Genomic DNA, 115,343 nt, shown 5'->3' on the forward strand with positions numbered 1-115,343 from the left:
GTTATTGATTATATTACATATAGAGGTGGTTTTACCTGAACCACACTCAGCAGATACGTACTTAAACTTGTTATAAATAGGTGTAGGGTTAATCATTTGCACACGCTCCATATTGATTAATTTAGAAAGGTCAGCCATTCCAGTGTCTGGCCTTTCGTCTTTTTAGTTATTAGTATTTAGGCACCGAAAAATGCCAATGTTGATTTTCTTTTGTATTTCACTGTTATTAGCACTGATAACATTTATGTCGCTAAGGTATTCAATAAACATTCATATTATCCATTATGAATTATCAGATTGATTAACTTAATTCCATCGAATCAAAATAAGGATTAGATAGCTCACTATTTAGATAGTAATATATGGCATAGTAATTACTTATCGAATAAGAAATTCGTATTCTGTCGCATCCATACAGCCACCATATTATCTCTCTCTAAACTGTCTATGTAGTTCAGCAGTAGATGATAATCAATGATAGAAAGATCATCTTTAGTCTGTTGAAAACGTATTGCACCATCTTTTACCCTGATCCAGAATGAAGGGGTCGAATATAAAATTGTACCTTCAATATTTTCAATGATCACATCACTAATTAATTTTTGTTGTTTCTTTTTATGTTCTACAAAAATAACATGCCTTTTAAGATCATCATTTTTGTATTTCATATCAATAACATATGAGTTATCTACTCGTTTTAAGCGAACAGTGGAAACAATCTTGTTTAGCTCATTTTCATAGCGTGTACGAATATCTACGTTATTCACATTAAACAATTCATTGATATCTACATCCTTTAGTATTTGTATATCTACATTTACAGTGGCTAATGATGCTTGCCGTGCTAACAGTTCTTCTAATTGTAATTTTGCATCATCCAACTCTTCACGCATTTCAAAGGATATAACCTTACCAACACTTTTACGACGTTCAATACCATTTTCATAGTTAGCAATCTGATCTTTAACTTGTTCAATCTGAATACGTATTACTTCTAATTCTGGATTAAACTCTTGCTCCTTTATTACAGAACTAATGTCCATCCCTATCAAATGCTCTACGACAAAACGCTCTACTGTTTCATAGGTCATTGCTTTGTTGTTGCAAAGTCCATCACGTTCACTGAGGCAACGAATATATCTATATTCCTCAACTTTTGGATCACCTTTCTTCGGAGTACGTTTAGCACGTACAACATTATGGTACATTGGCCCGCCGCAATCCATACAACGGGCAATACCGCTAAATAGATTACTTTTAATTAATACTTCTTCGTTATCAGTTTTCTTTACGGTAACACGTCCAGCATTAGGTCGTCGAGATTTCAGTAAATCCTGTACTAATTCAAATTCATCTTCATTAACTACTACTGGATAGACATTCATTTGGTACTTCTTCTGTGTTACTGAATTATCTAAATCATCATGGTTACGGATGGTTTCAGAAATGAAAATTTTACCAGTCACACGGCGGTTAGTGAGAATTTTATGCACAAGTTCCCCTGTCCATGCCCGATTAAATTTATACTGCTCGCCTTCTTTTTTCTGAAGTTCTTTAGCAATAGTTGGACACCCTAAACCAGTTTTATAAAGTTCAAATATTTCTTTTATTACAGCCGCTTTATGATTTAATTTATACTTATTATCTTCTACATCGATCCACTGAGGACGTTTATTAGTAACTATCGTACCTTTGTTAAAGGCTTGCTCTCTCTTTTTAGCCCAACCTTTGCGAATACGATCACTTTTATATTTTGATTCATCATATGCCCTTTGTGCGTTCATCATCACAAAAGGGAGATCTTTAGAGTTACTACGGCTGATCACAATGTTAGCCATTACATCATGAATAGCTACATTGTGAGACATAAGAGCATTGATATACCCCATTACGTCAAACGGATTTTGACGGCTGAAACGGTCGATAGACTCTACGACTAAGATCGAACTATCCCACATCCCTTTACGTACTTCTTCCATCCATGCCCCTAACTCACCTTCTGAGATGTTTAATCCTTTAAAGGCTGAGACACCTTGATCTGACAATACTACAGGGATTGGGTCATCCATCTCAGAACAAATGCCTGTACGCTCTAAGTAGCCCTCTAACAGCTCTGCCTGCCGTGCTATACCAGATCCATCCAACTGTTGGTCTGAACTAACACGGTGATATACAAAAACTTTTTTCATCTTCGCAAACTTTTAAATTTGTTTGTATAATCATAACACATTTGTATGATTATCATGCAAAAAAGGTTCTGGAGTCCGATCCGATGCCGGTCGACAAAGCCCTGAGCCTGACGGAAATGCTGAGCGAGCATGATATCCACGGCCTGATGTACGTTGATGACGCCATGCTTTACGAACAGCCGACCGGACACGTCGTGCGCACCGCCAACTGGGCGCAATCTCTGCCGGTCGAACAGCGTCCGGTATTCACTCAAGTTAACTCGCTAGCGCAGGCGGCCCGCGAAGTTAAGGCCGTATGGAAATTCGCGCTGACCGATGAAGACACCGCTAAGCTACAGCGCTTTGCCCAGCATGTTGGTCAGACGCTGGGTCTGGAATGTGAATGGTCATGGCACGATCAGGTTGATATCGCCCGCGAAGGCAACAGCAAAGGCAAGCGCCTGGCGCAGTGGGTGGCGGCACAGGGCTTGTCGATGCAGGATGTGGTGGCTTTTGGCGATAACTACAACGATCTGAGCATGCTGGAAGCCGCCGGTACCGGTGTGGCGATGGGCAACGCGGTCGATGACGTCAAAGCGCGCGCCAACGTGGTGATTGGTGAAAACGAAACCACCAGCATCGCCGACTACATCAACCGCCATCTGCTGTAATCAGGCGGCGATCGACACGCTTTTAATTTGCGCGTACAGCCGCTGGCCTGGGGTTATGCCCAGGTCATCACGGGCCCACGGGCTGATGCGCGCCCACAGCGTTCGACCGCTAATCTCCAGCCTGACTTCCACCTGGCCGTTGCTCTCGATGCACTGCATCACCTGCGCAGGCAAAATATTACGGATGCTGGTTTGCTGTTCGGGTTGCAGAACCAGTGATACATCTGAGGCCTGAATGCGGATCCGCGCCGCTTCACCCTGCGGCCTGTTGAGCTGATTGACCCATATCTGCTGGTCGCCGAGCGCCAGGGCGGTCATCGCATACTGTGGATGCTGAGCGGCAATGGTCACATTGAGAATGGTGCTTTGCTGATCCTGCGGTAGCCAGGGGTGCATTATGCTGCTGCTCCACACTGCTTCCAGATCGCCAAAAGCTTTCACTTTCCCCTCTTCCAGCACCAGCACTTTATCCGCCAGATGCTGAATCTCATCCAATGAATGGCTGACGTAGAGCATCGGGATGTTAATCTCTCGCGCCAGACGTTGCAGATAGGGCAGCAGCTCCCGTTTACGTGGAATATCCAGCGACGCCAGCGGTTCATCCAGCAGCAGCAGCTCCGGTGCGGTAAGTAATGCCCGGCCAATCGCCACGCGTTGTTTTTCCCCACCGGATAGCCCTCCCGGTAGCCTGTCAAGCAGCGGCGCGATGCCAAGCAGATCCACCAGCTTATCAAACTGGTCGACCATACTCTTCGCCATGCCGTACTTCAGATTGCCGCGCACCTTGTAGTGCGGAAACAGGCGCGCATCCTGAAAGACATAGCCAATGCGCCGTTTTTCCGGCGCCAGACAGATACGCTTTTCGACATCATTAAGCACTCTGCCGTTAAGCACGATACGCCCCTGCTGCGGACGCGTCAGGCCGCTGATGGCGTTAATCAGCGAAGTTTTCCCGGCGCCGGAAACGCCGAAAACCGCCGTAATGCCACTGGCGGGGAGCGTCTCGCAGATCTGCAAACAGTGGGTGCCCAGCGTCTGGGTGAAATCGAGTTCAAGCATGATTATTTCCCCATCCGTTTGCGGCTAAGCCGGGCTAGCCATTCAGAAATCAGCAGCGATATCAGCGCCAGCACAATCGAAATCAAACACAGCCGTGCTGCCGCACCTTCGCCGCCGGGGGTCTGAATCAGAGTGTACATAGCCGAGGGAATGGTGCGAGTTTCGCCTGGAATATTAGAAACAAAGGTAATGGTCGCACCAAACTCGCCCAGCGAACGGGCGAAGGCCAGCACGGTACCAACGATAATTCCCGGAAGCGTTAAAGGCAGGGTAATGGTGAAAAACACCCGCCAGCGGCCCGCGCCAAGCGTGCGTGCCGCCTGCTCCAGCTTAATATCAACCCCTTCCAGCGCCAGGCGAATAGCCCGCACCATCAGTGGAAAAGACATCACCGCCGACGCCAGCACCGCGCCGCGCCAGCTAAAAGCAAACGTCAGGCCGAACCAGTCGAACAGCCAACTGCCGATAAAACCGCGCCGTCCCATGGCAATCAATAACAGATAACCCACCACCACCGGCGGCAATACCAGAGGCAAGTGGAGGATGCTATCGAGCAGCGCTTTGCCGGGGAAATCCCGTCGAACCAGCAGCCAGGAAAAAAAGATCCCAAAAGGTAAGCTAAACACCACCGCCAGGGATGAAACTTTCAGGCTCAGCAGTACCGCCTGCCATTCGGGATCGCTTAAGAACATTAGTGGGTAGTAAATCCGTAACGTTTAAAGATGGCGGAAGCTTCCGGTCCTTTCAGATAATCATAAAATGCGCTAACCGTCGCATTTTTATGCCCGTCAACGATAGCCAGCGGATATTCCACTTTCTTGTGGGAATCTTCCGGGAAGGTACCGACAACTTTCACGCCTTTACTGGCAACGGCATCAGAACCGTAAACAATACCCAGCGGGGCTTCGCTACGCTCGACCAGCGCCAGCGCACCGCGAACGTCTTCCGCTGGTGCCAACTTCGGCGACAGTGTTTCCCAGGCTCCCAGTTTTTGCAGCGCTTCTTTGGCATAGATACCCGCAGGCACGTGCTCCGGGTCGCCAACCGCCAGACGCCCCCCTTTCAGCAGGCTGGTCCAGTCGGTTTTATCATTGATGGTGATATCGCCCTGAGCGCTGGCTTTCGGCGCAACGACAACCAGGCTATTGCCCAGCAGAGTGGCGCGTGTCGACGTTTCAATGCTCTTTTTCTCAACCGCGTAGTCCATCCATTTTTGGTCAGCAGAGATAAACAGATCTGCAGGCGCGCCCGCTTCAATCTGTCGTGCCAGCGTAGATGAAGAGGCAAACGAAGAAACCACGTCAACGTTCTTCTCTTTCTTATACTCTTTAGCGATATCCTGCATTGCGTTAGTCAGCGATGCCGCTGCAAACACCGTAATTTTACCGTCTTCCGCCAACGCGTGACCTGCAACGGAGAGCGTTAACGTTGCTCCGGCAAAAAAGCGTAACCATTGACCTGCCATCTGAAACTCCTGTGAGATCGTTATGTAGAAAATAATATAACGATAAGTACAGGGATTTCCCAGCGCAAATTAGGAGTAACCAGAGGGAGATCAATTGAGGGGACAAATAAAAACGCCCGGTAGAACCGGGCGCGGGAAATCAGTGGTTTTGCGGCCTGTTGTCTTTGTGGCCGACTCCGGAGAAGAGGTTAAACACTTCGCCCAGACCGTAGATCAGCCCGAGGATGATAGCCATCACCACGGGGACCATCACAACGGCAAACACCAGACTTTTCAATAGCTCTAACATGGTTGGCTCCAGAAAATACGAATATTTAATTGTAACCGTTTCAGCCGAAAAAACACGCCCGATTTGTGCGATGCCCGGCAGACAATCGCCACAGATGCATCTTGCAAGATGACCACTATCGGTCACAATACCCTTTTTTGACAGGATATGATTATGCAGGCCGAAATTCTTCTTACCCTAAAATTACAGCAGCGCCTGTTCGCCGATCCCCGTCGTATCTCCCTGCTGAAGCAGATTGACCAGACCGGCTCCATTAGCCAGGGGGCGAAAAACGCCGGCATCAGCTATAAAAGCGCCTGGGATGCCATTAATGAAATGAATCAACTGAGCGAACAAACCCTGGTCGATCGCGCTACCGGCGGCAAAGGCGGCGGCGGTGCGGTCCTCACCCGCTACGGGCAGCGGCTGATTCAGCTTTACGACCTGTTAGCGCAGATTCAACAGAAAGCGTTTGATGTGCTGAGCGATGATGATGCTCTTCCCCTCGACAGCCTGCTGGCGGCGATTTCTCGCTTCTCTCTCCAGACCAGCGCGCGCAACCAGTGGTTTGGTACCATTACCGGGCGCGACCACCAGCAGGTGCAGCAGCATGTTGAAGTGCTACTGGCCGACGGGCAAACCCGCTTTAAAGTTGCCATTACCGCGCAAAGCGCTGAGCGTCTGGGCCTCGATGAGGGTCAGGAAGTGCTGGTGCTACTGAAAGCACCATGGGTCGGTATCACTCAGGATCGCGCGCTGGCCCAGCAGGCCGATAACCAACTAGCCGGGCGCATCAGTCATATTGAGCGCGGGCCGGAACAGTGCGAAGTACTGATGGCGCTCCCGGATGGTCAGAGCCTTTGCGCCACCCTGCCGGTGGAGCAGACACGCGATCTGACGGAAGGCGCGGAAGCGATAGCCTATTTCAATGCCGATCGTATCATTCTCGCCACGTTGTGCTAACGGCATTGACATTCCGGCCGTGAAGACGTATCCCTGAAGCAAATTGCTGCAAAAAGTGGGATACACAATGTCATCATTGCAAATTTCGCAAGGCACGTTTCGCCTGAGCGACACAAAAACGTTAAATATTGAGCACCTCAGCGTGCAGGCTGGCGAAAGCTGGGCTTTCGTCGGCAGCAACGGCAGCGGGAAATCTGCCCTCGCCCGGGCGCTGTCCGGCGAGCTAACGCTGCTTAGCGGCCAGCGCGAGAGCACGTTTTCGCGCATCACCCGCCTCTCTTTTGAACAGTTGCAAAAGCTGGTCAGCGATGAGTGGCAGCGCAACAACACCGATCTACTTAGCCCCGGTGAAGAAGACACCGGACGCACCACCGCGGAAATCATCCAGGATGAGTTTAAAGATTCATCCCGCTGTGCCCGCCTTGCCGAACAGTTTGGTATCACCAGCCTGCTCCAGCGCCGCTTTAAATACCTCTCCACTGGTGAAACGCGCAAAACGCTGCTGTGTCAGGCGCTGATGGGCAACCCGGATCTGCTCATTCTTGATGAGCCGTTCGACGGACTCGACGTAGCATCGCGCCAGCAGTTAGCCGAGCTACTGGCTACGCTAAACGGTGAAGGTATCACTCTGGTATTGGTACTTAATCGTTTTGATGAGATCCCGGCGTTCGTGCAGTTTGCCGGTGTGCTGGCGGATTGCGTGCTGAGCGAAACTGGCGAAAAGCAGGCCTTGCTGCAACAGGCGCTGATTGCCCAGTTGGCGCATAGCGAAAAACTTGACGGCATGACCCTGCCAGAACCGGATGCTCCGGCGGCACGTCACGCGCTGGAGGATAACGCACCGCGCATTGTACTTAACGACGGCATGGTCTCTTATAACGATCGGCCGATCATTAACCACCTGAACTGGACGGTAAACCCCGGAGAACACTGGCAGATAGTCGGCCCCAACGGCGCCGGTAAATCCACGCTGCTCAGCCTGGTGACCGGCGATCATCCGCAGGGGTACAGCAACGACCTGACGCTGTTTGGCCGCCGTCGCGGCAGCGGGGAAACCATCTGGGATATTAAGAAGCATATTGGTTACGTCAGCAGCAGCCTGCACCTTGAATACCGCGTCAGTACCAACGTGCGTAACGTGATTCTCTCAGGCTATTTCGACTCGATTGGTATCTATCAGGCCGTTTCCGACAAGCAGCACAAGCTGGTGCAAAACTGGCTGGATATCCTCGGGATCGACAAGCGGACTGCCGATGCGCCGTTTCATAGTCTCTCCTGGGGACAGCAGCGGCTAGCGCTGATCGTCCGCGCGCTGGTCAAACATCCTACCCTGCTGATCCTTGATGAACCGCTACAGGGGCTAGACCCGCTCAACCGTCAGTTGGTGCGCCGTTTTATCGATGTGCTGATTAGCGAAGGGGCAACTCAACTGCTGTTTGTTTCTCACCACGCCGAGGATGCCCCGGACTGTATTACCCATCGTCTGGCGTTTGTCAGCAGTGGAGACGGTTACACCTACGAAGTGGGACCGCTGACAAATTGACCTGATTCAGGGGTCTGCGGATCCCTGTTTTTTTTCGGAAAAATATCAATACGCCACATCATTCCCCTGTTTTAAAACAATAAAATCTTCAGTGTGCGTATTGAAAATTTTAGTGTAAACGATTCCACCAATTTGGCCTGTGTCACACTTTTCCCATCTTTGGTATGCTATCTTCTTCTCACACGATAAGCCTATTGGAGCGAATCATGAAAGTACTGGTTACAGGTGGTAGCGGTTACATTGGAAGTCATACCTGCGTTCAACTGCTACTGCAGGGGCATGAAGTGATTATTCTCGACAATCTCTGCAACAGTAAGCGCAGCGTATTGCCAATCATTGAACGTCTCGGCGGAAAAAATGCCACCTTTGTCGAAGGCGATATTCGTAATGAAGCGCTGATGACGGAGATTCTTCACGATCATGCGATTGAAGCCGTGATCCATTTCGCCGGTCTGAAAGCCGTCGGAGAATCCGTCGCTAAGCCGCTGGAATATTACGACAACAACGTAACCGGCACACTGAAATTAGTTTCCGCCATGCGTGCTGCTGGCGTGAAAAACTTTATTTTCAGCTCCTCCGCTACCGTTTACGGCGATCAGCCGAAGATCCCTTATGTTGAAAGCTTCCCGACCGGCACCCCGCAGAGCCCGTATGGCAAAAGCAAGCTGATGGTTGAGCAAATTCTCACTGACCTGCAAAAAGCACAACCTGATTGGAGCATCGCCCTGCTGCGCTACTTCAACCCGGTTGGCGCGCATCCGTCGGGCGACATGGGTGAAGACCCGCAGGGCATCCCGAACAATCTGATGCCGTACATTGCGCAGGTTGCTGTAGGCCGTCGCGAATCACTGGCGGTCTTTGGCAACGATTACCCGACCGAAGACGGCACCGGCGTGCGTGACTACATTCACGTGATGGACCTTGCCGACGGCCACGTCGCGGCAATGGAAAAACTGGCTGATAAAGCTGGTGTGCATATCTATAACCTTGGCGCAGGCGTCGGCAGCAGCGTGCTTGACGTGGTCAATGCCTTCAGCAAAGCCTGCGGTAAACCAATTAACTACCACTTCGCGCCACGCCGCGACGGCGACCTCCCGGCCTACTGGGCGGACGCTGAAAAGGCCGATCGCGATCTGAACTGGCGCGTGACGCGCAACCTTGACGAAATGGCGCAGGACACCTGGCACTGGCAGTCCCGTCATCCGCAGGGTTATCCAGACTAAGGAACCTTCATGAGCGTATTTAACCCCGTCGACCATCCACATCGTCGTTATAACCCGTTAACCGGGCAGTGGATTCTGGTTTCTCCGCATCGCGCCAAGCGCCCCTGGCAGGGGGCGCAGGAAACGCCAGCAAAGCAAACGTTGCCCGCGCACGATCCGGACTGCTTCCTGTGCCCGGGTAATACCCGCGTCACCGGTGATACCAACCCGAACTACACCGGTACGTTTGTTTTTACCAATGACTTTGCGGCTTTGATGACCGATACCCCTGATGCCCCGGAAAGCGACGACCCGCTGATGCGCTGTCAGAGCGCCCGCGGCACCAGTCGCGTTATCTGCTTCTCGCCAGACCACAGCAAAACGCTGCCGGAACTGAGCGTTGAGGCGCTGGAAGGCGTGGTTAAAACGTGGCAGGAACAGACTGCGGACCTCGGGAAAACCTATCCGTGGGTCCAGGTCTTTGAAAACAAAGGTGCGGCGATGGGCTGTTCCAACCCGCACCCGCATGGCCAGGTGTGGGCAAACAGCTTCCTGCCGAATGAAGCGGAACGCGAAGATCGTCTGCAAAAAGCGTACTTCACCGAGCACGGCGTGCCGATGCTGGTGGATTACGTACAGCGTGAATTAGCCGACGGTAGCCGTACTATCGTCGAGACCGAACACTGGCTCGCCGTGGTTCCCTACTGGGCCGCGTGGCCTTTCGAGACGCTGCTGCTGCCAAAAGCGCACATCCAGCGTCTGACCGATTTAACCGACGACCAGCGCAGCGACCTTGCGCTGGCGTTGAAAAAGCTGACCAGCCGTTACGACAACCTGTTCCAGTGCTCATTCCCCTACTCGATGGGCTGGCACGGTGCACCATTTAACGATGAAGAAAATAATCACTGGCAGCTGCATGCACATTTTTATCCGCCGCTGCTGCGCTCCGCCACGGTGCGCAAATTTATGGTCGGCTATGAAATGCTGGCCGAAACCCAGCGTGACCTGACGGCCGAGCAGGCTGCTGAACGTCTGCGCGCTGTGAGCGACGTCCATTTTCGCGAATCCGGAGTATAACCATGAGTCTGAAAGAGAAAACCCAAGCCCTGTTTGCTGAAAAGTTTGGCTATCCGGCCAGCCACGTTATCCAGGCCCCAGGCCGCGTTAACCTGATAGGCGAACATACCGACTATAACGATGGATTCGTGCTGCCTTGCGCAATTGATTACCAAACGGTCATCAGTTGCTCGCCGCGCGACGATCGTACCGTGCGGGTGATTGCCGCCGATTACGACAATCAGACCGATGAATTCTCTCTGGATTCGCAGATTACCCGCCACGATACCCAGCAGTGGTCGAACTATGTTCGCGGCGTGGTGAAGCATCTCCAGCAGCGGAATAACAACTTCGGCGGCGCGGACCTGGTCATCAGCGGCAACGTACCGCAGGGCGCAGGATTAAGCTCCTCGGCTTCACTTGAAGTCGCCGTCGGTACGGTGTTCCAGCAGCTTTATCACCTGCCGCTCGACGGCGCACAAATTGCGCTGAACGGTCAGGAAGCGGAAAACCAGTTTGTTGGCTGCAACTGCGGCATCATGGACCAGCTCATCTCCGCACTCGGTAAAAAAGACCACGCGCTGCTGCTCGACTGCCGCACCTTAGGCACCAAAGCGGTCTCAATGCCGAAAGGTGTGGCGGTGGTGATTATCAACAGTAACTTTAAACGTACCCTGGTCGGCAGCGAATACAACACGCGCCGCGAGCAGTGTGAAACCGGCGCTCGCTTCTTCCAGCAGCCCGCTCTGCGCGATGTGACTCTGGAAGAGTTCAGCTCCGTTGCCCACGAGCTTGATCCGGTCGTCGCCAAACGCGTTCGCCACGTTCTGACCGAGAACGCCCGTACCGTAGAAGCCGCTGTAGCGCTGGAAAAAGGCGATCTGCAGCGGATGGGCGAACTGATGGCGGAATCTCACGCTTCAATGCGCGATGATTTTGAAATCACCGTTCCGCAGATCGATACCCTGGTGGACATCGTCAAAGCAACCATCGGCGACAAAGGCGGCGTGCGTATGACCGGCGGCGGTTTCGGCGGCTGTATTGTGGCGCTGATCCCGGAAGATCTGGTCGATACCGTGCAGCAGGCTGTTGCCAAAGAGTACGAAGCAAAAACCGGTATTAAAGAAACGTTCTACGTGTGCAAGCCGTCTCAGGGAGCAGGACAATGCTAAATCAAACAACGGAGCTGGCGCCGGACGGCCAGCCGTGGAATCTCCTCACCCTGCGTAACGACGCGGGGATGACGGTCACCGTCATGGATTGGGGCGCCACGCTGCTATCCGCACAAGTGACGCTAGCTGACGGCAGCGTGCGCGAAGCGCTGCTCGGCTGCGCGACCCCTGGCGACTATACGCGCCAGGCCGCCTATCTCGGTGCCTCTGTCGGCCGTTACGCTAACCGCATCGCTAACAGCCGCTTTACGCTGGATGGTTGTACCGTCAATCTGACCCCGTCCAACGAAGCGGGCCATCAGCTGCACGGCGGGCCAGATGGTTTTGATAAGCGCCGCTGGCAGATTGTCAGCGCTGATGCTCGCCACGCGCTGTTTTCGCTCTCGTCTAACAATGGCGATCAGGGATTCCCCGGTAATCTGACGGCGACGGCGCACTATCGCCTGACCGACGATAATCGGATCTCCATCGAATATCGCGCCACCGTTGACCAGCCCTGCCCGGTAAATCTGACCAACCACGTCTATTTCAACCTCGATGGCGTGCAGAGCGACGTGCGCAACCACAGGCTGCAGATTTTCGCTGATGTTTATTTGCCGGTAGAGAGCGATGGCATTCCGGGGGGCGATCTGCAAAACGTTACCCTGACCAGCTTCGATTTCCGCACGCCGAAGGTGCTGGCAGATGATTTCCTGCGCGACGAAGACCAGCAAAAAGTGAAAGGCTACGATCACGCGTTCCTGCTTCAGGCGCTGGGCGATGCCAACAGCCCGGCGGCTCACGTCTGGTCACAGGATGAAAAACTGCAGATGACGGTCTATACCTCCGCTCCGGCCCTGCAATTCTACTCCGGCAACTATCTGGGCGGCACGCCGTCGCGTACGGCGCAACCGTACGATGACTGGCAAGGTCTGGCACTGGAAAGCGAGTTCCTGCCGGATTCGCCGAACCATCCGGAATGGCCGCAGCCGGATTGCGTTCTACGCCCCGGCGAAGAGTACGTCAGCCTGACGGAATATCAGTTTATTGCGAAATAATCCCAAGCCCTCCTGATGGAGGGTTTTTTTATCCTTTCGCTGAAAAATACGCCACTTACAGACAAAAACATAACCTCAATTTTACAAGCATCTTACACTGAGCCACTATTTTCGCTATGGTTAGGGATAAGCATTGCCGTGAGGTAAATCACAGCAATATAATGAGAATAGTTATCAATCAATAAATATATACACTACAGCATTCGGGTCGCATCTAAGACGGCAGAGAGTAGCCAACGATGAGGCGGCGCGGAGGATGACGTGTATTGAGGAGTAAGAGAATGGCTGTAACTAAGCTGGTACTCGTTCGTCACGGCGAAAGCCAATGGAACAACGAAAACCGTTTCACCGGTTGGTATGACGTTGACCTGTCTGAAAAAGGCGTTGGTGAAGCAAAAGCTGCCGGTAAGCTGCTGAAAGAAGAAGGCTTCAGCTTCGATTTTGCTTATACCTCTGTGCTGAAACGTGCCATCCATACCCTGTGGAACGTACTGGACGAGCTGGATCAAGCCTGGCTGCCGGTTGAGAAATCCTGGAAACTAAATGAACGTCATTACGGTGCGCTGCAGGGCCTGAACAAAGCAGAAACCGCTGAAAAATACGGTGACGAGCAGGTTAAGCAGTGGCGTCGCGGTTTTGCTATCACGCCTCCGGAGCTGACCAAAGACGATGAGCGCTATCCGGGCCACGACCCGCGCTACGCTAAGCTGACCGACGCTGAGCTGCCAACCACTGAGAGCCTGGCGCTGACTATCGACCGCGTTGTGCCTTACTGGAACGAAACTATTCTGCCGCGTCTGAAAAGCGGTGAGCGCGTGATTATCGCCGCTCACGGTAACTCCCTGCGCGCGCTGGTGAAGTACCTCGACAACATGGGCGAAGCCGAGATCCTCGAACTGAACATCCCGACTGGCGTACCGCTGGTGTATGAGTTCGACGAAAACTTCAAACCTATCAAACACTACTATCTGGGTAACGCCGACGAAATCGCCGCGAAAGCCGCTGCCGTTGCGAACCAGGGTAAAGCGAAGTAATTTTCGCTGGATGAAAAAAAAGCGTGGAGCAATCCACGCTTTTTTATTTCGACAAGATCAGAACTTAACCGCGACGCGCTTTTACCGCATCCGCCAGCTGACGCAGGATAACATCGGTATCTTCCCAGCCTATACAGGCATCGGTAATACTTTTGCCGTAGGTCAGCGGCTCGCCGCTTTCAAGGTTCTGATTACCTTCTACCAGGTGGCTTTCAATCATCACGCCCATAATCGACTGTTCGCCGCCGGCAACCTGCTGACAAACGTCCACGCCGACATCCATCTGCTTTTTAAACTGCTTGCTGGAGTTGGCATGGCTGAAATCAATCATGATCTGAGCAGGAAGACCTGCTTTCGCCAGCCCAACCTTCACTTCAGCGACGTGCTGTGCGCTATAGTTCGGCTCTTTACCGCCGCGCAGGATGATATGGCAATCGCTGTTACCGCTAGTGTTCACGATAGCCGAATGACCCCACTTGGTCACCGACAGGAAGCAGTGCGGCGCACCGGCAGCATTAATCGCGTCAATAGCGACTTTAATCGTCCCGTCGGTGCCGTTTTTAAAGCCCACCGGGCAAGAGAGGCCGGAAGAGAGCTCGCGATGCACCTGTGACTCGGTGGTACGCGCGCCAATCGCTCCCCAGCTCATCAGATCGGCAAGATACTGCGGGGTGATCATATCGAGGAATTCCCCGGCAGCAGGCAGCCCGCTGTCGTTGATATCCAGCAGCAGCTTACGCGCAATTCGTAGGCCATCATTGATGCGGAAGCTGTTATCCATATGCGGATCGTTAATCAGCCCCTTCCATCCCACCGTGGTACGCGGTTTTTCAAAATAAACGCGCATCACAATCTCCAGCTCACCCTTCAGCTCCTCACGGAGCTTGAGCAGACGCTCGGCATACTCTTTCGCCGCCGCCGGATCGTGAATGGAACATGGACCAATCACCACCAGCAGGCGATCGTCATTACCTTTCAGGATCTGATGGATCGCTTTGCGAGCATGCGCAACGGTATTAGCCGCATTTTCGGTAGCAGGGAATTTCTCCAGGAGCGCAACGGGAGGTAATAATTCGTTGATCTCTTTAATGCGTAAGTCATCGTTCTGATAATTCATCTTATTTCCAGCGTTGCCATACTTATCTAGTTAAATGCAATCCCTCCAATCTATCTCTTCAGTCAAAAAGTGTAAACGTGATTTTACAGCACCGACAGAATACTCCTGGAATTAGGCTAAATTCGACCATAAAGTAGCGGAATGATGGCCATAAACTACAATTTTTAACTGTTAGAACTTAATTTCCTTTAGCATTCAGCATTATATATTAATGCCGTTCGCTGATACCGAGCCTTTAACCATCGCGAGTTAAACCTCTGATAAATGCACTGTTGGAAGCGTTATCCGACAAATCGACCATAACAGGAGCATCTAATGAAAACGAACAAACTCACCAGCCTTCTCCTCGCAGCAACCCTGAGCCTGGCCAGCGGCGCGGCTCTTGCCGCCGATACTGGCACGCAATCTAATAACGGGCAGGCCAACTCGGCAGCCGATGCCGGACAGGTCGCACCTGACGCACGCGAGAACGTGGCACCTAACAATGTGGACAACGGCAACATTAATACTGGTTCCGGCAATACCGGCGGCACAATGCTCCACCCCGATGGCTCAAACATGAACCATGACGGCATGTCGAGCGATGAAGTGCATAAAAACTCGATGTGTAAAGATGGTCGCTGCCCGGATACCGATAAAAAAGTCGGCCAGGATGATGCCAGTAAAACTGACGGCACCACCCAGTAATCGTCGTGTGATGTTGATAATTGAGGAGAGCTCAGGCTCTCCTTTTGCATTTTGTTAAACTAAAAGCGCGATGTTGTCATAAAGTAATAGGGAAAATAATAACGTAGGGATGGCGCCATGGGGCACTCACACTCGCATACTCCTGCTCAGCAACCTGAAGATAATAATGCTCGCCGCCTGCTGCTAGCGTTCTGTATAACCGCCGGATTTATGCTGGTTGAAGTCGTTGGCGGACTGCTCTCAGGCTCGTTGGCACTGCTGGCCGATGCCGGGCATATGCTGACCGACGCGGCAGCTTTGCTATTCGCTTTTTTAGCCGTTCGCTTTGCCCGCCGTCCGCCGAATACGCGCCACACCTTTGGCTGGCTGCGGCTGACCACGCTGGCGGCTTTTCTCAACGCAATCGCCCTGGTGGTGATTACCATCCTGATCGTCTGGGAGGCCATCCAGCGCTTTCATCATCCTCAACCGGTTGCCGGTAAAACGATGATGATCATCGCCGTTGCCGGGTTGTTGGCCAATGTCCTGGCATTCTGGATCCTGCATCGCGGCGGAGAGGAACGTAACCTCAACGTGCGGGCCGCCGCTCTGCACGTACTGGGGGATTTACTCGGTTCAGTCGGAGCGATAATCGCCGCAATAGTGATTCTTACCACCGGCTGGACACCAATCGACCCGATTCTCTCCGTGCTGGTTTCGTGTTTGGTTTTGCGTAGTGCCTGGCGTTTGCTTCAGGAGAGTATCAATGAACTTCTGGAAGGTGCGCCGCGTTCGCTTGATGTCGATGCACTCAAGCGCGACTTACGCCGCTCAATACCGGAAGTGCGCGACGTACATCATGTTCATGCCTGGCTGGTGGGTGAGAAAACGGTGATGACGCTGCATGTTCAGGTAGTGCCGCCGCACGATCACGACGGCCTGCTGGAGCGCATTCTACATTTCTTACAGCACAAATATGCGATTGAACACGTTACGGTGCAGATGGAGTATCAGCCCTGTAGCGGCCCGGAATGCCGTCTGAACATGTCGCACGCCGGGCATGAGCATCATCACCGTCACTAACGAGAAAACGCGTGAGAACCGCGCTCACGCGCGCTGTTAATCCACATCCGGCTGCCATTGAGCGCGATAAAGGTCAGAAGCAGATATTCGAGCGACATCGCATATACGCCCTGGAGCGCGAAAATAACCACGCTAATGACATTGATAATCACCCACAGCAGCCAGTTCTCAACATATTTACGCGTCATCAGAATCATCGCCGCAATCGACAACACCATCATGCACGAGTCCCAGAATGGGAACGCGTCGGGCTGCAGCTCCGGCATCGCCACCTGCAACCCCAGCGTTTGCATGAGCGCAACGGCAATGCGCGTCAGGAAGGCAAAGACCGGGTTGATAAACACAGTCATTAAGCCAATAGCGACCACACAGGCCGCCAGCCAACCCAGCGCTTTAGGCAGCGGTAGCCAGCGTATTTGCAGCTCCGCCTGATTATCGCTGGTTTGCCGCGACCAGGCATACCAGCCGTAAACGTTGGCGGCGAAGAAAAATATCTGCAACAACAGGCTGGCATAGAGCTGAATCTGGAAGAAAATAATGGCAAACAGAGTGACGTTGATCAGCCCAAACGCATAGTTGCTGATCTTCTCCAGGCTTGCCAACCAGATGCATAGCAGGCCTGCAACGGTGCCAACTGCTTCAATCCACGATAAGTCATATCCCCCAGCGCCAATGGGTATGTGCACTAATATGTTCTGCGTACTAAAAAAATCCATCTTATCCCCAGAGCGTGCTGTGACGCGGTAATGAGTTATCCCCGAAGTGTAGCCGCAAAATCGAGCATTCTGTTCAGCGGAACTAACGCGCCGGTACGCAGTTTCTCATCAACATGAATTTCATGTTCGGCTCCTCCCCGCTCCAGCCCTTCAGCAATCGCTTTCAGGCCATTCATCGCCATCCACGGACAGTGTGCACAACTGCGACAGGTTGCCCCTTCGCCCGCCGTCGGCGCTTCCAGCAGCTCTTTTTCCGGTACCGCCTGCTGCATTTTATAGAAAATACCGCGATCGGTAGCAACAATCAGCTGCTTGTGCGGTAGCGTTTTAGCCGCGTTGATTAACTGACTTGTAGAACCCACGGCGTCGGCCATATCGACAATCGATTGCGGTGATTCCGGATGGACAAGTACAGCGGCATTTGGGTAAAGCGCCTTCATTCTTGCCAGCGCTTGTGTTTTGAATTCATCATGAACAATACAGGCACCTTGCCAGCAAAGGACATCGGCACCGGTCTGTTTTTGTACGTAGCTGCCTAAATGGCGATCCGGCGCCCAGATGATTTTTTCACCCATGCTATCCAGATGCTCAATGAGTTCCACGGCGATACTGGAGGTGACGACCCAATCAGCGCGCGCTTTCACCGCCGCTGAAGTATTGGCATAGACCACCACGGTGCGATCCGGGTGGGCGTCGCAGAACGCGTTAAATTCCTCAATCGGGCAGCCCAGATCAAGCGAACATTCCGCATGCAACGTGGGCATCAGGATGGTTTTTTCCGGGCTGAGGATTTTTGCCGTTTCACCCATAAAGCGCACGCCAGCAACCAATAGCGTTGAGGCGGAATGGCGAGCGCCGAAGCGCGCCATCTCCAGGGAGTCGGAGATACAGCCGCCGGTTTCTTCGGCCAGTTGCTGAATTTCCGGGTCGGTGTAGTAGTGGGCAACCATCACCGCATCGCGCTCGCGAAGCAGACGTTTTATTTTTTCACGATAAAAATGCTTCTCATCGCGGTTTAAAGGCATTGGCTTCGGAGGAAAAGGATAAATCGCCGATTCCGAGTTAAACATTACGCTCATCTTGCAGTCTCGTTTTACTGGCTTAACGCAAAGACCGTTAATATGCCCATCAATGGTCTTGAAACGGCCATGGTGTTTTATATGCTAAACAAGATAGCCGATTGTACAGAAAATGTCGTGAGGAATTTGTTCACCAGACAGCATTTCCCGGAGGCGGTGCTGCGCATCTGTCCGGGCTACCAAACCCGAAGAACGTACGAACCTGTAGCCCGGGCAAGGCGCGTCAAGCGCCGCCCCCGGGATGAAGCCACGCAAAGGCATCGGCCCGGTACATTTCCCGGAGGCGATGCTTCGCATCTGTCCGGGCTACTGGCCTGTGCCAATTGTAGCCACGGTAAGCACAGCGCGACGACTGAATGGCGTAGCATTAAGGTATTGCGGATTGTTGTGGTTTTCGAGGAAATGGCAGATAGCAAAAAAGCGCCTTTAGGGCGCTTTTTTACATTGGTGGGTCGTGCAGGATGACTCGCTTCGCTCGCTCTTCGGGCCGTCGCCGCAGGCGGCTCCGTTGTCTCTCTTCGTTCGACTCGAACCTGCTGCAGGTTCAAATCTTGTATATTGCAGATAGCAAAAAAGCGCCTTTAGGGCGCTTTTTTACATTGGTGGGTCGTGCAGGATTCGAACCTGCGACCAATTGATTAAAAGTCAACTGCTCTACCAACTGAGCTAACGACCCCTTGCGGGATTTTACTGCTTGAAGTATTCAGGATGGTGGGTCGTGCAGGATGACTCGGCTTCGCCTCGCCCTACGGGCCGTTACTAACGTAACGTTATCCTTCACGCTTACTACCAGTGCTCACCTAAGCATTGGTGGGTCGTGCAGGATTCGAACCTGCGACCAATTGATTAAAAGTCAACTGCTCTACCAACTGAGCTAACGACCCGCTCGGGTACTTCCTGAATCTTTCTTCACTCGTCACCAATCGAAATTGGTGGGTCGTGCAGGATGACTCGCTTTCGCTCGCCCTACGGGCCGTTGCTGACGCAACGTTATCCTTCACGTTTAACATCTGAGTTTGATGTTAAATTGGTGGGTCGTGCAGGATTCGAACCTGCGACCAATTGATTAAAAGTCAACTGCTCTACCAACTGAGCTAACGACCCGAGTGGTGGGTGATGACGGGATCGAACCGCCGACCCCCTCCTTGTAAGGGAGGTGCTCTCCCAGCTGAGCTAATCACCCGATACTACGCTGGATACATCTTTTAGTGGTGGGTCGTGCAGGATTCGAACCTGCGACCAATTGATTAAAAGTCAACTGCTCTACCAACTGAGCTAACGACCCACTATTTTTGTCGCTTTGGGCTTATTCGATATCCCTTGGCAACGGCGGCATATATTACTGATTTCAGAATTCAGCGCAACAAAAATTTAGATAAAGATCACTTAACTGCTTAGGATTCATGCGACAAGACCAGAAATAACGCGATTTCTGGTCATGCCATAATCATCCGAGAGCGTTAAGGCGTTTTTGCGCTTGTTTTGCCCCATCGGTGCCAGGAAATTTACTGACCACCTGCTGGTAAACCGCCTTCGCTTTTGCCGTGTCACCTTTATCCTGCATGATCACGCCGACTTTAAACATCGCATCGGGTGCCTTCGGGGATTTTGGGTAATTTTTCACCACAGAAGCGAAATAGTACGCTGCATCGTCTTTTTTACCCTTGTTATAATTCAACTGACCGAGCCAGTAGTTGGCATTCGGCTGATAAGTTGAATCAGGGTACTTCTTGACGAAGTTCTGAAATGCTGCAATGGCATCGTCCTGGCGAGAAGAATCCTTAACCAGGGCGATAGCCGCATTGTAATCCGTGTTCGCATCGCCCGTCTGCGCCGGAGCGCCTGACGAAGCCGCTGGCGCAGTCGTGGTGGCCGCAGCCCCCTGATCGCCCGCAGATGTCTGCGTCTGTGCTCCTGTTGCACCTGATCCGCTGCTCAGACCATCGATCTGCAGCAAAATCTGCTTCTGGCGCTCAACAACCTGATTTAGCTGATACTGACTTTCCTGAATTTGACCACGCAGAGAATCAATATCGGACTGATTATCAGAGAGTTGTTGCTGGAGTTGGGTTAAAAGCTGGCTGTGAGCATTAGAAATACGCTCGAGTTGAGTGACGCGGTCTTCGACCGAGCCAGAGCCGACACTACTGATTGGCGCCTGAGCAAAAGCGGCCCAGGGGGCCGCTATGCCAACCAGTAACGACAGACTCAACAGATGATGTCTGAAGTTACTGCTCATGCAATTCTCTTAGTAAACCAGTACGGCGCGACGGTTTTTGGCGTAAGCCGCTTCGTCGTGGCCCAGTACTGCAGGTTTTTCTTTACCGTAAGAAACGATGGAGATCTGGTCAGCAGAAACACCTTTGCCCTGCAGATACATCTTAACGGCGTTAGCACGACGCTCACCCAGAGCGATGTTATATTCCGGAGTACCACGCTCATCCGCATGACCTTCTACAGTCACTTTATAGGATGGGTTGCTACGCAGGAAGTTAGCGTGCGCGTCCAGCATTGCAGCGAAGTCAGAACGGATATCGTATTTGTCCAGATCGAAGTAAACGATATTGTTCTGCTGCAGCTGTTGCATCTGCAGACGAGCCTGCTCTTCGGAAGACATGTTGCCGCCGTTCGCGTTACCGTCCATACCAGTGCCGGCACCCAGCATGCCTTCACCGCTCTGGTCGTTGCTTGCGTTCTTGTTAGAAGAACACGCCGCGATTGCCATAACCGGCAGAGCGATCATCAGCCCTTTCAGCACTTTGTTCAGTTGCATTTCTTTGATTCCTTTAATAATCAATTATTTATTATCACAGATACGGCGACCAGGCAGGTGATTTTACCTGTCCATCAGTTGCCGGAAGACGCGCTTTGAAACGCCCATCTGTAGAAACCAAATTAAGCACGGATCCCATCCCCTGAGAAGAGCTGTAGATTACCATAGTGCCGTTTGGTGCCAGACTTGGCGTTTCATCTAAAAACGTTGATGACAGAACCTGCACACCACCCGCTTCCAGATCTTGCTTAGCAATGTGCTGCTGACCACCGGCCGAGCTAACCATTACCATAGTTTTACCATCTGCGCTCACGTCTGCGTCCTGGTTTTGTGAACCTTCCCAGGTAATACGCTGCGGCGTGCCGCCATTAATATTGACTTTATACACCTGCGGACGACCGGCCTGGTCAGAAGTAAAGGCCAGGTTTTGACTATCCGGGAACCAGGTCGGTTCGGTGTTGTTGCTGCGACCGTTGGTGACCTGACGAATCTGACCAGAGCCCAGATCCATCACGTACAGGTTCAGGCTACCGGTTTTCGACAATGCAAAGGCCAGTTTGCTGCCATCCGGAGAGAACGACGGCGCGCCGTTGTGCTGCGGGAACGAAGCAATCTGACGCACAGAGCCGTTAGCCAGAGTCTGAACGACCAGCGCAGAGCGACCGCTTTCAAAGGTCACATAAGCCAGTTTCGCGCCGTCAGGAGACCAGGCCGGAGACATCAGCGGCTGGGTTGAACGGTGGACGAGGAACTGGTTGTAGCCATCGTAGTCAGATACGCGCAGCTCATACGGGAACTGACCGCCGTTGGTCTGCACAACGTAAGCGATGCGGGTACGGAAGGCGCCCTTAATACCGGTCAGCTTCTCAAATACCGCATCACTAGCAGCGTGTGCGGCATAGCGCAGATACTGCTTAGTCACCTTGAATGAGTTTTGCGCAAGGACGGTACCCGGCGCACCGCCGGTATCAACCAGCTGGTAAGCGACGTTATAAGAACCGTCCGGGTTTTGCGTAACCTGGCCAACGACCACGGCATCAACACCGAGCGCAGACCATGCCGCAGGCTGCACTTCCTGAGCGCTACCCGGCTGCTGAGGCAAACGCGAGCGATCGAGCGGATTAAACTTACCGCTATTACGCAGGTCAGCCGCGACGATACCACCGATATCTTCCGGCGCAGCACCCTGCCCCGCCCACTGGAACGGCACAACACCAATTGGGCGTGCCGAGTCGACCCCTTGGGTGATCTCGATACGTACTTCTGCGTGCAGCACTGCCGCCCACAGTATTAAAAAACCAAATGCTACTCGTAATGCCTGCTTCATCATATCTCCCTTATCCAGGCGGAAAGCCCACGATAATTTAGCAGAATGTTAACAAACTCAAATACACAAAACTACCAAAACCCTGGGACTACCGAAGTTCGTTTTTCCCCGCCTGAACGGGGAAGATCGCTACAGTTTAAAGTCCAGTGTGGCATTTTTTATTTTTTCATAAACAGCCTGACTAGGCGGTTTAGGAATAGTCGCAGTTTTCGCCGCCGTCAATGCTGCCTGGCAAAGAGCCGGATCGCCACCCTCAGACGTTATGCCTTTTAAAGTACCATCAGGAGCAAGGTTGATATGCAAAACACACCGCTTGCCCTGATAAAGGCTCGCATCATACAGACGGCGCTGGATAGCTATCTGAATTTGCTTAGCATAAGCGCTTATTTCTGCGCCGTTATCACCGCCGTTAGCACCAGATGTTCCGGTGTCCTTCGAAGGCTGATTATTCCCTTTCGCCCCACCGCCTGTTTTAGGCGCATTCTTACCGGAGCTCAGGTCACCGAGCAGGCTGTCAACACCATCAGCTTCTTTCGCAGCAGCCGCTTTCTTCGCAGCTGCGGCCTTAGCGGCAGCTGCTTTAGCGGCTTTATCCGCTGCGGCCTTTTCTGCAGCGGCAGCTTTGGCTGCTGCTGCTTTCTCGGCTGCGGCTTTTTCCGCTGCGGCGGCTTTATCGGCTGCCGCTTTATCAGCAGCAGCTTTCTGAGCGGCAGCTTTTTCCGCGGCTTTATCTGCAGCTGCTTTCTCAGCTGCAGCCTGTTTAGCCGCTTCCTGTTGCGCCTTTTTCTCTGCCTGTTGCTGCGCTTTCTTCGCCGCATCGGCTTCGGCTTTCTTCTGCGCATCCGCCGCTGCTTTCGCGGCTTCCGCTTCTGCCTGTTTCTTCGCATCAGCCGCCGCTTTTGCCGCAGCAGCTTCGGCGACTTTAGCCTGAGCGTCGGCCTTCGCTTTGGCGTCAGCAGCGGCTTTAGCAGCCGTTTCCTGCGCCTCTTTCGCCTGGGCGTCCGCTTTGGCCTTCGTCGCTGCAGCAGCTTCTGCTGCAGCAGCTTCTGCTGCAGCCTGTTCGGCCTGTTTCTGCTGTTCTTTCGCTTCTTTAGCCGCTTCCTGCGCCTGCAGACGATCTTGTTCCAGTTGTTTCAGCCTTTCCTGCTCGGCGGCCTGTTTTTCACGTAGCTCTTCCGCCTGCTGCTGAGCCTGCTTTTCCCGCTGCTCGGCGGCGCGACGGGCGCTGGCCTGCTGTTGCTGTTGGCGGTTGTAATTATTCACAACCGCTCCCGGATCGACCATTACCGCATCAATAGAAGAACCGCCGCCACCGCCGGCTGAAGCATCCAGATGCTCATCAAACGAACTCCAGATCAGCAGCGCTATCAATACGATGTGCAGCGCGACTGAAACTATGATCGCTCGTTTAAGCTTGTCGTTTTGTTCGGTTGCCTTTGACACTATCGGTTCCCAAAAACTGTTCGCCTGTACCCGCTATATCTGCATGGCTACGAGCTGCTTTCAGCTCATAGCCAACATTCTGGCGGGCGCACATATCTCGAGCGATTAGATCGGCTTGGTCATCAAGCCAACCGATTTAACCCCTGCGCTATGCAACAGGTTAAGCGCTTTAATAATTTCATCGTAAGGCACCTCTTTGGCGCCACCGATCAGGAATACCGTTTTCTCATTCGCCTCAAGTCGGCGTCTGGCTTCGGCAATAACCTGTTCCGGCGGCAGCTGCGACAGCGTTTCCGGGCCCACTTTCACGCTGTACTGCCCTACTCCGGAAACTTCAACAATCACCGGTGGATCGTCGTTGCTTTTCACCGCTTGCGATTCCGTTGCGTCCGGCAGGTCGACCTCTACGCTTTGCGTAATGATCGGCGCTGTCGCCATAAAGATCAGCAACAGCACCAACAGGACATCCAGCAGCGGAACGATATTGATCTCGGACTTCAGTTCGCGACGTCCGCGTCCACGTGCTCTGGCCATGGCTTACCCCTTATTGCTTTCGCTGCTGGTAAACGCCTGACGGTGCAGAATGGCGGTGAACTCTTCCATAAAGTTGTCGTAGTTCAGTTCAAGTTTGTTCACTCGCTGGTTCAGACGGTTATAGGCCATAACCGCAGGAATAGCGGCAAACAGGCCGATTGCCGTGGCGATCAGCGCTTCGGCGATACCCGGAGCAACCATTTGCAGCGTGGCTTGTTTTACCGCGCCCAGCGCGATAAAAGCATGCATGATCCCCCATACGGTACCAAACAGACCAATATACGGGCTGATGGAACCTACTGTACCGAGGAACGGAATGTGCGTTTCCAGCGTTTCCAGTTCGCGGTTCATGGAAATGCGCATGGCTCGCGATGCCCCTTCAACGACCGCCTCTGGCGCATGGCTATTGGCACGATGTAACCGGGCAAATTCTTTGAAACCGCTGTAGAAGATTTGTTCCGAACCGCTCAGATTATCGCGACGGCCCTGGCTCTCCTGATACAGGCGAGAAAGCTCAATACCGGACCAGAATTTATCTTCAAACGCCTCAGCTTCACGCGATGCCGAATTGAGGATACGCGTTCTCTGAATAATAATGGCCCAGGAAGCGATAGAAAAACCAATCAAAATCAACATGATAAGTTTAACCAGAAGGCTCGCCTTCAGGAACAAATCAAGGATATTCATGTCAGTCACTGCTTAAACTCCGCGACAATAGACTTGGGAAGCGCACGAGGCTTCATTAAGAGTGGATCAACGCACACGATAAGAACCTCAGCTTCATTCAAAACGACGTTCTCGGCGTTGACGATTCGCTGCGTGAAAACCAAAGAGGTGCCTCGCATCGAGGTTATTTCCGTCTGGATTTCGAGCATGTCGTCGAGTCTGGCGGGCGCAAAATACTCCAGAGTCATTTTGCGAACCACGAAGGCAACTCGTTCAGCCAGCAAAACCTGCTGACTGAAGTGATGGTGGCGCAGCATCTCTGTGCGTGCTCTTTCATAAAAAGCGACGTAGCTGGCGTGGTAAACCACACCACCGGCGTCGGTGTCTTCGTAATAGACCCGAACCGGCCATCGAAACAGCGTTGTATTCACTTTACATCCCGGTAATGCAACAAAAGATTAGTGCTTTCAAACTTCGCTACTATACGCGCGGGAATCGTGGTTTGGAATGGGAGAAAGTAAACGGCGAGTAAATTTTTATGGGCTTATGCAAGCCCATATGATTAACAGAGATTTCTTATTCAAAAGAAGAAAAAGAACAGGCCCAAAACGAGCACAATATCAGCGATGAGTGGACAAAAAATTCCCTGCCAGTGAATAGCACGCGGACGAAAACCCACGCCGTGGATGACGCCGGTACAAACCGCCCACATCAGCAGGAAACCATGCCAGATTTCCAGCTCGCTGGTTTTCGCCGCAAAGCGCGACGGATCCCAGAAGATACAGCCAGCTAACGCCAGCGCCATCAATAAGGAAAGCGCCCTTAACGGGCGCTTGTCCATTATCGCGTAAAGGGTCGCGATAATACTCATCAGTGTTCTTCTTTACCTGCTTTGGTAGCTTCCACGTGCTCTAGCGCCAACGCGGTAATCACTCCAAAGGCACAAGCAAGAAGCGTTCCTAAAATCCATGCGAAATACCACATATATAGCTCCTTACCTTAGTACAGCGAGTGGGTGTTCTTTTCAATGTCTTCGCGAGTGATGCGTCCGAACATTTTCCAGTAACACCAAGTGGTGTAAGCCAGAATAATCGGTACAAACACAATTGCCACGTAAGTCATCAAGTTCAGCGTCATCTGGCTGGAAGTCGCATCCCACATGGTCAGGCTAACGTTCATCATAGTGCTTGATGGCATTACGAACGGGAACATCGCAATACCAGCGGTCAGGATGATGCAAGCCAGCGTCAGGGAAGAGAACAGGAACGCCCAGGCGCCTTTATCAGCTTTCGTCGAGATGACGGTCAGCAGCGGCAGCACCACGCCCAGGACAGGAATCGCCCACAGCGCTGGCATATTGTTAAAGTTCACCATCCAGGCACCAGCTTCACGCGCCACTTCTTTGGTCAGCGGGTTAGATGGGGCAGTATGATCCATGACGGACTTAACCACATAGCCATCGATACCGTAGTAAACCCAAACACCCGCCAGCGCGAAGCAAACCAACGTCACCAGCGCCGCAATCGTAGAAACGGAGCGAGTGCGCAGGTGCAGTTCACCGACGGTACGCATTTGCAGATAGGTTGCGCCCTGGGTCAGGATCATCGCCACGCTAACAATACCGGCCAGCAGACCAAACGGGTTCAGCAGTTGGAAGAAGTTACCGGTGTAGTACAGGCGCATATATTCGTCCATATGGAACGGAACGCCCTGCAGCAGGTTCCCAAAAGCCACGCCAATCACCAGCGGCGGCACGAAGCTACCGATGAAAATTCCCCAGTCCCACATGTTACGCCAGCGGGTGTCTTCAATCTTCGAACGGTAGTCGAAACCAACCGGACGGAAAAATAAAGACGCCAGCACCAGCACCATTGCCACGTAGAAGCCGGAGAACGCAGCAGCATAAACCGCCGGCCAGGCAGCAAACAGCGCGCCACCCGCGGTGATCAGCCATACCTGGTTTCCGTCCCAGTGCGGGGCAATGGAGTTAATCATAATTCGACGCTCGGTGTCGTTACGACCGAGGAAGCGGGTGAGCATGCCCACCCCCATGTCGAAGCCATCGGCGACAGCAAAACCAATCAGCAGTACACCAATCAGCAGCCACCAGATAAAACGCAATACTTCATAATCGATCATTTGACGACTCCTGTCTTAGCGTGCCGGCTGAGTAGTCGCGGAAGACTGCTCAAAGTGGTAACGACCGGTTTTCAGGCTGCTTGGGCCACGGCGCGCGAATTTGAACATCAGGTACAGCTCCGCCACCAGGAACAGGGTATACAGACCACAAATCAGCAGCATCGAGAAGATCAGGTCGCCCACGGTCAGCGACGAGTTAGCGACGGCCGTTGGTAGCACCTCACCTATCGCCCACGGCTGACGGCCATATTCCGCCACGAACCAACCGGATTCGATAGCAATCCACGGCAGAGGAATGGAATACAGCGCGATGCGCAGCAGCCATTTTTTCTCGCCTATCTGGTTACGGATAACCGTCCAGAAGGAGACCGCAATGATCGCCAGCATCAGGATGCCGCATGCCACCATGATACGGAAGGCAAAATAGAGCGGCGCAACAGCAGGAATGGAGTCTTTGGTCGCCTTAGCAATCTGCTCTTCCGTCGCGTCAGCGACGTTTTCGGTATAGCGTTTCAGCAGCAGACCGTAACCAAGATCTTTCTTAACATCGTTAAACCGATCGCGAACGGTTTGGTCGGTTGAGCCAGCACGCAGCTGTTCCAGCAGCGAGTAGGCTTTCATCCCGTTACGGATACGCTCTTCGTGCTGAATCATCAGGTCTTTCAGGCCGGTAACCTGTTTATCCACGGAGCGAGTGGCAATGATGCCCAACGCGTAAGGGATTTGAATCGCGAAGTGGTTTTCCTGCGCATCCTGATCGGGAATACCAAAAAGGGTAAAGGAAGCCGGAGCCGGCTGCGTTTCCCATTCGGCTTCGATAGCCGCGAGTTTGGTTTTCTGCACGTCGCCCATTTCGTAACCGGATTCATCACCGAGAACGATAACGGAAAGGATAGCCGCCATACCGAAGCTGGCAGCGATAGCGAAGGAACGCTTAGCAAAAGCGAAGTCACGGCCGCGCAGCATATAGTAGGAGCTGATGCCGAGGACGAACATCGCGCCGCAAACGTAGCCAGAAGCAACGGTGTGGACAAACTTAACCTGAGCGACAGGGTTCAGGACCAGCTCAGAGAAGCTGACCATTTCCATACGCATGGTTTCAAAGTTGAAGTCCGACGCAATCGGGTTCTGCATCCAGCCGTTAGCAACGAGGATCCACAGTGCTGACAGGTTAGAACCCAGCGCCACCAGCCAGGTCACCGCCATGTGCTGAACTTTGCCCAGACGATCCCAACCGAAGAAGAACAGACCTACAAAGGTAGATTCGAGGAAGAAGGCCATCAAACCTTCAATGGCCAGCGGCGCACCGAAGATATCGCCCACATAGTGAGAGTAGTAAGACCAGTTAGTCCCGAACTGGAACTCCATGGTCAGACCGGTTGCCACACCCAAAGCGAAGTTGATACCAAACAACTTGCCCCAGAATTTGGTCATATCTTTATAAATCTGTTTGCCGGAAAGGACGTAGACCGTTTCCATGATGGCCAGCAGGAACGCCATACCGAGCGTCAGTGGCACAAAAAGGAAGTGGTACATCGCGGTCAAGGCAAACTGTAAGCGCGACAGTTCGACTATATCTAACATCATGACTCCTTGCTCATCGCATGAAGACTCCGAGAGTGAACCCCGTTAGAAAGGGTCACACGCATGCCCCAATACACAAATTTATTTGCGTCTTATCGCCACCGCCGTTTCGCCAGAATCAGGAAACGGCAGTCGTGAAAAGTTACAAACATGTTAACAAAACACCCAAATTGATCCCGTGATTATATTACGCCGCAAAACCCTTACAATAAATAGGTTTTTATTGAGATAAATTTGCAGTTTTCGACGGCGATCAATTTATAGCGAAAATACCGGTTTCCGGTCAATTTGATCCGCGACAATTTAACTCCATTTCATATTCTTTTCCAAGTTTTAAACGTTGATTTAAATCAATTTTCATTTTAAATGTTAATTATGTTTATCTTGTTCACCTCTGGTGAACCTAAGGTTAACGGTATGTTTTACAACAGTATCATCGGTTATTGAAAATGATAGTCGATTTATTTAATCCCGGAGCGGAATTTAATGAGCGGAAGAATAGCTGTCAAAACTGAGCCATAAACTGATAATGACGTGTAGCTCACAGATTTTTTTTATCAAGTCAGCACCCTATATTTTTTTGCTTATTTTATTTATCATTGATTTTACCTTTAATTAACACACATACGTAACTATCTCATTCTCAAGTAAATGCACTGCATAACAACCCCCTCCTCTGCAGTCAGAACGACTTCCCCAGCCTCGTTATCGACAAAGCGCCCTTTTCCCCCTGACGATGTTCATCGGGTCGATTTACGCCTTCTTCGTACTCGCCAACAAAAATGAAATATAAAAATCACATATCGTCATTTTTTATCTTTAATCTAACAATTTGATTTTTGTATATATAAACGACTGTCTAAATTCCGTTATGCGGCTCACAAAAAAATTTAAAGAATTGTATCTCTTACTTATTAAAAAAAGACCAATTAACTAAAAACAAAATAAGACCTTGCTCACAAACATCACAACGCATTTATTAGATCCACGCTAACCAACAATACCCCGGTGTAAAAATAAAAATATAACTATATGATATTTAATGACTTTAAAAACAAAAATCAAAAATGATAGTTTTTCGAAAGATATTCTGAAAATAGATCAATTGCTTCCCCCCTACTAACCACAGACACTCCAGCCCTATTAACAGGCAGCCGGAATCAACGCTGCTAAATATTAAAAGTCGTTTTTATTTTAGACCATCAGCCCTACAGAGGATTACCCATGAAGAAATCAACACTTGTTATTGGCGTCATTGGTGCTGACTGCCATGCAGTAGGTAATAAAGTTCTGGACCGCGTTTTTACTGGCCATGATTTTCGCGTAATCAATCTGGGGGTGATGGTAAGCCAGGATGAATATATTGATGCCGCCATCGAAACCGGTGCTGACGCCATTGTCGTGTCATCCATTTACGGTCACGGCGATATCGACTGCCTGGGACTGCGCGAACGCTGCATCGAACGCGGTATTGGCGACATTCTCCTCTTCGTCGGCGGTAATCTGGTCGTCGGCAAACACGATTTTGCCGATATTGAGGCCAAATTCAAAGAGATGGGCTTTAACCGCGTCTTCGCTCCAAGCCACGATCTTGAAGATGTCTGCCAGCTCATGGCCAATGACATAAATCAGCGCCACGGCGTCGAGCAGCGCTGCCTGGAAGAGGCTATCTGATGCAGACCGTCTCTGTCGATATCGGCTCGACGTGGACCAAAGCAGCCCTCTTCGCGAAGGAGGGAGATGCATTAACGCTGGTTAACCACGTTCTGACCCCGACCACTACGCATCATCTGGCAGACGGTTTTTTTGCCAGCCTGAATCAGGTGCTAAACGTTGCCGATGCTCGTCCCCTGCTCAATAGCGGTGAAGTGACGCTAAAGTATTCCTCGTCGGCAAAAGGCGGTCTTGCCGTCGCTGCCATGGGGCTGGTGCCATCCATCACCCTGGAATCTGCAAAGGTGACCGCCCACTCGGCGGGGGCGAAAATCGCCCAGTACTACTCGTATAAACTCAACCGCCACGATATCGAGTCGCTGGAGGCCTCGCCGCCGGATATCCTGCTATTTACCGGCGGAACGGACGGCGGCGAAGAGAGCTACGGCCTGGCCAATGCCCATGCGCTGGCAGAGTCAACGCTCGACTGCGCCATTATCTACGCCGGGAATCGTGATATTCAGGACGACGTGCAGGCTATCCTGGGGCATAAAGATCTGACCACGGTGGACAACATTCTGCCCGACCTCGATCACCCAAATCCTTACGCTGCCCGCAAAGCCATTTGCGATGTGTTCTTGTCGCGTATCGTCAAAGGTAAAGGGCTGGACGTGATCGTCGGTGAAACCGGTGAAGAGCCGATGCCGACCCCGTGGACCGTTTATGAGCTGGTCAAAGCCATCAGCGACTACGACAGCGCATGGAAAGAGTTCATGCTGATCGACATGGGCGGCGCCACCACCGATGTCTATTCCGCCAGCGCGAACACCCTATCACCCGATACCGTCCTGCACGGGGTTCCTGAACCGTTTGTTAAACGCACGGTAGAGGGCGATCTCGGAATGCGCGTCTCCGCGGTGGTGGTTGGTGAAAGCACCCATGAGCTGGTGAAGGTGGTCTTTGCTCAACAGCCGGAACGTCAGGAGGCCTTTTACGGCTATCTGCGCCATCTGGTCGCCCATCCCGATTACCTGCCGCAAGGCGCCGAAGAGACATTCTTCGACGCCCTGCTCGCCGGACTGTGCGTCGGCTACGCCAGCGAACGCCACGCGGGCACCAAAAAACAGGTCTGCACCTGCGTGGGCAACGTCGATTTACAGATGGGCCGCGACCTGACCACCGTACGCAAAGTCGTCGGTTCCGGGGGATGGCTCTCCCGCGCCAGCCAGTTCGACATCCATAGCTGGCTGAAATACCGCGAACTGGACGACGACGGCAGACGCATTCTCTTACCCACTCAGTTTGAATATTACCGCGATGCTAAAGGCCTGCTTCCTCTACTGGCAAACGTTGCCAGGCTCTACCCAGAACTTGCCGCCCGCACCAGCATTCAGTGTTTAACCCTATAAAATTTAAGGCAATGACGAATGGAACTCCGCAATAAAAAGCTAACCCATGATGAATTCATGACCGAGCGGCATCAGGTATTGCAGACCTGGCAGACCGGGAAAGATGTTGAGAAATTCGAAGATGGCGTGAAGTACCAGCAGACCATTCCTGAGAAAAAACGTTTTTCTCACGCCCTGCTGAAGGCCGATCAGGAAGGGAAAACCCTGAGCCAGCCGCGCGCGGGCGTGGCGTTAATGGATGAGCACATCGAACTGCTTAAAACGCTGCAAGTTGAATGCGACCTGCTGCCCAGTACCATCGATGCCTATACCCGTCTGAACCGTTATGAAGAGGCGGCGATTGGGATTCAAAAATCCATCGAAGCGGGAACGTCCAAACTGAACGGCCTGCCGGTAGTCAACCACGGCGTTGCTGAATGCCGTCGAATGACCGAGTCGCTGGAAAAACCGGTTCAGGTGCGTCACGGCACGCCTGATGCGCGTCTGTTAGCTGAAATCTCAATGGCCAGCGGCTTTACCAGCTACGAAGGCGGCGGCATCTCCTACAACATTCCTTACGCCAAGCGCGTCACCCTGGAAAAATCAATTCGTGACTGGCAGTACTGCGACCGCCTGATGGGCCTGTATGAAGAACACGGCATCCGCATTAACCGCGAGCCGTTTGGCCCACTGACCGGCACGCTGATCCCACCGTTTATGTCCCACTCGGTGGCGATTATCGAAGGTCTGCTGGCGCTGGAACAGGGCGTGAAATCCATCACCGTCGGCTACGGCCAGGTCGGTAGCCTGACGCAGGATATCGCGGCGATTCAATCCCTGCGCGAACTGTCGCACGAATACTTCGGCAATTATGGCTTCGACGATTATGAGCTGAGTACCGTCTTCCACCAGTGGATGGGCGGCTTCCCGGAAGATGAATCTAAAGCGTTCGCTATTATCTCCTGGGGCGCGGCGGTGGCCGGTATGTCCGGCGCGACCAAAGTGATTACCAAGAGCCCGCACGAAGCCTTCGGCATTCCGACGGCTGCCGCTAACGCCCAGGGCCTGAGGGCGTCACGCCAGATGCTCAACATGGTCAGCGACCAGAAATTCCCGCCATGCGCTGCCGTTGAGCAGGAAGTGGATCTGATCAAGAGCGAAGTTCGCGCCGTACTGAAGAGGGTTTTCGAACTGGGCAACGGCGATATCGCTCGCGGCACGGTACTGGCTTTCGAAGCCGGCGTGCTGGATGTGCCTTTCGCTCCGGCCTCTTGTAACGCGGGCAAAATCCTGCCGGTTCGCGATAACTCAGGCGCCATTCGCGTGCTTGAAGCCGGCGCGGTTCCGCTGCCAAAAGACATTCTCGCCCTGCACCATGATTACGTCGCCGAGCGTGCGAATTTCGAAGGACGCAAGCCTTCATTCCAGATGGTTGTTGATGACATCAACGCTGTATCCCACAGTAAATTAATAGGAAGACCATAATGAAAATTAAACAGGCCCTTTTTACCGCTGGCTACTCTTCATTCTATTTTGACGACCAGCAGGCGATTAAAAATGGCGCGGGTCATGATGGATTCATGTATACCGGCGCGCCGGTTACCCCGGGCTTTACGTCGGTGCGCCAGGCGGGCGAGTGCGTCTCGGTACAGCTGATTCTGGAAAATGGCGCGGTGGCGGTCGGTGATTGCGCCGCCGTACAGTACTCCGGCGCGGGCGGCCGCGATCCGCTGTTCCTGGCGGAAAACTTTATCCCGTTCCTCAATGATCATATCAAACCGCTGCTCGAAGGCCGCGATGTCGATACGTTCCTGCCGAACGCCCGCTTCTTCGACAAGCTGCGTATCGACGGCAACCTGCTGCATACCGCCGTCCGCTACGGCCTGTCTCAGGCGCTGCTCGACGCCACCGCGCTGGCAAGCGGTCGCCTGAAGGCGGAAGTGGTTTGCGACGAGTGGCAGCTGCCGTGCATCCCGGAAGCGATTCCTTTATTTGGTCAGAGCGGCGACGACCGCTACATCGCCGTCGACAAAATGATCCTCAAAGGCGTGGACGTGCTGCCGCACGCGCTAATCAACAACGTCGAAGAGAAGCTGGGCTTTAAAGGCGAAAAACTGCGTGAGTATGTGCGCTGGTTGTCCGACCGAATCCTCAGCCTGCGTACCAGCCCACGCTATCACCCGACGCTGCACATTGATGTCTACGGCACCATCGGTCTGATCTTCGATATGGACCCGGTGCGCTGCGCCGACTATATCGCCAGCCTGGAGAAAGAAGCGCAAGGTCTGCCGCTCTATATAGAAGGCCCGGTAGATGCCGGTAACAAACCGGATCAGATCCGTATGCTGACCGCCATCACCAAAGAGCTGACTCGTCTGGGTTCCGGCGTGAAGATTGTCGCCGACGAATGGTGCAACACCTATCAGGACATCGTTGACTTCACCGATGCCGGTAGCTGCCACATGGTGCAGATAAAAACCCCGGATCTTGGCGGTATTCACAACATCGTGGATGCGGTGCTGTACTGCAACAAACACGCGATGGAAGCCTATCAGGGTGGTACCTGCAACGAAACCGAGATCAGCGCCCGCACCTGCGTACACGTTGCGCTGGCCGCACGTCCTATGCGCATGCTGATCAAACCAGGCATGGGCTTCGATGAAGGTCTCAACATCGTGTTTAACGAAATGAACCGCACCATCGCGCTGTTGCAGACTAAGGATTAAGAGATGGCCCGTACATTTAAGATCTTATCGCCTACGGCTATTCTGGGTTATGGCTTCCCGGAAGAGAGTTTTCGTAAAGCCATGGAAGAGTCGCCAGATCTTATTGCCGTTGACGCAGGTTCATCCGATCCCGGCCCCCACTACCTGGGGGCAGGTAAACCCTTTACCGACAGGGCCGGAGTGAAACGCGATCTGCGCTATATGATCGTCGCTGGCGTGAAAAACAACATTCCAGTCGTCATTGGCACCGCCGGCGGTTCTGGCGCTGCCCCGCATCTGGAGTGGTGTCGTCAGATAATTCATGAGATTGCGCAGGAAGAAAAACTGTCTTTCTCTATGGCGCTAATCCCGTCTGATGTTGATAAAGAAGTTGTTCATCAGGCGCTGGATAACGGCAAAATTACCGCGCTGGATTTTGTCCCGGAACTGACTCACGAGGCTATCGAAGAGAGCACCTACATCGTCGCACAGATGGGGATCGAACCTTTCCAGCGGGCGCTGAAAGCCGGTGCGCAGGTGGTATTGGGTGGACGCGCTTACGATCCGGCCTGCTTTGCCGCCCTGCCAATTATGCAGGGTTTCGATGAAGGGCTGGCGCTGCACTGCGGCAAGATCCTTGAATGTGCGGCCATTGCCGCCACGCCGGGTTCCGGTTCCGACTGCGCCATGGGGATTATCGACGATCACGGCTTTACGCTGAAAGCGTTCAATCCAAAGCGTAAGTTCACCGAAACCTCCGCGGCGGCGCATACCCTGTATGAGAAGTCCGATCCGTACTTCCTGCCGGGCCCTGGCGGCGTGCTGAACCTGAAAGGGTGTACCTTTAAAGCCGTCAACGAGGGCGAAGTCTACGTCAGCGGTTCACGTCACGAAGAAACACCGTACGCACTGAAGCTGGAAGGTGCTCGTCAGGTCGGCTTCCGCTGCCTGACCATTGCCGGAACGCGCGACCCGATCATGATAGCCGGGATCGATAACATTCTCGAAGAGGTACAAGCCAGCGTGGCGCGCAACCTCTCGCTGACTGACGACAGTATCCGCATGACCTTCCACCTGTACGGTAAGAACGGCGTGATGGGCAACCATGAGCCGATGAAAACAGCCGGACACGAGCTAGGGATTTTGCTGGATGTGGTCGCGCCAACTCAGGATATCGCCAACAGCGTCTGTTCGCTGGTGCGCTCTACCCTGCTGCACTATGGCTATGAAAATCGCATTGCAACTGCAGGTAACCTCGCCTTCCCGTTCTCACCGTCTGATATTCAAAGCGGGCCGGTGTATGAGTTCTCTATCTATCACCTGATTGAAGCCAGCGACGCGCTGCGTTTTGATTTCCATATTGAACAGGTGACGCCAGAAGGAGTTCAGGCATGAAACAATCCATATGCTCGCTGGCGCAGGTAATTCGTTCCAAAAACGCCGGACCGTACGAGCTGGTTTTAGATATTTTATTTAAAACCCGGGAAGATTATCAGCGGGTAAAACGTTCGGAGCAATTAACGCCGCAGCTTATTGCCAGCTTATATAACGTGAAGCCTGATTTTATTCATCGCATTGTGTGGTTTGATCCGGCTAATGCGGTAAAAATCGTCATGCCTCGCGATATTATTTCCGGCAACGTCGGTGACAATGATGTATATGGCGCGCAGCAGCATGCGCCATTATTAAGTATTGAGTTCGATCTGTAGAAAAATACACAATAACAGCCATTGGAGCACCGAATTCAGCTGTATCACCGTGCTTCGAATTATCCATGCGGTTGGTCACAACAGGCATACGCCTGAGCTTCTGTCCGAGCTCAGGCGCTCGCCGCCCTACACCTAAATTGCCAACCTTTATCCGATGGAGTCACAATGAAGAAAATAAGTTTAACCAAAATGATCATATTAGGCCTGATACTCGGCATGATTGCCGGGGTGGCTATTAATAATATGGCCTCAGCTGATACAGCAAAGTCGTACGCGCAGGATATTTCAATTTTTACCACCATATTTTTACGCATGGTAAAAATGATCATCGCCCCATTGGTTATTTCTACCCTGGTCGTCGGCATTGCCAAAATGGGCGATGCGAAAACGCTCGGGCGTATATTCTCTAAAACCTTTTTCCTGTTTATTTGTGCTTCGCTACTGTCGATTGCGCTGGGCCTGGTGATCGTCAATATGTTCCAGCCAGGCGCTGGCATTAACTTCGTTGCCCACGACGCTGGAGCCGTTGCGGCCGTGCAGTCAGAACCGTTCACACTGAAAGTGTTTATCTCTCACGCGGTGCCCACCAGCATCGTTGATGCGATGGCGCGCAACGAAATTCTGCAAATCGTGGTGTTCTCGATCTTCCTTGGCTGCAGCCTGGCGGCAATCGGCGAAAAAGCCGAACCGATCGTGAAGGTACTCGACTCGCTGGTCCACGTCATGTTGAAGCTGACTGGCTACGTCATGCTGTTTGCACCACTCACCGTTTTTGCCGCCATCTCCGGGCTGATTGCCGAACGTGGCCTGGGCGTGATGGTTAGCGCCGGGATCTTTATGGGTGAGTTCTACCTGACGCTGGGTATGCTGTGGGCGATCCTGATTGGCCTGTCGACGATGATTGTCGGTCCGTGCATTGGCCGTCTGACCAAAGCGATCCTCGAACCCGCGCTGTTGGCCTTCACCACATCCAGCTCAGAAGCAGCCTTCCCTGGCACGCTGGATAAGCTGGAAAAATTTGGCGTCTCTTCCAAAATTGCCAGCTTCGTTCTGCCGATTGGCTACTCCTTTAACCTCGTCGGCTCGATGGCCTACTGCTCGTTTGCCACGGTATTTATCGCCCAGGCCTGTAATGTCCATCTCGGGATGGGCGAGCAGATCACCATGCTGCTGATCCTGATGCTGACCTCGAAGGGAATGGCGGGCGTGCCGCGCGCCTCAATGGTGGTTATCGCCGCCACCCTGAACCAGTTCAACATTCCGGAAGCCGGTCTGATCCTGTTGATGGGCGTCGATCCGTTCCTCGATATGGGCCGTTCTGCCACCAACGTCATGAGTAACGCCATGGGTGCAGCCATTGTTGGCCGTTGGGAAGGCGAACACTTCGGTGAAGGCTGTCGTGGCAAAGCGCCAGCCAAAACGCCGGAGCATGAACGTCCTGCGACCGAACCTTCAGAAGTTGCTCTGTCCTGATCCAACAGGCCGACTTCGCGTCGGCCTTTTTTCAACATTTCAACAGGGTTGCACCATGAATGTAAAATTTCTCAGCACGTGCATCTTAACTGCCAGCTTACTGTTTAGCGCCACGACACTGGCGCAGAACGCGCCGGATTACGCCAGTATTATCGAACAGGCGCACCAGAAATATAAAAGTAACAACGACGGTAAAGTCGCCGACTACATCCCTGCCCTGGCGACCTACAGCCCGAATAATTTCGCCATCACCCTTGCCACGGTTGACGGCAAAATTTATCAGGTTGGCGACGTGAAAAAAGCGTTTCCGATGGAGTCCCTGAGCAAGGTTTTCACGCTGGCACTGGCGATGGAGCAGCGCGGGCCGCAGGAAGTTTTAGATAAACTCGGTGCCAATGCCACCGGCCTGCCCTTCAACTCCGGCTTAGCGGTGGAATTAACCAAAGGGGCCCCTGAGAATCCGTTAGTCAATGCAGGAGCCATGAGCACCGTCAGCCTGGTTGAAGCAAAAGACAAAACCGATCGCTGGAACAAAATCCTCAACAATCTCAACGCCTGGGCCGATGCCTCACTCACCGTTAACGAGCCGGTATTTAAATCCGAAATGGAAACTAACCAGCATAACCAGGCGCTGGCGATGCTGATGAACTCTTATAACAGCTTCTATGGCGATACCCAGGAAGCCGTCGAAATTTATACCCGCCAGTGCTCGGTGGATGTCACCGTTGAGCAGCTCGCCAAAATGGGGGCCGTACTCGCCAACAAAGGCCAATCCCCCTTCAACGGCAAGCAGTTGCTAAATGAAAACTATGTCCCGCAGGTGCTGGCAGAAATGGCCATCGCTGGACTATACGACGGCAGCGGCAAATGGCTGTACACCGTGGGCATCCCGGCGAAATCCGGCGTTGGCGGCGGAATGGTTGCCGTGATACCAGGACAATACGCCATTGCGGTCTACTCTCCCCCGCTGGATGAAGCCGGTAACAGCGTTCGCGCCCAGCAGACCATCGGATATGTCGCCCATGCGACCCAGGCCAATCTCTTTTTAGCAAAATAGTGAGACGTAAAATGTCTAAACCCTTTGTCTGGCAGGAACTCTTTGTTCAAAGCAAAGATAATACAGAGTATGAATTACTGAGCAGTCAACACGTTACGGTGACGGAGTTAGATGGGGAAGAAGTCATCAAAGTCGCGCCAGAGGCGTTAACTCTGTTATCTCAGCAGGCGTTTTATGAGGCTTCATTTTTCCTGCGCAGCGGGCATTTAAAACAGATTGCCAGTATTTTGCGCGACCCGCAGGCCAGCAGTAACGATAAGTACGTCGCTCTCCAGCTGCTGCGCAATGCCGAAGTCTCCGCCAAAGGCGTGCTGCCAAACTGTCAGGACACCGGCACCGCAACCATTGTGGCGAGTAAAGGCCAGAACGTCTGGACCGGTTGCGACGATGCCGAAGCCTTAAGCAAGGGCATCTACACCACGTTTCAGGAAAACAATCTTCGCTACTCGCAAAACGCGCCGCTGGATATGTACACCGAAGTGAATACCCATACCAACCTGCCCGCGCAGATCGACATCAGCGCTACGCAAGGTAGTGAATATCGCTTCCTGTTCGTCAATAAAGGCGGTGGCTCGGCCAACAAAGCGGCGCTATTTCAGGAAACCAAATCGATTCTACAGCCGGAGAAACTCACCGCTTTCCTGACCGAAAAAATGAAATCGCTGGGCACCGCCGCCTGTCCGCCGTATCACATCGCTTTTGTTGTGGGCGGCCTCTCCGCCGATCAGGCGCTGAAGGTGGCAAAGCTGGCCTCAACGAAATACTACGATAACCTGCCCACCGAAGGGAACGAACTGGGCCAGGCGTTTCGTGATACCGCGATGGAAACCACCTTGCTCAACGCCAGCCGCGAATTCGGCATCGGTGCGCAGTTTGGCGGTAAATACTTCGCCCACGATATTCGCGTCATTCGCCTACCGCGTCACGGCGGCTCCTGTCCAATCGCCATGGCCCTCTCCTGCTCCGCTGACCGTAATATCAAAGCGAAAATCAACAAGCACGGCATCTGGTTGGAGAAACTGGAACATAACCCGGGTAAATTTATTCCCGAATCCTGCCGCGTGGAAAACAGCGGCCAAACCGTACAACTCAACCTGAACCGACCGCTGCATGAGATCCTGCGCGACATGTCCACCCTGCCGGTCGGTACCCGATTGTCGCTGAGCGGGCCAATTGTCGTCGCCCGCGATATCGCCCATGCCAAGATCAAAGAACGTCTGGATAACGGCGAGCCGATGCCGGAATACATGAAAAACCATATCGTCTATTACGCAGGCCCGGCGAAAACCCCGGACAATCAGGCCTGCGGTTCAATGGGGCCCACCACCTGCGGACGCATGGACGGTTATGTCGATGCTTTCCAGGCGGCGGGCGGCAGCCTGATTATGCTCTCCAAAGGCAACCGCAGCCAGCAGGTGACCGACGCCTGCCAAAAACATCGGGGATTTAACCTCGGCAGCATTGGCGGTGCGGCGGCCCTGCTGACGCAGCAGTATATCAAGAGCCTGCATTGCCTCGAGTATCCCGAACTGGGGATGGAGGCGGTGTGGATGATGGAAGTCGAAAACCTGCCCGCCTTTGTGCTGGTGGATGACAAAGGGAATAACTTCTTCAGTCAGTTTGAGCAGCAGCATCGCTGCGCAACCTGTCCGGCCGGACATTAAGGAGCGAATATGCAAGCGCGAGGAAATACCGACCGCCACCGCCTGCGCCAGCAGAAGCTGAAAGAGCAGGTCGATACCCGCGTGGCGGCGGCGACGGAGAAAAAAGGCGTTCTGATCGTCTTCACCGGAAACGGCAAAGGCAAATCCACCGCAGCCTTTGGTACCGCGACGCGCGCCGTCGGGCACGGAAAAATCGTCGGCGTCGCGCAGTTTATTAAAGGCCAGTGGGATAACGGTGAATACAACACGCTGCATCCGCTGGGCGTGGAATTTCACATTATGGGCACCGGCTTTACCTGGGAAACGCAAAACCGGGAGGCCGATATTCAGGCGGCAACGGCGGTATGGCAGGAGAGTAAGCGTATGCTGGCCGACCCGCACTACGATCTGTTGGTCCTGGATGAGCTCACCTATATGCTGGCGTATCACTATCTGGATACAGAGGAGGTGATCGCCGCAATCGTGGATCGTCCGCCACAGCAGAGCGTGATTATAACCGGACGCGGCTGTCACGCCCGATTGCTGGATCTTGCCGATACGGTGAGTGAACTTCGCCCGGTGAAGCACGCGTTTGATAGCGGTATTCAGGCACAAGTGGGCATCGACTGGTAGTTTTATCCGATTCGCTTTTCTCCCGGCTCGCGCTGCGCTTAGCCGGGCTACGGGCTCACCGCCGTCTGCGGGCCGGTAGCCCGGACAGGCGCGTCAAGCGCCGCCTCCGGGAAACAGCGCGCAACGCAGCTTCCACTTTTCTCCCCAGAGCCATCAGGTCGTCGACACCACTGATTTATGCAACAACCAGTCGCGGAATACCTGTAAATGCCGGGATTCCGCTTTATCTTCCTGCCACGTCATAATAAAACGGTTTCCGGTGCGAATCGGCACATCGCAAGGAATGACCATCTCGCCGCTATCGAGATCGTGCTGAATGGCAAAACGCGGTAGCAGCGCCACCCCCAGATTCGAACGCACCGCCGCAATCAGCATCGATAGCAGGTCAAAACGCGGGCCGATATTAATCTGCGCGCTGGTGATATTCGACAATGCGAACCACTCCTGCCAGCCGTGAATTCGTGTGCTTTGATGCAGCAACGGAAATTCACCCAGCAATTCCTCGACCGCCAGCTTTTGACCAGGGTCTGATAGCAGCCCGCAGCCGCATACCGGTAGGATCTCCTCTTCGAATAAGTACTCAACCTCCGTCCACGGCGAGCAAAAATCCTCGCGCATGATGGCGGCATCATACTCACGGCTGAGAAAATCGCCAATATTAGCCAGCGAATGAATATTGACGATAATACCCGGGTTTAATTTATTAAACTCACGCAGATTAGGGATTAACCAGTGGGTGCTAAGGAAGGTGCGAACAAGTCCCTGATATGAGATCATGTTTGTCATCTGGAGCCATGGAACAGGGTTCATCATGAGTCATCAACTTACCTTCGCCGACAGTGAATTCAGCAGTAAGCGCCGTCAGACCAGAAAAGAGATTTTCTTGTCCCGCATGGAGCAGATTCTGCCATGGCAAAACATGGTGGAAGTCATCGAGCCGTTTTACCCCAAGGCTGGTAATGGCCGGCGACCTTATCCGCTGGAAACCATGCTACGCATTCACTGCATGCAGCATTGGTACAACCTGAGCGATGGCGCGATGGAAGATGCTCTGTACGAAATCGCCTCCATGCGTCTGTTTGCCCGGTTATCCCTGGATAGCGCCTTGCCGGACCGCACCACCATCATGAATTTCCGCCACCTGCTGGAGCAGCATCAACTGGCCCGCCAATTGTTCAAGACCATCAATCGCTGGCTGGCCGAAGCAGGCGTCATGATGACTCAAGGCACCTTGGTCGATGCCACCATCATTGAGGCACCCAGCTCGACCAAGAACAAAGAGCAGCAACGCGATCCGGAGATGCATCAGACCAAGAAAGGCAATCAGTGGCACTTTGGCATGAAGGCCCACATTGGTGTCGATGCCAAGAGTGGCCTGACCCACAGCCTAGTCACCACCGCGGCCAACGAGCATGACCTCAATCAGCTGGGTAATCTGCTGCATGGAGAGGAGCAATTTGTCTCAGCCGATGCCGGCTACCAAGGGGCGCCACAGCGCGAGGAGCTGGCCGAGGTGGATGTGGACTGGCTGATCGCCGAGCGCCCCGGCAAGGTAAGAACCTTGAAACAGCATCCACGCAAGAACAAAACGGCCATCAACATCGAATACATGAAAGCCAGCATCCGTGCCAGGGTGGAGCACCCATTTCGCATCATCAAGCGACAGTTCGGCTTCGTGAAAGCCAGATACAAGGGGTTGCTGAAAAACGATAACCAACTGGCGATGTTATTCACGCTGGCCAACCTGTTTCGGGCGGACCAAATGATACGTCAGTGGGAGAGATCTCACTAAAAACTGGGGATAACGCCTTAAATGGCGAAGAAACGGTCTAAATAGGCTGATTCAAGGCATTTACGGGAGAAAAAATCGGCTCAAACATGAAGAAATGAAATGACTGAGTCAGCCGAGAAGAATTTCCCCGCTTATTCGCACCTTCCCTAAAGGTGGGGTTCACTGCCAGTTCAAGAACCCGCACCGTCGGCTGCCAGGTCATAATTGAATTGGTATCACGCTCCAGCTTGTTAAGCGTTTCCTTAACGATGGGCAAATAATGCTTGCCCGCCGCATTTAAAAAAATCCTTTTTTTCACATGATTAAATAATGACGTATGGAGGAAATCCTCCAGCGCCGTGACTTGTCTGAACACGGCGCTTTGTGTTAAAGCTAACTCTTCCGCTGCTCGGGTATAGCTTTCATGGCGAGCCACAACTTCAAAGGTCACCAGCAATTCGGTTTTGGGGATTTTTCCTCTCATAACGTCTTCCATTTACGGCGTGCAAAAATTGTTTAAAGAATAAAAAAAGCGCGCAAGGACATCAGGTTATCCCCGAGTGTTATATTTTATTATCCCGTCAGATGTCATTGATCTATTCCATGATTAATGCATATTAGCAGTGATCAAATAATAACCAATAATACCCAGGCATCTCAATAAACACAATTTAAACAAGGTGTCTGCCCCGCAAATAGCGTCAATAAGTTGTCAATATTTTTTCACGTTAACTTGTTTATTATCGAAGTCAGCCTGAGGGGGTAAAAAATTAATTTTCAGCTACCAGCTATAAATTAAAATTTTCAGCGACCGGGGACACATTATGAGTGCTTCAGGAAAAATCTGTCTTACCTTTATCCTGCCCCGGTATGGGCTATGACGATGCCGAGAGAGACTGCTGGCGGAATGATTGCGGCGTAGTGCGATGTGCCATGCGGAACACTCGACAAAAGTAGCTGGTTTGTGCGTACTGCAGCTTTCGGGCGACGCCATCTATCGAATACGCAGGATCGCCAAGCAGTTCCCCGGCTCGCTGCATTCTCTTCTGGCTCACCCAGACTTTGAAATTCACCCCCTGCTGCTTTTTAAAAAAGCGACTAAAGTAATTGGCGCTCAGGCAAACATGAGCCGCTACCGATTCGAGAGACAACTCATCATATAAATGCTCATCAATATAACGTAGGGCAGAGGCCATTTTTATTTCATGCGATGCACGTTGCGCATAATAAAAATCACTATTTCGGCGAGATTGCTTATTCGCGATCACTTTTATCCCCTCAACCGGCGTGACATTATTCACAATAAAATGAAGTAATCTTTCTGCCGCCAATCGATGACTATTGTCGATGGCCTTACTGTGGTCACAAATAATATATCCCCACACTTTTTCAAAACGCATGAGGGGCAGTGAAAAGAAATTTAACCCTGCATAGCGGCCAGGCAATCTCTCCCCGCGGGTATCAATAACCACGGCGACCAGACCGGTTGCACGAGAAAAGGTCGTTGCCAACGAAGAGAAAAACTGGTGTTCATCATCCCTGTCTCTTTGCTGCACATTATTCTCCAGTAGCCTGATAGTCAGCCGCTAATATGCAGAATTTAGCGCATCAAAAGAATGACCTTAAACGCAAAAAATAATCTCATTTTCGCAGATGAATATGATCAAAATGCATGATCATCCCAGCATCATGCCAACGTCCACACATGGTCAATGAAAGCGGCCTCACTCAGTATTTCTCAAACTTTAACGAATCTTCACAGATTGTTGTGAGCATGATTTTATTATCGCAGATAACAATAATGCTTAATTTTCAAATCATTAGCTATTTTTAATACATTCACATGATGTTCTTGTTTGTGAGAATCATCATGTGAATGTGAAAGCGACTGCTGAATAATATGCTCAATCAGTAAACAATCTGAACGGAGTGGAGTCATGGCCGTCACAACAGGGGTTATCGCCGACGATTTTACCGGCGCAACGGATATAGCAAGTTTTATGGCAGAACAGGGCTGGCGAGTCGCGCTATTGCCCGGAATGCCCGACCTTACGCAGCAGTGGAACGAAGAAGTTGATGCCATTGTTATCTCGCTGAAAAGCCGCTCTCTGCCCGCAGAGCAGGCCGTCGCCCAATCGCTGGCTTGCGCCCGGTGGCTAAAACAAAATGCAGGCGTCAGGCAAGTCTATTTCAAATACTGCTCAACGTTTGACTCTACACCACACGGCAATATTGGCCCGGTGAGCGATGCCCTGATGGAAGCGATGCAGCTCCCGCTTATCGTTCATTGCCCCGCCCTGCCGCAAAACGGACGCACGGTGGTGCACGGTCATCTGTTTGTCAACGGTGTTCTGTTGAACGAGTCCGGCATGGAAAAGCATCCGCTTAATCCGATGACCGATGCCAATTTGTCACGTCTGCTGTCCGCGCAAACGCCAAACGCCGTTGGCAATATTGATCTCAATACCATTCGCAGCGGTGTGCAAGCAGTCACTCACGAGCTGACCAGCCTTAAAGCTGAAGGAAAACGCCACGTGATTGTCGATACGCTGGACGAAGCCGATCTCCACACGCTAGCCCAGTCGCTACATGACTCACCCTTGTTAGCCGGAGGTTCCGGGCTCGGCGGCGCGCTGGCCGCCAACGCCGGTGCTCAGCAGACATCACCACCGCAGGACTTTCCGCACCCCGTCAAAGCGATGGTCTTTTCCGGGAGCTGTTCGGCGATGAGCAACCGTCAGGTCAATCGCTATAAAACGGCAGCGGCCTCTCGTTTGCTCGACGTAGCACGTTGCCTGTCGGACGCCGAGCGCTATACCGATGAGCTATCCCAGTGGGCCATGTCGCATATCAGCGACCCGCATGCGCCGCTGATTTACGCCACCCAGCCACCTGATGCGCTAAAACGCATTCAGCAAGAGTATGGCGAGCAGCCCGCCAGCCAGGCGATTGAACATACGTTTGCCCGGCTGAGCGCGAAGCTCCAGGCCGCAGGCGTGAACACCTTTATTGTTGCTGGTGGCGAGACATCCGGCACCGTCGTGGAAGCGCTACAGGTCACGCGCCTGTCCGTCGGCAAGGCCATCGCCCCAGGGGTTCCATGGGTCTTCTCCGCCGAACTGGCGCTGGCGTTGAAGTCAGGCAATTTTGGCGACGAAGATTTCTTTTTTACCGCCCAGGAGTACACATCATGAGCCCGGTGAGTGAGCAACAACTTCGCGAGCAGCTCGTCCATTATGGTCGCTCTCTGTTTATGCGCGGCTACAGCAGCGGCGGCTCCGGCAACCTGAGCGTTAAGCTCGCGGATGGCGGTTATCTGGTCACCCCAACCAACTCCTGTCTGGGAGAACTTGACGCCGCAACGCTGAGCAAACTGGATGCCAACGGCGTTCATCTCAGCGGCGACAAACCGTCGAAAGAGGTGCCGATGCATTTGGCATGGTATCGCCACCGTCCCTCCTGCGGAGCAGTGGTTCATCTGCATTCGCCGTGGCTGACCGCACTCTCTTGTCTGCCGTGTGAAACACCGGAGAACTGCCTGCCGCCATTAACGCCATACTACGTGATGCGCGTCGGGCAGTTGCCGCTGCTGCCCTACTTCAAACCTGGACATGAAGGCATTGCCAGCGCGCTTAGCGAAATCGCCGCTGACCACACGGCGGCGCTGCTGGCCAACCACGGCCCGGTCGTCAGCGGTCGCTCGCTGCGCGAAGCGGTATTTAACGCCGAGGAGCTGGAGGACAGCGCCCGCATCTGGTTGACCTTAAAACCGCTCGGTTACGTACCGCTCTCAGTTGAGGCAGTAGCCGAACTCGAACAATCCCGGCGAGCGTGAGGTGAGATGATGATCCCCGAACAACGACGTGACTTTATCTATCGCTACGTTCATGAAAAAAACGTCGCCTCATTTAATGAGCTGGCGGACTTGATGAGTGTGTCGCATATGACCGTGCGCCGCGATATTCAATTGCTGGAAGAGGAAGGCAAAGTTATCTCGATTAACGGCGGCGTGAAGCTCAATAACCTGCTGAAGTCCGAGCTGCCGTGGCGGGAAAAGGCGGAGTTGCATCATGAGGTAAAACGCAAAATGGGTCAGCTTGCCGCCATGCTGATTGAGCCGGGGCAAACGCTGTATCTGGATGCCGGAACCTCGCTGTTTGAAGTGGCGAAAGCGGTGGCCGCCAGCCACTGCTTTAACCTGACCGTGGTGACGAACGACTTCTCCATCAGCCACTACCTGATGGACATGCCGCATATCACCCTCTATCACACCGGCGGTCTGGTGGATCAGCGCAACCGCTCAAGCCTTGGCAAAAGTGCGGCCAGCTTTTTACGCACCATTAATATCGACGTGGCGTTTCTCAGCTCCTCGTCGTGGGATACCGAGCGCGGCATGTCGACCCCCAGCGAAGGCAAAGCCTCGGTCAAAGAAGCGGTTCTCACCGTTTCCCGCCGCCGGGTGCTGGTCTGCGACAGCAGTAAATTTGGCAAGTACGGGATGTTCCATATCTGCGGTCTGGATCAGCTAACCGATATTATTTCTGACAATCAGCTGCCAGATGATGCGCAACAAGCCATCGCCAATCAGGGGGTAAAACTGCACCTGGTCGATAGCCGGGAGGGGAAACATCATGCTGAAATTAGCGGCTAACCTTGACTGGTTGTTTACTGAATTGCCGATAGCAGCACGCTTTCAGGCGGCAAAAGACGCGGGTTTTCGCGGCGTGGAGGGGCTGTTTCTCTGGCAGCATCCGCTGGAGACGTTGCTGGAAGCTCAAGGGCAAACCAGCCTGCCGGTAGTGCTAATGAACGCCCCAGCAGGCCACTGGCAGCAGGGTGAACGGGGGCTGGCGGCGTTACCGGGCCGCGATGAGGAGTTTCGCCACAGCCTGAATCTGGCCCGGGAATACGCCACAGCGTTAGGCTGCCGCCGGGTTCACGTGATGTCGGGCCTGCGCTGTGATTCTCTCACCCTCAACGCTCAGCGCACTCTTCTAACCGACAGATTGCGCAGCGCCTGTGATGTGATGGCGGAAGCGGGAATCGACGTACTTATTGAGCCATTAAATCCGCAGGATATGCCGGGCTATATGATTGATAACTTTCCGCTGGCCGAATCCATTATTCACGAGGTCGGCCGGAAAAACATCGGCTTGCAGTTTGATATTTACCACTGCCAGAAAATTCACGGCGATGTGGTAAAAAATATTGAATGTTATTTCCCATTGATAAAACACTTTCAGATTGCCTCTGTTCCTTATCGTCATGAACCAGGAACCGGAGAATTAAATGAAAAATGGATTTTCGATTTTATTGAACAACTGAATTATCAGGACTGGATCGGCTGTGAATATCAGCCGTCAACATCAGGACCTGAATCATTACACTGGATAACGCCTTACCTACAATTTTAATATTGCTATCTCTGTACCGGAGGAATAAATGTCGGATACCGTTATTATCTCACTGGCGCCCGTGGCCGCGGATTGCCCCAGAGTGATACCTGAGGAACTGGCGCAGGAAATACTCGCCAGCGTGGAACATGGCGCGGCCATTGTTCATTTGCACGTTCGCGATCAACAGGGGCGCCTGACCCCGGACACCCGTGATTTTCAGGCGACCATCGACTGCGTGATGCGCCACTCAGACCTGATTATTCAGGCCTCAACCGGCGGTGTTTCAGCGATGTCCATCGCTGAACGCTGCGCCCCGCTGACCTGCCCCGGCGTGGAAATGGCCTCGCTGAACGTCGGTTCCGTCAACCTCGGCGATGTGGTCTATTTTAATCCTGGTCCGGATGTTGAATATTGCTCCCGGCAAATCACCGAGCGCAATATTATTCCGGAATTTGAAGTTTTCGAAATTGGCATGATTAATAACATCCTCACTCTACAAGATAAGATTAAATTTAAACAGCCGATGTTATTTAACATCGTCCTGGGACATCGCGGCAGCACCCCAGCCACCGTTGATGCCTTAATTGCTCTGCGCAGTATGATTCCGCGCGATGCGTTATGGGGAATTACCCATTTCGGCAGAAAGAACTTCGATATTATTGCCGCTGCGGTTGGCATGGGTGCCAGCGAAGTGCGTATCGGTTTTGAAGACAGTTATTATTTAAGCGTTGAAGAACGCGCTGAACATAATTACCAGCAGGTCGCCAAACTTGCCACGTTGATTCGTAGCATGGATAAAAAAGTCGCCACGCCAGAAATAGCGCGGCAAATGTTAGCCATTCCGCCCCGGCAGCAATAACGAGGAAGGACATTTCATTATGACTATGACGAGCGTTATACATAAAGCCGGGCTCGGCGTCAGCATCGCCGGTATCGCGCTGGCGGCAATTGGCGCGCTGATGCAGTCACCAGCTCTCTGGCAGCCCGGACTGGTGATGTTCACCGCCGGATTTGCGGCAGGCGCAGGCTACTGGCCCGGATTACGCAGCTACCAGTTTACGCTGTGGATCATCGCCGGTTTTGTCGCCGCGATGACCTGGTCTACAGATCTGATCGTCTGGGGCGGTTTCAATATCACCCATAAATGGATCGTGTTTTTGGTTATCCAGGCCACCATGTTCAGCATGGGCACCAAGTTGACGATCCAGGATTTTATCGACGTCGCCAAAATGCCGTGGGCGGTATTTATCGGCACCTTCTGCCACTTCGTGATCATGCCGCTGCTTGGCCTGAGCATTACCCTGATCTTTGATTTTCCGCCTGAAGTGGCGGTGGGTATTCTGCTGATCGGCGCCTGTCCGAGCGGCCTCTCTTCGACGGTAATGGTGTATATCGCTAACGCCAACCTGGCGCTGGCCGTTTCCATCGCCGCAGTTTCGACGCTGGCGGCAACGGTGATGACGCCGCTATGGGTGAATTTGCTGGCCGGTTCCATGATCGATATTCAGCTCACCGCGATGGTGATGGACGTGGTGAAAATCGTGCTCATCCCTATCGGCGCGGCGATTTTACATGACTACCTGAAAACTTACGCTGGCGTGCGCGGCCGTCGTACCGTGCAAGTTCTGGCCGGGATTGGCGCTCTGTGGCTGCTGTATATGAGCGCCGGTGGCTGGGAGGCACAGTTCGGCTCCGCCAGCGCAGAAGCGCAAATGTACGCGGTAGTGCTGAACTTTGTCGCAGGCGGTCTCGTCTGGGCGCTGTTCTACAACTGGCTGTACGGTCGCGTTGAGAGCATTAAGAAGATTATGCCGACCATCTCAATGATCGGGATTATTTTCTTCACGACTACCGCCGCAGCCGCAGGGCGCGACAACCTGGTGCAGGTCGGCTTCCTGCTCTGCTTCGCCATGCTGATGCACAACCTCGGCGGCTTCCTGATTGGCTACCTGATGAGCCGCTGGATCTTCCGCATGGATGTACAGTCCGCCCGCACCGTGGCCTTTGAAGTCGGCCTGCAAAACGGCGGCATGGCCTCAGGACTTGCCGCCGCCATGGGCAAACTGGCGACCGTCGGCCTCGCCTCGGCGGTAATGACCCCGCTTGGCAACGTCAGCGGCTCGCTGCTCGCCAACTACTGGCGCAAAAAAGATGCCCGCCAGGCGCAGGCGGCAGCCGCTCAACAGACGCATCAGCCCGTTTCTGAACATCTTTCAAAAGGATAATTCATGATGACTACTCTGACCTTACAGCAAGCAATACGTGCCGTGGAGAGTGCGCTCACCCTCGCCGAAAATCGTTACGCAAATCGCCCGCTAAGCGTGGCGGTGTGCGATGCCTGCGGGGAGCTGCTGAGCTTTGCCCGCATGGATACAGCCAAACTGTTAACCATTGAGCTGACTCAGCGCAAAGCACGCACCAGCAGCCGCTTAGGCTGCACCACCCAGGCGTTTTTGCAGCGCCTGCAAAAAGAACAGTTAGATATTGGTTATTTTGCCGACCCGCGTTTTACCGCCCTGCCCGGCGGAGTTCCAATTCTGCATGACGGTAAATGCCTGGGCGCCGTCGCGGTCGGCGGCCTGTCAGCACAGGAAGATCATGATGCGGCAATGACCGTCGCGGAAAATTTGCTTAAGGAGATTGTCCAATGAAAAAAGTCGCTATGTTGCACACCAGTGCCGCCACCCTCGCCATGATGCAGCAGCTAATTGCCGACATCATGCCGGAAGTCGACGTGATGCACCTGGTCGAAGAGTCCATGATTAAACAGGTGATGAAGGCCGGAGGCGTAACGCCAAATATTGCCGCCCGCATCGCCGACTATGTGCATATCGCCGAAAAAGCGGATTGCGATATCTTTATTACCGCCTGCTCCTCAATTGGCACCGCGGTCGAACAGTGCCAGTTTATGACCCCGCTCCAGCTTGCGCGTATTGATTGCGCGATGGTGGAGGAGGCCATCAGTAAAGGCGAGCGTATCGCCGTGCTGGCAACCGTCGCCACCACGCTGAAGCCGACGCTGGATTACGTGCAGCGCAAAGTCCAGGAAAGCGGTCAGCGGCGCACTATCACGCCAATACTAATGGAAGAAGCCTTCCATGCGCTGTTAGCGGGAGATATGGACACCCACGATCGTATCGTCAGTGAAGGATTAAAGAGCGCGTTTACTCAGGCGGATGTGGTGATGCTGGCTCAGGCCTCGATGGCGCGGGTATTACAGCAGCTCCCTGCCCCGCCGGTACCGGTAATGACCTCACCGGAAAGCGGCATTCGCTGGCTGAAGGCGCTGGCGGAAAGCTGAGTTACAGGCAAAAAAAAGGCCATCATCAGATGGCCAACCATGTCGAAACTGGACCAGCCCTTGACCATGCAGATAGTCAGGGCTGTTTTTTTACTTATTACTTAATGACTGATTTCAGCGCTTCGCCGATATCGGCCAGGCTGCGAACGGTTTTCACGCCTGCGGCTTCAAGAGCGGCGAACTTCTCATCCGCCGTCCCTTTACCACCCGCGATGATCGCGCCCGCGTGACCCATACGTTTGCCTTTCGGCGCGGTCACACCGGCGATATAGCCAACAACCGGTTTAGTCACGTGATCTTTGATGTAAGCAGCCGCTTCTTCTTCCGCGCTGCCGCCGATCTCACCGATCATGACGATCGCTTCGGTCTGCGGATCTTCCTGGAACAGCTTCAGGATATCGATAAAGTTAGAGCCCGGGATCGGGTCGCCGCCGATGCCCACGCAAGTGGACTGGCCGAAACCGTAGTCAGTAGTCTGCTTGACCGCTTCGTAAGTCAGGGTACCAGAGCGGGAAACGATGCCCACTTTGCCCGGCTTGTGAATGTGGCCCGGCATGATGCCGATTTTGCATTCGCCTGGGGTGATAACGCCCGGGCAGTTCGGGCCAATCATGCGTACGCCAGCTTCATCAAGCTTCACCTTCACGGTCAGCATATCCAGCGTCGGGATACCTTCTGTGATGGTGATAATCAGTTTGATGCCTGCATCGATAGCTTCCAGGATGGAGTCTTTGCAGAACGGAGCTGGAACGTAGATAACCGATGCGGTCGCGCCGGTCGCGTCTACCGCTTCACGCACGGTGTTGAACACCGGCAGGCCCAGGTGAGAAGTACCGCCTTTGCCTGGCGTCACGCCGCCAACCATTTGGGTACCGTAAGCAATCGCTTGTTCAGAGTGGAAAGTCCCCTGGCTACCGGTGAAGCCCTGGCAGATAACCTTGGTATCTTTATTAATTAAAACGGACATTATTTCCCCTCCACTGCGGCAACAACCTGCTGAGCTGCATCCGTCAGACTTTTCGCTGCAATAATATTCAGGCCGCTGTCAGCCAGTTTTTTCGCGCCCAGTTCGGCGTTGTTACCTTCCAGACGAACAACCACCGGGACGTTAACGCCCACTTCGGCAACCGCGCCAATGATACCGTCAGCAATCAGGTCACAACGAACGATACCGCCGAAGATGTTAACCAGAACCGCTTTCACATTGTCATCAGAGAGGATGATTTTGAACGCTTCGGTGACGCGCTCTTTGGTCGCACCGCCGCCAACGTCGAGGAAGTTAGCCGGTTCGCCGCCGTGCAGCTTAACGATGTCCATGGTACCCATCGCCAGGCCTGCGCCGTTAACCATACAGCCGATGTTGCCGTCCAGCGCGACGTAGTTCAGTTCCCACTGTGCTGCCTGCGCTTCGCGCGGGTCTTCCTGAGACTGGTCGCGCATTTCGCGCAGATCAGGCTGGCGGAACAGCGCGTTGCCGTCAGCGCCCAGTTTGCCGTCGAGGCAGATCAGGTCGCCCTGCTTAGTGATAACCAGCGGGTTGATTTCGATCAGCGCCAGGTCACGCTCAAGGAAAATGGTCGCCAGGCCCATAAAGATTTTGGTGAACTGCTGAACCTGCTTACCTTCCAGACCCAGTTTGAACGCCAGCTCACGCCCCTGGTAAGGCATCGGGCCCGCCAGCGGATCGATAGCAATTTTGTGGATCAGGTGCGGGGTCTCTTCCGCCACTTTTTCGATTTCCACGCCGCCTTCGGTAGAGGCCATAAAGACCACGCGACGGGAGCTACGGTCAACCACAGCGCCAAGGTACAGTTCTTTAGCGATATCGGTCGCTGCTTCAACCAGGATCTGGTTAACCGGCTGGCCGTTGGCATCAGTCTGGTAGGTCACCAGGCGTTTGCCCAGCCAATGTTCAGCAAAGGCGCGAATGTCTTCTTTGCTGTTAACCACTTTCACACCGCCCGCTTTGCCGCGGCCACCAGCGTGAACCTGACATTTCACTACCCACGGACCCGCGCCGATTTTTGAAGCGGCTTCTTCTGCTTCACGCGGAGTAGTACAGGCATAACCCACCGGCGCCGGTAAGCCATAGCGGGCAAAGAGTTGTTTTGCCTGATATTCATGTAAGTTCATGTGTTCAGTCCATCCTTCAGGTAATCGTTATCATGTAGCCGACAAAACTGCAGGCTGATGATGTTTTTATTGGCCCGGGCCTACGCACCGGGCCATTGGGACTACTACACGTCCAGCAGCAGACGAGTCGGGTCTTCCAGCAGATCTTTAATCGCCACCAGGAAGCCAACCGATTCACGTCCGTCGATCAGACGGTGGTCGTAGGAGAGCGCCAGGTACATCATCGGCAGAATTTCTACCTTACCATTGACCGCCATCGGACGGTCTTTAATGGCATGCATACCCAAAATAGCGCTCTGCGGTGGGTTGATGATTGGCGTGGACATCAGAGAACCGAATACGCCGCCGTTGGTAATAGTGAAATTACCGCCGATCAGGTCATCTACGGTCAGCTTGCCGTCGCGGCCTTTCAGTGCCAACTCTTTAATATTCTTCTCGATGTCCGCCATGCCCAGCAGGTCAACATCGCGCAGAACCGGGGTCACCAGGCCGCGCGGCGTGGAGACTGCCATGCTGACATCGAAATAGTTGTGGTAAACCACGTCATCGCCATCAATGGAAGCGTTCACTTCCGGATAGCGTTTCAGCGCTTCAACCACCGCCTTCACGTAGAAGGACATAAAGCCCAGGCGGATGCCGTGACGTTTTTCAAACGCGTCGCCGTACTGCTTACGCAGATCCATAATTGGCTTCATGTTGACTTCGTTGAAGGTCGTCAGCATGGCGGTAGAGTTCTTCGCTTCCAGCAGACGCTCAGCAACCCGTTTACGCAGACGGGTCATCGGCACACGTTTTTCAGAGCGATGGCCCAGTTGTGCTGCCGGAGCCGCTGCGGTGGTGGCAGTTGCCGGGGCTTTCGCTTCCGCTTTAGCCGGAGCGCTTGCCAGATGTTTCTCAACATCTTCACGGGTCAGGCGGCCGCCAACGCCGGTACCTTTAATGGCCGCCGCGTCGAGGTTGTGTTCAGCCAGCAGGCGACGAATCGCCGGGCTCAGCGCGTCGTTGCTTTGTTCTTCCAGAGACGCTTGCTGACGCTGAGCCGGGGTAGACTCTTTGGCGTCGGCTTTCTCGCCGGACTCTTTGCCTGCGCTGTTGCCTTCACGCAGGCGACCGAGGATCTGACGAGACAGCACGGTGGCGCCTTCATCTTCCAGCACTGCTTCCAGAATGCCGTCCGCTGATGCCGGTACTTCCAGTACCACTTTGTCAGTTTCGATTTCTACCAGCACTTCATCACGCTGGACGCTATCGCCCGGTTTTTTATGCCAGGTCGCAACCGTCGCGTCAGCTACGGACTCAGGCAGATCGGGAACCAGAATATCTACGCTACTCATTATGTATCCTTTAATTAATCGACGTTCAGCGCGTCATTGACCAGATCTTGTTGCTGTTTCTGGTGAACGGACAAGTATCCTACCGCCGGAGAGGCGGAGGCCGGGCGGCCTGCATAACGCAGAGAAGCCCCAAACGGAATCACTTCGCGGAAGTGATGCTGGCTGCAGTACCACGCGCCCTGGTTGAGCGGTTCTTCCTGACACCAGACAAATTCATGCACGTGCGCATAAGGTTTCAGCGCTTCCTGTACCGCCTGATGCGGGAACGGATAGAGCTGCTCTACGCGAACGATAGCAACATCTTTTTGGTCGTTCTTGCGGCGCTGTTCCAGCAGGTCGTAGTAAACCTTACCAGAGCACAGCACAACGCGCTTCACCGCTTTCGGGTCGAGGTCGTCGATTTCTCCGATAGCCGGTTGGAAGGTGCCGTTCGCCAGTTCGTCCATGCTCGACACCGCCAGCGGGTGACGCAGCAGAGATTTCGGTGACATCACGATCAGCGGACGGCGCATACCGCGCAGCGCCTGACGACGCAGCATATGGTAAACCTGCGCCGGGGTTGAAGGCACGCAGACCTGCATATTTTGCTCAGCGCAAAGCTGCAGATAACGCTCCAGGCGCGCGGAGGAGTGCTCCGGACCCTGGCCTTCGTAGCCGTGCGGCAGCAGCATCACCAGGCCGCACATACGACCCCACTTCTGCTCACCGGAGCTGATGAACTGGTCGATAACCACCTGCGCGCCGTTGGCGAAGTCACCAAACTGCGCTTCCCAGATGGTCAGGGTACGCGGCTCAGCGGTGGCATAACCGTATTCAAACGCCAGAACGGCTTCTTCAGACAGGACGGAGTCCCAAACCTTGAAGTGACCCTGACCGTTGTGAACGTGCTGCAGCGGCGTATAAGTCGAACCATTTTTCTGGTTATGGATCACCGCATGGCGGTGGAAGAAGGTGCCGCGCCCGGAGTCTTCACCCGACAAGCGCACGGAAATTCCTTCATCAACCATGGTGGCGTAGGCGAGGTTTTCCGCGCCGCCCCAGTCGAACAGCTTCTCACCGGCGGCCATTGACTGGCGATCGCCGTAAATCTTCGCCACGCGGGACTGCATCTCAATGCCTTCCGGCACGGTGCTGATGCGCTTAGCCAGCTCCTGCAGACGCTTAGGCTCAACTTTGTCCGGGTAGCTCTCATCCCACTCGTGGTTGAGGTACGGGGACCAGGTAAAGGAGTGCATGTTCATCGGACGCCACTCCTGCACCACGCATTCGCCAGCATCCAGCGCGTCGCGGTAGAGGTTAACCTGCTCGGTAGCGTCTTCCAGCGTCGCGACTTTATCGGCTTCCAGCTTGTCAGCGTAGATTTTACGCGGCGTCGGATGCTTTTTGATTTTCTGATACATCAACGGCTGGGTTGCGCTCGGCTCATCGGCTTCGTTATGGCCGTGACGGCGATAGCAGAACAGGTCGATAAAGACATCGCGCTTGAAGGTGTTGCGGAAATCCAGCGCCAGGCGGGTAACGAAAGCGACGGCTTCCGGGTCATCGGCGTTAACGTGGAAAATCGGCGATTGCACCATTTTACCGATATCGGTGCAGTACGGGGTAGAACGCGCATCCAGTGGGTTGGAAGTGGTGAAGCCCACCTGGTTGTTAATAACGATGCGGACGGTACCGCCCACTTCATAGCCGCGCGCTTTGGACATGTTCAGGGTTTCCTGAACCACGCCCTGCCCGGTAACTGCGGCGTCACCGTGAATGGTAATCGGCAGAACTTTGTTGCTGCTCGGCTCGTCCAGACGGTCAAGGCGAGCACGTACGGAACCAATAACCACCGGGCTGACGATTTCCAGGTGCGACGGGTTAAACGCCAGCGCCAGGTGCACCAGACCGCCTTCGGTTTCCATATCGGAAGAGAAGCCCATGTGGTACTTCACGTCGCCGGTGCCGAGGTGTTCTTTATGTTTGCCGGCGAACTCGTCGAACAGGTCCTGTGGTTTTTTACCCAGCACGTTGACCAGTACGTTCAGACGACCACGGTGCGCCATACCCAGCACCACTTCGCGGGTGCCGCTCTTACCCGCGTGGCGGATAATCTCTTTCAGCATTGGGATTAACGCATCGCCGCCTTCCAGCGAGAAACGTTTTGCGCCAGGGAATTTCGCCCCGAGGTAGCGCTCCAGGCCTTCCGCTGCGGTCAGCTCGCTCAGGAAGCGTTTTTTCTCTTCTGCGCTAAAGCTCGCTTTGCCAGCTACCGACTCGATGCGCTGCTGGATCCAGCGTTTTTCTTCGGTAGAGGTAATGTGCATGTATTCCGCGCCGATGGAGCCGCAGTAGGTTTGCTTGAGGGCGGAAACCAGATCGCCCAGCTTCATCGTATCTTTACCGATGGCAAAAGAACCTACGTTATAGATTTCCTGGAAATCGGCCTCAGTCAGATCGTGGTAAGCCGGATCAAGATCCGCCACTCTCTCTTGCTGCCACAGTCCCAGCGGATCGAGATTCGCATGCTGGTGACCACGGAAGCGGTATGCGTTGATGAGCTGCAGGACTTTTACCTGCTTCACATTGGTGTCAGGGTCGGATATCGAAGAAGTGTAACGTGAGGCATCCTTCGCCAGGCGGCGGAAATAATCACGCGTTTTGGAATGAAATTGATCCGGTTTGACTCCGGTGCCAGGTAACTGCTGGAACATAGAACGCCAGTTGGCGTCAACAGAGTCAGGATCGGTTAAGAAGTCTTCATAGAGCTGTTCTATCCAGCTCTGGTTAGAACCAGAGAGGTAAGAAGAGTCCAGCCAGGCTTTCATTGCGCCGTTCTGCATCGTGATCCCTTAAGCATTTATATGCTTATTTCGCCGTAGAAACTACCACGCACAGAAGTTGTACGTGCCGGGGTTCACTTTTTGCGGAGGAGTTGTGGTTTCTTCCGCTAAGGAACCTTTAAAAACTGCCATTAATCTTCGGCGTTCAGGCTGCGGTTGCGTTGGCTGCCTTCACTTACCCCGGTCACATAGTTCACTATGCTCCCGGGGATACGTTCAGTTGCCGCCTTACCTCGCTCTGAACGCCTTGATTACTGGTACATATTTGGCGGTTTTTAAAGATTTCCTGCTATCCCCTTCATACTTCAAGTTACATGTGCGTTGGCTTTCCTCACTCACCCCAGTCACTTACTTGAGTAAGCTCCTGGGGATTCGCTGCGTCGCCGCCTTCCTGTAACTCGAATTATTTAGGGTATTCATTTCCTGGTGGCACAAACGCTACCGGGGTTACTGCTTTTGGTAGCCCGGATAAGCGGTAGCGCCATCCGGGACAGTCCGGGTTACTTATGCACTGCGCTGCAACAGCATCGACTTAATGTGGCCGATGGCGCGCGTCGGGTTCAGACCCTTAGGACAAACACTGACGCAGTTCATAATGCTGTGACAGCGGAATACGCTGAAAGCATCGCTCAACCCTTCAAGACGGCTGTCGGTTTCGGTATCGCGGCTGTCAATCAGGAAGCGATACGCCGCCAGCAGACCGGCCGGGCCGACAAACTTGTCAGGGTTCCACCAGAACGACGGGCAAGACGTCGAACAACATGCGCAGAGAATACACTCGTACAAACCATCAAGTTTCTCACGCTGCTCTGGCATCTGCAGATGCTCGCGAGCCGGAGGATTTTGCCCATTATTCAACAAGTAAGGCTTAATCTTCTCATATTGTGCATAGAATTGCCCCATGTCTACAACCAAATCGCGAATAACTGGCAACCCTGGTAGCGGACGGATAACAATTTTCTTACCTGGCTTATTCAGCGCGGAAATAGGTGTGATGCAGGCCAGACCATTTTTGCCGTTCATGTTCAGACCGTCGGAGCCACAAACCCCTTCACGACAGGAGCGGCGGAACGACAACGACGGATCTTTTTCTTTCAGCTGCATCAGCGCATCGAGCAGCATCATGTCGCGACCTTCTTCCGCTTCCAGGGTGTAATCCTGCATATGCGGAGCATCGTCTACGTCCGGGTTATAACGATAAACTGAAAACTCGAGTTTCATATTCCTGTCTCCGCATTAATAAGTACGAATCTTCGGCGGGAATGCCGGACGCAGTTTCGGTTCCATATTGACTTGACGTCGCGTCATGGATTCCGATTCTGGCAGATACAGGGAATGACACAGCCAGTTCGCATCATCACGATCCGGATAGTCGAAGCGGCTATGCGCGCCACGGCTTTCAGTACGGAAGTTTGCAGATACCGCAGTGGCGTAAGCGGTTTCCATCAGGTTATCCAGCTCCAGGCACTCAACGCGCTGGGTGTTGAACTCGCTGGAAGTGTCATCCAGACGGGCATTTTTCAGGCGCTCGCGGATAGCTTTCAGCTGTTCAAGACCTTTGGCCATCGCATCACCTTCGCGGAATACCGAGAAGTTGTGCTGCATACATTCTTGCAGCGCTTTGCGGATTTCGACCGGGTCTTCACCGTTACGGTTGCCGTTCCAGCGGTTCAGGCGCTCCAGAGAAGCATCAATCTCTTCTTCTGTTGCATCGCGAAGTTCGCCCTGCTCAGCAATAGATTCTTGCAGATGCAGACCAACCGCGCGGCCAAAGACCACCAGGTCAAGCAGCGAGTTGCCGCCCAGACGGTTAGCGCCGTGGACCGATACGCAGGCGATTTCACCCACCGCGAACAGCCCCGGAATCACCACGTCTTCACCCTGCTCGTTCACGGTCAGCGCCTGGCCGCTTACGCGGGTCGGAATACCGCCCATCATGTAGTGGCAGGTTGGAATGACCGGAATCGGCTCTTTCACCGGATCAACGTGGGCGAAGGTACGGGAGAGCTCAAGGATACCCGGCAGACGGGATTCGAGAACTTCTTTACCCAGATGGTCGAGTTTCAGTTTGGCGTGCGGGCCCCACGGACCGTCGCAGCCGCGGCCTTCGCGGATTTCGATCATGATGGAACGCGCCACCACGTCACGACCCGCCAGGTCTTTCGCATTCGGGGCATAGCGCTCCATAAAGCGCTCGCCGTGTTTATTCAGCAGGTATCCGCCTTCACCACGGCAGCCTTCGGTGACCAGAACCCCTGCCCCGGCGATACCGGTTGGGTGGAACTGCCACATCTCCATATCCTGCACCGGCACACCGGCGCGGATAGCCATGCCAACACCGTCACCAGTGTTGATATGCGCGTTGGTGGTGGACTGGTAAATACGGCCTGCGCCGCCGGTCGCCAGCACGGTGGCGCGGGCTTTGAAGTAGACCACTTCACCGGTTTCGATACACAGGGCGGTACAACCGACCACAGCGCCATCGGCGTTTTTCACCAGATCCAGCGCATACCACTCAGAAAAAATAGTGGTGTGGTTTTTCAGGTTCTGCTGATACAGCGTGTGCAGTAAGGCGTGACCAGTACGGTCAGCCGCCGCTGCGGTACGTGCCGCCTGCTCGCCACCGAAGTTTTTCGACTGGCCGCCAAACGGACGTTGATAGATGGTGCCATCGTCGAGACGAGAAAACGGCAGCCCCATATGATCCAGTTCAAGAATCGCTTCCGGACCGGTTTTGCACATATATTCAATGGCGTCCTGGTCACCAATATAGTCCGACCCTTTTACGGTGTCGTACATGTGCCATTCCCAGTTATCTTCATGGGTATTACCGAGCGCCACGGTGATGCCACCCTGTGCGGAAACGGTATGGGAACGGGTCGGGAAAACTTTGGAGAGCAGCGCACAGGTCTGGCCGCTCTGGGAAATTTGCAGCGCCGCGCGCATACCTGCGCCACCGGCACCAATCACAACTGCATCAAATTCTCTGACAGGCAATTTCATTACACACCCCACACCACAACAAATCCATAAAGAACGTAAGCCACCAGCGCAACCACGATAAGCAGTTGCAGAACCAAACGTACAGCCAGTGGTTTAACGTAGTCCGTTAACACCTGCCACATACCGATCCAGGCGTGGATCAGAATGGAGACGAGAGCCAGCAGGGTGAAGACTTTAGTGAACGCGGAGGAGAAAAAGCCCGTCCAGACTTCCCATGAAATTTCACCGGTGGTGGCAAAGAAGCCGACCATGTAGATGATGTATAGGGTGAGGACGATGGCGGTAGCACGGACCAGAATAAAGTCATGTACGCCGTTGCGTCCTAGTGCTGAGGCGTTGCTTACCATACGAGTACTCCTGCGAGAAGTGAAAGCACGACAGTAATAACAAAAGAAATCTTGGCGGAGCGTGTCCCTACTTCGAGGGTTTCTTCAAGATAGCCAAAATCCATCAGCAGATGGCGAATACCCACCACTGCGTGATAAGCCAGCGCGGTTAAAATGCCCCACATGATGAACTTCACAAAGAAGCTATCCATGATGGATGCCGCCGTGAGGAAACCTTCGGGAGAGGAAAGGCTGGTGCCCAACAACCAAAGCAGAATCCCGACCGCCACAAAAGTGATCACTCCGGATACGCGATGGAGAATGGACGCTATCGCCGTGATTGGGAACCGGATCGTTTGTAGATCCAGATTGACAGGTCTTTGTTTTTTCACATTTCTTACCATGAATAACGCCCACATGCTGTTCTTATTGTTTCCTTCCTCCGGTCTGCTTGCGGGTCAGACAGCGTCCTTATCTATAACCTGAAGTCATATTAAAACCCCTTTTCAAGAGTTCAAATCTGACAAAATAACGCTGGGTGGCTCGGGATTGCAGGGTGTTCCGGAGACCTGGCGGCAGTATAGGCCGTTCACAAAATCATTACAATTAACCTACATATAGTTTGTCGGGTTTTCTCCCGAACAGTGATCAATGTCACGATAAAAACATATTTTTAAAATTTAATCATCTGATTTGACAAATATTAAACATTATTGTTACAACCATTACCAGATAAATGCGATGATAGGCAAAAGTTATGGGGTCACTCTTTTACCTGCGAATAAGTTATGTAACAGTGAGAGAGTATTGACCGATGTAATCAGGACAGTTATTAGTGGTATATAGTTTATAAAATTCGGGCTGCTAAAACGCTGATTTGCTGTTGTTTCAACGTAGACGGAAGACTTACCATCAAGCGCCCTTGCTCTGTACCCTGCCCTTTTCGCGACGCAGAGCGATGTGCAACATAACAAACTGGTAACGTCATCCGCTACGGGCCGAATGCAAATCCACCACCCGGCAGCCTTAAGCAATAAAGGCGCTAAGGAGACCATAAATGTCTGATGCTAAAGCAAAAATCACCCTGGGTGGTGATACTGCTATTGAACTGGATGTGCTAAAAGGCACTCTCGGTCAGGATGTTATTGATATTCGTAGTCTTGGTTCAAAAGGCGTATTTACTTTTGACCCTGGTTTCACCTCAACCGCATCATGTGAATCTAAAATCACCTTTATCGATGGTGATGAAGGTATCCTGCTGCACCGCGGTTTCCCGATCGATCAGTTAGCGACCGATTCCAACTACCTGGAAGTGTGCTACATCCTGCTGAACGGTGAAAAACCGGACCAGGCCCAGTACGACGAATTCAAAACTATCGTTACCCGCCACACCATGATTCACGAGCAGATCACCCGTCTGTTCCACGCATTCCGTCGCGACTCTCACCCGATGGCCGTGATGTGCGGTATCACCGGTGCGCTGGCTGCGTTTTATCACGATTCGCTGGATGTGAATAACCCACGCCACCGCGATATCGCCGCATTCCGCCTGCTTTCCAAAATGCCGACTATGGCGGCGATGTGTTACAAGTATTCAATCGGCCAGCCTTTCGTTTATCCGCGCAATGACCTCTCCTACGCGGGTAACTTCCTGAATATGATGTTCTCCACGCCGTGTGAAAAGTATGAAGTGAACCCGATACTGGAACGCGCCATGGACCGTATCCTGATCCTGCATGCCGATCACGAACAGAACGCCTCAACATCCACCGTGCGTACCGCAGGCTCTTCTGGCGCGAACCCGTTCGCCTGTATCGCTGCGGGTATTGCTTCCCTGTGGGGACCGGCACACGGCGGCGCCAACGAAGCAGCGCTGAAAATGCTGGAAGAGATCAGCTCGGTTAAACACATTCCGGAATTTGTGCGTCGTGCAAAAGACAAAAATGACTCTTTCCGCCTGATGGGCTTTGGTCACCGTGTTTATAAAAACTATGACCCGCGCGCCACCGTGATGCGTGAAACCTGCCATGAAGTGCTGAAAGAACTGGGTACCAAAGACGATCTGCTGGAAGTGGCGATGGAGCTTGAGCACATTGCGCTCAACGACCCGTACTTCATCGAGAAGAAACTCTACCCGAACGTCGATTTCTACTCCGGTATCATTCTGAAAGCGATGGGTATCCCATCTTCCATGTTTACCGTTATCTTCGCGATGGCGCGTACCGTGGGCTGGATTGCACACTGGAACGAAATGCACACCGATGGCATGAAAATCGCCCGTCCACGTCAGCTGTACACCGGCTACGAAAAACGCGATTTCAAAAACGATATCAAATACTAAGCCTGATATTGTGAAGATAAAAAACGCGCCTGACGGCGCGTTTTTTTATGGCTGACAAACTGCACCTGGCTGGAATTGCCCGGTGGCACTTCGTTTGCACGGGCCACCAAAAACAGGCATATAGCTAGTGCTGACACCCCGGGCACCAGTAGAACGGCCTTGATGACAGCATGGTTCTCTCGATAATCCCGCCGCAGCGCTCGCAGGCTTCCCCTTCACGATGGAAAACCTTAAAACGAAACAGTGCGCCGTGATGCTTATTTTCATCCACCAGACCGCGCGTATTGTAAGACAAACGTGGGATATCGAGCAGCGCGTGGGCCAGCGCCTCAAGCTGTTTATCATCCAGCTCTGAGGCTTTATGACGCCCGGTTAATCCCACCTGCCAAAGGATCTCAACGCGCAGATAATTTCCCAATCCCGCAAGAAACGCTTGATCCAGCAGCAGCCCGGAGAATTGACGGTTGCGAAATTTCGTCGACAGAAGCCGCTCTTTGACCTGTTCAACAGTGAGGGTCATATCGAGCACATCCGGCCCCACCCGCAGCAAAAACGGATGCTGAGCGAGCTGTTCCGGGGTCAGCATCTCAATATCGGAGGCGCTATAGAGCAAAATGGCCTTGTGCGCCGTCTGTAGCCTGACGCGCAGAATGCGGGTCGTCTCTGGCTGAGACTCAGCCTCGACCACCCGCCAGACGCCGTACAGCTGATTATGGCTATAAAGCGTCAGCCCACCGGAGAAATGAGTCAACAGCGCCTTACCGCGAGTTTCAATGCGCGTTACCTGCTGACCGACCAGTTGAGATTGATAAGATTGTAATTGCGGAAAGGCGAACCACGCTCGCGTGAGGGGCTCGCCTTTGATCGCCGCTTCCAGGCTATCCGCCGCGCGGCGGATTTCCGGGCCTTCCGGCATAATCATGTCCTTCTGTTTAGTGCGTGGCGCCGCCACCGATTTTCACGTCATCGCCCTGTTGCAGGGCAACAGCGATAGCCGTTTCCAGCGCCGCACGCACCGTATCTACCGCCATGCTCGCTTCACCGGGATGAGCCGCAGCCTGCTCCGGCAGATACGGAATATGGATAAAGCCACCCTTTGCACCTGCCTTTGCACGCAGTCCATGCAGCAGACCGTACATCACATGGTTGCAGACAAAGGTTCCCGCCGTTTGCGACACCGATGCAGGGATCCCCCGACCACGTAGCGCGGAGACGATCGCTTTGATCGGCAACGAGCTGAAGTAGGCCGCTGGACCATCGGCAACAATCGGCACGTCGATCGGCTGCAAACCTTTATTGTCCGGGATCCGCGCATCATCGACGTTAATCGCCACCCGTTCGACGGTAATATCAACGCGTCCTCCCGCCTGCCCAACGGCAAGGGTCAAGACGGGATCCAGCTCATCGAGCGCGGCATTTAATACCGTGAGGGCCTCACCAAATACGCACGGCAGCTGCCGCGCCACCACGGGTTGTCCGGCAATAATAACGCCATCCAGTTGCTTTACCACTTCCCACGAAGGGTTAACCGCCTCGCCGCCAAACGGCTCGAAACCGGTAATCAATACGCCAGCCATGATCCCTCCTTACAGGAACATCAGGAAATAGAGCAAAAAGACGTTAACGGTAAGCAGCAGTACGCCAGTCGGTATCTGCGCCTTAATGACCGCATTTTTATCCGGCAGATCCAGTAACGCTGCCGGAACGATATTAAAGTTGGCCGCCATTGGCGTCATCAGGGTGCCGCAATAGCCGGAGAACATACCAATCGCCGCCATCACCGCCGGGTTACCGCCATGCTGAAGCACCAGAATGGGAATGCCGACCCCCGCGGTAATAATGGGGAACGCGGCAAAGGCGTTACCCATGATCATCGTCAGCAGCGCCATGCCAATGGTATAGACGGCAACGGCGATAAACCGGCTGTCTACCGCCAGATAGTTCTGCGTCAGCCAGGAGATGCTATTGCCAACGCCCGCAGCGGTAAACAGCAGCCCGAGAACCGCGAGGATCTGCGGCAAAATAAACGCCCAGCCGACCGAATCCAGCAGACGACGCGCTTCCTGTAACGGCTGCGCCGCCGTTTCATGGGTCATTCGAATAGCCATCGCCAGACCGATCAACGTTCCGAGCGTCATTGAGAAGAGAGTAATCAGCGTAGAGTGGTTACCCGCGCCAAATACCATCACTTGTAACGACGGCACATTGTTAAACAATAAGACGCCGACGACCGTCACCACTGGAATCGCCAGTGCCGGATAGAACAGTCGGTTACCGAGGCGGGTCGCGCTCTCAGTACGCTCTTCAGGCGAACGTTGATGATATTTTCCCAGCTTCACGCCGCCAAAACCGGCAATAAGCGCCAGCACCACCACCACGCCGCCAACGGCAATATTAACGGTGCGTTTATCGCCGAACAGTTGGTATGTCCAGTCACCAAACAGGAATACAACACCGTACAGACCCCAGAACAAACCGGTAGTCAGACGGCGCGGATTCGCTTTATCCCGCCATGACATCACCGCCACAATCAGCAGAATGACTCCCGCAAGCCAGTAGAGATAGTTTTGTTGGAAGTTCATGCTGCACCGCCTTCAGTCCGGCCAGCATTGATCTTCTTCAATTCACGCTGTAACTGATGATCCAGCCGCCACAGGCGTGCGGAGTGAATCAAGAAGGCGCAGACCGCCGTTGGGATCCCCCACAGGGCGATATGCAGCGGTTCGGTCTGAATACCGCCCGACTCCAGCATGAAGTTATGCATAAAGATAATCGCACCGAAGGCGACGAAGATATCCTCACCAAAAAACAACCCGACGTTATCCGTCGCGGCCGACATGGCGCGTAAACGATAGCGAATTGCGCCGGGCAGCGGCCCGTGGACTTTCTCCGCAGCCCCCTCCGCCATCGGCGCCAGCAGCGGGCGCACCATTTGGGGATGACCACCCAGGCTGGTCAACCCGAGCGCGGCGGTCACTTCACGGATAAACAAGTAGACGATCAGCAGACGACCAGACGTAGCGCTTTGGATCTTCGCGATCCACGCCTGCGCACGTTCTTTCAGGCCGTGCCGCTCCAACAGGCCAATAACCGCCAGCGGCAACAGCAGGATAAGCGGTAGGTTGCGGGTATTAAGGAACCCTTCACCCAGCTTTTCAAAAATGGTGGCAACCGGCATATGGGCCGCCAGGCCAGTGACTATGCCGGAGACAATCACCACCAGCACCGGGTTAAAACGCAAAACGAATCCGACCACGATCGCAGCAATACCGATCAACGGCCAGAGGGATACTGACTCTCCCATAGAAACATCCTGTATGTTGTGAATTGTTGTTTGTTGTTAACTAACTGATAATATTGTTTTTATTCTTCTATTTCAGCGCTGACCTGTATATTGCGCCCGGCAAACGCCGCACGCAAGCGGCGCGCAAAAACTAATGCATGTTCCCCGTCGCCATGTAAACAGACGGTTTCTGCCATCACATGCGCCCATTCTCCGGTGACGCTGCGCACCCGATTGTGTTGCACCATTTCCAGGGTCTGCGCCAGCGCTTGCTCTTCGCTATCGATAAGCGCCCCCGGCTGCGTGCGCGGTACCAGGTTGCCATCAGCCTGATAGCCGCGATCGGCAAAAACTTCCTGCCGCGTGGTCAGGCGATAGTGCTGCCCGGCGCGGATCAGTTCACTGCCCGCCAGCCCCACCAGCACCAGCGCCGAATCGAGATCGCGGACCGCTCTGGCGATAGCGTCCGCCAGCTGCGGGTCTTTTGCCGCCTGGTTGTAGAGCATTCCGTGAGGTTTGACGTGCTGGAGCGTGCCGCCTTCCGCGCGAACCATCGCCGCCAGCGCACCAACCTGATACAGCGTCTGCGCATAAACCGTCTCCGGCGGCAACTGCATGGCCGTGCGACCAAAATTCTCCCGGTCTGGAAAGCTGGGATGCGCGCCCACGGCAACGCCGTACTTTAGCGCTTCACGGACGCACTGATGCATCATCACCGCATCCCCTGCGTGGAAGCCGCAGGCGATATTGGCGGACGAGACCAGTTGTAATAACGCGCTGTCGTTACCACAGCCTTCGCCGAGGTCGGCATTCAAATCAATTTTCATCGTTCAGTCTCCACGCCAGTTGCTCCAGATAACGCTGCTGATCGGCGCGGGCTTTCAGCGCCTCTTCCAGCGTACAGGGGACAAAGTGAATCGGTTGGCCGAGCGGTATTTGCGCCAGCTGATACATATCGGCTTCGATAATGCTGGCAATGCGCGGATAGCCGCCGGTAGTCTGCGCATCGTTCATCAGCACGATAGGCTGGCCGTTATGCGGAACCTGCACCACGCCGGGCAGCAGGCCGTGGGAAAACATCTCCCGGTTGGTGGTACGCACCAAAGGCTGCCCTTGCAGGCGATAGCCCATGCGGTTGCTCTGCGGGCTAAGCTGCCACGGCGAGCGCCAGAAAGCTTGCTGAGACGCACTATCAAACTCATGGTACTCCGGGCCCGGCAAGGCACGGATCCAGTTACCCACAGGCAACTGTTTTACGCCACGCGCAGCGCTAAACTGTTTTGACGATTTCCCCAGTTTTAGCTGGTCACCGTCCTGCAATCGTCGCCCCTCAAGGCCGCCAATTCCCACTTTCAGATCGGTACTGCGCGAGCCGAGGACTTTCGGTACCGCAATCCCTCCCGCCACCGCCAGATAGCTACGAATGCCGATCCGCGGCGTTTTGAGCACCAATCGTTGACCCGCTTTTGCTGCCACGCGCCAGCCCAGCCAGACCGGTTGACCATCCAGCGTCGCTTCGCAGGCGGCACCTGTCAATGCAAACCAGGCATCGCGGGCAAACTGAATATCCACCTGACCCAGGGTGATTTCCAGCGCTGCGGCGTTGGCCCCATTACCGACCAGCAGATTGGCGATAACCAGCGCCGGTTTATCCATCGCGCCGCAGCGGCTGATGCCCAGCTGGCGTAACCCTTCACGCCCGCCGTCCTGTACCGAGGTATACATCCCGGCACGGATAATCTTCAACATACGCCCTCCTTTTGCGGCACGAAACGCACCCTGTCACCGGAACGCAGCAGCACCGGTTCTTTGCGCTTCGGATCAAACAGCGCCAGCGGCGTATGGCCCAGAAGCTGCCAGCCGCCCGGCGTGGCCAGCGGATAGATCCCGGTTTGCGCCCCGCCGATACCGACAGAACCGGCGGGCACCAGCAGACGCGGCTCCGCCCGGCGCGGCATCGCCAGCTGCTCCGGCAAGCCGCCAAAGTACGGGAAGCCCGGCTGGAAGCCGAGGAACCACACCACGTACTCCACCGACGAGTGCAGTTCAACTACCTGCTTTTCGCTCAGGCCGCTGTGGCGAGCCACCTCTCCCAGATCCGGCCCCCCTTCGCCGCCGTAAACCACCGGAACCGAAATCTCCCGCGATTCTGGCTCAAGCGTGTCGCACTCCTCCCACCAGAGCTGTAAACGCTCAATCGCATCCCACGCCGTTCGCTGGGGGTTACGCAATATCACGGTAATGTTGTTCATGCCCGGAACGGCTTCCACCACCTCGGTATGACCAATCAGCCGCTGGGCTAAACGCCAGATCCGTTTCTGACTCTCCAGCGTCACCGGAGGTTCAAGCTCCAGTACGACTGCCGTTTCACCTAACAAATAACAACGCGCTCGCTGCACTTTTGCCTCCGTTCATCAAGCCGGGTTCGGAATATCAATAAACGTGACATCCAGTTCGGTGTTTTCCGTCAACCATTCGCTTAACGCGCGAATACCGCCGCGCTCGGTGGCATGATGGCCGGCGGCATAGAAATGCAGCCCCTGTTCGCGCGCCGAGTGGATGGTTTGCTCCGAAACTTCACCGGTAATAAACGCATCAACGCCAAAACGGGCCGCGCTATCGATAAAGCTCTGGCCGCCGCCGGTGCACCACGCCACGCGGGTCACTTTGTCCGGCCCGGTATCACCGCTCCACAGCGGTTTACGCCCCAGCCGTGCTTCAATCCACGAGGCCAGCTCCAGCCCGGATACCGCCATCGACAGTTCGCCCCACGGCACCAGCGGCTCGATTTCGCCCATCACATTAATGCCAAGTAATGAAGCCAACTGAGCGTTATTACCCAGCTCCGGGTGAGCGTCGAGCGGAAGGTGCCAGCCATAGAGGTTGATATCGTTGGCCAGAAGCGTTTTGAGACGGTTGCGCTTCATGCCGCGAATAATGGGCGATTCGCCTTTCCAGAAATAACCATGATGAACAATCACCGCATCGGCCTCCAGGCGCACGGCTTCATCAAGCAGCGCCTGGCTGGCGGTCACGCCGGTCACGATTTTTTGCACCGTCTCACGCCCTTCCACCTGTAACCCATTGGGTGCGTAATCGCTGATGGCCGCGCTATTCAATTTTTCATTAATCAGTTGTTCCAGTTCGCTATTTTTCATTATCGCTCCATCAGGTCTTCGTGTAATGCAAAGGAATAACATAGCGTTATCCGCCCGCTCCGTCGATAGTTCTGCCGCTTCGGCGTCTGTTTTGACTTTTAGCAAAATCCCGCGATTTGTCTACTCCTCCCTTCGCGCATTCGTGTATATTTATGCATTATTACAGCATATTAAATAACCAGAAAGCCTATAAGGCCATGAATATCACTAGTTAATGGCTATTCATGCAGAAAGATCGACTTTCCTTTTTATGGCAGGACAGAACGTTAAATGAACACATCATCTTCACAGCCGCGGGCGATTTATTACGTCGTCGCGCTGCAAATCTGGGAATATTTCAGTTTTTACGGTATGCGCGCACTGCTGATTTTGTATCTCACCAATCAGCTTAAGTATGACGATAACCATGCGTACGAACTGTTCAGCGCCTACTGCTCTCTGGTTTACGTTACCCCTATTCTCGGCGGCTTTCTGGCCGATAAGCTGCTCGGCAACCGCATGGCGGTGATGATTGGCGCCCTGTTGATGGCTGTCGGTCATCTGGTGCTCGGGGCCAGCGAAGTCGCTCCCACCTTCCTTTATCTGTCGCTGGCGATTATCGTCTGCGGCTACGGGCTGTTTAAATCCAACGTCAGCTGTCTGCTCGGCGAACTGTACGAACCCACCGATCCGCGTCGCGATGGCGGCTTCTCGCTGATGTATGCCGCGGGTAACGTGGGGTCGATCATTGCGCCAATCGCCTGTGGCTACGTGCAGGAAGAGTACAGTTGGGCAATGGGCTTCGCCCTGGCGGCGGTCGGGATGATCGCCGGGCTGGTGATTTTCCTTTGCGGCAATCAACACTTCCGCCACACCCGGGGCGTGAATCGCGAAGCGCTGCGGGCGCGGAATTTCGTGTTGCCAAACTGGGCCTGGCTGCTGGTACTGCTGGTCACGGCGCCGTTGTTGATTACCGTGCTGTTCTGGCAGGAGTGGTCGGTGTATGCGCTAATTGTGGCGACGATTATTGGCCTGACGGTTCTGGCGCGTATCTACCTGCGCGCAGAGACTGCCAAACAGCGTAAAGAGCTGCGCCTGATTATGGTGCTGACCTGCTTCAGCCTGCTGTTTTGGGCATTTGCGCAGCAGGGCGGCAGTTCAATCAGCCTGTATATCGACCGCTTTGTGAACCGCCATTTTATGAGCTACGAGATACCGACGGCGATGTTCCAGTCGGTCAACGCCTTTGCGGTCATGCTCTGCGGGGTCGTGCTGGCGTGGTTGGTGAAAGAGAATATCAACGGCAACCGTACCGTGCGTATCTGGGGCAAGTTCGCGCTGGGCCTCGGCCTGATGAGCGCCGGTTTTTGTATCCTGACGCTGAGCGCGCGCTGGTCGGCGGCTTACGGGCAATCCTCAATGCCGCTGATGGTGCTGGGGCTGGCGGTGATGGGCTTCGCCGAGCTGTTTATCGACCCGGTGGCGATGTCGCAAATTACCCGTATTGAGATCCCCGGCGTGACCGGCGTACTGACCGGCATCTATATGCTGCTCTCCGGGGCTATCGCCAACTATCTGGCGGGGGTGATTGCCGACCAAACCTCACAAAGTTCGTTCGACGCCGCCGGGGCCGTCAACTACTCCATTAACGCCTACATCGAGGTGTTCAGCCAGATCACCTGGGGCTCGCTGGCCTGCGTCGGCCTGGTACTGGTTATCTGGCTGTACCACTCCGTGAAGGTCAGAGCTCGTCGTCTGGCGCTGGAGTCTTAAGTTCTCTGGCGGCTTCCCAGGCCGCCAGCGTCTCCAGCCGCGCCTGTTTGTGATCGACAATCGGGCGCGGGTAATCCAGCGTCACGCCATTTTTCTCCGCCCACAGCCACGGTTGATGCACCGCTTTCTCCGGTACATTGGCCAGCTCCGGCAACCAGTGACGAATAAACTGCCCGGATTTATCAAACCGCTCTCCCTGGGTCGTCGGGTTAAAAATGCGGAAATAAGGTGCAGCATCGGTGCCAGTTGACGCCGCCCACTGCCAGCCGCCATTGTTCGCCGCCAGGTCGCCATCAATCAGCTGTTCGATAAAGTAGCGCTCCCCCAATCGCCAGTCGATTCGCAGGTCTTTCACCAGGAAGCTGGCGACAATCATCCGCAAGCGGTTATGCATCCACCCTGTAGTATTAAGCTGACGCATGGCGGCATCGACAATCGGGAAACCGGTTTGCCCGCGCTGCCAGGCCTGCAGCGCGGATTTATCATCCAACCACGCCACGTTATCGGTCCAGGCAATAAAAGGTCGCCCTTTACACAGGTTCGGGTAGTAAACCATCAGGTGGCGATAAAACTCGCGCCAGATAAGTTCGTTGAGCCAAACCGCCCCCGCTTCACCCTCCAGCGCTCGCGGCTGCTCCACCAGCAGGCGATGCAGGCACTGACGCGGTGAAAGCACGCCAACTGCCAGGCACGGCGACAGTCGGCTGGTCCCCTCGATGGCCGGAAGGTCGCGCTGCTCATCATAATCGGCGGCCTTCTGCTGGCAAAAACGGCGTAGCTGATTGATAGCGGCTTTTTCATCCGCAGCAAACAGGTCGCTATCAAACGGCGTCTGCGAATAGTCTATTTTCACTTCAGTCGTTGCATCTATTGCCCCACCGACGCGGGCTTTCGGCGCAGCAACGCACTCCGGCAGCGCCTCCTTTAAGCGGCGAATAAAGGCATTTTTAAACGGTGTAAACACCTTATACATTTCGCGATTGCCGGTCAGCACGCTGCCGGGTGGTAACAGCACACTGTCATCAAAGCCCTGACATATCACGCCTTGTAAGTTTTTCTCGACTAACGCATCGCGCTGGCGTTCATTAATTTCATACTGGTAATTGTAGAAAAGATGGCTGACCTGCTGCTGCTTACAGACTTCAGATAGCAGCGTCACGCTGGCGGCGAAGTCCTCCGCATGTTCAATGAGCAGCGGGATCCCCCGCTCGGCCAGCGCCATTTGTAAGCTATCAAGATGGCTGACAATAAATGCCGCCTGACGCGGTGCCATGCCGTGCTGACGCCATTGTCCCGGCGTGGCGATAAACAACGCCACCACGCGAGCATGAGGATCGCGACAGGCAGCAGCAAGCGCCAGGTTATCGTGAACGCGCAAGTCCGCGCGAAACCAGACCAGATGGGTGGTCATAAAACTCCTGCAATCAGTTATTTTTTATTCGTCCAGCGCTTGCGGCCAGCCGGTGAAGTAGCGCTGACCGGAGAGATAAGCGTCCGGAAATTCGGCCATATAGTGTTTGAGCTGATTCACCGCCGCAAGCAGCGGCTCTTTTCCCAAACGATAGTCGTCGATAAGTGCAGTCAACGCCTGCTTCTGTTGGGCAGTGAGATGTTCGCGGAAATAACCCTGAACGTGCATGAGCACATTAGTATGGTTTTGCCGGGTGGAGGGATGAGCCAGCAGCGTCACCAGACGCTCACGATAGGCGTCAAAGAAAGCGTCCAGCGAAGGCCAGTCGGCGATGGCTGCCACAAAAGGCCCAATCTGGCGGTATTCAGGTTGTGAATGCGCCAGCAGTATCAGCTTGTAGCGGCTATGAAAATCCACCAGTTTGCCCCGGGTCAGCCCATCGCGGCGCAGATTATCCAGTTCACGTAAGGTGTAAATGCGGGTTTTGTTATCGTCTTCCAGCCAGTCGTCGCTCATTATGGCTCCTTGTATCATCAGGAGTAATAAGTGTAAGCCACAACAGGCAAAAAAAAACCGCCGGACGAACCAGCGGTTTACAACGTTCAGACGATATGTGGATATCAGTAAAAATCTGCGGAGACCTTTTCCGCCTCCGCCATCCATACCGGCTGGTCGCTGGTTTTTGACCACACACGGTGCAGCCAGCTGTAAAAACGTGCGCGATCTTTCCAGAACAACATCACCGGAAGCGCCGCCACGCCAGCCACAACGGCGAAAGTGCGACGCGCGAAGATTACGTGAGCAGGATAAGTTTTGTACAACGCCATAATTTCTCTCCCCTTTGTCAGGCCGGCAATCAACGCCGGTAAAGTATCAATGTGTCTCTGGTTAAAATAGTACCGCTTTGGCTGTAATTTTACTACTCATCCGACCACTAAAAAGCACTTATTTAGCCTTTATTTACATTCACCCGGTAACTTAGTTACATAGAAGTTAAATTAATACTAACCATTAGTTAAATTAAGGGATTGGTGATTTTTATATTTTTTTTACACCCTTGCAGCTAATTTTTGCGAAATCTTTGCACCCGACTTTCTATCCTCCTCGTAAATCAAAAAGACACCCGGAGGTGGATTGTGACTGCAGGCGTAATCGCTGGCATAGCGCTGGTGTTCCTGTTGCTGGTTTATCTGGTTTATGCCCTGATACACGCGGAGGCATTCTGATGGCAGCTCAAGGATTTTTACTCATCGCGAGCTTTATTCTGCTGCTGATGCTCCTGGCTCGTCCGCTGGGAACAGCGCTGGCGACCATGATCAACGATGTCCCGTTACCGGGACTTGCCGGTATCGAACGCAGATTATGGCGGGCTGTGGGCATTCGTTCGCAGGAGATGAACTGGTATCAATACTTACTCGCCATCCTGCTGTTTAACGCGCTGGGTCTGGTGACGCTGTTTGCGTTGCTTATGTTCCAGGGCTCCCTGCCGCTCAATCCGCAGCATCTGCCCGGCTTGTCCTGGGATCTGGCGCTGAATACGGCGGTGAGCTTTGTCAGCAACACCAACTGGCAGGCCTACGGCGGGGAAGCCACCATGAGCTACCTCAGCCAGATGGCGGGGCTGGCGGTGCAAAACTTCCTCTCCGCCGCCACCGGCATCGCGGTGGTCTTTGCCCTTACCCGCGCTTACGCCCGGCAGAAAGTCAGCACGCTTGGCAATGCCTGGGTCGATCTGACTCGCATCACCCTCTGGCTGCTGCTACCCATTTCGCTGCTGATTGCACTGTTCTTTATTCAGCAGGGCGTGCCGCAGAGCTTCGCGCCGTACCAGGGTTTTACGTCGCTGGAAGGGGTACGCCAGATGCTGCCGATGGGGCCGGTCGCCTCGCAGGAAGCGATTAAAATGCTCGGTACCAACGGCGGCGGCTTCTTTAACGCCAACTCGGCGCACCCGTTTGAAAACCCGACCGCGCTGACCAACATGGTGCAGATGCTGTCGATCTTTTTGATCCCGGCGGCGCTGTGTTTTGCCTTCGGTGAGGTAGTGGGCGACCGCCGTCAGGGACGGGCAATTCTGTGGGCAATGACGCTTATCTTTATCGTCTGCGTGGCGGTAGTCATGTGGGCCGAAACTCGCGGCAACCCGCACCTGTTAAGCCTTGGTGCCGACAGCAGTCTAAATATGGAAGGCAAAGAGAGCCGCTTCGGTATTCTCGCCAGTAGCCTGTTCGCCGTGGTCACTACCGCCGCCTCCTGCGGGGCGGTCAACGCCATGCATGACTCCTTTACCGCACTGGGCGGGATGGTGCCGATGTGGTTAATGCAGATTGGCGAAGTGGTGTTCGGCGGCGTTGGCTCAGGGCTATACGGCATGCTGCTGTTCGTGATGCTGGCGGTATTTATCGCCGGGCTGATGATTGGCCGCACACCGGAGTACCTCGGTAAGAAAATCGATGTCCGCGAAATGAAGATGATTGCGCTGGCCATTCTGGTTACGCCAACGCTGGTGCTGCTCGGCACGGCGCTGGCGATGATGACCGAGGCCGGGCGCGCGGGGATGTTTAACCCCGGTCCGCACGGCTTCAGCGAAGTGCTGTACGCCGTCACCTCAGCGGCGAATAACAACGGCAGCGCCTTCGGCGGCTTAAGCGCAGCAACGCCGTTCTGGAATCTGCTGCTGGCGTTCTGCATGTTGGTCGGTCGCTTCGCGGTCATTATTCCAGTGATGGCGATTGCCGGTTCGCTGGTGAACAAGAAAATTCAGCCCACCGGTACCGGTACGCTCGCCACGCATGACGTGCTGTTTATCGGCCTGCTGATCGGCACCGTACTGCTGGTTGGCGCGCTGACCTTTATTCCCGCGCTGGCACTCGGCCCGCTGGCGGAACACTTTTCCTTACTTTAAGCGATTGCGGAGCAACCTGTTATGAGTCGCAAACCATTAGCCCTGCTGGAGCCGACGCTGGTGCGCCAGGCGCTGCTGGACGCAGTGAAAAAACTTAGCCCGTCAGTACAGTGGCGTAACCCGGTGATGTTTATCGTCTGGATTGGCAGCTTGTTAACCACCCTGCTCGCCATCGCCATGGCGAGCGGGCAGATCGCGGGTAGCGCCGGGTTTACCGCCACCGTCAGTCTCTGGCTGTGGTTCACCGTACTGTTTGCCAACTTCGCCGAAGCGATGGCTGAAGGCCGCAGTAAAGCGCAGGCCAATAGCCTTAAAGGGGTACAAAAGACCTCATTTGCCCGCAAGCTACGCGCCCCGCAGCACGATGCGCAAATTGATCACGTTCCCGCCGAAGAGCTGCGCAAAGGCGACGTGGTGCTGGTCGAGGCGGGGGATATTATTCCCTGCGATGGCGAAGTTCTCGAAGGCGGCGCATCGGTAGATGAAAGCGCCATAACCGGCGAATCTGCGCCGGTTATCCGTGAATCCGGCGGCGACTTCGCCTCGGTGACCGGCGGGACGCGTATTCTTTCCGACTGGCTGGTGATCCGCTGTAGCGTTAACCCCGGCGAAACCTTCCTTGACCGGATGATCGCTATGGTTGAAGGGGCCCAGCGTCGCAAAACGCCAAACGAAATTGCGCTGACGATCCTGCTGATCGCCCTGACGATTGTCTTTCTGTTAGCCACCGCGACCATCTGGCCCTTCTCCGCCTGGAGCGGTAACGCGGTGAGCGTAACTGTACTGGTGGCGCTGCTGGTGTGCCTGATCCCAACCACCATCGGCGGCCTGCTGTCAGCCATCGGCGTCGCCGGGATGAGCCGGATGCTCGGTGCTAACGTGATCGCCACCAGCGGCCGCGCGGTCGAAGCGGCGGGCGATGTCGACGTGCTGCTGTTGGACAAAACAGGCACCATCACCCTTGGTAACCGCCAGGCCTCGGCGTTCCTGCCCGCCCAGGGCGTGGAGGAGAAAACCCTTGCCGATGCCGCCCAGCTCTCTTCGCTGGCAGATGAAACCCCGGAAGGCCGCAGTATCGTGGTACTGGCGAAGCAGCGCTTTAATCTGCGCGAGCGCGATCTGCAATCACTGCACGCCACCTTCGTGCCGTTTACCGCGCAAACGCGGATGAGCGGCATCAATATCGACCAACGCATGATCCGCAAAGGTTCAGTCGACGCCATTCGTCGCCACGTGGAAGCCAACGGCGGTCACTTCCCGGCCGATGTCGAAAAACAGGTTGAAGAGGTCGCGCGCCTCGGCGCAACGCCGCTGGTGGTTGCCGAAGGCGAACGGGTGCTGGGGATTATTTCACTCAAAGATATCGTCAAGGGCGGTATCAAAGAGCGTTTTGCTCAACTGCGCAAAATGGGGATTAAAACGGTGATGATCACTGGCGATAACCGCCTGACCGCCGCCGCCATTGCCGCAGAGGCCGGAGTGGACGACTTCCTTGCCGAAGCCACGCCGGAAGCCAAGCTGGCGCTGATCCGCCAGTATCAATCTGAAGGGCGACTGGTGGCGATGACCGGTGACGGTACCAACGATGCCCCGGCGCTGGCGCAGGCCGACGTGGCGGTAGCGATGAACTCCGGTACCCAGGCGGCAAAAGAGGCAGGCAACATGGTTGACCTCGACTCCAACCCGACCAAATTGATTGAAGTGGTACATATCGGCAAACAGATGCTGATGACCCGTGGCTCTTTAACCACCTTCAGTATCGCCAACGACGTGGCGAAATATTTCGCCATTATTCCGGCCGCGTTTGCCGCCGTCTATCCACCGCTGGCGATGCTTAACGTGATGCATCTGCACTCGCCCTCCTCGGCGATTTTAAGCGCGGTGATTTTTAACGCGCTGATTATCGTCTTTCTGATCCCGCTGGCGCTGAAAGGCGTGAGCTATAAGCCGCTGTCGGCCTCGGCGATGCTGCGCCGTAATCTGTGGGTCTACGGTCTCGGCGGGCTGCTGGTGCCGTTTATTGGTATCAAAGCCATCGACCTGTTACTGACCCTGACCGGGCTGCTGTAAGGAGATAATCATGTCAATAATTCGTCCGGCCCTTGTACTTTTTATTCTGTTAACGCTCATCACAGGCGGCGTCTATCCACTATTAACCACCGCGCTGGGACAGTGGTGGTTTCCGCAGCAGGCCAACGGCTCACTGGTGCGCATTGACGGCGAAGTGCGTGGTTCCCGCCTGATCGGGCAGAACTTTACCGCTGCGGGCTATTTCCAGGGCCGCCCATCCGCCACGGCGGAGGTGGCGGATAACCCGCTGGCTTCCGGCGGCAGCAACCTTGCCGCCAGCAATCCGGCGCTGGATAAAGCCATCAGCGAACGGGTGCAGGCCCTGCGCGACGCCAACCCGGATGCGAATCCGACAGTGCCGGTTGAACTGGTGACCGCTTCAGCGAGCGGGCTGGATTACAGCCTGACCCCGGCCGCCGCGCTGTGGCAGGTACCTCGCGTCGCCAAAGCACGACAGCTCAGCGTTGAACAAGTCAGCCAGTTGGTTAATGAGGCAACGCAAAAACCGTTGCTCAGTTTTCTCGGCCAACCTGTGGTAAATATACTGCAGCTGAATATGTCGCTGGATGCCCTGAAGGATAAGTGAAATGAGTGACGAGCCGCTGCGTCCGGACCCTGACCGCCTGTTACAACACACCGCCTCTGCGCATCGCGGAAAACTGAAGGTGTTTTTTGGCGCCTGCGCGGGGGTGGGTAAAACCTGGGCGATGCTGGCGGAAGCGCAGCGGCTGCGCGCCCAGGGGCTGGATATTCTGGTTGGCGTGGCGGAAACCCATGGGCGTAAAGAGACGGCGGCGATGCTGGAAGGGTTGAGCACCCTCCCCCTGCGCCGCCTTTCCCATCGCGGGCGCTACGTTAAAGAGTTTGACCTTGACGGCGCGCTGGCCCGCCGTCCAGCGCTGATCCTGGTCGATGAGCTGGCGCACAGTAACGCACCCGGCTCGCGGCATCCTAAACGCTGGCAGGACGTTGAAGAGCTGCTCGAAGCCGGCATTGACGTTTTTACTACCGTCAACGTCCAGCATCTGGAAAGCCTTAACGATGTGGTCAGCGGCATCACCGGCGTACAGGTGCGCGAAACCGTCCCCGACCCGTTTTTTGACGCCGCCGACGATGTGGTGCTGGTTGACCTTCCCCCCGACGATCTGCGCCAGCGGCTTAATGAAGGTAAAGTCTATATCGGCGGTCAGGCCGAGCGGGCAATTGAGAACTTCTTTCGCAAGGGCAACCTGATCGCCCTGCGCGAGCTGGCGTTGCGCCGCACCGCCGATCGGGTTGATGAGCAGATGCGCGCCTGGCGCGACCGACAGGGCCAGGAAAAGGTCTGGCACACTCGCGACGCCATTTTGCTGTGCATTGGCCATAATACCGGCAGCGAAAAGCTGGTTCGCGCCGCCGCCCGACTGGCGGCTCGCCTGGGCAGCGTCTGGCATGCAGTTTACGTTGAAACCCCCTCTCTGCACCGGCTCCCGGAAGCCAAACGGCGGGCGATTCTTGCGGCGCTCCGGCTGGCGCAGGAGCTGGGCGCAGAAACCGCCACTCTCTCCGATCCTTCGGAAGAGAAGGCCATTCTGCACTACGCCCGCGAGCATAACCTCGGCAAAATAGTGATTGGCCGCCAGCAAAAAAGACGCTGGTGGGATCGCAGCGGCTTCGCCGATCGTCTGGCCCGGCACGCGCCGGATCTCGATTTGGTCGTCATCGCGTTGGATGAAAAAACCGCTCCTCTGCCCGCTCGCGCCAGCGATGGCCGCACGGCGATGGAAAAATGGCGTTTGCAGGTTCAGGGCTGCGTGGTCGCTATCGCGCTGTGCGCGGTCATTACCGTGGTGGCGATGCAATGGCTAATGGCTTTTGAGGCCGCCAACCTGGTGATGCTGTATCTGCTCGGGGTGGTGATTATCGCCCTCGTGTATGGCCGTTGGCCGTCGGTACTGGCGACGGTGATTAACGTGGTCAGCTTTGACCTGTTCTTTGTTGCGCCGCGCGGTACGCTGGCGGTTTCCGATGTGCAGTATCTGCTGACTTTTGGCGTGATGCTGACCGTCGGACTGCTTATCGGCAACCTAACCGCTGGCGTGCGTTATCAGGCGCGGGTGGCACGCTATCGCGAACGACGCACCCGTCATCTTTACGAAATGTCAAAAGCGCTGGCGGTGGGCCGCAGCCATGAGGATATCGCCACCACCAGCGAGCGATTTATTGCCTCGACGTTTCAGGCGCGCAGCCAGCTGCTGCTGCCCGATGATGCCGGAAGACTCTCGCCGCTGACCCAGCAAACCGCAGCCATCACCTGGGATGACGCCATTGCCCGCTGGAGCTTCGATAAAGGCCAGCCCGCCGGAGCCGGTACCGACACCCTGCCCGGCGTGCCTTATCAGATTCTGCCGCTAAAAAGCGCCGCCCGTACCTGGGGATTGCTGGTGGTAGAACCGGATAATTTGCGCCAGCTAATGATCCCCGAACAACAGCGTCTGCTGGAAACTTTCACCCTGCTGGTCGCCAGCGCGCTGGAGCGGCTGACGTTAACCGCCAGCGAAGAGCAGGCCCGGATGAATAGCGAAAGGGAGAGCCTGCGCAACTCGCTGCTGGCGGCGCTGTCACATGATTTGCGCACCCCGCTGACGGTGCTGTTTGGTCAGGCGGAGATCCTGACGCTCGATCTCGCCAGCGAGGGTTCGAAACATGCCCCGCAGGCCAATGAGATTCGCCAGCATGTGCTGAACACCACCCGGCTGGTCAATAATCTGCTCGATATGGCGCGGATCCAGTCCGGCGGCTTTAATTTGCATAAAGAGTGGTTAACCCTGGAAGAGGTGGTCGGTAGCGCTTTGCGTATGCTGGAGCCGGGACTCGGCGGTCGGCATATTCAGCTTGTGCTGCCGAACCCGCTGCTGCTGGTGCACGTTGACGGGCCGCTATTTGAACGGGTGCTGATTAATCTGCTGGAAAACGCGGTGAAATACGCCGGGCCGCAAGCACAAATCGGCATTGCGGCGCATACCGACCCGCATAATTTGTTTCTGGAGGTGTGGGATAACGGGCCCGGTATCCCTGCGGGGCAGGAACAGGCTATCTTTGATAAATTCGCCCGCGGCAATAAGGAGTCGGCAATTCCCGGCGTGGGGCTGGGGCTGGCGATTTGTGAGGCCATTGTCGAAGTCCACGGCGGGACGATTAGCGGCGCGACGCGTCCGGAAGGCGGTGCCTGTTTCCGTGTTACACTGCCGCGAGAAGCGCCCCCTGAACTGGAAGAGTTAGCCGAGGAAATGTGATTAACGTTTTGATCATCGAAGACGAAAACGCTATCCGCCGCTTTCTGCGCACCGCGCTGGAAGCCGACGGCATGCGGGTATTTGAGGCAGAAACGCTGCAACGCGGGCTGATTGAGGCCGCCACCCGCAAGCCGGATTTGGTCATTCTCGATCTTGGTCTGCCCGATGGTGACGGCAATACGTTTATTCGCGAGGTTCGCCAGTGGAGCCAAATGCCGATTATCGTGCTGTCGGCACGTACCGAGGAGCAGGATAAAATCGCCGCTCTCGACGCCGGTGCCGATGACTATCTGAGTAAACCTTTTGGTATTGGCGAGCTGCAGGCGCGTTTACGCGTGGCGCTGCGCCGCCATGCTGGCGCTCAGGCCGACGAGCCGCTGGTGCGCTTTGCCAATATTGAAGTTGATATTCCTGCCCGCCGCATCGTACGTGGCGACGAAGAGATCCATCTGACGCCAATTGAGTTTCGCCTGCTGGCGGTGCTGTTGAATAATCCCGGTAAGGTGCTGACCCAGCGGCAGTTGCTCAATCAGGTCTGGGGGCCGAATGCGGTGGAGCACAGCCACTATCTGCGGATTTATATGGGACACCTGCGGCAAAAGCTGGAGGTTGACCCGGCGCGACCGCAGCATTTGCTGACCGAAACGGGGATCGGCTACCGGTTTATGCCGTAGCCATTGCCCCAGGTTGCGATCGCGTGTCGATTGTTTCCCGGCGGCGCTGCGCTTAGCCGGGCTACGGATTCAACGCCGTCTGCCGATCAGGTAGCCCGGACAGGCGCATCGCGCCGCCTCCGGGGGTTCAACCCGGCGGCGCTGCACTTGGCCGGCCTACGGATTCAACGCCGTCTGCCGATCAGGTAGCCCGGACAGGCGCATCGCGCCGCCTCCGGGGGTTCAACCCGGCGGCGCTGCGCTTAGCCGGGCTACGGATTCAACGCCGTCTGCCGATCAGGTAGCCCGATGTGATGGACACCTCCCACCTTACGGCATCAGAACGTGCCAGACTGGAAGTGTTACCTGCAGTCCACAGGAGGAGGTGTCCACCATGAATATTAAACGTATCGGTCTTGACCTGGCAAAAAATGTCTTTCAGATCCATGCCGTGGATCACCATGAGCATGTCGTCGTACGAAAATCTATTCGCCGCGCCCACATGCACGCTTATTTCTCTCAGCTGGCTCCCTGCACCATCGGGATTGAAGCCTGCGCATCATCCCACTACTGGGCCCGCGAACTCACCCGCATGGGACATACCGTGCACATTATTCCCCCGAAGTTTGTTAAGCCCTACCTCAGGGGCAACAAGAATGATGCCAACGATGCCGAAGCCATCTGTGAAGCCATCAGCCGCCCCGCCATGCGCTTCGTCGCGGTTAAGACAGAGCGCCAGCAGACTCTTCAGGCTGAGCATCGCGTGCGGGCCAGAGTGATAAAAAGCCGCACGGCGCTGTGCAACGAGATACGGGGCTTTCTGGGCGAATTCGGCGTGGTGCTGCCGGTCGGCATCAGCCAGTTGCGTAAGGCGCTGCCGGAGATACTGTCACAGCAGGAGCAGTGGGATGACCGGTTTATGCGCCTGCTGTGCGAGCTGGCCGAAGAGCTGCGGATGCTGGATGACCGGGTGGCGGGGCATGACCGGCGGCTCGCAGAGGCGGCGCGGGAAGATATCTGCATCCAGCGGCTGATGAAAATAGAAGGTATCGGCGTGATAACCGCCAGCGCGATGGTGGCGTTGTTGGGTGACGCGACGCAGTTTAAGAACGGTCGGGAGATGGCGGCTTATGTGGGGCTGGTTCCCCGGCAGCACTCAAGCGGCGGTAAGCAGCAGCTGGGGCATATCAGCAAGCGGGGTGACAGCTACCTGCGTACGCTGGTCATCCACGGGGCACGGTCAGTTCTGAAGACATGTGCAGGCAAAGAAGACCGGCGGAGCCAGTGGCTGCAGTCGGTGGCGGAAAGACGGAACCGGAATATCGCGACGGTGGCGCTGGCGAACAAGAATGTGCGGATAGCGTGGGCGGTGATGAGTCGCGGAGAAGATTACCATGGCTCACGGGTCGCCGGTTAACCGACGCCCCGTGAGCCATGCAGTAAAAAGAGCAGTAACCCTGTCGTGAGATTGCGAAGCGATTTAGCGTGATGAGTAACCGGTAAGACCAGCACCTGAGAAATCCGGCCTGTCCGAAGGCTCCCTGCGAAGCAAAGCCGATAGCCCGAAAGGAAGCAGGTGCGCAGAACACATCATGGCCCGGGTACGACGGTACCGAACGAGAGGCCGGATATACGAACGCAACTTACCCTGGTGACTCACACAAAAAATAGCTTGCATCACGGGAGGTGTCCATATACGGACAGGCGCATCGCGCCGCCTCCGGGGGTTCAACCCGGCGGCGCTGCGCTTGGCCGGGCTACGGATTCAACGCCGTCTGCCGGTCAGGTAGCCCGGACAGGCGCATCGCGCCGCCTCCGGGAGATTCCCACGATTATTGCCCGTAATAGGCCCCTGCCCCATGCTTGCGTAAATAGTGCTTATCCAGCAGCGTCGACGAAACCGGCTGCTCCTCGCTCACCAACTGCCGGGTCCACATATTCATATAGGCAATCTCTTCCAGCACCACCGCATTATGCACCGCGTTCGCCGGATCTTTTCCCCACGCAAAAGGGCCGTGACCATGCACCAGTGCGGCAGGCACGCTGAGAGGTTCGATATCCTGCGTTCTGAACGTTTCAATCATCACATGGCCGGTATTGGTTTCATAATCGCCGCGAATTTCATCATCGCTCAAGGGACGGGTACAGGGTATCGGCCCATAAAAATAGTCCGCATGCGTCGTCCCCATCGCCAGCAGCGGCCTGCCCGACTGCGCCCAAATCGTCGCGTGGCGCGAATGGGTATGAACGATCCCGCCCACGCCGCTAAACGCTTTATACAGTTCAAGATGCGTCGGGGTATCGGATGAGGGTTTATAGCGCCCTTCCACCACTCGCCCGGTCGCCAGTTCAACCACCACCATATCGTCAGCCGACATCACATCGTATTCCACGCCGGAAGGCTTAATCACCACCAGCCCCGCATCGCGATCGATGCCGCTGACGTTGCCCCAGGTAAAGGTGACAAGATTAAATTTCGGCAGCGCCAGATTGGCGTCAAGAACCGTCTGCTTGAGTTTATCCAGCATACTTCACTCCTGAATTCACATTAACTTCATACTGCGGGGCAAGAAAACCCTGCTGGTATTTATCCGTTAACCACGCTTTGGCCTCAGCAATTCTCTCGCTATCCAGCCCGTCATTTTTGGCCCACATCTCAATCAACCATGCGCCGCGATAGTTCAGCGCGGCAAGCGAACGGAAGATCTCGCTGAAATCCACGCAGCCGGTGCCGAACGGCACATCGCGGAACTGCCCCAGCGAGGCGTGTGAAACGGGCTGGGTGTCCTTCAAATGGATGGCGCTGATTTTATGAATGCCCTTACTCAACTCTTCAGGAACATCATTTTGCCACGCGCTTAGGTTGCCAACGTCCGGATAGACGCAGAACCACGGGCTACATACCTTGCGCTCCAGATCCAGCCAGCGGGAGATGTTGCTCATAAAGGCGGTGTCCATGATCTCCATCGACAACATGATTTGCGCCTTCGCCGCTTCAGCCACCGCCCAGTTAATCCCTTCAATAAAATATTCGCGAGTTTGCGCGGAGGAGGATTCGTAGTAAACGTCATAGCCTGCCAGTTGGATATTGCGGATCCCGACGTGGCTGGCAAAGTCCAGCGCATCAAGCATCAGTTCGCGCGCCTTTAGCCGGGTATCACGGTTGACGCTGCCAAAAGGATGGCTGCGATGCGCGGAGAGGCACATGCTCGGCACATCGATGCCGCTGTTGATTTTGTCGGCAACGAACGCCAGCCTCTGGCCCCGATTCCAGCGCAGTCGGGCCTGGCGTTCCGGACTCTCATCAACGGAGATTTCGAGGAAATCAAACTCCAGATTTGCTGCCAATTCGAAGCGTTTTGGCCAGTCTAGCGCGACAGGGAGTGCCTTTTCATAAATACCAAGTCTGGGTTTCATCGCGCTGCTCCCGTCGCATTGGCCAGGCTCTGTGCGACCTGCAAGTAGCGGTCATAGCCTTCACGCAGCTGCTGATGTCGTTTGGCATCCGGCTGGTAACAAACGACTTCCGGCTGCGTCGCCTGGATAGCTTCGCTGAAGTTGGCATAGGCACCGGTTCCGGCAGCCGCGCATAATGCAGCCGCGCGACATCCGGCCTGTTCAATATCCACCACTTCCAGAGGGAGGTTGGAGGCATCGGCGTACATCTGCGTCCAGCCTTTCGACTGGCTCGGTCCGCCGGTGAAGCGGATTTTTTGAATATCCTGATTGAGTTCAATGATGCGGTCCTGGTGCACCAGGTGGGAAAAGACGATCCCGCGATAGATGGCCGCAATAATGTCTTTTTTGGTGTGATGACCCGCCAGGCCGACCAGCGCACCGGGGAGATCCATCGCCAGATTGGAACCAAACAGATACGGTAAAAAGACCAGATTGCTGTCGGTATCTTCTGCAATCCAGCTTTCGAAATGGTCGTAGCAGTGGTCATCGTCAGGAAAGAACTGTTTCACAAACCAGGACAGATTACTTGCCGAGGTAGGGCTGCCTTCATGAACAAAATATTTCCCCGGAATGCAGTATTTTCCCCAGATATACGGGAAGTCGCTGGCAATAATATTATCCGTCACCGAGGTGGCAATACTCCAGGTACCGGCTACCGCACTGAGGGTATCGGCCCGATCAATCCCCGAAGAAACGGCTGAGGCAACCACATCGAAAAAGCCGCCAAAAACCGGCGTGCCAGGACACAGCCCGCAGTCCAGTGATGCCTGCAGAGTAATGTGACCCACGCAATCCGTTGAGTTCACCACCGGCGCGGTTTTATCCACCACTTCCTCAATGCCAAATAGCGCCATCATGTCGCTGTCGTAGCGGGAGGTGAACTGGTTATAAAAATTACTGCCGGAGATATTGGTGATTTCTGCCGTCGCTTCGCCGGTCAGGCGGAAACGGATGTAGTCGTGGACCATCAAAACGGCATCGATTCTGTCGTAATTGGCCGGCTCATACTCTTTAAGCCACGCCAGCAGCGACACCGGATGTCCGGTCCACAGCTGCTGCAATCCTTTTGGATAGGCCAGTTTGTCGATACCTTCGCGATACCATTTTTTGACAAACTCAAGCGCCCGGGTATCAGATGAAATAATCCCATTGCGTACCGGTTCGCCTTTTTTATCAATCGCGTAAAGCCCCTTACCGTGCGAGGAAAAACCGATCCCGCCAATACTTAACGGTGGCACCTGGCTTTCATACATCACTTTTTTAATGACGTTACATACGGTATCCCAAAGCTCATGCATATTTCGCTCGGTAAAACCCGGTTGATCGGATAACACCTGCGCATATTGCGACGCGACGTGGATCTCTTGCCCTAGTTCATTATAGATACCGGCTTTGGTCACCGTCCCGCCGATATCGACTCCGATAAAATTCATATCCCTTCACCCCACAATGAAAATGATTTAGAGCCTATCCCAGTAGGCGTTATTGGCGCAGACAGTTTGAACACGGACAGCGCGGAAGAACCGGAGCGTACACGTAGTACGTGAGGATGATTCGCTCCGCTCACCCTTCGGGCCGCCCTGAAGGGCGTTCAAAACTCTGTGAGTTTTGTCTGAGCACTGCCCAGGTTCAAAGTGGCAAGCAAAATAGCCCTAATGAGATAGGCTCTTAACGTCTGGCAGAACTAATAAAAGTAGCGCCCCAAATAATGAGCCCTTTCACTACGTACTGGACATAAGGCGAGATCCCCAGAAGATTTAAGCCATTATTCAGTACCCCGAGCATCATCGCGCCAATTAACGTACCAATAATCATTCCTCGCCCACCGGCAATAGACGCGCCGCCGAGCACAACTGCGGCAATAGCATCCAGTTCAAAACCAACGCCGGCATTAGGCTGACCGCTCATGACGCGCGAGGTAAAAATAAGCCCGGCGAAACTCGCGGTAAAACCACTAATAACGTAGACCAGCAACTTATAATATTTAACCCGCAGGCCGCTCAGGCGTGCCGCCTCTTCATTCCCCCCCAGGGAGTAGACATAACGACCGAACGGCATATGGTTCAGGACGATATAAAAGATGATATATAAAATCACCATCAGAATAATCGGCACCTGAATACCGAACAGATATTCACGGCCCCAAAAGGCAAATGAATCAGGTAATCCAGAGATCGGATAGCCACCGGTATAAATCAGCGCCAGGCCCTTAGCAATAATCATCGCCCCGAGAGTGACGATAATGGGCGGCATCTTGCCATAAGCGGTTAAAAAGCCGTTAATCGCGCCAAAAGCCACACCGGAACACAAGCCGATAAGGATGGCTAACCATGGGTCTAAGCCATAATACTTCATTAACCCAGCCATCAGCGTACCGGCCAGCGCCATCACCGCGCCGACGGAGAGGTCGATACCGCCGGTCAGAATCGCAAACGTCATTCCGATGGCGATAATGGCATTAATTGAAACCTGACGGGCGACGGTCGAGAGGTTATCTACTGTTAAAAAGTAATCATTAAAAATAGCCATACAGGAAAACAGTAATACCAGACCGACAAACGGCAGGAACGCGGGCATCTTTAATAATCCATGGAGGATTTTTTTATTTTTATCAGGAGATGCAACTGGCGCTAATGATGCATTTTCATTACTCATTTAAGACTCCCTAAATAATATTACCGGCGGCATGCAGCATAATGACCGTGGAATTGATATTTTCATTTTCAAGTTCGGCAACGATATCGCCATCGCGGAAAACCATGACGCGGTCGCTAACGCCAATCACTTCCGGTAACTCCGATGAAATCATAATTATCGAAATACCTTGTTCAGTAAGATTGCGCATAATTTGATAGATTTCAGATTTAGCCCCTACATCAATACCGCGAGTTGGCTCATCAAAAATCAAAATATTGACATCATGATTTAACCAGCGGGAAATAACGACTTTCTGCTGATTACCACCGCTTAATGTTCCGACTGCGGTAAAGGCATCAGGCGTTTTTACCCCAACGTGACGAATTAAATGCTCAGCCGTTTTACGCTCTTCGCCATCGCGAATAAGCGAATAGTGGCAAGTATGCTTGTTGAGCCAGATATTATCTTTAACTGAAAAACCTAGCACCAGCCCCTGAGTTTTACGGCTTTCAGGCAATAAGCCAATGCCCAGCCGCAGAGCCTGATCGGTGGACTTTATCGAGACCTCTTTTCCCGCCAGACGGACATGTTTTTTAAAGCATTTATCCGCACCGGTCAGCGCCAGAATCGCTTCTGAACGCCCTGACCCCACCAGCCCGGCGAGGCCTAAGATTTCGCCTTTGCGCAGCGTTAATCGGTTCACTTTGCTGCTTTCGGTAAGCTGAATTTCCGCGTCCAGCAGAAGATCATGATTCTCCAGCGTCCGTCGCTCCGGATAGATATTCTCCACCTCGCGGCCAACCATCATCTGGATCATCTCCGCGAGATCGATATCATCAACCTTCGCTGAACCGATGTATTTCCCATCACGCAAGATGCTCAGGCTGTCGCAAATCTCGTAGATTTCCTCAAGATGGTGAGAGATGAAGAACATGCCCACGCCTTTCGCTTTTAAATCGCGCATTACGCGAAAAAGGTGTTCGGCTTCGCTTGGGGTTAAGGTGGCAGTCGGTTCATCGAGGATCAGAATGCGGGCATCCAGCGAGAGCGCTTTGGCAATTTCCACGAACTGCTGCTCAGCCACGCTGAGATGGCAAATTTGCTCATCGGGATCCAGCGACACGCCGAGCTCTTTAAAGATCCTGAGTGCCTCACGGCGCATGGTTTTACGGTCTAATAAACCAAATGGATTCACTTTTTCGCGATTGAGAAAAATATTCTCATAGGCATTAAGATAGGGAATAAGAGAAAATTCCTGAAAAATAATCCCAACACCGCACTGAATGGCATCGCGATAATTATGAAAATGCTGCTGCTTGCCATCAATAAAAATGTTGCCGGTATCCGGTTGATATATCCCACAGAGGATTTTCATCAACGTGGATTTACCCGCGCCATTTTCACCAAGTAAAGCATGCACCTCCCCTCGCCCAAGGGTAATATTGACATTATCGAGCGCCTTGACTCCGGGGAAGCTTTTACTGACATTTTTGACTTCCAGTAAGCTGGGCATAAACATCGCTCCATGACGGCACGATAATATATCGTGCCATACTTTAATAAGAATCCACGACGGCCCACGAACTCAATCGCGAGCCGTTATGGAGTAATAACGCTCTTACCAATGGAAATCTTTGGCGTTTGTTTTATCAATAAGCTTCACATCAACAGGAATCTCTTTCGGAATATTCGCGCCCCAGTGTTTAGCCAGAGCAATGCCTAAACCGATACGTAACTGGTCGCGCGGAAACTGCGCTGCAGTCGCAATAAATGGCGTATTGCCTTTGGCAATTTCAGCTACCGCTTCCGGCGAACCGTCGACGCTAACTAATTTCACATCACGGCCGGAAGACTGAATAGCCGCCAGCGCACCAAGAGAACCGACGTCGTTAACGCTGAAAATACCGTTGAGCGTTGGATTAGATTGCAACATATTTTCCGTCACGCTCATGGAGGTATCGCGTTCTTGTTTGCCGTTCAGTTTGGTAATGACTTTAATATTAGGATGCTTTTTCATCGCATCTTCAAAACCACGAACGCGTTCCAGAATAGGCACCACGGGAATACCATCGAGAATCGCGACGTTGCCTTTATCACCCAGTGCTTTGGCTAAATGCTCACCGGCAATAAAGCCCGCGTCATAGTTTTTGGAACCGACAAATGAGTCAATCGGCCCGTTTGCCTGAGCATCAATCGCTACCACCACCACACCTGCTTTTTTCGCCGCCAGAACCGCCGTTTCCGCGCCTACGCTGTCAGCCGGGTTGATCAGCAGGATATCAATTTTCTTCTGCAGCATATCCTCAACGTCGCTAATCTGCTTGGAGACATCATGCGCAGCATCCGCAGTATATACAGTGGCATTAATATCTTTTGCCGACTGTTCAAGCGACTCTTTCATGGTGACAAAATATTCGTTATTCAATTCCTGGAACGACATGCCGATAGTTAGCGGCTTAGCATTAACGCAGGCGACCATACTCATCGCCAGAAGTCCTGAGAGTAATGCTTTCGTATTTAATTTTACAGGCATTCAATGTCTCCTTTTTGAGTTATGCGCTAAAGGATAAAGATTATCCTTTAGCGTTTTCATGGTACGAATGTTGCCTGATAGCCTGAGCAATAAATTAATGACCGGTAGACTTCACCAGGCCACCGATATTTACCCCAGTTATCACCATGATACAAATCCAGTATTTATTTAGCCGCATCCATTTCAAAGCGGATGATAATTAAAATAAATGGTGCTATACCCTAAATAATTCGAGTTGCAGGAAGGCGGCAAGAGAGTGAATCCCGATGAGCTTACTATGGTAAGTGATTCGGGTGAACGAGCGCAGCCAACACACATGCAACTTGAAGTATGACGGGTATATTTAAGAATTACGTTTTTATGGTTTAATCACGACCTTAATAGAATCGAGCGATTTGGCCATTTCAAACGCCGCTTTCCACTCATCGATAGAATAGAAATGAGTGACGACGCCTTTTGCAGTCAGCAGGCCGCGCTCAAAGAGATCGATGGCGATTTCATAGCTGTACGGGCCAAGATGCGCACCGCGAATATCCAGCTCTTTGCGGTCGCCAATGATCGACCAGTCAGCGGTGGTTTCTTTACCAAACACGCTGAACTCGACAAAACGACCTAGCTTACGAATCATCTCCAGTCCCTGAGTAACGCCAATTGGCGCGCCGGTAGCTTCAATGTAGACATCGCAACCGTAGCCTTCAGTCATGGCTTTAACAATGGCAATGGCGTCTTCTTTGGCCGCATTGATAACCACATCCGCCCCAAACTCTTTCGCCAGCGCCAGACGGTCTTCCATGGTGTCGATCACCACCAGCTTTTTCGGCGTCTTAAGATGCGCGACCTGCACCATGCACAGACCCAGCGGGCCGGCACCAGCGATAACAACAACATCATCCAGATCGATATCCCCACGGCGTACCGTATGGATAGCACAGGCCATCGGTTCGATAAGCGCTGCATCTTCTTCGCTTAATGATTCGGGAATTTTGTGAATAATCGCTCTTTCGGAGAAGCGCATATATTCAGCCATACCACCATCGGCAACATCCTTTTGAAAACCATAAATATCATGGGTTTCACACATCCAGTATTTCCCGGTTTTACAGAAACGACATTCATGACAAGGTACAATCTGCTCCGCCAGAATACGGTCGCCAATTTTTAATTTATATTTTTCTGCCGAGCCGAGGCCTAATTCAGCAACCCGGCCATAGAATTCATGTCCTGGCACCACTGGCGTTTTCACCCACGGGTTTTCACCCCAAAACATCGGTGCGCCGTCCTGGGCTTTGCAATCACCAGCACATATTCCACAGCCATCAACTTTAATAACCACTTCTTTTTCTTGTGCTACCGGGCGCGTAATCTTTTCAAAGCGATAATCCTGGGGACCATGGCACACAACAGCTTTCATATCTTCAGGTAATTGTTCCATCGTAAACCTCATTTTCGGATAAGTAATGAAGATGGATAGTATTGCTGACGCAATTATCCTCCACCTGGCACAAGAGTCGTGAGATGATGATGCAAATGTATTATTACGTAGAGAGTTTAACTGGTCTCTACGATTTCAAGGCATTCCTGACGATAGATATCCTTTGGTAGCTTATTAGTAATAAGAACATCAATATCTGCCAGGTCGCATATTTTATATAATGAATAGCGCTCAAACTTACTGCTATCGACCATCAGAATTTTTTGGTCGGCCACTTTCAGCATTTCTTGTTTCAGACGCACGTTGACTTCATTGCTATCTTTGATTTCCAGGCCTGAATCAAGGCCCTGGCATGAAAAGAACAGTTTATTGACCTTAAAGTTATTAATAATAAATTCAGCTACTGGCCCATGAAAATCGCCGTGTCTTTCAGAATACTCACCACCCACGCTGACAATTCTTATTTTCTTTCGGCAGGCTAATGTCTGAATAATATTTAATGAATTGGTAATTACCGTCAGTTCGATATCGGGCAACTGCCGTGCTAAAAACCAGCATGAACTACTATTATCCATAATAATGCATTCATGCTCATGAATGTACTGTAATGCGCTTTTGGCAATGCGCATTTTTCGCTCTGGTTGCTCTTTTGTTCGCTTAATAAATGCTTCAGCTTTGTCGACAAAATTCCCATTATTTGTGGGATTATCTACATCTAAAAAAGATGCGTTATTATCTGAAATCATCGCGCCGCCAAAGCTACGGACTAATTTTTTATTTTTGGCGAGCACCGTTAAATCTCGACGAATAGTTTCCGGAGACACGCCAAATATTCGCGACAATTCATTGACTCTAGCGCAACCATTTTCAACGACAAATTCCAGAATTAATGAGTGACGTTTAACTTGTAACATATAAGTTCTCAAGAAAGCATCCAGGATTTAATGACATAAATGTAACAAAATCATCCATATCATTAAGTGATTCAAATCATACAAAATCAAAACAAGCGTTCAGCTTTTTTTAATTTGAAGTTAGTCATACATTTAAAGTAAGTTGCATTTTTTAAGGTGGGATTTTGTGACAAAGATAGCAAAATATAACTTCATTGATGCCCCGGCACTCAACGTCAATCTATAGAATGGGCAAACCCGGTCAAAAAAATAATACCCGTTTGTGCCCGATTCAGTCACCGCAGGATGCACATAGTCTGTATTGTCGTAATAGCAGGTCAAATAACCTCGTGGTCAAACCTTACGGCAGCGCCATAGCGTCACCACTTTCGCCGCTTCCGAGAGCAGTAAGAGCCCGATAAAGAACGCTACCCCCTTGGACCCCATTTCACGCAGCATCCATAGCACCAGCGAAAGCGACGGCAGCATAAAGACCAGCCGCAATGGCGTTTGCGCCCACGTCAGCCACAGGGCATAACGGCTCTGACGCAAGAAAAGAACCATCGACACGGGAATGCTGGTTATCAACAAGAAATTAAGCGGAAACAGCCACGCGGCTGCGGAGCCGTAGGTATGCAGAAGTTGGATATATGCGAGGATATCGTCGTAGAACGGTACGCGCCGGTGGTAGAGGTTCCAGCTGACAAACTCAATGAGATAAAAAAGATCCATCCCAGCCCAAAACCAAAAGACTTTTTTGCGTTTCAGTTTCATCGCACTCCTTGCGAAAAAAACAGGCCCTAAAAAGGGCCTGATTATCATGGCTAATAATTACGCGTTTTTCAGCACTTCGCTGACAATCTCCACCGCTTCTTTCTCAATCTGCTGACGGTGCTCAGCGCCAAGGAAGCTTTCACAGTAAATTTTGTAAGCGTCTTCAGTACCTGACGGACGCGCGGCAAACCAGCCGTTCTCGGTCATCACCTTCAGACCGCCAATTGCCGCACCGTTGCCCGGAGCCGCAGTCAGGCGCGCGGTGATCGGGTCACCCGCCAGCGTGCTGGCGCTTACCATTTCCGGAGAGAGCTTAGACAGCGCTGCTTTCTGTGCAGAGGTCGCAGAAGCCTGCAGACGGTTGTAGCTTGGCGCACCGAAGCGCTCCGCCAGTTCATCATAGTGCTGCTGCGGGTTTTTCCCGGTCACCGCGGTGATTTCTGCCGCCAGCAGGCACATGATGATGCCGTCTTTATCGGTAGACCATGGCGTACCATCGAAGCGCAGGAACGAAGCGCCCGCGCTCTCTTCGCCGCCGAAGCCGAAGCTACCGTCGAACAGACCATCAACGAACCATTTAAAACCAACCGGTACTTCCACCAGCTTGCGGCCCAAATCATTCACTACGCGGTCGATCATTGCGGAGGAGACCAGAGTCTTACCGACAGCAACATCTTTGCCCCACTGCGGGCGATGCTGGAACAGGTAGTTAATCGCCACTGCCAGGTAGTGGTTCGGGTTCATTAACCCGGCTGGCGTCACGATACCGTGACGGTCGTAATCCGGGTCGTTAGCGAAGGCCAGGTCGAACTTATCACGCAGCGCCAGCAGGCCTGCCATTGCGCACTCGGAGGAGCAGTCCATACGGATCGCGCCGTCTTTATCGAGGTGCATAAAGCGGAAAGTCTGATCGACATTATCGTTAACGATAGTCAGGTTCAGCTTGTAGTACTCAGCAATGCGTTTCCAGTACTCAATACCGGAGCCGCCAAGCGGATCAACACCCAGCGTCAGTCCCGCTTTCTGGATAGCCGCCATATCGACGATATCCGCCAGCCCTTCGATAAACGGCTGCACCAAATCCTGCTCTTTCACATGACCTGAGGCCAGCGCCGCATCAAGAGAAATACGCTTCACGCCCTGCAGGCCAGCAGCCAGCAGTTCGTTAGCGCGATTTTCAACAACTTTAGTCACGTTGGTATCAGCCGGGCCACCGTTCGGCGGATTGTACTTAATACCACCGTCTTCCGGCGGGTTATGGGACGGAGTAATGACGATGCCGTCAGCCTGTGGGCCGCCTTTCTTGTTGTGCACCAGAATCGCATTAGAAATCGCCGGCGTCGGGGTGAAACCGTTATTTTCCTGAACGATGACATCAACACCGTTCGCCGCCAGCACTTCCAGTACGGAGATGAAAGCAGGTTCGGATAGCGCGTGGGTGTCCTTCCCGACATAGCATGGGCCGGTGATCCCGTTCTTTGCGCGGTCTTCAGCAATTGCCTGGGCAATCGCCAGAATATGCTGCTCGTTGAAGTTGTGGCGCGCCGCGCTGCCGCGGTGGCCGGAGGTGCCAAACTTCACCGCATGTTCCGCATTACCCACTTCTGGCTTCAGCACATAGTACTGGGCGGTCAGTTGGGCGACGTTAATCAAATCACTCTGTTGCGCAGGTTGACCTGCGCGCTTATCGATTGCCATTGCCTGATCCTTCTGGTGCAAAAGTTAAATGACTAGATCGTACCGCAAACCTTTTCGATCAATTCCGCAGGGAACTGCATTGACTGCATGATATGTTCAATCATGCTGCATTTGCGGCCGGTATTGGTATTTGTAATAACCCACCACGGCGTGCCCGGAACCTGCTTAGGTTTTGTCTGATTACCATTTTTCTGTAGCGTCCGCTCATCTTCAGCGAAATAGACGCGTGTGCGCCCATGCAGAGACTCGGTCGCCTCCGCAAAGCCTTTGCTGTCTAAGGAGTAGAGGGTAGTCAGAACCAGCATGAAACGGTTTACCGCGCGTTTTTGTTCGGCGTACTCATCAGATAGCAGCAGCTCGCGCATGGCGCGGACTTTATCCTTCAGAGGATTGGCGGGTTTCACTTCAACGACAGGCGTTGGCGCCGGAGCCGGAACGACTTTCGCTACCGGTGCGGCAGGCTGGGAAACGGCGGAAAACTTCAACATGCGCCGTAAAATGTCGGATGCACTCTCGCCAATATGCTTGGTGTGGCTGGCAATATAGCTATAGAGTTCATCATCAACTTCAATTGTTTTCATCTTAATCCAGTACGATATCTTTTCTGAATACAAGTTGTCGGGATTATAAGGACAAATCCCAACCGCGGATAGCGTCAAACCAGGATGGCGGTAAAACTCGGAAATCTTCCGGGTCTTGCAGCCGGATGGCAGAATGTCCAACATAATACCCTAACCCGACGGAGCGAAAAAAAGAACTTTGCCATGAAATTAAATAGCCGAGCGCAATCTGCACAGAATCCGCACAATAATCCCCCTATCGTCCTGGTCCATGGCCTTTTTGGCAGTCTGGATAACCTTGGGATCCTCGCCCGGGATCTGGTCGCTGACTACGATATTTTACAGGTCGATATGCGAAATCACGGTCTTTCCCCGCGCGCACCAGAGATGACCTATGCCGCGATGGCTCAGGATTTGATTGATACACTCAATGAATACCAAATAGAAAAAGCGACCTTTATTGGTCACTCAATGGGCGGCAAGGCGGTCATGGCGCTGAGCGCACTGGCCCCGGAGCGCATTGCGGGGCTGGTTGCGATTGACATTGCCCCTGTGGATTATCACGTTCGTCGCCATGATGAAATCTTCGCCGCCATCAATGCCGTGACCGACGCCCACGCGGCCACTCGCCAGCAGGCAGCGACGGTTATGCGGGAACACCTTCATGAAGAAGGCGTCATTCAGTTCCTGCTGAAATCCTTTGTGGACGGTCAGTGGCGGTTTAACGTACCGGTATTGTGGGAGCAATATGACAATATCGTCGGCTGGCAAACCATCCCCGCCTGGCCGCATCCGGCGCAGTTTATCCCCGGCGGTAACTCACCCTACGTAACCGATGCCTACCGTGAGGCTCTGCTGGCTCAATTCCCCCAGGCACGGGCTCACGTGATTGCCGGAGCCGGACATTGGGTACATGCAGAAAAACCAGAGGCCGTTTTACGGGCAATACGCCGTTATTTAACCTCCATAGCCGCGTAACTGGCTAAAATCTGCCCGACCGCGCGGCAGAATGCCCGTGGTCGTTGGCGCAGCCCCTCGCCTGATGTATTATGGCGGGCTATCTGCGTCGGCTATACCCGACAGCTTGTTTCCCCCGAAGTCACTCTGAATCATGGCAAAAGAACAAACGGACCGTACGACATTAGATTTGTTCGCAACCGAGCGTCGGCCGGGTAGACCGAAAACCAATCCGCTTTCACGCGACGAACAGCTGCGTATCAACAAACGCAATCAGCTCAAGCGCGATAAAGTTCGCGGTTTGAAGCGCGTTGAGCTGAAGCTCAATGCCGATGCGGTTGATGCGCTCAATGAGCTGGCCGAAGCCCGCAACATGAACCGCAGCGATCTGATTGAAGAGATGCTGATGAACCAACTGGCGGCCCTGCGCAGCCAGGATAAAGCCTAAAACCCTCAAAAAATAAGCTTTCATGTAGCAGAGTGTGCAGTCGGGCGTGATTGCTGTTTCCGCGCCCTTCTCAGTTCTGCTATCATTGCCCCTATCTGTGGGCATTTAAGTCCCTACCACATCATTAAGTTTCAAGAGGTTATTTTACTCATGGCAATCATCGGCATCTTTTTTGGCAGCGACACCGGCAACACCGAAAATATTGCAAAAATGATTCAAAAGCAGCTTGGTAAAGATGTTGCTGATGTTCGCGACATTGCCAAGAGCAGCAAAGAAGATCTGCAAGCTCACGATATTCTGCTGCTCGGCATTCCAACCTGGTACTACGGTGAAGCACAGTGTGACTGGGATGATTTCTTCCCGACGCTGGAAGAAGTCGATTTCAACGGCAAACTGGTCGCGCTGTTTGGCTGCGGCGATCAGGAAGACTACGCTGAATACTTCTGTGATGCGCTGGGTACCATTCGCGACATCATCGAACCGCGCGGCGCCACTATCGTTGGTCACTGGCCGACTGCTGGATATCATTTCGAAGCATCTAAAGGTCTGGCAGATGATGACCACTTCGTGGGTCTGGCCATCGACGAAGACCGTCAGCCAGAACTGACTAACGAACGCGTGGAAAAATGGGTAAAACAGATTTCTGAAGAGCTGCACCTCGAAGAAATCAAGAATGCCTGAGTCTAAACGGCGTTATCGTCAGATTTCGCCGAATTAATAGATAAAAGCAATCAAAGTTATAGCTACAAGTTTTTAACTTTTAATCACATATCTGTACAATGTCCTCTGATTTAACGAGGTCACGTGAAGCACTTTGTAGCCAGTGCCTCGTTTTTGACAGCATACAAGGCCCGATGCTTGCAGTTTTCATTTCACCATGGCAGTTCTATAATGAGACGCATTACATCGGGTGATTCTCTGTATTACTTCCGCTGATGGAAGTAGATCGTTTAGCAACAGGACAGATTCCGCATGACTGACAACAATACCGCATTAAAGAAGGCTGGCCTGAAAGTGACACTTCCGCGATTAAAAATCCTGGAAGTCCTGCAGGAACCGGATAACCATCATGTCAGTGCGGAAGACTTATATAAACGCCTGATTGATATGGGTGAAGAGATTGGCCTGGCCACCGTCTACCGCGTACTGAACCAGTTCGACGACGCCGGCATCGTCACCCGTCATAATTTCGAAGGTGGTAAATCCGTTTTCGAACTGACGCAGCAGCATCATCATGATCACCTGATTTGCCTCGATTGCGGCAAAGTGATCGAATTTAGCGATGACTCAATTGAAGCTCGTCAGCGTGAGATTGCCTCCCGACACGGTATTCGCCTCACCAACCACAGCCTGTACCTGTACGGTCACTGTGCAGAAGGCGATTGCCGCGAAGATGAACATGCCCACGACGCGGTGGAAAAGTAATTCCCCGTTGCGTAAGCAGCAAAAAGCCAACCGTCAGGTTGGCTTTTTTTATGGCTACGAAAAGTAAAAATCAGGGTTTCGTGTTGTTGCTACGAATCTCTTTCCAAATCTGGTCACAGCGCGACTGTACTGCCTGATCGTTACCGGTTTTACGCGCCTGGATACATTGCTGGTAATCCAGTACTCGCACGCTTTCCTGAGTTGCGAACTGCTGATGCTGCTTCTCTTGCTTCAGAACGTCTAATACGCTCTGGCAGGCTTCGACTTTATCCGGGTTACCCTCAGCTGTGTTAATACAGGCGCTGTAGGCATCTTTTAACTTTGAATCCTCTTTCGGCGCTGGCGACTGCGTGCAGGCAACCAGACCTGCCGCCATAATGGCGACAAGCAATAGCTTCTTCATAATCGACCTCGGGAAATTGCGGCAGGCTCATGCCCGCCGCACTGGCATCAGAAAATGGTGAATGGAGCAATAACCATGAACTTCACGTCGCGCTCATCCTGGAAGATGTTGCCGTAGCCGCCGCTCCAGCTTGGGATATCGGAGTGGTTGTCGTATTGAGTAAAGTGCAGTTTAAACAGCGTACCCTTCGCGCGTCCTTCCTGTACGGTGTACATCGCATCCAGGCTGTAGGCTGACTCTTCCAGACGTTTGTCAGGGTTGTAGTAAGCATCAGGAGAAGACATTTTTCCTGGTTTTGCATCCCATGCATAAACGTAGGACGCGCCGAAGGCCCAACCCGGCATATTCCAGTTCTTCATGTCATACATCGCACCGAAGAACACCGCTTTTTCACCGTTGGCGTTGAAGTCAGAGCGGTTATCCCACCAGACATCGAGACGACCGTTAGATGAGGCGTAAGTCGGCGTCATACGCTGCAGGAAGTAGCCCTGCTGACCATCAGCTTTAACCCAGGTTCCTTCCAGACGCAGGTCGAGAACATCGGCAACCTTATAGCCAAAGGTCAATGCCTGCAACCAGGCGGTACCATCATAAATATCGTTCGCCCCGCCGTTACTGACTTTATCGCGAGTACCGTAGAACTGGTAGCTGGTGGTTAGCGGCGTGCCTGCGACATCAAATTTGTAGCTGGCCTTAGCGAAATACTGGTCGATGTAACCCTGTGCCTGGCCAAATGCGGCTTCCAGCACGAAGTCATTTTTAAAATCATACTTGGCGCCAAGAGAGTGGAGATAATCAACCTTGGTTTTCTTATCGTTCTGGTAGAACTCGTCCATTTCGATGTGCCACGGTGCTTTATATTCGTTTGTCCACATATAGGAAAAACTCAGCGCGCCCGTATCACCATAATCAAAGTTGGCACCGGCTTCTGCGCCCTGATAGGTACCCGGCATAAAGCTCCAGTGCGGAGCCAGCAAGGTTTGACCGGTAGGCTGGATATAGCCAGCACGCGCCCAGGCTGGGCCGTATTTGAATTTGGCCGCCGCTTTGTACAGACTGATCCCGCTCTTATCGCCAGTATAATCTTCATCGTAAGCTTTATTGCGCGAGGAGAAAGCGATTTCGTTCGGGTGGCCGCTTTCACTGCTTTCGCCCATTTCGATGGCGGTAAAGGCGGCAACATCAATACCAAACATGTCGGCAGCATAGCCAGACTGGAAATCCAGGTTGGCGTTCCAGGTGGAATGAGAAAGGTTAGTTTTGTATTTGTCACCATCGGTCACATCTTTACGGTCACGCTCACGCTGCCAGTAATAGATGCCGCCGGTTAACGTTGAATCATCAATGAACCCTTCTGCTTTCGCATCCGGTACCATTGCAAAACCTGACAGTGCTGTCACACCGGCGATAGCCAGCGCCAGCGTACTACGTTTGCCACTAAACGTACGCATATGCATATCCTCTTTGACTTTTTAAAAACGCAGTTGCCAAGGGCAACTAGCGAAAAAAATAAAATAAAACTGCTTAAAAAGTGGAGCGGTAAAATCCGCATAACCACTGGGTATAGACTATTTTTCGTGACGCGAATTATCAATCTCTTTCGGTGACCAAAGATGAAGATTATGACAAAGCGCACATAATCTATGTCTTTTTGTTTCAGTCGTAGAAGTCATGCATTTTACGTGGAAGTGCTTGCTATATCAGAAAAAACAGGCGTAATGAAAGCGATTACATGTTTTTATAGTGGATGACCGAAGGGACAAATAGTCGTGATTATTACAATCTGTAAACAAGATTAATTCGCATCGCGAAAATATGGAGATTTAATCCCCTGATTCTGAAATAAAAAAAACGCCGCTGTTTGCGGCGTTCTCATTAATAGCAGATAACTACGCGCCGACTTTCGCCCAGGTATCACGCAGACCAACAGTGCGGTTAAACACCAAATTGGTTGCGGTTGCATAGCGGCTGTCGAGGCAGAAGTAACCTTCGCGCTCAAACTGATACGCTTTCTCTGCCTGCGCCTGCGCCAGGCTTGGTTCAGCAAAACCCTGCTTGATAATCAGCGATTCCGGGTTCATGACCGACAGGAAATCATCAGCAGCACCGGGATTTGGCACGCTGAACAGACGATCGTACAGACGAATCTCTACCGGCAGAGCATGTGCCGCGCTCACCCAGTGAATCACGCCCTTAACCTTGCGACCATCGGCCGGATCTTTGCTCAGGGTGTCAGCATCGTAGGTACAGAAGATAGTAGTGATATTACCTTCCACGTCCTTCTCTACGCGCTCGGCTTTGATAACGTAAGCATTACGCAGACGGACTTCTTTGCCCAGCACCAGACGCTTGTACTGCTTGTTCGCCTCTTCACGGAAATCCGCGCGATCGATCCAAATTTCGGCGCTGAATGGCACTTCACGGCTACCCATCTCCGGTTTGCTCGGATGATTCGGCATCGTTACCATTTCGCTGCCACCCTGCGGATAGTTTTCGATAACCAATTTAACCGGGTCGATAACGGCCATCGCGCGCGGAGCGTTTTCGTTCAAATCCTCACGAATGCAGGATTCCAGTGAAGCGATTTCAATGGTGTTGTCTTGTTTGGTCACGCCGATGCGTTTGCAGAACTCACGGATGGATTCAGCGGTGTAACCGCGACGACGCAGACCGGAGATCGTCGGCATACGCGGATCATCCCAACCTTCAACGTGCTTCTCGGTCACCAGCTGATTCAGTTTGCGCTTGGACATCACGGTGTATTCGAGGTTAAGACGCGAGAATTCATACTGACGCGGATGCACGGGGATGCTGATGTTATCCAGCACCCAATCGTACAGACGGCGGTTATCCTGGAACTCAAGGGTGCACAGGGAATGAGTAATCCCTTCCAGCGCATCGCTAATGCAGTGGGTAAAGTCGTACATTGGGTAAATGCACCACTTGCTTCCGGTCTGATGGTGATCGGCAAACTTAATGCGGTACAACACCGGATCGCGCATGACGATAAACGGAGAAGCCATATCAATTTTTGCACGCAGACAGGCTTTACCTTCTTCAAAACCGCCGGTACGCATTTTTTCAAACAGCGCCAGGTTCTCTTCTACGCTGCGATCGCGATACGGGCTGTTTTTACCCGGCGCTTTCAGCGTGCCGCGATATTCGCGAATCTCTTCCGCCGACAGTTCATCAACATAGGCAAGGCCTTTGTTGATCAGCTCAACCGCATACTGATGCAGCTGATCGAAATAGTCAGACGAGTAGCAAACGTCCCCGGACCAGTGGAAACCTAACCACTGCACGTCGTTTTTAATCGACTCAACGTACTCGATATCTTCCTTCACCGGGTTGGTGTCATCGAAACGCAGGTTGCATTGACCCTGGTAATCCTGGGCGATACCAAAATTCAGACAAATAGACTTCGCATGGCCAATGTGCAGATAACCATTCGGTTCCGGTGGAAAACGGGTATGAACAGTGGTGTGCTTACCAGTAGCCAGATCTTCATCGATTATCTGACGAATAAAGTTAGTCGGGCGGGCTTCTGCCTCACTCATCGCGGGTTCCTCAAAGCGTAAACAACGTATAACGGCGTATGATCTTATAAGCCGAAGAGGCTGACAACCTTTAGTTACGCAAAATACGTATCAAACGGAAATATTGAGGTTATTTGCGGTAAAAAAAAGCGGCGCAGATTTCGCTGCGCCGCTTGAGGCATAAACTCTACTCAGGAGCCTTACTTGCCTTTAATTTCGTACAGCGGTGTCTGACCTGCTACAACCTTACCGGTTGCCTGAATAACCAGCGCGCTGTAGTCGTCGCTGTTGCTGCACACCACCGGGCTAATCATGGAACGCGCATTAGCATTCAGGAATTCAAGATCCAGTTCCAGAATCGGCTGGCCTGCTTTCACTTCAGCCCCCTCTTCCACCAGACGTTTAAAACCCTGACCGTTAAGCGCGACGGTATCAATACCCATGTGGACAACAATTTCCGCGCCATTTTCAGTTTCCAGGCAGAACGCATGGTTGGTGTTAAAGATCTTCACCACCGTGCCTGCAGCCGGAGCAACAACAATCTTGTCCGTCGGTTTCACCGCCACGCCGTCGCCGACGGCTTTGCTGGCAAACGCTTCGTCCGGAACCTGCTCCAGAGCCACAATGTCACCGGTAATTGGCGAAACCAGCGCTTCCACGGTTTTTGCATTCGCCACGGCCTGTGGTTTAGCAACTGATGCAACAGGTGCGCTATGAGCAGAAGAGGCAGACGTCGCCGCAACCGGGCCACGCGCAACCACTTTCTTCATTTCATCACCAACGGATTCAGCTTTCGCACCCACGATAACCTGAATGGTCTGTTTGTTCAGTTTAACCACACCCGAAGCGCCCAGGCGTTTACAGGCCGCATCGTTAACCAGTGCAGAGTCTGCAACGGTCAGACGCAGACGAGTAATACACGCATCAATCGCTTTCAGGTTATCCGTACCGCCAACCGCAGCAATGTAGTTGGTCGCCAGTTGAGTCAAGCCTTCTTCGGTATTGCTGTTTGCTTCTTCAGTCACCACGTCATCGGTTTTATCTTCACGACCCGGCGTTTTCAGGTTGAACATACGGATAACCGCACTGAACAGCAGGAAGTAAATGACGAAGAACACCACGCCCATAACAATCAGCATCCAGACGTTTTTACTGGCTGCTGGCAGGCTGTACATCAGAACATAGTCGATAGCACCTGCGGAGAAGGAGAAGCCCGCGTGGATGCCCAGCGCTGTCGCAACGAACAGGCTGATACCGGTCAGGATGGCGTGCAGGAGATACAGCAACGGCGCCAGGAACATGAACAGGAATTCCAGCGGCTCGGTGACACCGGTCAGGAATGCGGTAATTGCGACAGACAGCAGCATACCGCCGACCATTGGACGACGCTCTTTAGGGGCCGCGAAGTACATCGCCAGCGCAGCACCCGGCAGACCGAACATCATGATCGGGAAGAAGCCGGACATGAACATCCCCGCCGTGCCGTCACCCGCGTAGAAGCGGTTGATGTCGCCGTGGAATACCGCACCTGCGGCGTTAGTGAATTCACCAATCTGGAACCAGGCAATGGTGTTCAGAACCTGATGCAGACCGGTTGGGATCAGCAGACGGTTGATGAAACCGAAGATACCAGAACCCAGCGCACCAGCGCCGACGATCCATTCTCCGCCTGCATGAATGGCGTTCTGCACCGGCGGCCATACATAACCGAAGATAGCCGCCAGCACCAGACAGAAGAAGCCGGTAGCGATTGGTACAAAGCGTTTGCCACCAAAGAAGCTCAGGAAGTCAGGCAGTTTGATGCCAGACCAGCGGTTGTAAGTCGCACCCGCCACCAGACCAGTAATAATACCCGCCAGGACACCCATGTTAATAGCAGGGTTAATGGTGACCATCGCTTTGGTCAGGACGAAGTAACCTACTGCACCGGCCAGCGCTGCTGCACCCGCGCTGTCTTTAGACCAGCTGGAGGCAACACCGATAGCAAAAATCAGCGCCAGGTTATCAAAGATTGACCCGCCCGCCTGTGCAATGAACGGTATGTTAAGCAGATCGGGCTGACCGAATCGCAGCAGCAGCGCGGCGACTGGCAGCACTGCAATAGGGAGTTGTAACGCCCTACCGAGTCGCTGAAAAAAACCTAAAATATTCATCTTATTCCCCCTATGAGACCCCGATAAGGCTCATTCAAAGCCACTTTATTATTGTGTAACTTGGTTAAATTTTTAACTTACCTGCAAAGTGTCTGAAAAATTAATTCGTCTCGCAAATTAAATGGGCATTTTTTGTGACAATAGTCACCAAATATCGTATTCACCCCCGCCTTTTACTGGCTAACAACGAAAACTTATTTTATCATTCAAAAAATCAACGCGGATTGACCCCAGCCGACGCAGTTACTGCAATACTCTTAATAGTATGCTGGCGCCAATCCGCCTGGTTCTAATTTAACTATAGAGGTGAACAATGAGACTGATCCCCCTGGTAACAGCTGAGCAAGTCGGTAAATGGGCTGCCCGCCACATCGTTAATCGCATCAATGCGTTCAATCCTACGGCGGATCGTCCGTTTGTACTGGGTCTGCCAACCGGCGGCACCCCGCTGACGGCTTACAAAGCGCTGGTTGAGATGCACAAAGCAGGCCAGGTCAGCTTTAAGCATGTCGTCACTTTTAACATGGATGAGTATGTTGGTCTGCCGAAAGAGCATCCGGAAAGCTATCATAGCTTTATGCACCGCAACTTCTTTGATCACGTTGATATTCTGGCAGAAAACATTAACCTGCTGAATGGTAATGCGCCTGATATCGATGCTGAATGCCGTCGTTATGAAGAAAAAATTCGTTCTTACGGCAAAATCAACCTGTTCATGGGCGGCGTGGGTAACGATGGTCATATCGCTTTTAACGAACCGGCCTCTTCCCTGGCGTCTCGTACCCGTATTAAAACCCTGACCCACGATACCCGTATAGCAAACTCCCGCTTCTTCGACGGCGATGTCGATCAGGTGCCTAAATACGCGCTAACCGTTGGCGTAGGTACTCTGCTCGATGCAGAAGAAGTGATGATTCTGGTGTTGGGGGGTCAGAAAGCGCTGGCGCTGCAGGCAGCGGTTGAAGGCAACGTTAACCATATGTGGACCATTACCTGTCTGCAACTACACCCGAAAGCGGTTGTGGTCTGCGACGAGCCGTCTACGATGGAACTGAAAGTTAAGACCTTGAAATATTTCAACGAATTAGAAGCTGAAAACATCAAAGGTCTGTAATGTAGTCTCGTCCCGCGGCCGCCCCCGCGGGACAACCATTTTTGACAACCGGGGGTCGTAATGTATGCATTAACCCAAGGCCGGATTTATACCGGTCATGAAATTCTGGATGACCATGCGATCGTTATCGCCAATGGCCTTATCGAACGTATCTGTCCGCTGACTGATTTACCCACCGGGATTGAACAACGCTCGGTTGATGGCGCCATTCTTGCTCCCGGTTTTATCGACGTACAGCTGAACGGCTGCGGCGGCGTGCAGTTTAACGACACACCCGATGCCGTCACCGTTGAAACGCTGGAAATTATGCAGGAGGCTAACCAGCGCTCCGGCTGCACCAGCTACTTACCCACGCTCATTACAGCCAGCGATGACCTGATGAAACAGGGCGTACGCGTAATGCGCGAATATCTGCAAAAGTATCCGAACCAGGCTCTGGGCCTGCATCTCGAAGGTCCGTGGCTGAACATTGTTAAGAAAGGCACGCATAACCCAGACTACGTGCGTAAACCTGATGCCGCGCTGGTCGACTTTCTGTGCGAAAACGCAGATGTGATTACCAAACTCACGCTCGCCCCAGAGCGGGTTGAGCCAGAAGTGATCCGCAAGCTGGTCGCTGCAGGTATTATCGTTTCCGCGGGTCATTCCAACGCCACGCTGAAAGAAGCGAAAATCGGCTTCCGTTCTGGCATTACTTTCGCCACCCATCTGTTTAACGCGATGCCTTATATTACCGGCCGCGAGCCGGGTCTGGCGGGCGCGATTTTCGATGAACCGGATATTTACTGCGGCATTATCGTAGATGGTCTACATGTCGATTACGCCAACGTCCGTCTCGCTAAGCGCCTGAAAGGCGACAAACTGTGCCTCGTGACCGACGCAACAGCGCCGGCAGGTGCCAATATTGAACAGTTCATTTTTGCTGGTAAAACAATATACTACCGGAATGGATTGTGCGTGGATGAAAACGGCACCCTCAGCGGTTCTTCGCTGACCATGATTGAAGGGGTACGTAACCTCGTCGAACATTGCGGCATAGCGCTGGACGAAGTGTTGCGTATGGCAACCCTCTATCCTGCTCGCGCGATTGGCGTGGACAAACAATTAGGCAGCATTGCTCCGGGGATGGTCGCTAACCTGACCGCATTCACCCGCGATTATAAAATCACCAAGACCATCGTTAATGGTAACGAGGTCGTCACTGAGTAAGTAAAAGTATGACAGCAGGCGGACAGGCTCAAATTGGTAACGTCGATCTCGTAAAACAGCTGAACAGCGCGGCCGTCTATCGGTTGATTGATCAGCACGGCCCAATCTCGCGTATTCAGATTGCGGAACAAAGCCAGCTTGCCCCTGCCAGCGTAACCAAAATTACGCGTCAACTGATTGAACGCGGCCTGATCAAAGAAGTCGATCAGCAGGCCTCCACCGGGGGCCGCCGCGCGATCTCGATTATTGCCGAAACCCGCAATTTCCACGCAATTGGCGTGCGCCTTGGCCGCTATGACGCCACCCTGACGCTGTATGATTTAAGCAGCAAAACCCTCGAAGAAGAGCACTACCCACTTCCGGAAAGAACCCAGGAAACTCTGGAGCATGCGCTGCTGAATATCATCGCCTCCTTTATGGAAGGCTGCCAGCGTAAAATCCGTGAGCTGATTGCTATCTCGGTCATTCTACCGGGCCTGGTTGACCCTGAAAGTGGCGTTATTCGCTATATGCCCCATATTCAGGTTGAAAACTGGGGGTTAGTTGAGGCGCTGGAAGCACGTTTTAAACTAACCTGCTTCGTTGGTCATGATATCCGAAGTCTCGCGCTGGCAGAGCACTATTTTGGTGCCAGTCATGATTGCGAGGACTCCATTTTAGTGCGAGTACACCGCGGGACCGGTGCGGGAATTATTTCCAATGGTCGTACCTTTATCGGCCGCAATGGCAACGTTGGTGAAATCGGACATATCCAAGTCGATCCGCTGGGCGAGCGCTGCCACTGCGGTAACTTTGGCTGTCTGGAAACTATTGCTGCCAATGCAGCCATCGAGCATCGCGTTCGTCATTTACTGGAACAGGGCTATCAGAGCAAAATTTCAATAGATGACTGCACCATTAAAACTATCTGTAAAGCGGCGAATAAAGGTGATGCGCTGGCCTGTGAAGTTATCGAACATGTCGGTCGCCATCTGGGTAAAACCATCGCCATTGCGATTAACCTGTTTAATCCGCAAAAAGTGGTCATTGCCGGTGAAATCGTCGAAGCGGAAAAAGTCCTGCTGCCAGCGATTGAAAGCTGCATCAATAATCAGGCGCTAAAGGCATTTCGTAAAAATCTGCCAGTGGTGCGATCCACTCTCGATCATCGCTCAGCGATCGGCGCTTTTGCTCTGGTCAAGCGCGCGATGCTCAATGGGATCCTGCTCCAGCATTTGCTGGAAAGTTAAAGCCGCTTTATAGTTTCGCCTTTCTCCAACGATGTCGGACTGTCCATGACCATTCAAAACGTAATTTGTGATATTGACGGCGTGCTGATGCACGACAATGTGGCTGTGCCGGGCGCCGCTGAATTTATCAAGCGCATTCTCGAAAAAGAGATGCCGCTGGTGATGCTGACCAACTACCCTTCACAAACCGGTCAGGATCTGGCGAACCGCTTTGCGACTGCGGGAATTGATGTACCCGATACCGCCTTTTATACCTCAGCCATGGCTACGGCGGATTTTCTGCGTCGCCAGGAAGGCAAGAAAGCCTACGTGGTGGGTGAAGGCGCGCTGATCCATGAACTGTATAAAGCCGGCTTTACCATCACCGACGTCAACCCTGACTTCGTTATCGTCGGCGAAACCCGATCCTTTAACTGGGAGATGATGCATAAAGCCGCTTTTTTTGTCGCTAACGGTGCGCGCTTTATCGCCACCAACCCGGATACTCACGGTCGCGGCTATTATCCTGCCTGCGGTGCGCTGTGCGCCGGCATCGAGAAAATCTCAGGCCGTCAGCCGTTCTATGTCGGCAAACCCAGCCCGTGGATTATCCGTTCAGCGCTAAACAAAATGCAGGCGCACTCTGAGCAAACAGTCATCGTCGGCGATAACTTGCGCACGGATATTCTGGCAGGCTTTCAGGCGGGCCTGGAAACCATTCTGGTGCTTTCTGGGATCGCCACGCTCGACGATATCGACAGCATGCCATTCCGACCGTCATGGATTTACCCCTCCGTCGCAGAAATTGATATTTTCTGATCAAAACCACGTCCCCGGGCGTGGTTCTTCATTTCTAAGCGACAAAAAAAACACCTTCCTCTAATAAAAATGCATTATTACTAAACATTCATCAATAAAATCGCTCAAAACATAATCTTTTTTCATTATTCAGCAATAGTAGTTGCATTATTTCTTTTCTCGACCGTAAACCCCTTGCGCGCCCCGCTCCTTTGCGGCATTTTCTTAAGCATGCACTGAGGCTTCGCAATAAGACGCAGCCTGCACAACATCAAACAAGACAGGGTAACGGAGAAGGCTATGTGTTCAATTTTTGGCGTACTGGATATTAAAACTGACGCGGTCGAACTGCGTAAAAAGGCACTGGAACTTTCCCGCCTGATGCGCCACCGCGGTCCGGACTGGTCCGGTGTTTACGCATGCGATAAAGCCATTCTGGCGCATGAGCGTCTGTCTATCGTTGATGTTAACGCTGGTGCGCAGCCGCTATACAATGCCCAAAAAACTCACGCTCTGGCCGTCAATGGTGAAATCTACAACCACCAGGCGCTGCGCGCAGAATACGGCGATCGCTATGAATTCCAGACCGGTTCAGACTGTGAAGTCATCCTGGCGCTGTATCAGGAAAAAGGGCCGGACTTCCTGGACGACCTGCAGGGGATGTTTGCATTCGCCCTGTATGACAGCGAACAAGACGCGTATCTGATTGGCCGCGACCATATCGGGATCATCCCGCTGTATATGGGTCATGACGAGCACGGCAACTTCTACGTCGCTTCAGAAATGAAAGCACTGGTTCCGGTCTGCCGCACCATTAAAGAGTTCCCAGCGGGCAGTTACCTGTGGAGCAAAGATGGCGAAATCCGCCAGTATTATCAGCGTGACTGGTTCGATTATGACGCGGTCAAAGACAACGTTACTGATAAAAATGAACTGCGTCAGGCGCTGGAAGAATCGGTAAAAAGCCACCTGATGTCCGATGTTCCTTACGGTGTACTGCTGTCCGGCGGCCTTGATTCATCCGTTATTTCCGCTATCACCAAAAAATATGCTGCTCGCCGCGTTGAAGATCAGGAAAAATCAGAAGCCTGGTGGCCGCAGCTTCACTCCTTCGCCGTGGGCCTGGAAGGCGCACCTGACCTGAAAGCTGCGCAGGAAGTCGCTAACCATCTGGGTACTGTGCATCACGAGATCCACTTTACCGTACAGGAAGGTTTAGACGCGATTCGCGATGTTATCTATCACATCGAAACCTACGATGTGACCACCATTCGCGCTTCAACACCAATGTATCTGATGTCACGTAAAATCAAAGCGATGGGCATCAAGATGGTACTGTCCGGCGAAGGTTCTGATGAAGTGTTTGGCGGCTACCTCTATTTCCATAAAGCACCAAACGCCAAAGAATTGCATGAAGAGACCGTGCGTAAGCTGCAGGCGCTGCATATGTTTGACTGCGCCCGCGCCAACAAAGCGATGTCAGCCTGGGGCGTTGAAGCACGCGTACCGTTCCTGGATAAGAAGTTCCTCGACGTGGCAATGCGCATTAACCCGCAGGATAAAATGTGCGGCAACGGCAAAATGGAAAAACATGTTCTGCGTGAATGTTTTGAATCCTACCTGCCGGCAAGCGTCGCCTGGCGCCAGAAAGAGCAGTTTTCTGACGGTGTAGGTTACAGCTGGATCGATACGCTCAAAGAAGTCGCGGCAGAACAGATTTCCGATCAGCAGCTGGAAACGGCCAGCTTCCGTTTCCCGTACAACACCCCATCGTCAAAAGAAGCGTATCTGTATCGTGAGATCTTTGAAGAATTATTCCCGGTACCCAGCGCTGCGGAATGTGTCCCCGGTGGCCCGTCCGTTGCCTGTTCTTCAGCGAAAGCAATTGAGTGGGATGAGTCGTTCAAAACGATGAACGATCCATCAGGACGCGCAGTCGGCGTGCACCAGTCGGCTTACTAAATAACCATCAATATCTAAAACGGATCCTACGGGGTCCGTTTTTTTATGCCTTATGCAAATCATTAAAAACGATAAATAACCAATAATTGCCGATTATTACACCACGCTGTTCGCAACCTAACCAAACAGTCGTTTTCAGCCCATTTTCGATGAAAAAGGGGTTGACGCTTTAAGGCTCAATACGCATAATGCGCCCCGCAACGCCGATAAGGTAACGCGAAAAAAAGATGGCTACGTAGCTCAGCTGGTTAGAGCACATCACTCATAATGATGGGGTCACAGGTTCAAATCCCGTCGTAGCCACCATATTTTGCGGGAGTGGCGAAATTGGTAGACGCACCAGATTTAGGTTCTGGCGCCGCAAGGTGTGCGAGTTCAAGTCTCGCCTCCCGCACCATTTACTCTTTCGCGTTGCAAGTAAAAGTTTTTTGTTGGGGTATCGCCAAGCGGTAAGGCACCGGTTTTTGATACCGGCATTCCCTGGTTCGAATCCAGGTACCCCAGCCATATTTCTTCGATGTTTGCGGTTCACCGCGACGGTATTGGGGTATCGCCAAGCGGTAAGGCACCGGTTTTTGATACCGGCATTCCCTGGTTCGAATCCAGGTACCCCAGCCATCGAAGAATATGATAAGATTTTGGCTACGTAGCTCAGCTGGTTAGAGCACATCACTCATAATGATGGGGTCACAGGTTCGAATCCCGTCGTAGCCACCATACAAGGACTTATTGATTTAGTTCGATAAATCCAAAAAAATTGTTGGGGTATCGCCAAGCGGTAAGGCTCTGGTTTCTGATACCAGCATTCCGAGGTTCGAATCCTCGTACCCCAGCCAATTTAAAAAGTCGCTCACATAGTGGGCGCACCCGTTGGGGTATCGCCAAGCGGTAAGGCTCTGGTTTCTGATACCAGCATTCCGAGGTTCGAATCCTCGTACCCCAGCCACTTAATAGCAAAAAGCTCGCTTCGGCGGGCTTTTTGCTTTCTGGCGTTTACATCACACACATCATTTCGTCGCCCGGCTCAGCACAAGCCGGGAACGTCTTGTTTATAACCCCAACGCGTACTTCAGTGCCTGTCGCTTCAGGACACCAGCTCGCCCGGCAGCCATCAGGCCGATATTTCGCAGCATACGGACTGGTGCCAGATCGTTGCTGAACCCGGCATAAAACAGATCCATCCCCGTTTGCATAGTCAGGTTATCTGCTCTGCGCCGGGCCTGGTAGCGCTTGAGTACAGGCAGACTGGCCCACTCTTCACCGCGCTCGCGCGCCCGGGAAAGAATATCCAGCAGCGCATCGACATCACGATAACCTAAGTTCACCCCCTGCCCGGCTAGCGGATGAATAGTGTGCGCGGCGTCGCCCACCAACGCCAATCCCGGCTTAACGTATTGCAGCGCATGGCGACGGGTCAGCGGGAATGCACCCGCGCTTAGCGGTGTAACCTCACCCAGACGGGACGGGAAATGGCGGGCAATTTCTTGCTGCAGCTGAGCCATATTCATTCCCTGCAGTTGGCGGATCCGCGCGGGCGTGTCGTACCACACGAGTGAAGCCCAATGGTCGAACAGCGGTAAAAATGCGCGCGGTCCCGTTGGAGTGAACTGCTGCCAGGTACTATCACCGGGATCGTCCACGCACTGCACGCTTATCAACATGCAGGATTGCTGATACTGCCACGCCTGGACGCCGATTCCCGCCAGTTGCCGTACCTGCGAGTTAGCGCCATCCGCCCCAATCACCAGAAGCGCATCGTACTGATTATCATCAGTCAACGTTAGTGAAGCATGTGCTTCTGCGTGGCACATTTCCTTCAATGACGCTCCCACATGAAGAGAGACTTGCGCATGGGCTTCCAGCGCCTGCCATAAAGCAAGCTGGAGGACGTTATTTTCCACCATGTAGCCCAGCTCAGGCAGCTCCAGTTCTGCCGCATTAAAGGCAACATGGGCACTTTCCCACTCCCAGGTCTCCAGTTGACGATAAGCATGGACGCGCATCGCCCGAACTGAATCCCAGACACCCAGACTTTTCAGTAGCCCTACGGATGAAGCGCTGATTGCCGAAATACGCACATCTGGAACCGAGGTCGCATCAAAAGTTGGCGGCGCATTTTTTTCAATCACCGTCACCGTAAAGCCGCGCTGTGCTAGCCCCAATGCCAGGGCGCCGCCAACCATTCCGCCGCCGACGATAACGACATCTGTTGCATGAATTGTCATGGCTATTATCCTTAAACTCGAATCCCTTGAGTTTACCGGATTTTTATTCACCTTGTGGTGATTACGGTCGTACTGGTCAGGGCGCGGTCAAAGCATTACAATACGCGCCCTGCAATCCTGGCTTTATATCCGTCACCCTTCACATTGCAGAGCAACATCCGGTGAAGACGCTGACTTTGGGTATACCTAATTAAGCATGAGCAAGTCGATGACAAAAAAACTCCATATTAAAACCTGGGGCTGTCAGATGAACGAATACGATTCATCAAAGATGGCCGATCTGCTGGATGCCACGCACGGGTTTCAACTCACCGAAGTGGCAGAAGAAGCGGATGTGCTGCTGCTCAATACCTGCTCAATCCGTGAGAAGGCCCAGGAAAAAGTTTTCCATCAACTCGGTCGCTGGAAACTGCTGAAAGAGAAAAACCCCAACCTGATCATTGGCGTTGGCGGCTGTGTGGCTTCTCAGGAAGGCGATCATATTCGCCAGCGCGCTCACTATGTCGATATTATTTTCGGGCCGCAGACCCTGCACCGCCTGCCGGAAATGATCAACTCCGTACGCGGTAATCGCAGCCCGGTTGTCGATATCAGCTTCCCGGAAATCGAAAAATTCGATCGTCTACCGGAACCCCGTGCCGACGGGCCAAGCGCATTTGTTTCGATCATGGAAGGCTGCAACAAATATTGCACCTATTGCGTGGTGCCTTACACTCGCGGTGAAGAAGTCAGCCGCCCGAGCGACGATATTCTGTTTGAAATCGCGCAGCTCGCGGCTCAGGGCGTGCGTGAAGTTAACCTGCTCGGGCAGAACGTGAACGCCTGGCGCGGTGAAAACTACGATGGCACCCCTGGCAGCTTTGCCGATCTTCTGCGCCTGGTTGCGGCGATCGACGGTATTGACCGGATTCGTTTTACCACCAGCCATCCGATCGAATTCACCGATGACATTATTGAGGTTTATCGCGACACGCCGGAGCTGGTGAGCTTCCTGCATCTGCCGGTGCAGAGCGGTTCTGACCGTGTGCTGAATCTTATGGGGCGCACCCATACGGCTCTGGAATACAAAGCGATTATCCGCAAACTGCGCGCGGCACGTCCTGATATTCAGATTAGCTCCGACTTCATCGTCGGCTTCCCTGGTGAAACCACCCAGGATTTCGAGCAGACCATGAAGCTGATTGCGGATGTGAATTTCGATATGAGCTACAGCTTTATCTTCTCCGCGCGCCCGGGCACCCCGGCAGCCGATATGGTCGATGACGTACCGGAAGAAGATAAGAAGCAGCGCCTGTATATTCTGCAGGAGCGAATCAACCAGCAGGCAACGGCATGGAGCCGTCGTATGCTCGGCACCGTGCAGCGTATTCTGGTGGAGGGCACTTCACGTAAAAGCGTTATGGAGCTTTCCGGTCGTACCGAGAATAACCGCGTGGTCAACTTCGAAGGTTCACCTGAGATGATTGGCAAGTTTGTCGATGTCGAAATCACCGACGTCTGGACAAACTCCCTGCGCGGTAAAGTGGTACGTACCGAAGACGAAATGGGCCTGCGCATCGCAGAAACGCCGGAATCGGTGATTGCTCGTACCCGTAAAGAAAACGATCTTGGCGTCGGTATCTACCAGCCATAATCTGTTCAGGCCTGCCGACTCCGGCAGGCCTTGTATTTCCTCTCCTGAACCCAATATCTACAGCGATGCTTGCGCCATATTCCGATGACGTGAATAATTTCCTGACAGGCCGGCGAACGTTTACCTTCCGGCTACCTATGCATAAGAGGAACAGTTTGAACACAGACACTCGCGAAATCACCCTTGAGCCCGCTGATAATGCCCGTCTGCTGAGCCTTTGCGGCCCATTTGATGACAACATTAAACAGCTGGAACGCCGTCTCGGCATCGAGATTAATCGTCGTGACAACCACTTTAAAATAACCGGTCGCCCGATTTGCGTCACC

At 53.4% G+C, this 115,343-nt stretch carries 105 protein-coding genes, 12 tRNA genes, 1 other RNA gene and 3 pseudogenes (2 of these 121 cut by a window edge); 57 read left to right on the forward strand and 64 right to left on the reverse strand.

Annotated elements, in window-relative coordinates:
- On the reverse strand, nt 1–96 hold the 5' end (the start) of the coding sequence (locus HV213_RS19535; RefSeq protein ID WP_181486460.1) for a type III restriction endonuclease subunit R. It extends 1,347 nt beyond the left edge of the window; 96 of the gene's 1,443 nt are visible here — the first part of the coding sequence; it begins with the start codon at nt 94–96; its stop codon lies beyond the left edge, outside the window.
- A gap of 278 nt (nt 97–374) precedes the next feature.
- On the reverse strand, nt 375–2,189 hold the full coding sequence (locus tag HV213_RS19540) for a recombinase family protein (RefSeq protein WP_181482974.1): 1,815 nt from the start codon (nt 2,187–2,189) through the stop codon (nt 375–377).
- Between the two features lie 32 nt (nt 2,190–2,221).
- Between HV213_RS19540 and HV213_RS19545 the strand changes: the two are divergent.
- Nucleotides 2,222–2,839: pseudogene (locus tag HV213_RS19545) on the forward strand (pyridoxal phosphatase); the annotation flags it as partial.
- Here the strand turns inward: HV213_RS19545 and modC are convergent.
- From modC to HV213_RS19565, 4 genes are all read right to left on the reverse strand, one after another.
- Nucleotides 2,840–3,898 (reverse strand): molybdenum ABC transporter ATP-binding protein ModC, encoded by a 1,059-nt coding sequence (modC, locus tag HV213_RS19550; RefSeq protein WP_181482975.1) that lies wholly within the window; start codon nt 3,896–3,898, stop codon nt 2,840–2,842.
- A 2-nt stretch (nt 3,899–3,900) separates the two neighbouring features.
- Complete coding sequence (gene modB, locus HV213_RS19555; RefSeq protein WP_181482976.1) at nt 3,901–4,590, reverse strand: molybdate ABC transporter permease subunit; 690 nt, start codon at nt 4,588–4,590, stop codon at nt 3,901–3,903.
- Nucleotides 4,590–5,363 (reverse strand): molybdate ABC transporter substrate-binding protein, encoded by a 774-nt coding sequence (gene modA, locus HV213_RS19560; protein WP_181482977.1) that lies wholly within the window; start codon nt 5,361–5,363, stop codon nt 4,590–4,592. Before modA ends, modB begins: the two co-directional genes overlap by 1 nt.
- A 139-nt stretch (nt 5,364–5,502) precedes the next feature.
- On the reverse strand, nt 5,503–5,652 hold the full coding sequence (locus HV213_RS19565) for an AcrZ family multidrug efflux pump-associated protein (RefSeq protein WP_181482978.1): 150 nt from the start codon (nt 5,650–5,652) through the stop codon (nt 5,503–5,505).
- A gap of 153 nt (nt 5,653–5,805) precedes the next feature.
- On the opposite strand from HV213_RS19565, the gene modE reads away from it, so the two are divergent.
- From modE to gpmA, 7 genes are all read left to right on the forward strand, one after another.
- Nucleotides 5,806–6,594 carry a molybdenum-dependent transcriptional regulator gene (gene modE / locus HV213_RS19570; protein WP_181482979.1) on the forward strand — a complete coding sequence of 263 codons (789 nt, stop codon included), beginning with the start codon at nt 5,806–5,808 and terminating at the stop codon, nt 6,592–6,594.
- Between the two features lie 67 nt (nt 6,595–6,661).
- Nucleotides 6,662–8,137 (forward strand): molybdate ABC transporter ATP-binding protein ModF, encoded by a 1,476-nt coding sequence (gene modF, locus HV213_RS19575; RefSeq protein WP_181482980.1) that lies wholly within the window; start codon nt 6,662–6,664, stop codon nt 8,135–8,137.
- 206 nt (nt 8,138–8,343) lie between these two features.
- Nucleotides 8,344–9,360, forward strand: coding sequence for a UDP-glucose 4-epimerase GalE (gene galE / locus HV213_RS19580; RefSeq protein WP_181482981.1), 1,017 nt, complete (start codon nt 8,344–8,346; stop codon nt 9,358–9,360).
- A gap of 9 nt (nt 9,361–9,369) precedes the next feature.
- Entirely contained in the window at nt 9,370–10,416 is a 1,047-nt protein-coding gene (gene galT, locus HV213_RS19585) for a galactose-1-phosphate uridylyltransferase (RefSeq protein WP_181482982.1), read from the forward strand.
- A gap of 2 nt (nt 10,417–10,418) precedes the next feature.
- Nucleotides 10,419–11,567, forward strand: coding sequence for a galactokinase (gene galK / locus HV213_RS19590; RefSeq protein WP_181482983.1), 1,149 nt, complete (start codon nt 10,419–10,421; stop codon nt 11,565–11,567).
- The gene (gene galM / locus HV213_RS19595) at nt 11,561–12,604 is read left to right on the forward strand and encodes a galactose-1-epimerase (RefSeq protein WP_181482984.1); all 1,044 of its coding nucleotides are present in this window, start codon (nt 11,561–11,563) and stop codon (nt 12,602–12,604) included. The genes galK and galM overlap by 7 nt, the downstream gene beginning before the upstream one ends.
- Before the next feature lie 281 nt (nt 12,605–12,885).
- Nucleotides 12,886–13,638, forward strand: a complete 753-nt coding sequence (gene gpmA, locus HV213_RS19600) for a 2,3-diphosphoglycerate-dependent phosphoglycerate mutase (protein ID WP_181482985.1) — start codon at nt 12,886–12,888, stop codon at nt 13,636–13,638.
- A gap of 64 nt (nt 13,639–13,702) precedes the next feature.
- Here the strand turns inward: gpmA and aroG are convergent, their stop codons facing one another.
- On the reverse strand, nt 13,703–14,755 hold the full coding sequence (aroG, locus tag HV213_RS19605; protein ID WP_110276815.1) for a 3-deoxy-7-phosphoheptulonate synthase AroG: 1,053 nt from the start codon (nt 14,753–14,755) through the stop codon (nt 13,703–13,705).
- A 315-nt stretch (nt 14,756–15,070) separates the two neighbouring features.
- On the opposite strand from aroG, the gene HV213_RS19610 reads away from it, so the two are divergent.
- The gene (locus tag HV213_RS19610) at nt 15,071–15,442 is read left to right on the forward strand and encodes a YbgS-like family protein (protein WP_181482986.1); all 372 of its coding nucleotides are present in this window, start codon (nt 15,071–15,073) and stop codon (nt 15,440–15,442) included.
- A gap of 117 nt (nt 15,443–15,559) precedes the next feature.
- The gene (gene zitB / locus HV213_RS19615) at nt 15,560–16,504 is read left to right on the forward strand and encodes a CDF family zinc transporter ZitB (protein ID WP_181482987.1); all 945 of its coding nucleotides are present in this window, start codon (nt 15,560–15,562) and stop codon (nt 16,502–16,504) included.
- On the opposite strand, the gene pnuC is transcribed toward zitB, so the two are convergent.
- The 19 genes from pnuC to cydA form a co-directional block, all read right to left on the reverse strand.
- The gene (pnuC, locus tag HV213_RS19620; RefSeq protein WP_110276818.1) at nt 16,501–17,220 is read right to left on the reverse strand and encodes a nicotinamide riboside transporter PnuC; all 720 of its coding nucleotides are present in this window, start codon (nt 17,218–17,220) and stop codon (nt 16,501–16,503) included. The two genes, zitB and pnuC, sit on opposite strands and share 4 nt — an antisense overlap.
- A 35-nt stretch (nt 17,221–17,255) precedes the next feature.
- Nucleotides 17,256–18,299 carry a quinolinate synthase NadA gene (gene nadA, locus HV213_RS19625; protein WP_181482988.1) on the reverse strand — a complete coding sequence of 348 codons (1,044 nt, stop codon included), beginning with the start codon at nt 18,297–18,299 and terminating at the stop codon, nt 17,256–17,258.
- 445 nt (nt 18,300–18,744) lie between these two features.
- Nucleotides 18,745–18,870, reverse strand: a non-coding RNA gene (locus tag HV213_RS19630) — RtT sRNA.
- A gap of 29 nt (nt 18,871–18,899) precedes the next feature.
- Nucleotides 18,900–18,975 (reverse strand) — tRNA-Lys (locus tag HV213_RS19635).
- Between the two features lie 132 nt (nt 18,976–19,107).
- Nucleotides 19,108–19,183: transfer RNA gene (locus HV213_RS19640), tRNA-Lys, on the reverse strand.
- 144 nt (nt 19,184–19,327) lie between these two features.
- Nucleotides 19,328–19,403 (reverse strand) — tRNA-Lys (locus tag HV213_RS19645).
- 3 nt (nt 19,404–19,406) lie between these two features.
- A tRNA-Val gene (locus HV213_RS19650) sits at nt 19,407–19,482 on the reverse strand.
- Between the two features lie 26 nt (nt 19,483–19,508).
- Nucleotides 19,509–19,584 (reverse strand) — tRNA-Lys (locus tag HV213_RS19655).
- Between the two features lie 162 nt (nt 19,585–19,746).
- On the reverse strand, nt 19,747–20,538 hold the full coding sequence (cpoB, locus tag HV213_RS19660) for a cell division protein CpoB (protein WP_112214454.1): 792 nt from the start codon (nt 20,536–20,538) through the stop codon (nt 19,747–19,749).
- A gap of 9 nt (nt 20,539–20,547) precedes the next feature.
- Entirely contained in the window at nt 20,548–21,072 is a 525-nt protein-coding gene (gene pal / locus HV213_RS19665; RefSeq protein WP_110276821.1) for a peptidoglycan-associated lipoprotein Pal, read from the reverse strand.
- Between the two features lie 34 nt (nt 21,073–21,106).
- Nucleotides 21,107–22,399, reverse strand: a complete 1,293-nt coding sequence (gene tolB, locus HV213_RS19670) for a Tol-Pal system beta propeller repeat protein TolB (RefSeq protein ID WP_181486461.1) — start codon at nt 22,397–22,399, stop codon at nt 21,107–21,109.
- Nucleotides 22,400–22,528: 129 nt separating this feature from the next.
- Entirely contained in the window at nt 22,529–23,842 is a 1,314-nt protein-coding gene (gene tolA, locus HV213_RS19675; RefSeq protein WP_181482989.1) for a cell envelope integrity protein TolA, read from the reverse strand.
- A gap of 105 nt (nt 23,843–23,947) precedes the next feature.
- A complete protein-coding gene (tolR, locus tag HV213_RS19680) occupies nt 23,948–24,376 on the reverse strand; it encodes a colicin uptake protein TolR (protein ID WP_087828655.1) in 429 nt (142 codons plus the stop codon).
- A gap of 3 nt (nt 24,377–24,379) precedes the next feature.
- Complete coding sequence (tolQ, locus tag HV213_RS19685) at nt 24,380–25,072, reverse strand: Tol-Pal system protein TolQ (RefSeq protein ID WP_110276824.1); 693 nt, start codon at nt 25,070–25,072, stop codon at nt 24,380–24,382.
- The gene (gene ybgC, locus HV213_RS19690; protein ID WP_110276825.1) at nt 25,069–25,473 is read right to left on the reverse strand and encodes a tol-pal system-associated acyl-CoA thioesterase; all 405 of its coding nucleotides are present in this window, start codon (nt 25,471–25,473) and stop codon (nt 25,069–25,071) included. The genes tolQ and ybgC overlap by 4 nt, the downstream gene beginning before the upstream one ends.
- 149 nt (nt 25,474–25,622) lie before the next feature.
- Entirely contained in the window at nt 25,623–25,913 is a 291-nt protein-coding gene (ybgE, locus tag HV213_RS19695; protein ID WP_004100327.1) for a cyd operon protein YbgE, read from the reverse strand.
- Nucleotides 25,913–26,026, reverse strand: a complete 114-nt coding sequence (gene cydX / locus HV213_RS19700; protein ID WP_004100325.1) for a cytochrome bd-I oxidase subunit CydX — start codon at nt 26,024–26,026, stop codon at nt 25,913–25,915. Before cydX ends, ybgE begins: the two co-directional genes overlap by 1 nt.
- A 15-nt stretch (nt 26,027–26,041) precedes the next feature.
- Entirely contained in the window at nt 26,042–27,181 is a 1,140-nt protein-coding gene (gene cydB / locus HV213_RS19705; protein ID WP_181482990.1) for a cytochrome d ubiquinol oxidase subunit II, read from the reverse strand.
- 15 nt (nt 27,182–27,196) lie between these two features.
- Entirely contained in the window at nt 27,197–28,765 is a 1,569-nt protein-coding gene (cydA, locus tag HV213_RS19710) for a cytochrome ubiquinol oxidase subunit I (RefSeq protein ID WP_181486462.1), read from the reverse strand.
- Nucleotides 28,766–29,989: 1,224 nt separating this feature from the next.
- On the opposite strand from cydA, the gene glmS reads away from it, so the two are divergent.
- From glmS to cobO, 10 genes are all read left to right on the forward strand, one after another.
- Nucleotides 29,990–30,439, forward strand: coding sequence for a methylaspartate mutase subunit S (gene glmS / locus HV213_RS19715; RefSeq protein ID WP_110276828.1), 450 nt, complete (start codon nt 29,990–29,992; stop codon nt 30,437–30,439).
- Nucleotides 30,439–31,827, forward strand: coding sequence for a methylaspartate mutase accessory protein GlmL (glmL, locus tag HV213_RS19720; protein WP_181482991.1), 1,389 nt, complete (start codon nt 30,439–30,441; stop codon nt 31,825–31,827). Before glmS ends, glmL begins: the two co-directional genes overlap by 1 nt.
- Nucleotides 31,828–31,845: 18 nt before the next feature.
- Nucleotides 31,846–33,291, forward strand: a complete 1,446-nt coding sequence (locus tag HV213_RS19725) for a methylaspartate mutase subunit E (protein WP_181482992.1) — start codon at nt 31,846–31,848, stop codon at nt 33,289–33,291.
- Nucleotides 33,291–34,532, forward strand: a complete 1,242-nt coding sequence (locus HV213_RS19730; RefSeq protein WP_181482993.1) for a methylaspartate ammonia-lyase — start codon at nt 33,291–33,293, stop codon at nt 34,530–34,532. The genes HV213_RS19725 and HV213_RS19730 overlap by 1 nt, the downstream gene beginning before the upstream one ends.
- 3 nt (nt 34,533–34,535) lie before the next feature.
- On the forward strand, nt 34,536–35,906 hold the full coding sequence (locus HV213_RS19735; RefSeq protein ID WP_112214463.1) for an acyclic terpene utilization AtuA family protein: 1,371 nt from the start codon (nt 34,536–34,538) through the stop codon (nt 35,904–35,906).
- On the forward strand, nt 35,903–36,220 hold the full coding sequence (locus tag HV213_RS19740; RefSeq protein ID WP_181482994.1) for a DUF4387 domain-containing protein: 318 nt from the start codon (nt 35,903–35,905) through the stop codon (nt 36,218–36,220). Before HV213_RS19735 ends, HV213_RS19740 begins: the two co-directional genes overlap by 4 nt.
- 165 nt (nt 36,221–36,385) lie before the next feature.
- On the forward strand, nt 36,386–37,693 hold the full coding sequence (locus tag HV213_RS19745; RefSeq protein WP_112214464.1) for a dicarboxylate/amino acid:cation symporter: 1,308 nt from the start codon (nt 36,386–36,388) through the stop codon (nt 37,691–37,693).
- Between the two features lie 55 nt (nt 37,694–37,748).
- Nucleotides 37,749–38,750, forward strand: coding sequence for a glutaminase A (glsA, locus tag HV213_RS19750; RefSeq protein ID WP_181482995.1), 1,002 nt, complete (start codon nt 37,749–37,751; stop codon nt 38,748–38,750).
- Between the two features lie 11 nt (nt 38,751–38,761).
- Nucleotides 38,762–40,414, forward strand: coding sequence for a class I fumarate hydratase (locus tag HV213_RS19755; RefSeq protein ID WP_181482996.1), 1,653 nt, complete (start codon nt 38,762–38,764; stop codon nt 40,412–40,414).
- Nucleotides 40,415–40,423: 9 nt separating this feature from the next.
- On the forward strand, nt 40,424–41,026 hold the full coding sequence (cobO, locus tag HV213_RS19760) for a cob(I)yrinic acid a,c-diamide adenosyltransferase (protein WP_181482997.1): 603 nt from the start codon (nt 40,424–40,426) through the stop codon (nt 41,024–41,026).
- 153 nt (nt 41,027–41,179) lie between these two features.
- Here cobO and HV213_RS19765 read toward each other — a convergent pair.
- Nucleotides 41,180–41,782 (reverse strand): annotated as a pseudogene (locus tag HV213_RS19765) (LysR substrate-binding domain-containing protein); the annotation flags it as partial.
- A 55-nt stretch (nt 41,783–41,837) separates the two neighbouring features.
- On the opposite strand from HV213_RS19765, the gene HV213_RS19770 reads away from it, so the two are divergent.
- Nucleotides 41,838–42,818 (forward strand): IS5-like element IS5 family transposase, encoded by a 981-nt coding sequence (locus HV213_RS19770; RefSeq protein WP_000019403.1) that lies wholly within the window; start codon nt 41,838–41,840, stop codon nt 42,816–42,818.
- A 148-nt stretch (nt 42,819–42,966) separates the two neighbouring features.
- Here the strand turns inward: HV213_RS19770 and HV213_RS19775 are convergent.
- Both HV213_RS19775 and HV213_RS19780 read right to left on the reverse strand, forming a co-directional pair.
- Nucleotides 42,967–43,281 (reverse strand): annotated as a pseudogene (locus HV213_RS19775) (LysR family transcriptional regulator); the annotation flags it as partial.
- 391 nt (nt 43,282–43,672) lie between these two features.
- On the reverse strand, nt 43,673–44,353 hold the full coding sequence (locus HV213_RS19780) for a helix-turn-helix transcriptional regulator (protein WP_181482998.1): 681 nt from the start codon (nt 44,351–44,353) through the stop codon (nt 43,673–43,675).
- A gap of 381 nt (nt 44,354–44,734) precedes the next feature.
- On the opposite strand from HV213_RS19780, the gene otnK reads away from it, so the two are divergent.
- From otnK to HV213_RS19820, 8 genes are read left to right on the forward strand one after another with little or no spacing between them, the layout of a single operon-like run.
- Nucleotides 44,735–45,991 carry a 3-oxo-tetronate kinase gene (gene otnK, locus HV213_RS19785; RefSeq protein ID WP_181482999.1) on the forward strand — a complete coding sequence of 419 codons (1,257 nt, stop codon included), beginning with the start codon at nt 44,735–44,737 and terminating at the stop codon, nt 45,989–45,991.
- Nucleotides 45,988–46,632, forward strand: a complete 645-nt coding sequence (otnC, locus tag HV213_RS19790; protein WP_181483000.1) for a 3-oxo-tetronate 4-phosphate decarboxylase — start codon at nt 45,988–45,990, stop codon at nt 46,630–46,632. The genes otnK and otnC overlap by 4 nt, the downstream gene beginning before the upstream one ends.
- 6 nt (nt 46,633–46,638) lie before the next feature.
- The gene (locus tag HV213_RS19795; protein ID WP_181421913.1) at nt 46,639–47,448 is read left to right on the forward strand and encodes a DeoR/GlpR family DNA-binding transcription regulator; all 810 of its coding nucleotides are present in this window, start codon (nt 46,639–46,641) and stop codon (nt 47,446–47,448) included.
- Nucleotides 47,429–48,211 carry a hydroxypyruvate isomerase family protein gene (locus HV213_RS19800; RefSeq protein ID WP_181483001.1) on the forward strand — a complete coding sequence of 261 codons (783 nt, stop codon included), beginning with the start codon at nt 47,429–47,431 and terminating at the stop codon, nt 48,209–48,211. Before HV213_RS19795 ends, HV213_RS19800 begins: the two co-directional genes overlap by 20 nt.
- 28 nt (nt 48,212–48,239) lie before the next feature.
- The gene (locus HV213_RS19805) at nt 48,240–49,052 is read left to right on the forward strand and encodes a beta-keto acid cleavage family enzyme (RefSeq protein ID WP_181483002.1); all 813 of its coding nucleotides are present in this window, start codon (nt 48,240–48,242) and stop codon (nt 49,050–49,052) included.
- 19 nt (nt 49,053–49,071) lie between these two features.
- Complete coding sequence (locus tag HV213_RS19810; protein ID WP_181483003.1) at nt 49,072–50,418, forward strand: bile acid:sodium symporter family protein; 1,347 nt, start codon at nt 49,072–49,074, stop codon at nt 50,416–50,418.
- A 6-nt stretch (nt 50,419–50,424) separates the two neighbouring features.
- Complete coding sequence (locus tag HV213_RS19815; protein WP_181486463.1) at nt 50,425–50,844, forward strand: GlcG/HbpS family heme-binding protein; 420 nt, start codon at nt 50,425–50,427, stop codon at nt 50,842–50,844.
- Entirely contained in the window at nt 50,841–51,494 is a 654-nt protein-coding gene (locus tag HV213_RS19820) for an aspartate/glutamate racemase family protein (RefSeq protein ID WP_181483004.1), read from the forward strand. Before HV213_RS19815 ends, HV213_RS19820 begins: the two co-directional genes overlap by 4 nt.
- A gap of 97 nt (nt 51,495–51,591) precedes the next feature.
- Here HV213_RS19820 and sucD read toward each other — a convergent pair whose 3' ends face one another.
- From sucD to sdhC, 8 genes are all read right to left on the reverse strand, one after another.
- Nucleotides 51,592–52,461 carry a succinate--CoA ligase subunit alpha gene (sucD, locus tag HV213_RS19825; protein ID WP_110277304.1) on the reverse strand — a complete coding sequence of 290 codons (870 nt, stop codon included), beginning with the start codon at nt 52,459–52,461 and terminating at the stop codon, nt 51,592–51,594.
- A complete protein-coding gene (gene sucC / locus HV213_RS19830) occupies nt 52,461–53,627 on the reverse strand; it encodes an ADP-forming succinate--CoA ligase subunit beta (RefSeq protein ID WP_110277305.1) in 1,167 nt (388 codons plus the stop codon). Before sucC ends, sucD begins: the two co-directional genes overlap by 1 nt.
- 104 nt (nt 53,628–53,731) lie before the next feature.
- The gene (gene odhB, locus HV213_RS19835; RefSeq protein ID WP_181483005.1) at nt 53,732–54,961 is read right to left on the reverse strand and encodes a 2-oxoglutarate dehydrogenase complex dihydrolipoyllysine-residue succinyltransferase; all 1,230 of its coding nucleotides are present in this window, start codon (nt 54,959–54,961) and stop codon (nt 53,732–53,734) included.
- A 14-nt stretch (nt 54,962–54,975) separates the two neighbouring features.
- Entirely contained in the window at nt 54,976–57,783 is a 2,808-nt protein-coding gene (sucA, locus tag HV213_RS19840; protein WP_110277307.1) for a 2-oxoglutarate dehydrogenase E1 component, read from the reverse strand.
- A 504-nt stretch (nt 57,784–58,287) separates the two neighbouring features.
- A complete protein-coding gene (gene sdhB / locus HV213_RS19845) occupies nt 58,288–59,004 on the reverse strand; it encodes a succinate dehydrogenase iron-sulfur subunit SdhB (RefSeq protein ID WP_110277308.1) in 717 nt (238 codons plus the stop codon).
- 15 nt (nt 59,005–59,019) lie between these two features.
- On the reverse strand, nt 59,020–60,786 hold the full coding sequence (gene sdhA / locus HV213_RS19850; protein ID WP_110277309.1) for a succinate dehydrogenase flavoprotein subunit: 1,767 nt from the start codon (nt 60,784–60,786) through the stop codon (nt 59,020–59,022).
- Nucleotides 60,786–61,133: a succinate dehydrogenase membrane anchor subunit gene (sdhD, locus tag HV213_RS19855; protein ID WP_041144632.1), complete on the reverse strand. Its 348-nt coding sequence runs from the start codon at nt 61,131–61,133 to the stop codon at nt 60,786–60,788. The genes sdhA and sdhD overlap by 1 nt, the downstream gene beginning before the upstream one ends.
- Entirely contained in the window at nt 61,127–61,531 is a 405-nt protein-coding gene (sdhC, locus tag HV213_RS19860) for a succinate dehydrogenase cytochrome b556 subunit (RefSeq protein ID WP_004130523.1), read from the reverse strand. The genes sdhD and sdhC overlap by 7 nt, the downstream gene beginning before the upstream one ends.
- A gap of 322 nt (nt 61,532–61,853) precedes the next feature.
- Here sdhC and HV213_RS33780 point away from each other — a divergent pair, with 322 nt between their 5' ends.
- Nucleotides 61,854–61,958 carry a hypothetical protein gene (locus HV213_RS33780; protein ID WP_420915780.1) on the forward strand — a complete coding sequence of 35 codons (105 nt, stop codon included), beginning with the start codon at nt 61,854–61,856 and terminating at the stop codon, nt 61,956–61,958.
- A gap of 211 nt (nt 61,959–62,169) precedes the next feature.
- Nucleotides 62,170–63,453: a citrate synthase gene (locus HV213_RS19865; protein WP_181483006.1), complete on the forward strand. Its 1,284-nt coding sequence runs from the start codon at nt 62,170–62,172 to the stop codon at nt 63,451–63,453.
- A 124-nt stretch (nt 63,454–63,577) separates the two neighbouring features.
- Here HV213_RS19865 and nei read toward each other — a convergent pair whose 3' ends face one another.
- From nei to HV213_RS19905, 8 genes are read right to left on the reverse strand one after another with little or no spacing between them, the layout of a single operon-like run.
- A complete protein-coding gene (gene nei, locus HV213_RS19870) occupies nt 63,578–64,369 on the reverse strand; it encodes an endonuclease VIII (RefSeq protein ID WP_181483007.1) in 792 nt (263 codons plus the stop codon).
- Between the two features lie 16 nt (nt 64,370–64,385).
- Nucleotides 64,386–65,030: a pyroglutamyl-peptidase I gene (pcp, locus tag HV213_RS19875; RefSeq protein WP_181483008.1), complete on the reverse strand. Its 645-nt coding sequence runs from the start codon at nt 65,028–65,030 to the stop codon at nt 64,386–64,388.
- Between the two features lie 9 nt (nt 65,031–65,039).
- The gene (locus tag HV213_RS19880; protein WP_181483009.1) at nt 65,040–66,035 is read right to left on the reverse strand and encodes a DUF979 domain-containing protein; all 996 of its coding nucleotides are present in this window, start codon (nt 66,033–66,035) and stop codon (nt 65,040–65,042) included.
- On the reverse strand, nt 66,032–66,757 hold the full coding sequence (locus HV213_RS19885) for a DUF969 domain-containing protein (protein ID WP_181483010.1): 726 nt from the start codon (nt 66,755–66,757) through the stop codon (nt 66,032–66,034). The genes HV213_RS19880 and HV213_RS19885 overlap by 4 nt, the downstream gene beginning before the upstream one ends.
- Before the next feature lie 59 nt (nt 66,758–66,816).
- The gene (pxpA, locus tag HV213_RS19890; RefSeq protein WP_112214483.1) at nt 66,817–67,563 is read right to left on the reverse strand and encodes a 5-oxoprolinase subunit PxpA; all 747 of its coding nucleotides are present in this window, start codon (nt 67,561–67,563) and stop codon (nt 66,817–66,819) included.
- The gene (pxpC, locus tag HV213_RS19895) at nt 67,553–68,485 is read right to left on the reverse strand and encodes a 5-oxoprolinase subunit PxpC (protein WP_181483011.1); all 933 of its coding nucleotides are present in this window, start codon (nt 68,483–68,485) and stop codon (nt 67,553–67,555) included. Before pxpC ends, pxpA begins: the two co-directional genes overlap by 11 nt.
- Nucleotides 68,479–69,135, reverse strand: a complete 657-nt coding sequence (pxpB, locus tag HV213_RS19900) for a 5-oxoprolinase subunit PxpB (protein ID WP_181483012.1) — start codon at nt 69,133–69,135, stop codon at nt 68,479–68,481. Before pxpB ends, pxpC begins: the two co-directional genes overlap by 7 nt.
- A gap of 15 nt (nt 69,136–69,150) precedes the next feature.
- Complete coding sequence (locus tag HV213_RS19905; RefSeq protein ID WP_110277319.1) at nt 69,151–69,894, reverse strand: type 2 GTP cyclohydrolase I; 744 nt, start codon at nt 69,892–69,894, stop codon at nt 69,151–69,153.
- Nucleotides 69,895–70,164: 270 nt separating this feature from the next.
- Here HV213_RS19905 and dtpD point away from each other — a divergent pair, with 270 nt between their 5' ends.
- A complete protein-coding gene (gene dtpD / locus HV213_RS19910; RefSeq protein ID WP_181483013.1) occupies nt 70,165–71,646 on the forward strand; it encodes a dipeptide permease DtpD in 1,482 nt (493 codons plus the stop codon).
- Here dtpD and phrB read toward each other — a convergent pair.
- From phrB to HV213_RS19925, 3 genes are all read right to left on the reverse strand, one after another.
- Nucleotides 71,615–73,057 (reverse strand): deoxyribodipyrimidine photo-lyase, encoded by a 1,443-nt coding sequence (gene phrB / locus HV213_RS19915; RefSeq protein WP_181483014.1) that lies wholly within the window; start codon nt 73,055–73,057, stop codon nt 71,615–71,617. The two genes, dtpD and phrB, sit on opposite strands and share 32 nt — an antisense overlap.
- Nucleotides 73,058–73,081: 24 nt before the next feature.
- Nucleotides 73,082–73,573 carry a DUF1722 domain-containing protein gene (locus tag HV213_RS19920; RefSeq protein WP_181483015.1) on the reverse strand — a complete coding sequence of 164 codons (492 nt, stop codon included), beginning with the start codon at nt 73,571–73,573 and terminating at the stop codon, nt 73,082–73,084.
- A gap of 104 nt (nt 73,574–73,677) precedes the next feature.
- A complete protein-coding gene (locus HV213_RS19925) occupies nt 73,678–73,884 on the reverse strand; it encodes a YbfA family protein (RefSeq protein WP_181483016.1) in 207 nt (68 codons plus the stop codon).
- A 309-nt stretch (nt 73,885–74,193) separates the two neighbouring features.
- Between HV213_RS19925 and kdpF the strand changes: the two genes are divergently transcribed.
- The 7 genes from kdpF to HV213_RS19960 all read left to right on the forward strand — a co-directional run bounded on the left by kdpF (nt 74,194) and on the right by HV213_RS19960 (nt 83,377).
- Nucleotides 74,194–74,283 carry a K(+)-transporting ATPase subunit F gene (gene kdpF / locus HV213_RS19930; RefSeq protein ID WP_181483017.1) on the forward strand — a complete coding sequence of 30 codons (90 nt, stop codon included), beginning with the start codon at nt 74,194–74,196 and terminating at the stop codon, nt 74,281–74,283.
- Complete coding sequence (kdpA, locus tag HV213_RS19935; RefSeq protein WP_181483018.1) at nt 74,283–75,962, forward strand: potassium-transporting ATPase subunit KdpA; 1,680 nt, start codon at nt 74,283–74,285, stop codon at nt 75,960–75,962. Before kdpF ends, kdpA begins: the two co-directional genes overlap by 1 nt.
- Before the next feature lie 21 nt (nt 75,963–75,983).
- Entirely contained in the window at nt 75,984–78,032 is a 2,049-nt protein-coding gene (gene kdpB, locus HV213_RS19940; RefSeq protein ID WP_181483019.1) for a potassium-transporting ATPase subunit KdpB, read from the forward strand.
- Nucleotides 78,033–78,042: 10 nt separating this feature from the next.
- Nucleotides 78,043–78,618 (forward strand): potassium-transporting ATPase subunit KdpC, encoded by a 576-nt coding sequence (gene kdpC, locus HV213_RS19945; protein WP_181483020.1) that lies wholly within the window; start codon nt 78,043–78,045, stop codon nt 78,616–78,618.
- A 1-nt stretch (nt 78,619) separates the two neighbouring features.
- Nucleotides 78,620–81,307 (forward strand): two-component system sensor histidine kinase KdpD, encoded by a 2,688-nt coding sequence (gene kdpD / locus HV213_RS19950; RefSeq protein WP_181483021.1) that lies wholly within the window; start codon nt 78,620–78,622, stop codon nt 81,305–81,307.
- Entirely contained in the window at nt 81,304–81,981 is a 678-nt protein-coding gene (gene kdpE / locus HV213_RS19955) for a two-component system response regulator KdpE (protein WP_181483022.1), read from the forward strand. The genes kdpD and kdpE overlap by 4 nt, the downstream gene beginning before the upstream one ends.
- 373 nt (nt 81,982–82,354) lie before the next feature.
- Nucleotides 82,355–83,377: an IS110 family RNA-guided transposase gene (locus tag HV213_RS19960; RefSeq protein WP_181482734.1), complete on the forward strand. Its 1,023-nt coding sequence runs from the start codon at nt 82,355–82,357 to the stop codon at nt 83,375–83,377.
- 415 nt (nt 83,378–83,792) lie between these two features.
- On the opposite strand, the gene araD is transcribed toward HV213_RS19960, so the two are convergent.
- From araD to seqA, 11 genes are all read right to left on the reverse strand, one after another.
- A complete protein-coding gene (gene araD, locus HV213_RS19965) occupies nt 83,793–84,488 on the reverse strand; it encodes an L-ribulose-5-phosphate 4-epimerase (RefSeq protein WP_181483023.1) in 696 nt (231 codons plus the stop codon).
- On the reverse strand, nt 84,478–85,377 hold the full coding sequence (locus HV213_RS19970; RefSeq protein WP_181483024.1) for an L-ribulose-5-phosphate 3-epimerase: 900 nt from the start codon (nt 85,375–85,377) through the stop codon (nt 84,478–84,480). Before HV213_RS19970 ends, araD begins: the two co-directional genes overlap by 11 nt.
- The gene (locus tag HV213_RS19975; RefSeq protein ID WP_181483025.1) at nt 85,374–86,852 is read right to left on the reverse strand and encodes an FGGY-family carbohydrate kinase; all 1,479 of its coding nucleotides are present in this window, start codon (nt 86,850–86,852) and stop codon (nt 85,374–85,376) included. Before HV213_RS19975 ends, HV213_RS19970 begins: the two co-directional genes overlap by 4 nt.
- Before the next feature lie 235 nt (nt 86,853–87,087).
- On the reverse strand, nt 87,088–88,074 hold the full coding sequence (locus tag HV213_RS19980) for an ABC transporter permease (RefSeq protein WP_181483026.1): 987 nt from the start codon (nt 88,072–88,074) through the stop codon (nt 87,088–87,090).
- 10 nt (nt 88,075–88,084) lie between these two features.
- Complete coding sequence (locus tag HV213_RS19985; protein WP_181483027.1) at nt 88,085–89,569, reverse strand: sugar ABC transporter ATP-binding protein; 1,485 nt, start codon at nt 89,567–89,569, stop codon at nt 88,085–88,087.
- Nucleotides 89,570–89,674: 105 nt separating this feature from the next.
- Entirely contained in the window at nt 89,675–90,541 is an 867-nt protein-coding gene (locus HV213_RS19990; protein ID WP_227016027.1) for an ABC transporter substrate-binding protein, read from the reverse strand.
- 406 nt (nt 90,542–90,947) lie between these two features.
- Nucleotides 90,948–92,021, reverse strand: coding sequence for a zinc-binding dehydrogenase (locus tag HV213_RS19995; RefSeq protein WP_181483028.1), 1,074 nt, complete (start codon nt 92,019–92,021; stop codon nt 90,948–90,950).
- Nucleotides 92,022–92,137: 116 nt separating this feature from the next.
- Complete coding sequence (locus tag HV213_RS20000) at nt 92,138–92,935, reverse strand: DeoR/GlpR family DNA-binding transcription regulator (protein WP_181483029.1); 798 nt, start codon at nt 92,933–92,935, stop codon at nt 92,138–92,140.
- 333 nt (nt 92,936–93,268) lie between these two features.
- The gene (locus tag HV213_RS20005) at nt 93,269–93,688 is read right to left on the reverse strand and encodes an arginine:ornithine antiporter (protein ID WP_181483030.1); all 420 of its coding nucleotides are present in this window, start codon (nt 93,686–93,688) and stop codon (nt 93,269–93,271) included.
- Between the two features lie 57 nt (nt 93,689–93,745).
- Nucleotides 93,746–95,386: a phosphoglucomutase (alpha-D-glucose-1,6-bisphosphate-dependent) gene (gene pgm / locus HV213_RS20010; RefSeq protein WP_181483031.1), complete on the reverse strand. Its 1,641-nt coding sequence runs from the start codon at nt 95,384–95,386 to the stop codon at nt 93,746–93,748.
- Between the two features lie 32 nt (nt 95,387–95,418).
- Nucleotides 95,419–95,967, reverse strand: coding sequence for a replication initiation negative regulator SeqA (gene seqA / locus HV213_RS20015; RefSeq protein ID WP_181483032.1), 549 nt, complete (start codon nt 95,965–95,967; stop codon nt 95,419–95,421).
- Nucleotides 95,968–96,150: 183 nt separating this feature from the next.
- Between seqA and ybfF the strand changes: the two genes are divergently transcribed.
- From ybfF to fur, 4 genes are all read left to right on the forward strand, one after another.
- Nucleotides 96,151–96,924 (forward strand): esterase, encoded by a 774-nt coding sequence (ybfF, locus tag HV213_RS20020; protein ID WP_181483033.1) that lies wholly within the window; start codon nt 96,151–96,153, stop codon nt 96,922–96,924.
- Between the two features lie 133 nt (nt 96,925–97,057).
- Nucleotides 97,058–97,351 carry a LexA regulated protein gene (ybfE, locus tag HV213_RS20025; protein WP_110273365.1) on the forward strand — a complete coding sequence of 98 codons (294 nt, stop codon included), beginning with the start codon at nt 97,058–97,060 and terminating at the stop codon, nt 97,349–97,351.
- Between the two features lie 150 nt (nt 97,352–97,501).
- A complete protein-coding gene (gene fldA / locus HV213_RS20030) occupies nt 97,502–98,032 on the forward strand; it encodes a flavodoxin FldA (RefSeq protein ID WP_167492801.1) in 531 nt (176 codons plus the stop codon).
- Nucleotides 98,033–98,323: 291 nt separating this feature from the next.
- Nucleotides 98,324–98,776: a ferric iron uptake transcriptional regulator gene (gene fur / locus HV213_RS20035; RefSeq protein ID WP_004885952.1), complete on the forward strand. Its 453-nt coding sequence runs from the start codon at nt 98,324–98,326 to the stop codon at nt 98,774–98,776.
- A 70-nt stretch (nt 98,777–98,846) separates the two neighbouring features.
- On the opposite strand, the gene chiQ is transcribed toward fur, so the two are convergent.
- The 4 genes from chiQ to nagE form a co-directional block, all read right to left on the reverse strand.
- Nucleotides 98,847–99,179 (reverse strand): ChiQ/YbfN family lipoprotein, encoded by a 333-nt coding sequence (chiQ, locus tag HV213_RS20040; RefSeq protein WP_181483034.1) that lies wholly within the window; start codon nt 99,177–99,179, stop codon nt 98,847–98,849.
- A gap of 47 nt (nt 99,180–99,226) precedes the next feature.
- The gene (gene chiP / locus HV213_RS20045) at nt 99,227–100,630 is read right to left on the reverse strand and encodes a chitoporin ChiP (RefSeq protein WP_181483035.1); all 1,404 of its coding nucleotides are present in this window, start codon (nt 100,628–100,630) and stop codon (nt 99,227–99,229) included.
- 438 nt (nt 100,631–101,068) lie between these two features.
- On the reverse strand, nt 101,069–102,736 hold the full coding sequence (gene glnS, locus HV213_RS20050) for a glutamine--tRNA ligase (protein WP_181483036.1): 1,668 nt from the start codon (nt 102,734–102,736) through the stop codon (nt 101,069–101,071).
- A 179-nt stretch (nt 102,737–102,915) separates the two neighbouring features.
- Nucleotides 102,916–104,868, reverse strand: a complete 1,953-nt coding sequence (nagE, locus tag HV213_RS20055) for a PTS N-acetyl glucosamine transporter subunit IIABC (RefSeq protein ID WP_110273360.1) — start codon at nt 104,866–104,868, stop codon at nt 102,916–102,918.
- 313 nt (nt 104,869–105,181) lie between these two features.
- Here nagE and nagB point away from each other — a divergent pair, with 313 nt between their 5' ends.
- The 12 genes from nagB to HV213_RS20115 all read left to right on the forward strand — a co-directional run bounded on the left by nagB (nt 105,182) and on the right by HV213_RS20115 (nt 112,105).
- Nucleotides 105,182–105,982, forward strand: coding sequence for a glucosamine-6-phosphate deaminase (nagB, locus tag HV213_RS20060; protein WP_110273359.1), 801 nt, complete (start codon nt 105,182–105,184; stop codon nt 105,980–105,982).
- A 60-nt stretch (nt 105,983–106,042) separates the two neighbouring features.
- Nucleotides 106,043–107,191 (forward strand): N-acetylglucosamine-6-phosphate deacetylase, encoded by a 1,149-nt coding sequence (gene nagA, locus HV213_RS20065; protein ID WP_181483037.1) that lies wholly within the window; start codon nt 106,043–106,045, stop codon nt 107,189–107,191.
- Nucleotides 107,192–107,199: 8 nt separating this feature from the next.
- Nucleotides 107,200–108,420 carry a DNA-binding transcriptional regulator NagC gene (gene nagC / locus HV213_RS20070; RefSeq protein ID WP_181483038.1) on the forward strand — a complete coding sequence of 407 codons (1,221 nt, stop codon included), beginning with the start codon at nt 107,200–107,202 and terminating at the stop codon, nt 108,418–108,420.
- A gap of 45 nt (nt 108,421–108,465) precedes the next feature.
- A complete protein-coding gene (locus HV213_RS20075) occupies nt 108,466–109,218 on the forward strand; it encodes an HAD-IIA family hydrolase (protein ID WP_110273356.1) in 753 nt (250 codons plus the stop codon).
- A 279-nt stretch (nt 109,219–109,497) separates the two neighbouring features.
- A complete protein-coding gene (gene asnB / locus HV213_RS20080; RefSeq protein WP_110273354.1) occupies nt 109,498–111,159 on the forward strand; it encodes an asparagine synthase B in 1,662 nt (553 codons plus the stop codon).
- Nucleotides 111,160–111,388: 229 nt separating this feature from the next.
- A tRNA-Met gene (locus tag HV213_RS20085) sits at nt 111,389–111,465 on the forward strand.
- Between the two features lie 6 nt (nt 111,466–111,471).
- Nucleotides 111,472–111,556 (forward strand) — tRNA-Leu (locus HV213_RS20090).
- A 35-nt stretch (nt 111,557–111,591) separates the two neighbouring features.
- Nucleotides 111,592–111,666 (forward strand) — tRNA-Gln (locus tag HV213_RS20095).
- Between the two features lie 36 nt (nt 111,667–111,702).
- Nucleotides 111,703–111,777: transfer RNA gene (locus HV213_RS20100), tRNA-Gln, on the forward strand.
- A 22-nt stretch (nt 111,778–111,799) separates the two neighbouring features.
- A tRNA-Met gene (locus tag HV213_RS20105) sits at nt 111,800–111,876 on the forward strand.
- A gap of 44 nt (nt 111,877–111,920) precedes the next feature.
- A tRNA-Gln gene (locus HV213_RS20110) sits at nt 111,921–111,995 on the forward strand.
- A gap of 35 nt (nt 111,996–112,030) precedes the next feature.
- Nucleotides 112,031–112,105 (forward strand) — tRNA-Gln (locus HV213_RS20115).
- 103 nt (nt 112,106–112,208) lie between these two features.
- Here HV213_RS20115 and ubiF read toward each other — a convergent pair.
- Entirely contained in the window at nt 112,209–113,384 is a 1,176-nt protein-coding gene (gene ubiF, locus HV213_RS20120; protein WP_181483039.1) for a 3-demethoxyubiquinol 3-hydroxylase, read from the reverse strand.
- Nucleotides 113,385–113,592: 208 nt separating this feature from the next.
- Between ubiF and miaB the strand changes: the two genes are divergently transcribed.
- Nucleotides 113,593–115,017 carry a tRNA (N6-isopentenyl adenosine(37)-C2)-methylthiotransferase MiaB gene (miaB, locus tag HV213_RS20125; RefSeq protein ID WP_181483040.1) on the forward strand — a complete coding sequence of 475 codons (1,425 nt, stop codon included), beginning with the start codon at nt 113,593–113,595 and terminating at the stop codon, nt 115,015–115,017.
- 155 nt (nt 115,018–115,172) lie between these two features.
- Nucleotides 115,173–115,343, forward strand: partial view of a PhoH family protein gene (locus HV213_RS20130; RefSeq protein ID WP_181421762.1) — the beginning only. 876 nt of this gene lie beyond the right edge of the window; only the first 171 of its 1,047 coding nucleotides appear in the window; the start codon lies at nt 115,173–115,175; its stop codon lies off the right edge, out of view.

The sequence above is a fragment of the Klebsiella sp. RHBSTW-00484 genome (assembly GCF_013705725.1).
GTDB lineage: Bacteria > Pseudomonadota > Gammaproteobacteria > Enterobacterales > Enterobacteriaceae > Klebsiella.

Bases quoted from the DNA above. Each gene is read 5' to 3' on its own strand.
- HV213_RS19540 (WP_181482974.1), bottom strand. From the start codon at position 2,189: ATGAAAAAAGTTTTTGTATATCACCGTGTTAGTTCAGACCAACAGTTG.
- modC (WP_181482975.1), bottom strand. From the start codon at position 3,898: ATGCTTGAACTCGATTTCACCCAGACGCTGGGCACCCACTGTTTGCAG.
- modB (WP_181482976.1), bottom strand. From the start codon at position 4,590: ATGTTCTTAAGCGATCCCGAATGGCAGGCGGTACTGCTGAGCCTGAAA.
- modA (WP_181482977.1), bottom strand. From the start codon at position 5,363: ATGGCAGGTCAATGGTTACGCTTTTTTGCCGGAGCAACGTTAACGCTC.
- HV213_RS19565 (WP_181482978.1), bottom strand. From the start codon at position 5,652: ATGTTAGAGCTATTGAAAAGTCTGGTGTTTGCCGTTGTGATGGTCCCC.
- modE (WP_181482979.1), top strand. From the start codon at position 5,806: ATGCAGGCCGAAATTCTTCTTACCCTAAAATTACAGCAGCGCCTGTTC.
- modF (WP_181482980.1), top strand. From the start codon at position 6,662: ATGTCATCATTGCAAATTTCGCAAGGCACGTTTCGCCTGAGCGACACA.
- galE (WP_181482981.1), top strand. From the start codon at position 8,344: ATGAAAGTACTGGTTACAGGTGGTAGCGGTTACATTGGAAGTCATACC.
- galT (WP_181482982.1), top strand. From the start codon at position 9,370: ATGAGCGTATTTAACCCCGTCGACCATCCACATCGTCGTTATAACCCG.
- galK (WP_181482983.1), top strand. From the start codon at position 10,419: ATGAGTCTGAAAGAGAAAACCCAAGCCCTGTTTGCTGAAAAGTTTGGC.
- galM (WP_181482984.1), top strand. From the start codon at position 11,561: ATGCTAAATCAAACAACGGAGCTGGCGCCGGACGGCCAGCCGTGGAAT.
- gpmA (WP_181482985.1), top strand. From the start codon at position 12,886: ATGGCTGTAACTAAGCTGGTACTCGTTCGTCACGGCGAAAGCCAATGG.
- aroG (WP_110276815.1), bottom strand. From the start codon at position 14,755: ATGAATTATCAGAACGATGACTTACGCATTAAAGAGATCAACGAATTA.
- HV213_RS19610 (WP_181482986.1), top strand. From the start codon at position 15,071: ATGAAAACGAACAAACTCACCAGCCTTCTCCTCGCAGCAACCCTGAGC.
- zitB (WP_181482987.1), top strand. From the start codon at position 15,560: ATGGGGCACTCACACTCGCATACTCCTGCTCAGCAACCTGAAGATAAT.
- pnuC (WP_110276818.1), bottom strand. From the start codon at position 17,220: ATGGATTTTTTTAGTACGCAGAACATATTAGTGCACATACCCATTGGC.
- nadA (WP_181482988.1), bottom strand. From the start codon at position 18,299: ATGAGCGTAATGTTTAACTCGGAATCGGCGATTTATCCTTTTCCTCCG.
- cpoB (WP_112214454.1), bottom strand. From the start codon at position 20,538: ATGAGCAGTAACTTCAGACATCATCTGTTGAGTCTGTCGTTACTGGTT.
- pal (WP_110276821.1), bottom strand. From the start codon at position 21,072: ATGCAACTGAACAAAGTGCTGAAAGGGCTGATGATCGCTCTGCCGGTT.
- tolB (WP_181486461.1), bottom strand. From the start codon at position 22,399: ATGAAGCAGGCATTACGAGTAGCATTTGGTTTTTTAATACTGTGGGCG.
- tolR (WP_087828655.1), bottom strand. From the start codon at position 24,376: ATGGCCAGAGCACGTGGACGCGGACGTCGCGAACTGAAGTCCGAGATC.
- ybgE (WP_004100327.1), bottom strand. From the start codon at position 25,913: ATGAGTATTATCGCGACCCTTTACGCGATAATGGACAAGCGCCCGTTA.
- cydX (WP_004100325.1), bottom strand. From the start codon at position 26,026: ATGTGGTATTTCGCATGGATTTTAGGAACGCTTCTTGCTTGTGCCTTT.
- cydB (WP_181482990.1), bottom strand. From the start codon at position 27,181: ATGATCGATTATGAAGTATTGCGTTTTATCTGGTGGCTGCTGATTGGT.
- cydA (WP_181486462.1), bottom strand. From the start codon at position 28,765: ATGTTAGATATAGTCGAACTGTCGCGCTTACAGTTTGCCTTGACCGCG.
- glmS (WP_110276828.1), top strand. From the start codon at position 29,990: ATGAAGAAATCAACACTTGTTATTGGCGTCATTGGTGCTGACTGCCAT.
- glmL (WP_181482991.1), top strand. From the start codon at position 30,439: ATGCAGACCGTCTCTGTCGATATCGGCTCGACGTGGACCAAAGCAGCC.
- HV213_RS19725 (WP_181482992.1), top strand. From the start codon at position 31,846: ATGGAACTCCGCAATAAAAAGCTAACCCATGATGAATTCATGACCGAG.
- HV213_RS19730 (WP_181482993.1), top strand. From the start codon at position 33,291: ATGAAAATTAAACAGGCCCTTTTTACCGCTGGCTACTCTTCATTCTAT.
- HV213_RS19735 (WP_112214463.1), top strand. From the start codon at position 34,536: ATGGCCCGTACATTTAAGATCTTATCGCCTACGGCTATTCTGGGTTAT.
- HV213_RS19740 (WP_181482994.1), top strand. From the start codon at position 35,903: ATGAAACAATCCATATGCTCGCTGGCGCAGGTAATTCGTTCCAAAAAC.
- HV213_RS19745 (WP_112214464.1), top strand. From the start codon at position 36,386: ATGAAGAAAATAAGTTTAACCAAAATGATCATATTAGGCCTGATACTC.
- glsA (WP_181482995.1), top strand. From the start codon at position 37,749: ATGAATGTAAAATTTCTCAGCACGTGCATCTTAACTGCCAGCTTACTG.
- HV213_RS19755 (WP_181482996.1), top strand. From the start codon at position 38,762: ATGTCTAAACCCTTTGTCTGGCAGGAACTCTTTGTTCAAAGCAAAGAT.
- cobO (WP_181482997.1), top strand. From the start codon at position 40,424: ATGCAAGCGCGAGGAAATACCGACCGCCACCGCCTGCGCCAGCAGAAG.
- HV213_RS19770 (WP_000019403.1), top strand. From the start codon at position 41,838: ATGAGTCATCAACTTACCTTCGCCGACAGTGAATTCAGCAGTAAGCGC.
- otnK (WP_181482999.1), top strand. From the start codon at position 44,735: ATGGCCGTCACAACAGGGGTTATCGCCGACGATTTTACCGGCGCAACG.
- otnC (WP_181483000.1), top strand. From the start codon at position 45,988: ATGAGCCCGGTGAGTGAGCAACAACTTCGCGAGCAGCTCGTCCATTAT.
- HV213_RS19795 (WP_181421913.1), top strand. From the start codon at position 46,639: ATGATGATCCCCGAACAACGACGTGACTTTATCTATCGCTACGTTCAT.
- HV213_RS19800 (WP_181483001.1), top strand. From the start codon at position 47,429: ATGCTGAAATTAGCGGCTAACCTTGACTGGTTGTTTACTGAATTGCCG.
- HV213_RS19805 (WP_181483002.1), top strand. From the start codon at position 48,240: ATGTCGGATACCGTTATTATCTCACTGGCGCCCGTGGCCGCGGATTGC.
- HV213_RS19810 (WP_181483003.1), top strand. From the start codon at position 49,072: ATGACTATGACGAGCGTTATACATAAAGCCGGGCTCGGCGTCAGCATC.
- HV213_RS19815 (WP_181486463.1), top strand. From the start codon at position 50,425: ATGACTACTCTGACCTTACAGCAAGCAATACGTGCCGTGGAGAGTGCG.
- HV213_RS19820 (WP_181483004.1), top strand. From the start codon at position 50,841: ATGAAAAAAGTCGCTATGTTGCACACCAGTGCCGCCACCCTCGCCATG.
- sucD (WP_110277304.1), bottom strand. From the start codon at position 52,461: ATGTCCGTTTTAATTAATAAAGATACCAAGGTTATCTGCCAGGGCTTC.
- sucC (WP_110277305.1), bottom strand. From the start codon at position 53,627: ATGAACTTACATGAATATCAGGCAAAACAACTCTTTGCCCGCTATGGC.
- odhB (WP_181483005.1), bottom strand. From the start codon at position 54,961: ATGAGTAGCGTAGATATTCTGGTTCCCGATCTGCCTGAGTCCGTAGCT.
- sucA (WP_110277307.1), bottom strand. From the start codon at position 57,783: ATGCAGAACGGCGCAATGAAAGCCTGGCTGGACTCTTCTTACCTCTCT.
- sdhB (WP_110277308.1), bottom strand. From the start codon at position 59,004: ATGAAACTCGAGTTTTCAGTTTATCGTTATAACCCGGACGTAGACGAT.
- sdhA (WP_110277309.1), bottom strand. From the start codon at position 60,786: ATGAAATTGCCTGTCAGAGAATTTGATGCAGTTGTGATTGGTGCCGGT.
- sdhD (WP_041144632.1), bottom strand. From the start codon at position 61,133: ATGGTAAGCAACGCCTCAGCACTAGGACGCAACGGCGTACATGACTTT.
- sdhC (WP_004130523.1), bottom strand. From the start codon at position 61,531: ATGTGGGCGTTATTCATGGTAAGAAATGTGAAAAAACAAAGACCTGTC.
- HV213_RS33780 (WP_420915780.1), top strand. From the start codon at position 61,854: ATGATAGGCAAAAGTTATGGGGTCACTCTTTTACCTGCGAATAAGTTA.
- HV213_RS19865 (WP_181483006.1), top strand. From the start codon at position 62,170: ATGTCTGATGCTAAAGCAAAAATCACCCTGGGTGGTGATACTGCTATT.
- nei (WP_181483007.1), bottom strand. From the start codon at position 64,369: ATGCCGGAAGGCCCGGAAATCCGCCGCGCGGCGGATAGCCTGGAAGCG.
- pcp (WP_181483008.1), bottom strand. From the start codon at position 65,030: ATGGCTGGCGTATTGATTACCGGTTTCGAGCCGTTTGGCGGCGAGGCG.
- HV213_RS19880 (WP_181483009.1), bottom strand. From the start codon at position 66,035: ATGAACTTCCAACAAAACTATCTCTACTGGCTTGCGGGAGTCATTCTG.
- HV213_RS19885 (WP_181483010.1), bottom strand. From the start codon at position 66,757: ATGGGAGAGTCAGTATCCCTCTGGCCGTTGATCGGTATTGCTGCGATC.
- pxpA (WP_112214483.1), bottom strand. From the start codon at position 67,563: ATGAAAATTGATTTGAATGCCGACCTCGGCGAAGGCTGTGGTAACGAC.
- pxpC (WP_181483011.1), bottom strand. From the start codon at position 68,485: ATGTTGAAGATTATCCGTGCCGGGATGTATACCTCGGTACAGGACGGC.
- HV213_RS19905 (WP_110277319.1), bottom strand. From the start codon at position 69,894: ATGAAAAATAGCGAACTGGAACAACTGATTAATGAAAAATTGAATAGC.
- dtpD (WP_181483013.1), top strand. From the start codon at position 70,165: ATGAACACATCATCTTCACAGCCGCGGGCGATTTATTACGTCGTCGCG.
- phrB (WP_181483014.1), bottom strand. From the start codon at position 73,057: ATGACCACCCATCTGGTCTGGTTTCGCGCGGACTTGCGCGTTCACGAT.
- HV213_RS19920 (WP_181483015.1), bottom strand. From the start codon at position 73,573: ATGAGCGACGACTGGCTGGAAGACGATAACAAAACCCGCATTTACACC.
- HV213_RS19925 (WP_181483016.1), bottom strand. From the start codon at position 73,884: ATGGCGTTGTACAAAACTTATCCTGCTCACGTAATCTTCGCGCGTCGC.
- kdpA (WP_181483018.1), top strand. From the start codon at position 74,283: ATGGCAGCTCAAGGATTTTTACTCATCGCGAGCTTTATTCTGCTGCTG.
- kdpB (WP_181483019.1), top strand. From the start codon at position 75,984: ATGAGTCGCAAACCATTAGCCCTGCTGGAGCCGACGCTGGTGCGCCAG.
- kdpC (WP_181483020.1), top strand. From the start codon at position 78,043: ATGTCAATAATTCGTCCGGCCCTTGTACTTTTTATTCTGTTAACGCTC.
- kdpD (WP_181483021.1), top strand. From the start codon at position 78,620: ATGAGTGACGAGCCGCTGCGTCCGGACCCTGACCGCCTGTTACAACAC.
- HV213_RS19960 (WP_181482734.1), top strand. From the start codon at position 82,355: ATGAATATTAAACGTATCGGTCTTGACCTGGCAAAAAATGTCTTTCAG.
- araD (WP_181483023.1), bottom strand. From the start codon at position 84,488: ATGCTGGATAAACTCAAGCAGACGGTTCTTGACGCCAATCTGGCGCTG.
- HV213_RS19970 (WP_181483024.1), bottom strand. From the start codon at position 85,377: ATGAAACCCAGACTTGGTATTTATGAAAAGGCACTCCCTGTCGCGCTA.
- HV213_RS19975 (WP_181483025.1), bottom strand. From the start codon at position 86,852: ATGAATTTTATCGGAGTCGATATCGGCGGGACGGTGACCAAAGCCGGT.
- HV213_RS19980 (WP_181483026.1), bottom strand. From the start codon at position 88,074: ATGAGTAATGAAAATGCATCATTAGCGCCAGTTGCATCTCCTGATAAA.
- HV213_RS19985 (WP_181483027.1), bottom strand. From the start codon at position 89,569: ATGCCCAGCTTACTGGAAGTCAAAAATGTCAGTAAAAGCTTCCCCGGA.
- HV213_RS19990 (WP_227016027.1), bottom strand. From the start codon at position 90,541: ATGAGTATGGTCGCCTGCGTTAATGCTAAGCCGCTAACTATCGGCATG.
- HV213_RS19995 (WP_181483028.1), bottom strand. From the start codon at position 92,021: ATGGAACAATTACCTGAAGATATGAAAGCTGTTGTGTGCCATGGTCCC.
- HV213_RS20000 (WP_181483029.1), bottom strand. From the start codon at position 92,935: ATGTTACAAGTTAAACGTCACTCATTAATTCTGGAATTTGTCGTTGAA.
- HV213_RS20005 (WP_181483030.1), bottom strand. From the start codon at position 93,688: ATGAAACTGAAACGCAAAAAAGTCTTTTGGTTTTGGGCTGGGATGGAT.
- pgm (WP_181483031.1), bottom strand. From the start codon at position 95,386: ATGGCAATCGATAAGCGCGCAGGTCAACCTGCGCAACAGAGTGATTTG.
- seqA (WP_181483032.1), bottom strand. From the start codon at position 95,967: ATGAAAACAATTGAAGTTGATGATGAACTCTATAGCTATATTGCCAGC.
- ybfF (WP_181483033.1), top strand. From the start codon at position 96,151: ATGAAATTAAATAGCCGAGCGCAATCTGCACAGAATCCGCACAATAAT.
- ybfE (WP_110273365.1), top strand. From the start codon at position 97,058: ATGGCAAAAGAACAAACGGACCGTACGACATTAGATTTGTTCGCAACC.
- fldA (WP_167492801.1), top strand. From the start codon at position 97,502: ATGGCAATCATCGGCATCTTTTTTGGCAGCGACACCGGCAACACCGAA.
- fur (WP_004885952.1), top strand. From the start codon at position 98,324: ATGACTGACAACAATACCGCATTAAAGAAGGCTGGCCTGAAAGTGACA.
- chiQ (WP_181483034.1), bottom strand. From the start codon at position 99,179: ATGAAGAAGCTATTGCTTGTCGCCATTATGGCGGCAGGTCTGGTTGCC.
- chiP (WP_181483035.1), bottom strand. From the start codon at position 100,630: ATGCGTACGTTTAGTGGCAAACGTAGTACGCTGGCGCTGGCTATCGCC.
- glnS (WP_181483036.1), bottom strand. From the start codon at position 102,736: ATGAGTGAGGCAGAAGCCCGCCCGACTAACTTTATTCGTCAGATAATC.
- nagE (WP_110273360.1), bottom strand. From the start codon at position 104,868: ATGAATATTTTAGGTTTTTTTCAGCGACTCGGTAGGGCGTTACAACTC.
- nagB (WP_110273359.1), top strand. From the start codon at position 105,182: ATGAGACTGATCCCCCTGGTAACAGCTGAGCAAGTCGGTAAATGGGCT.
- nagA (WP_181483037.1), top strand. From the start codon at position 106,043: ATGTATGCATTAACCCAAGGCCGGATTTATACCGGTCATGAAATTCTG.
- nagC (WP_181483038.1), top strand. From the start codon at position 107,200: ATGACAGCAGGCGGACAGGCTCAAATTGGTAACGTCGATCTCGTAAAA.
- HV213_RS20075 (WP_110273356.1), top strand. From the start codon at position 108,466: ATGACCATTCAAAACGTAATTTGTGATATTGACGGCGTGCTGATGCAC.
- asnB (WP_110273354.1), top strand. From the start codon at position 109,498: ATGTGTTCAATTTTTGGCGTACTGGATATTAAAACTGACGCGGTCGAA.
- ubiF (WP_181483039.1), bottom strand. From the start codon at position 113,384: ATGACAATTCATGCAACAGATGTCGTTATCGTCGGCGGCGGAATGGTT.
- miaB (WP_181483040.1), top strand. From the start codon at position 113,593: ATGACAAAAAAACTCCATATTAAAACCTGGGGCTGTCAGATGAACGAA.